This is a genomic window from Streptomyces sp. NPDC059718 (assembly GCF_042733315.1).
In the GTDB taxonomy this organism is placed as follows: Bacteria; Actinomycetota; Actinomycetes; order Streptomycetales; family Streptomycetaceae; genus Actinacidiphila.
Genome location: NZ_JBHWGA010000002.1, coordinates 119,599 through 230,524, shown reverse-complemented (window position 1 = coordinate 230,524; position 110,926 = coordinate 119,599). Strand labels below are relative to the sequence as shown.

The window sequence follows — 110,926 nt, the reverse complement described above, 5'->3', positions numbered from 1 at the left end:
CTCCCCCGGGCACAACCCGGGGGGGGTTGGAAACCAATACGGATCAATCGGCGGCTCACGCCTAAGCCACCTAAAACGTACGGGCCCGCGGACATCACGTCCGCGGCCCCTTCCGTTTGTGCCCCCCGCTCGTGCGGGCGGCTCCTGCGCGTCAGCCCAGCTCCGCCGGAGGCGTCCGCTTCGCGTCCACCTTCTGGGTACGGACGAGTTCGGCCCACACGATGTAGCGGTCGCGCGAGGTGTAGACCGGGGTGCAGGTGGTGAGCGTGAGGTAGCGGCCGGCCTTCTTCTTGCCGCTCTCCTTCGGGATCTGGTCGATGACCTCGACGTTGTACTTCGAGGTCTCGGGGAGCACCTTGTAGACCTTGTAGACGTACCAGGTGTCGCGGTTCTCGAAGACGACCGGGTCGCCGTTCTTGATCTTGTCGATGTTGTGGAACTTCGCGCCGTGGCCGTCGCGGTGCGCGGCGAGCGTGAAGTTGCCCTGCTTGTCCCCGGGCATGGCGGACTCGACGGGCTCGGTGTAGTAGCCGGCGACACCCTCGTTGAGCACCTTCGTGGAGGTGCCCTTCTTCACCAGGACCTCGTAGTTCCTGCCCATGGCGGGGACGTGGAGGAAGCCGATGCCGCCCTTGGTGTCGAGCTTGCCCGGGGCGCTGTCTGCCCACTGGCGCCTTATGGCATCGCCCTCGTGCTTGGCGGCACGGTCGGCGAGGACGTTGGTCCACCAAAGGGAGTAGACGACGAAGAGCCCGAGGATCACGCCCGCGGTGATGAGGAGTTCACCGATCAGGCTGACGGTGGCGGCGAACCACGAGAGCCGGTGCCGGGCGGGCACGGCTTCCCGGGCGCGGTCGTGCTGGGTGGTCGTCACCACTTGCCCCGATCTTTGTGCGTCCGTACCTGGCTCAGCCGACCAAGGCGGGCGGCTTGCCCTTGCTGCGCGGCCATTCCTCGACCATCTTGCCCCAGACGATCAACCGGAACTTGCTGGTGAACTCCGGTGTGCACGTGGTCAGTGTGATGTAGCGGCCGGGCCTGGTGAAGCCGGATCCGTCGGGGACCGGCTTGATCACCGAGATGTTGGAGGGCGGGGTCGAGGGCAGCGTGCTCGTGATCTCGTACGTGTAGTACGTGCTCTCCGTCTCGACCACGACCTTGTCCCCCGCCACCAGTTTGTTGACGTAGCGGAACGGTTCGCCATGGCTGTTGCGGTGAGCGGCGAGGGCGAAGTTGCCCTGCTTGTCCCAGGGCATGGCCGTCTCCAGCTCGCCCGAGTAGTGGCCGATCATGCCCTTGTCGAGCACCTTGTGCTTGTCGACGCCCTCGGCGATGGGTGCCTTCACGTCCAGCTTCGGGATGTACATGATCGCGAAGCCCTGCCCGGGCGAGAAGGCGCCGGGGTCGCGGGCCGGGTCCTTCTCGCCTTGCCACTGCTTCTGCAGGTTGTTGGCGGCGCCGCCGGCCTGCTGGTGGGCGAGGACGTTGGTCCACCACAACTGGTAGGTCACGAAGAGCAGCATCAGCACGCCCAGGGTGATGAACACCTCGCCGGCCACCCGGCTGGCGATCACCGCGGGGCTCTCCTTGGCCGCGCGCGCGGCCCGTCGGGCCTCCATGCGGGACCTGGGTGCGGCCGGCGTCGACGCCATGGGGGCCGTGACGGCCCCTGTGGCGGCCTGGGAAGCCTCGGGGGCACCGGAACGCCTCCTTCCCCTGCCGCCGCGCCGTGCGGCCTCCTGGGCCGCTTTCCGGCGGGCCGCACGTCCACCGCCCTCGGGCGCCGGGACGACGGGGGGCGGCTGCGGGGTCTCCTCCCGGTCCTGCTCCGGCTCGCGCTCGCGCTCCGGCTCTGACCCGGTCACCACGGGCATCGCCATGGTGTCGCCGGGCGCGCCCGCGACCCGGCGGCGCGCGGCGGCGCGCTCCTCGTCGGTGAGGGGACGCCGGACGGCCCTGAACCCCTCGGCGTACGGCTGCTCGGCCGGCCCTCCGTGCCGGGGGCGCGGCTCGGGCGGCTCCTCGGGGCCCGGCGCGGACGACGGCCGGGACGGCCACGGGTCGGCCGGCTGCGGCTCGTAGGCGGGCCTCGTGGACCCGTAGTACCCCTGCTCCTGCCCTTGCCCCTGCCCCCGTTCGTACACCTGCTGGCCCGGCACCGCGGCCAGGGGAGTGACCGGCTGCGCGGGCGCGGGCGGCGTCGTGGGGGGCGGCGTAGGTGGCGCCGCGGCGGGCTCCGCGCCGGAGTCCGCGCCGGAGTCCGTGCCGGAGTCCGTGCCGGACTCCTGGGCGGGCCGGGCCGCGCGGCGCCCGGTGCTGGGCAGCGGGTCGTTGAGCGGGTCGGCCAACTGCTCCACCACGGCGGCGAATTCGGCGGTGTCACCGAAGTGCCGATGCGCGGTCACGCAGTCACGCCCTGGTTCCGACCACAGGCGCGAGGCCCGCGGAACGCTCGACGGCGCCCTTGTCGCCGCATTCCACCAGCCAGTTGGCGAGCATCCGGTGCCCCCATTCGGTGAGCACCGACTCGGGATGGAACTGGACGCCCTCCACCCGGGCGCTGCGGTGCCGCAGTCCCATGATGATGCCGTTCTCCGTCCAGGAGGTGATCTCCAACTCCTCCGGCACCGTGTCCCGTTCGACCGCCAGCGAGTGGTAGCGGGTCGCGGTGAACGGCGTCGGCAGCCCCGCGAAGACCCCGCGGCCCTCGTGGGTCACCAGGGAGGTCTTGCCGTGCAGCAGCTCCGGCGCCCGGTCCACCACACCGCCGTACGCCACCGCCATGGACTGCAGTCCGAGGCAGACCCCGAAGACCGGGACGTCGGTGGCGGCGCAGTGGCGCACCATGTCGACGCAGACGCCGGCCTCCTCGGGGGTGCCGGGCCCGGGGGAGAGCAGGACGCCGTCGAAGCCGTCCTGGGCGTGGGCGAGCTCCACCTGGTCGTTGCGGAGCACTTCGCACTCGGCGCCCAATTGGTACAGGTACTGGACCAGGTTGAAGACGAAGCTGTCGTAGTTGTCGACGACGAGGATGCGCGCGCTCATCGGACGGCTGCCATCCCCTCGTCGACGGTCACGTCCCCGAACGGCAGCAGCGGCTCCGCCCACGGGAAGACGTACTGGAAGAGCACGTAGACGGCGACGAGGACCAGCACCAGAGAGATGAGTGCCTTCAGCCACACGTTGCCCGGCAGATGCCGCCAGATCCAGCCGTACATGCGCCGCCTTCCTGCCCTCCGTGCCCGTGCCTCGCCCAAGATTAGCCCGACAAACCCTCCGGCATACCGTCCTCCACAGGGCGTGTGGATTCCAGGTGCCCCCAGGTGATGAGCCGGTGGCTGTGGCCCCACTCGGGATCGCACGTGGTCAGGGTCAGATAGCGGCCGGGAACGGTGTACCCGGACTTCACCGGGACGGGATCGATCACAGCGACGTCGGTGGGGACGGTGCGGTAGGGTGCGCGGTCGATCTCGTAGGTGTACCAGGTGCGCCCGTCGGTCAGGACGACCTCGTCGCCCTCGCGCAGCCTGGGGAAGTCCTTGAACGGGTCGCCGTAGGTGCGGCGGTGGCCGGCGACGGCGAAGTTGCCCACGGCGCCGAGCCGGGCGGTGTTCGCGTAGTGGCCGAGGCCCTTCTTCAGGGTGCCGGTGCCCGTCCCCTCCAGCACGGGCTTGTGCCAGGAACGGCCCAGCCGCGGGACGTACATCACCGCGAAGGCCGTGCCGTCCCGGTAGGGCGCCGCGGCCGGCCCCGACGGGGAAGGGGACGCCGAGGGGGTGGCACCGCCCGCGCCTTCGGGTGACGGATCGGCCGCGGCGACGGGCCCGGTCGCCCAGCGGTCCTGCAGCCGGTCGATCTCCCCGTCCATCGCGCGGTCCGCCCGTACACCGGTCCAGAACAGCACGTAGCAGACGAAGAGCACGATCAGCGCGCCCACGGTGATGCACAATTCGCTCAGCGTCCGCACCACCAGGCGCATGCTCACCCCACAGGCTTGGCGTACTGCAGGTCCACTGTGCCGGAGTAGCCGGGAAGAGTCACCCGTCGTTCGTCCTCGACCTTCCAGCCGAGCCCGTAGGCCTGGACGTACTGCAGGTAGTTCTGGATCGCGGGGCTGGCGTCGAGCGCCTTGTGCAGCTTCTCCTGGTCGCCGACGGCCGTGATGGTGTACGGCGGGGAGTAGACGCGGCCCTGCAGGATGAGCGTGTTGCCGACGCAGCGCACCGCGCTGGTGGAGATCAGCCGCTGGTCCATCACCTTGATGCCGGAGGCGCCGCCCGCCCACAGGGCGTTGACCACGGCCTGCAGGTCCTGCTGGTGGATGACGAGGTCGTTCGGCTGCGGATTCGGCACGCCCGGGACGAGCGCCGTCGCGTCCGGCGGCGCGTCGTTCAGGGTGACCGAGACGGCGGGACCGGTGAGCTTGAGGGTGCCGGCCTCGGCGCCGAGCCGCGCCAGCTCCTTGCGGGTGGCGTCGCTGACGCCGCTGTCGGTGTGGGCGAGTCCGTCGACGTCCTCGCGCACCCCGGCGAGCTCGTTCTCCAGCTGCTCGTTCTGCCGGCTCTTCTCCTGGACACGGTCCGACAGGCGCAGCAGCGGGTCGTCGGTGCGGATGTCCAGGCCCTTGGCGGTGTCGAAACTCATCCAGAACAGCAGACCGGCCATCGCGAAGACCCCGGCGCTGAGTACGCGAAGCACCACAGACCGGGCGGATCGGGGGCCCGGGGAGGCGTCCACCGGATTGCTCACCGTAGCCTTATCTCCTTCCAACCCGCGGAAGCACTACGCTAACGGACGCCCGGAGGCGTGGGCCCCCCTGCCGTCGGGCCGCTCATACAAGACGTCACACGCGCGGTTACGCAGCGCATCGACAGGAGAGTCCCTCGTGCCGAAGTCACGGATCCGCAAGAAGGCCGACTTCACTCCGCCCCCGGAGAAGACCACCCCCATAAAGCTGAAGTCCGGCCGCGGCTGGGTGGCTCCGCTCATGCTGGCACTGTTCCTCGTCGGCCTGGCCTGGATCGTGGTCTTCTACGTGACGCAGGGCAGCTTCCCGATCGAGCAGCTGGGCAACTGGAACATCGCCGTCGGCTTCGGCTTCATCGCGGGCGGGTTCGTCGTGTCCACGCAGTGGAAGTAGCAGATCGCACAGTTATCCACAGGCGTCATCCACAGTGTTGAAAAGGTCGCATGATCTGTGGATAACCGTCAGCCGGTTGACACCGGTGTGACCGGTGGTCCGTTGTACGGACCACCGGTCTTTCGTTGATCTTGCAGGTCAGACACGGTGTGTAGGGGCACGCGCACGGCTTGCCCACAGGATGCACAGGAGGCCTCCGCCTCTCTGTGGATAACGTCTGATCAACGGTGCGCGTTACGGCCTAGCCGGAGATATTCGCGACCCCGGCCCACACCGTGACCGCCACGGCGAGCAGCATCGCCACGCACGTCCCCCACTGGACCAGCGCCCGGCGCGAACGCGGCGCGTACGCCATCGCGACGGCGATGATCGCCCCGGTGACGAGACCGCCGATGTGCGCCTCCCAGCTGATGCCCCCCCAGGTGAAGGTGAACAGCAGGTTCAGCCCGAGCAGGATCAGGACGGGCCGCATGTCCATCCGCAGCCGCTTCACGAAGACGGCCGTGGCGCCGAAGAGCCCGTAGATCGCGCCCGAGGCACCCAAGGTCAGGGTCTCCGGGGCCAGCAGCACCACCAGCGCGCTGCCCCCCAGTCCCGCGACCAGGTAGAGCGCGGTGTAGCGGGCCCGGCCGAGCAGCGTCTCCAGCGGGCCGCCGATCCACCACAGCGAGAGCATGTTGAAGGCGATGTGCGCGACCTCCTGGTGGAGGAACATCGAGCTCACCAGCCGGTACCACTCGCCGGGTCCGCCCGCCACGCCGCACACCGCGGTGCCGGGGGCGTAGCACGGGACGAAGAGCCCCAGCTCGGTGACGAACTGCTTGCCCTCGACCCTGGCGAGCAGGAAGACCAGCAGGTTCAGCCCGATCAGGATCTTGGTGACCAGCCGGGGGTCCCCGGCGACCGAACCGCCCGCCACCGTACGGGGTTCGGCGGCCTGGGCCGCACGACGGCCCTCCCGCACGCACTCCGGGCAGTGGAAGCCCACGGACGCGTTGATCATGCACTCCGGACAGATCGGCCGCTCGCAGCGGGAGCAGCGGATGCCGGTCTCCCGGTCCGGGTGCCGGTAGCAGCGGACGGCCTGGTCGGTCATGTGTCAGCCCTTCGCAGCGGAATCGCCCCGCCCGTCATACGCACGGGCGGGGCGTTCGGGTTCCCGGGACCCTAGCGACGCTCGATCACGACGCTCTGGATCACCACGTCCTCCAGCGGACGCTCGGTGCGCGGGTTGGTGGGGGCGGTCGCGATGGAGTCCACGACCTTCTGGCTGGCGGGGTCGGTGACCTCGCCGAAGATGGTGTGCTTGCGGGTGAGCCACGCCGTCGGGGAGACCGTGATGAAGAACTGCGAGCCGTTGGTGCCCGGGCCGGCGTTCGCCATGGCCAGGAGGTAGGGCTTGGTGAAACCGAGGTCCGGGTGGAACTCGTCGGGGAACTGGTAGCCGGGGCCGCCGGTGCCGTTGCCCAGCGGGTCGCCGCCCTGGATCATGAAGCCGGAGATGACCCGGTGGAAGACCGTGCCGTCGTAGAGGTGCTCGTGGGAGGTCCGGCCGGTGTGCGGGTCCGTCCACTCACGGGTCCCCTCCGCGAGCTCCACGAAGTTCTTGACCGTCTTCGGCGCGTGGTTCGGCAGCAGCCGGACGGTGATGTCCCCGTGGTTGGTCTTCAGGGTGGCGTAGAGCTGCTCGGCCACGATCTTGCCTTCCATAGTCCTCACTGACAGGGGCAAATCCTCGCACGCCACGCCTTCCCGCACGCAACTGTCGCGCCGCAGGTCATCCGGTGGCATCGTCGGTGACGGCTCCCCTTGACCCGGATGCCCGTACGCACATGCCGTACCCCGCGGCGGCGGGCATGATTTCAAACCGGGTGGAAAGGCGAAAACCGAACGCCACCGAGGAGGAGGTTCTCGTGACCCGCATCGACAGCGTGCGCGACGCAGCCGAGAGGACGAGGGTCAGCGTGCGGCACGCCGCGGACGTGGTGGCGCCGTACGCCGACACAGCGAAGCTCAACGCCGCGCACTACACGGACGAGGCCAGGCTCTACCTGGCACCGCGGGTGTCGGCGGCCGGGCGGCAGGCCCGCGCGGCGGCCCGGACGCAGTACGACGCGCACCTGGCGGCGCGTCTCGACCAGGCCCTGGCGGCGGTGCCGCCGGGCGTCCAGCAGAAGGTGGGGACCGCCGCCCGGCGCACCCGTGACACCGCCCGTCTGGCGGCGGAGTTCACAGCGCCGCGGATGGGCCAGGCGGTGACCACCGTGCGCAGCGTCGCGGCTCCGGCCGCGGAGGAGGCGGCCGCCCGCAGCGCCGCCGCGGTCGCCGTGCTGCGCAGCCACGTCACAGCGGACGACATCCGCAAGCTGGAGCGCCGCCGCGAGCGCCGCGCCCGCAACGGGCGGTTCGCCAAGGGCCTGCTGCTGGCGGGCCTCGTCGCCGGGGCCGGCTTCGCGGCGTGGAAGTGGTGGAGCAAGCAGACCAACCCCGACTGGCTGGTGGAGCCCGCGCCCGCCACCGAGGTCGCCGACCGCGCCTCCCTCAACGGCGGCGTCGAGGCCGACGCCTCGTTCGGCAAGGTCGACGGCTCCCCGGTGGACGCACTCGACCCGGAGGTACAGGCCAAGCAGGCGGAGTCGGACGCCGACGACCGCCGCGACCGCGGGGACACCCACCCGTGACGTGACGGCCCGGACACCGGCGGCGGTGTGTGACACGACCGGCAGGAGGGCGGCGGACCCGTGACGGGTCCGCCGCCCTCCTGCCGTACGCACCCGTCACCGTCCGGACGGCGCGGGCAGCGGCAGGACCTCCTCCTCGGCCTCCGGGTCGGCGATCTCCGCGGGCACCCCGCGCAGGGCGTACAGCGCCACGACGGCGCCGACGGCGAGCAGCGCCGCCCCCACCACGGTGGTGACCTGGACGCTGTGGCAGAAGGCGTCCTTCGCGGCCGCCAGCAGCGCGGCCCCGTCCGCCCCCGGCACCCGGGCGGCGGCCTCGGCGGCCCCGCCCACCGACTCGCGGGCGGCGTCCGCGGCGCCTGTGGGCAGTCCCGCGGGCAGGGCGAGCGCGTCACGGTAGACCGCGCCGAGCAGCGAGCCGAGGACCGCGATGCCCAGCGAACCGCCCATCTCCATGGCGGTCTCCGAGACGGCGGCGGCCGCACCCGTCCGCTCCTTGGGGGCACTCGCGAGGATCGTGTCGTTGGTGACCGAGACGATCAGGATGATGCCCGCGCCGTTGGCGACCAGCGGCGCCAGCAGCTGCCAGTACGGCGTCCCGGGCGTGGAGAGCCGGCCGAGCACCGCGGTGCTCGCGGCCAGCAGCACCAGGCCGAGGGCCACCACCCGTGCCCGGCCCAGCCGCGGGATCAGCGCGGTGGCCAGCGGCGCGGCGAAGGCCGCGGCCAGCGGGCCGGGGAGCAGCGCCAGCCCCGCGGTGAAGGGCGACCAGCCGCGGACGACCTGGAAGTACAGGGAGAAGGCGAGCGACAGCGTGGACGAGGCGAAGATCATGACCAGGTTGGCGCCGACGGCGCCGCTGAAGGCGGGGTTGCGGAACAGCCGCAGGTCGATCAGGGGCTCCTCGACCCGCACCTGGCGGCGGGCGAACAGCACCAGGGCCGCCGTCCCGATCGCCGCGGCGATCCACACCGGCGCATGGTCCGCGCCGTCCCGGAAGCCCTCCTTGACGGCGTAGATGGCGCCCAGGACACCGACGACCGACAGCGGCACGCCGATCCAGTCCAGCCGTCCCGGCCGCGGGTTGCGGGACTCCGGCAGCACCAGGGCGCCGGCCACGAGGACGACCGCCATGAGCGGGACGTTGATCAGGAAGACCGAGCCCCACCAGAAGTGGTCCAGCAGCAGGCCACCGACCACGGGTCCGAGCGCGAAGCTCGCGGCGGCGATGCCGCTGCTGATCCCGATCGCCGTGGTGCGCTCCTTGGGGTCGGTGAAGGCGTGGCGTACGACGGAGAGCGTCGAGGGCACCATCGCCGCCCCGGCGACGCCGAGCAGCGCGCGGCCGGCGATCAGCGCCCCGGGGTCCGGTGCGTAGGCGGTGAGCAGCGAGGCCACGCCGAAGGCGGCGGCGCCCAGCAGCATCATCCGCTTGCGGCCGAGCCGGTCGCCGAGGTTGCCCATGACGACCAGCAGGCCGCCCATGGCGAAGCCGTAGACGTCGGAGATCCACAGGATCTCGGTGCCGGACGGACCCATGTCCTTCAGCAGCGACGGGATGGCGTAGTTGAGCACGCTGTTGTCGATGCCGAGGAGCATGGCGGCCAGGCAGCAGACGGCGAGTGCGGCCCAGCGATGGCGGGCGGGGGCCGCGGGCGTCACGGCCGCGGCGTCGTGTGTGCGTGCGGGATTCGTCATGACCGACACGGTGCGCGCGGCCGCTGACCGGCCGCGCACCGCGCGCTGACCGGCGGCTGCCCGGGCCCGGTCAGCGCGCGGTCAGCCCGGTCAGTGCCCGCAGCGCCCGGTCGGCGGGGAGTCCCGCACCGCGCGCGTACGCCTCGTGGTGGGCCGGGTCGCCGAGGGCGGCCCGTGCGGCGCCCTCGGTGCGGGCGGCGTCGGGACCGGCCGGCACCTCGGTGCCGCGCAGCGCACTGCCCACGCCCAGCAGTTCCGCGGCCCGTGCGGGGTCGCCCTCTGCGAGCGCGAGGCCGGCGAAGGCATCGGCGAGGTTCGCCGCCAGCGGCAGGTCGCGGGCCCCGTGCTCCACGCCCGCGGCCTCGCGGAAGTGCCCGCGGGCGCGGGCGGTGTGACCCTCCTCCTGGGCGATCCTGCCGAGGGCGATGTGCGCCTCGGCACGGGCGCTCTCGCCGGTGTACCAGCCGTCCAGGGACTCGGACAGGGCCAGCCCCGACAGCCGCCGCGCCTCGGTGAGGTCGCCGGTCAGCCGGGCGCACTCGCCGAGGCCCAGGTGGGCCCCGGCGAACATCTCCCGGGCGCCGCAGCCGCGGGCGAGCTCCAGCCCGCGCGTGAAGTCGGCCCGGGCCTGCTCGTACCGTCCCGCCCGCAGGCCGCACCTGCCGCGTTCGCCGAGCAGTTCGGCGACGCTCTCGGTGGCGCCCAGCTCGGCGGCGTGGCCGAGGGCCTCGTCGATCAGCGCCACGGCCCGCGCCACGTCACCGCGGGCGCCGGACAGCCAGGCCAGCTGCGTGAGGGCCATGGTGGCCCCCCAGCGGTCGCCCAGGGCGCGGAACCCGGCGAGGGCCCGGTCGAACTCCGTCTCGGCCGCGGCGATGTCACCGCCGACCATCCACGCGTGGAACCCCGAGCCGACGTGGACCAGGGCCCGCTGCCAGGGCTCGACGAGGCTCGCCGCGCCGTCCGCGTACCGGGCGTACGTCTCGTCGTCCGGCACTCCGGCGAAGGGCGCCCAGAGCAGGTTGAGCACGGGATAGCGGCGGGCCATGCCGCCGAGCCCGGCGACGACGTCCGTGGCGGCCGCCAGGTGGACGGCGAGTTCGGCCTGGTCCGCGGTGACGGAGGCGGCGGTGATCACGCACAGCGCGTACTCCTCCGCCAGCCCCGGCGGCGCGCAGGGCCCGGTCACCGCCAGCAACTCACGGGCGGGCCGGGCGCCCTCGTAGCGCATGCCGCGCAACATCCAGTACGTGCACAGGGCGGCGAGCAACCGCAGCGCCACGGCGGTGTCGCCCGCGGCCACCGAACCGCGCAGCGCGGCGTGCAGGTTGTCGTGGTCGGCGGCGAGCCGGCGCAGCCACTCCAGTTGCTCGGCCCGGCGCAGCCGAGGGTCGGCGGTCAGCGCCAGGTCGAGGAAGTACGCGGCGTGCGCCCCGCGCAGCGCCTCCGACTCGCCCGCCTCGGCGAGACGTTCGGCGGCGTACGCCCTGATGGTCTGGAGCAGCCGGTAGCGCACACCCCCTTCGTGGCCGTTCGGACGGTCCACCACCACCAGCGACTTGTCGGCGAGGGAGGCGAGCAGGTCGAGCACGTCCTCGGCGTCGATGGCGTCATCGTCCGCCGGGCCGGCCGCGGGCCCCGCGCAGATCGCCTCGGCCGCCGGGAGGGTCCAGCCCCCGGCGAAGACGGAGGCGCGGCGCAGCACGGTGCGCTCGTCCTCGGGCAGCAGCTCCCAGCTCCAGTCCACGACCCCGCGCAGGGTCCGCTGACGGGGCTGGGCGGTGCGGCTGCCCCGGGAGAGCAACCGGAAGCGGTCGCCGGGCCCGGCGAGCACGTCACCGAGCCGGTCGGCGACGTCGGTGGCGGACAACGACCGCAGCCGGGCGGCGGCCAGCTCGATGGCGAGCGGGACGCCGTCCAGTGCCCGGCAGATCCGGGCGGCGGCCTCGGCATCGGGCAGCCTGCCGGACGGACTCACGGCGGCGGCCCGCTCGAGGAGCAACCGGACGGCGGGGGAGCCGAGCACGTCCTCCTCGGGCGCGCCGGGGGCCGGCAGGGGCAGCGGTTCGAGCGGGCAGAGCGTCTCGCCGTTGACGCCGAGCGCCTCCCGGGTGGTCGCCAGGACCCGCACCCGCGGGCAGGTGGTCAGCAGCTCCGCGGTGATGCGGGCGACGTCGGCGATCAGGTGCTCGCAGTTGTCCAGCACGAGGAGCACCTCCCGGTCGGTCAGCGCGGCCGTGAGGCGGGCGAGCGGTGAGCCCTCCGGACCCGCGGCCTCACGTCCGGCGGCCCCGGGGAGCAGACCCGCCTCCCGCAGGCCCAGGGCCCCCGCGATCGCCTGCGGGACCTCGGAGCCGTGGGTCAGCCCGGAGAGGTCCACGAAGCAGACCTCCCCCGCGTGCCGCCCGGCCGCCTCCACCGCGGTACGGGTCTTGCCCGCACCGCCCGGGCCGATCAGGGTGACCAGCCGGGCGTCACCGAGCCGCGCCCCGATCCGTGCCAACTCCTGCTCACGCCCGATGAAGCTGGTCAGCTGGGCGGGCAGCCCGTGCCGGAGGAGCGGCGCGGACGGACTCCCGGCGGACGATGTTTCACGTGAAACACCCGAAGACCGGGCATCCAGCACGCCTCCGGTGCCCCCGGCGACCGCGGCCGGCCCGGTACGGGCGGGCACCGGCTCGCCGCGCAGCACCGCCAGATGCGCCTCCACCAGTTCCGGGCCCGGGTCAGCGCCGAGGGACTCGGCGAGTTCACTCCGTGCGTCCTCATACACCCGCAGTGCCTCGGACTGGCGGCCGCAGCTGTACAGCGCCCGCATCAACTGGGCGCGCAGCCGTTCCCGCAGCGGGTACTGGGTGACCAGCTCCTGCAGTTCGGCGACGAGTTCCTGATGGTGCCGCGCGTCCAGCGCCAGCTCGGCCGCGATGCGGTCCTCCACCGCCGAGATCCGCAGTTCGTCCAGCCGCGCCACCTGCGCCCGCGCGAAGGGCGCGTCGCCCACGTCCGCCAGGGCCGAGCCCCGCCACAGGTCCAGCGCACCGCGCAGCAGGCCTGCGGCCCGCCCGGGCTCACCCGCGGCCAGCGCCTCCCGCCCCTCGGCCGCGAGCCGCTCGAAGCGGTGCACGTCCACCTCGTCACGGGCGACCACCAGCCGGTAGCCGCCCGGATGGCGCTCGATGGGCACGGCGACGGCCGCGCGCAGCCGCGAGACCTGGGACTGCAGCGCGTTGCCGACCCCGGCCGGCGGCTCGTCCCCGTACAGCCCGTCGATCAGCCGCTCGGTGCTGACGATCCGGCCCGCCTCCAGCAGCAGCATCGCCAGCAGCGCCCGCCGGCCCGGGCCTCCGACGGCGGCGGTGCCCCCGTCGTCCCGCAGCGCTCTCGTCTCCCCCAGAATGCCGAACCGCACGCCGCCGATTCTGCCGCACGGGCCCGCGGCCGGCACCAGGCCCCGGGAACACGACAGGCCGGGACCTCCATGAGGTTCCCGGCCCGGTCGGACGGTGTGGAGCCTAGGGGAGTCGAACCCCTGACATCCGCCATGCAAAGACGGCGCTCTACCAACTGAGCTAAGGCCCCGTGCCGCAGACCAGCGTACCGGCTGCGGAGAGGATCACCGACCGAGTATCGGGGGTCCGTAGGATGACGGGCAAGTTCGCGGCCGCAAAGGTCCCCCGTCAGGAGCCCGCAATGGACACCTCGCAGCCGGACGCCACCACCCGCGTCCAGGACATGCAGCGCACCTGGTACGGCGAGCCGCTCGGCGTGCTGTTCCGCCGCCTCATGGAGACCCTGGGGCTGAACCAGGCGCGGCTGGCGGGGGTGCTGGGGCTGTCGGCGCCGATGCTCTCCCAGTTGATGAGCGGGCAGCGCGCGAAGATCGGCAACCCCGCGGTCGTACAGCGGCTCCAGGCGCTGCAGGAACTCGCCGCGGAGGTGTCCGGCGGAACGGTGACCGCAGCGGACTCGGTACCGCGGATGGAGGAGATCCGCGGTTCCGAGGGCTCGCCCCTGCTCGGCACCACCCAGAGCGCGACCGGAGCGCCGCTGCCGCCCGCACGCAGGGTCGTCCACGAGATCCGCTCGCTGCTGCACGAGGTGGCCTCGCCCGCCGAGATCTCCGAGGCGGCCGATTCCCTCGCCCACCGCCACCCCCAACTGGCAGAGTTCCTCCGGGTGTACGGTGCCGGGCCGTCCGACGCGGCGGTCCGGGACTACGAGGCGCGGAAGCAGGGGGCAGACGCACGCCATGGGTGAGGTCTTCGCGGGCCGGTACGAACTGGTCGATCCGGTCGGGCGCGGCGGGGTGGGCGCCGTGTGGCGCGCCTGGGACCGGCGGCGCGGACGCTACGTGGCGGCCAAGGTGCTGCTGCAGAGCGACGCCCACGCCCTGCTGCGCTTCGTACGGGAGCAGGCGCTGCGCATCGACCACCCGCACGTCCTGGCCCCCACGAGCTGGGCGGCCGACGACGACAAGGTGCTGTTCACCATGGACCTGGTGCGCGGCGGCTCGCTGTCGCACCTGATCGGCGACTACGGCCCGCTGCCGGCGCGCTATGTCGGCGGCCTGCTCGACCAGTTGCTGTCCGGCCTGACGGCCGTGCACGCCGAGGGCGTGGTGCACCGGGACATCAAGCCCGCGAACCTCCTGATGGAGGCGACCGGCACCGGGCGCCCGCACCTGCGGCTTTCGGACTTCGGCATCGCCATGCGCAAGGGGGAGCCCCGGCTCACCGCGGCCAACTACGTCGTGGGCACCCCTGGTTACTTCGCCCCGGAACAGCTGCTCGGCGCCGAGCCCGACTTCCCCGCCGACCTGTACGCGACCGGGCTGGTCGCGCTCTACCTGCTCGGCGGCAGCAAGCCCGACGCGGAGGCGATCGTCACCCAGTACGCCCACGGCATGCCCCGGGCCCCGAAGGGCGTCCCCGGCCCCCTGTGGGAGGTGATCGGCACCCTGCTGCAGCCGGACCCGGAGGCCCGCTTCCGCACCGCCGCGGGCGCCCGCAAGGCCCTGGCGGCGGCGGTGGAGCTGCTGCCGGACCCTGAGCCGGACGAGGAGGCCGTCGAGGTCTTCGACCAGATCGGGCCGCTGCCCGCCGGCTTCTCCCCCGACGGACCGGTGGACCCGGCGCCGTCCGTGGAGGAGACCGGGAGCTTCCGCCTGCCGCCGCCCGCACCCGCCCCACGGCCGGCCGCGACGGCACCGACGCCGCCCACACCGCCGACGCAGGGGCCGGTCACCCCGGCGCCCACGCGTCCGTACACGGCCACCGTGGCGGGTGCCGGTGCCCCGGTGGCCGCCCCCGTCGCTCCGCCGCCGCCCCCGCTGATCGCACCGGCCGTGCCGGCCGCCCGGGCCGGCGCACCGTCGCCGATGCGCCGGCCCGGCCCTCCCGCCAAGGTCGTCGTGCCGATGCTGCTCGTCGCGGCCCTCTGCCTCGCCTTCGGCTTCTGGGCCCTGTCAGCGTCCTCCTGAGACCGCGGCCGGCGCGCGCCGCGCAGCCACCGTCCAGACCGCGAGCGACAGCAGCAGCACGGTGCCGGCGCCCAGGCCCGCGAAGCCGAGGGCGCGCAGCAGCGGGTTCCCGGAGCCGGGTTCCCCGGGGAGGCCCAGGTCCTCGCCGGGGTCACCGTCGTACGACGGCCCCGCCTGCGCGGCGCCCTCGACGTTGATCCGCAGCGTGACCGGGACGGCGCCGTCGACGAAGCCCGCGACCTCCGGGTGCACGGACACCGCCAGGTAGTAGGAGCCGTCGAAGCGGGCCGCAGACACGGCGTTACCGCTCTCGTAGCGGTTGGCGTAGGCGACCTTCCCGGTCGTGGCGGTGACGGAGGTCTGCTCGCCCGAGTAGGAGGCCGTGTCGCCGCCGATGAAGGCCCAGCGCGGGTTGTAGACCTCCACGCGCACACCGGAGCCGCTGTAGCCGCCCGGCTTCGTCACGCCCGCGTTGGCGAAGTCCGCCGCGGCCCAGGCCTGTTGTCCCCAGCCGACCGGCACCCGGTAGAAGCGCGTCTGCCCGGGCAGCACCTCGTCCTTCCAGACCCCGGTGCCCAGCGCCCCGGCATGGGCGAAGTCCGCGCCGCCGGTGGCCCCGCGGGCGGTGCCGCTCGCGGGCACCGGCGTCTGCGTGCCCGGGCTGAGGGCGGGGCCGGGCGTGGCGCCGCCGGTGAGCCCCGGCTCGTGGGTGAACCGGATCTGCAGCGGCCAGGGCGCGGCGTCCGAGGTGCCCTGCGAGGTGCGGGTCACCTCCAGGACGTACGCGTGCGCCTCCTGGCACGGCCCGTCCTTGCCGATGGTCCGCTTGACCCAGGTGCCGATGGGCCGTGCCGCCCCGTCGGCGGAGAACGTCCGGCGGTCGCTGTCGCAGCGGGTGCCGTCGGTGCTCGTCAGCGTCAGTTCGATGCCGTCCCCGTACGCCACCTCGGAGCCCGGGCGGGGCAGCGCGAAGACCGCGAGGTAGGCCGAGCGCACCGCGTCCAGGTCGAGGGCGTAGTTCTTGCCGCCCTCGTCCGCCGTCAGGCTGTCCCGGTACAGGACCCCGGGCTTGAGCTGCGGGGCGTCCGCGGTGCTCGCCCGGCCCCGCACCTCCTCGCCCTGCGGCTGCCAGGAGGGGACGGCCGGGTCGGCGTACGCCGCTCCCGCCGGTCCCGCCAGCAGCGCGAACGCCGCCGCCACCGATGTGAGCGCCCTGCGGATCATGCGCCGTCCCTCCGCCTGCGGCCCAGCAGGGCCACCGTCCCGACCCCGGCGAGCGCCACCGCGCCGCCCGCGGCCGCCGCCACCGCGTCGCCCGCCGTCATGAAGCCTCCGCCGTCCGCGGGGGCTGCGGCCGCCGTGGTGTCCACGGCCGCCGCCCGTTCCCCGCCGTCCCGGCCGGCGGCCGAACCGCCGCCCCGCGCGGGCGCGTCGTACTCCGGTCCGGCCAGTTGCGTCCCGGTCACGTCCACGCGCAGGACGACCCCCACCGCCGCGTTCCGCGCCAGCCCCGCCGCGCCCGGCCCGAGCGAGACCGCGACGTAGTGCTCGCCCGCCGTGCGGGCGCCCCGGGCGCCGCCACTGACCACCCAGCGGTTGGTCCAGGTCACGGGTACCGTGCCGAGCCCCACGGACAGCGGGCGCCCGTAGTAGCCGCGGCGTTGCGAGGCCCCGGAGGCATCGCCCAGCGGCTGCCGTCCCGGCCCGTACGCGGCCGTCGCCACGAAGGACGAGGCCGTGGAACCACCCTCCAGGAGCGGTTCGTTGGCGAAGTCGGCGGTGTACGTCAGTCGCTGTCCCCAGCCGACCCGCACCTTGTAGAACCGCGTCTGACCGGGCAGCAGCGTGTCCCGCCAGATGCCCCTGCCGACCCCGCGCGCGTCGTTGAACCCCGTGCCGCCCTCGACGTCCCGCGGTGCGCCCGTCAGAGCCGCCGGAGGATCCCCGTAGCGGGTCGCGGCCGGTGCCGGGGTGGCGCCCGCCGGGAACGGCCGCTCGGAGCCGTACCGCAGTTCCAGGGGCCAGCGGGCGCGGTCGGAGCCGGCGGCGCTGGTGCGGTGCACGGAGAGCACGTAGCGCCCCGCCCTGTCGCAGGCGCCGTCCCGGTCGTCGCCGGGGATCCGGCTGACGGCGCCGCCGATCACCATCGCGCCCTCGTCCTGCCCGAAGTGCGCGGTGTCCGAGCCGCAGGTGAGGGGGTACCTGCCGGTGCCCGCCAGCCGCAGCTCGACGCCGTCCCCGTACGCGGCCCTCACCCCCGGCCGCGGCACCGCGGTCACCGCGAGGTCCGCCGTGGAGGCCGCGTCCAGCGTCATCGCGTACCAGCGGGTCTCGCCGGGCCCGATGTCGTCGACGTACTGGCCGGGGGACAGCCCGGGCGCACCGGTGGCGCTCGTCCCCCCGTCCACCCGCCGGCCCTGGAGGCGGTACGCGTCCGCGCTCAGCCGGGAGGCCCGCGTCAGCTGCCGTACGAGCGAGGCGGCGTCGGGAGCGTCCCAGTAGCTGCCGTGACCCGCCTCGGCGATGCACTCCAGCTGCTCGCGGGCACCGCCGCGCACCTGGAAGCCGATGGTGTCGATCCGCAGGTCCAGGTCCACGCCCTGCCCGGCCAGCCGTGCCGCCACCTCGCAGGGCTCGGGTGCCCCGCAGGTGTCCTCGCCGTCGGAGACCAGCACGATCGTGCGCCGCCCGTCCTCGGGCAGGTCGGCGGCCGCCTTCTCGAGCGACAGCCCGATGGGGGTGTCCCCCTGGGGCCGCACCCCGGCCACGGCCTGCTTCAGGGCGTCCCGGTCCAGCGGCCGCACGGGCTCCAGCAGACGGGTGTCGTCGCAGCCGTGCTCCTTGCCCGCGCCGTAGACCCGCAGTCCCGTCGGGTAGCCGTCCGGCAGCGCGTCCACGACGGCGCCGACGGCCTTCCTGGCCGCCGTCATGCGGGCGCCCGCCATGGAGCCGGAGGAGTCCAGCACCATGACCAGCCCGTCGCCGTCGTCCGCGGTCCGGGCCTGGGCCTGGGCCGCCCCGGCCGGGCCCAGCAGGGCGCCCAGCGCCAGCAGCCCGCACGCGGCCGCCCGCAGCGGCCCCACGGGCCCGCGCGGCAGCGCCTTCCCTCGTCGCATGTGCTGTTCCCCCTCGCACATCGTCGGCCTCAGCGAAGCTATTGATTTGCGACAGCAAATACAAGCGGATCACGTCACGGTCGGGCAACAACGGCCGGGCGACCACGGGCGGACATGACGAGGCCCCGACCACATCGTGGTCGGGGCCTCGGGAATCCTTCGTCCGGGCTGTGCCGTCTCAGACGCTCGCGCCGGAACCCGCCGGAACGGAGTCCGTGGCCTCCGTCCACAGGTCCTGCTCGGCGCGGTCCGCCTGGATCTGGCGGTACACGAGGAGACCGCCGATGGCGGCCAGTGCGACCAGGAGAAACTTCTTCACCGCGCGACCTCGTCCTTCTTGCGTTGGGGGTCTTCCGACGGGCCCGACTATACACACCGGTCGATATCGAACGGTGACCTGCCACCGGAACCAACTCCGCGGACGCGGACAAGGAAACGGCCCGTACGGATGATCCGTACGGGCCGTCCACGCGGTGGGGCTAACAGGACTTGAACCTGTGGCCTCTTCCTTATCAGGGAAGCGCTCTAACCGTCTGAGCTATAGCCCCGCGCTGCGTTGAAAGATTAGCGCACCCGGGGCCGTGGCCCAAAATCGGTTACTCGTCCTCCGCCAGCGTCAGCTCGATTCCGCCCACCATGCCGGCCGACATGTTGTAGATGAAGGCGCCGAGCGTCGCCAGCGCCGTGGCCAGCACGACGTCGATGACCGCGATGACCGCCGTGAAGGTCAGCACGCGCGACAGCGACAGGAACGACACCAGGTCGAACCCGCCGTCCGAGCCGGACGACGTGGCCTCGCTGAGCGTGCCGCCGACCGTGGTGAAGACGCCGATGGCGTCCATCACCATCCACAGCACCGCGACCGCGATGACCGTGCAGATGCCCAGCGCGATGGAGAGCAGGAAGCTGACCTTCATCACCGACCACGGGTCGGCCTTCGCCACCCGCAGCCGCGCCTTGCGCGTGCGCGGGACGGTACGGGCCGCCGGACGCGGCTGGCGGACGCCCGCGGTCGCGGGGGGCCCGGCCGGGGGCGCGTACGCCTGGGGCGGCTGGTGCGGGTCCTGGGTCAGCTGCGGCGCCTGCTGCGGCTGCTCGGCGACCGGGCCACCGGGCCCACCGCCGTAGGTCTGCTGGTGCACAGCGTGCTGGTGCTGCGCTGGACGGGTGTCGGTCACGGTGATTCCCCCCTGGTGCGGGCCGTTGTCCGTACGTGGGCCAGGGGCACCGCCGATCGCGTCCGGAACGGCAGCCGGCATCGGCTGCCCTCCGTCCGCGCCCGTCCCACCCGCGGCGCCCTCGGCTCCACTCACGGCTTCTTACTCCTCCGACTCGGCGGCCACGGGCTGCTCGCCCTCGGCCTCTTCGGCGGCGACGACCTCTTCGGCCTCCGCCCCCGCCTCGGCATTGCGGGCGACGCCCACGACTGCATCCTTTTTACCGAGGTTGATCAGTTGGACGCCCATGGTGTCACGCCCGGTTTCCCTGATCTCGTTGACACGGGTGCGGATCACACCGCCGCCGAGGGTGATGGCGAGGATCTCGTCGGTCTCCTCCACCACCAGCGCCCCGACCAGGGAACCCCGGTCCTCGACGATCTTGGCCGCCTTGATGCCGAGTCCGCCGCGCCCCTGGACCCGGTACTCGTCCACACTGGTGCGCTTGGCGTACCCGCCATCGGTGGCGGTGAAGACGAACGTACCCGGTCGCACGACATTCATCGAGAGCAGTTCGTCCCCTTCGCGGAAGCTCATGCCCTTCACGCCCGAGGTCGCACGGCCCATCGGCCGCAGCGACTCGTCCGTCGCGGTGAACCGGATGGACTGCGCCTTGCGGCTGACCAGCAGCAGGTCATCGGCCGGGCCGACCAGCTCGGCGCCGATCAGCAGGTCCTCGCTGCCGTCCTCGGTCTCCCGCAGGTTGATCGCAATGACACCGCCCGAGCGGGGGGAGTCGTAGTCCTTCAGCGATGTCTTCTTCACCAGGCCCGACCGGGTGGCGAGCACCAGGTAGGGCGCCGCGTTGTAGTCGCGGATGGCCAGCACCTGGGCGATCTGCTCGTCCGGCTGGAAGGCCAGCAGGTTCGCCACGTGCTGCCCGCGGGCGTCGCGGCCGGCGTCCGGCAGCTCGTACGCCTTGGCGCGGTAGACCCGGCCCTTGTTGGTGAAGAACAGCAGCCAGTGGTGCGTGGTGGTGACGAAGAAGTGGTCGACGATGTCGTCTTCCCGCAGCTTCGTGCCGCGCACGCCCTTGCCGCCGCGCTTCTGCGAGCGGTAGTCGTCCGTCTTGGTGCGCTTGACGTAGCCGCCACGGGTGATCGTGACGACGATGTCCTCCTCGGCGATCAGGTCCTCGATGGACATGTCACCGTCGAAGGGCACCAGGGCCGAGCGCCGGTCGTCGCCGAACTTCTCGACGATCGCCGTCAGCTCCGTGCTGATGATGCCGCGCTGCAGCTCGGGCGAGGCCAGGATGCGGTTGTACTCGTTGATCTTCGTCTGGAGCTCGTCGTGCTCCTGGACGATCTTCTGCCGCTCCAGGGCCGCCAGGCGGCGCAGCTGCATCTCCAGGATCGCGTTGGCCTGGATCTCGTCGATCTCCAGCAGGCCCATCAGGCCTTCACGCGCCACGTCCACGGTCGCGCTGCGCCGGATCAGGGCGATGACCTCGTCGATCGCGTCCAGGGCCTTCAGCAGACCGCGCAGGATGTGGGCGCGCTCCTCGGCCTTGCGCAGCCGGAACCGCGTCCGGCGGACGATGACCTCGATCTGGTGGGTCACCCACTGCTTGATGAACTGGTCCAGCGAGAGCGTGCGCGGCACGCCGTCCACCAGCGCCAGCATGTTGGCGCCGAAGTTCGTCTGCAGGTCGGTGTGCTTGTACAGGTTGTTCAGCACGACCTTGGCGACGGCGTCGCGCTTGAGCACGATCACCAGGCGCTGTCCGGTGCGCGAGGAGGTCTCGTCGCGCACGTCGGCGATGCCGCCGACCCGGCCGTCCTTCACCAGGTCGGCGATCTTCTGCGCCAGGTTGTCCGGGTTGACCTGGTACGGCAGCTCGGTGACGACCAGGCACTGCCGGCCCTGGATCTCCTCGACCTCGACGACCGCGCGCATCGTGATGGAGCCGCGGCCGGTGCGGTACGCCTCCTCGATGCCCTTGCGGCCCACCACCAGGGCGCCGGTCGGGAAGTCGGGGCCCTTGATGCGCTCGATGAGGGCTTCGAGCAGCTCCTCGTTGGACGCCTCCGGGTTGGCCAGGTACCACTGGGCGCCCTCGGCGACCTCGCGCAGGTTGTGCGGCGGGATGTTGGTCGCCATGCCGACCGCGATGCCGGCGGAGCCGTTGATCAGCAGGTTGGGGAAGCGCGACGGCAGGACCGTCGGCTCCTGGTTGCGGCCGTCGTAGTTGTCCTGGAAGTCGACGGTGTCCTCGTCGATGTCCCGGACCATCTCCATGGACAGCGGCGCCATCTTGCACTCGGTGTACCGCATGGCGGCGGCCGGGTCGTTGCCCGGGGAACCGAAGTTGCCGTTGCTGTCGACCAGCGGCATGCGCATCGACCACGGCTGGGCCAGGCGCACCAGCGCGTCGTAGATCGAGGAGTCGCCGTGCGGGTGGTAGGTACCCATGACGTCACCGACGACACGGGCGCACTTGTAGAAGCCGCGCTCCGGGCGGTAGCCGCCGTCGTACATCGCGTACAGCACGCGGCGGTGGACGGGCTTGAGACCGTCCCGGACGTCGGGCAGCGCGCGGGACACGATGACGGACATCGCGTAGTCGAGGTAACTGCGCTGCATCTCCGTCTCGAGGCCCACGGCCTCGATCCGCGTCGTGGTGTCCGCCTCGGCGGCGCCCGCGGCGTCCTGCGGACTGCCGGGCGTGACAGGGGTGTTCTCGTCGGCCATTGCTGGTCAAAGTCCTTTCGGGCGGCGGCTGATGGGGGCCGACTCAGATGTCGAGGAAGCGGACATCCTTGGCGTTGCGCTGGATGAAGGAACGCCGGGCCTCGACGTCCTCGCCCATCAGCACCGAGAACAGGTCGTCGGCGAGGGCCGCGTCGTCCAGGGTGACCTGGCCGAGCACGCGGTGGTCGACGTCCATCGTGGTGACCCGCAGTTCCTCGGCGTTCATCTCGCCGAGGCCCTTGAAGCGCTGGATCGAGTCCTCGCGCACACGCTTGCCGTTCTGCCGGCCCAGCTCGATCAGGGCGTCGCGCTCGGAGTCGGAGTACGCGTACTCGAAGTCGTCCCGACCCCACTTGATCTTGTAGAGCGGGGGACGGGAGAGGTACACGTGGCCCGCCTCGACCAACGGCCGCATGAAGCGGAAGAGGAAGGTCAGCAGCAGGGTGTTGATGTGCTGGCCGTCCACGTCGGCGTCCGCCATCAGGATGATCTTGTGATAGCGCAGCTTCGAGATGTCGAAGTCCTCGTGCACACCGGTGCCGAAGGCCGAGATCAGCGCCTGGATCTCGGTGTTCTGCAGGATCTTGTCGATCCGCGCCTTCTCCACGTTCAGGATCTTGCCGCGGATCGGGAGGATCGCCTGGTACTGCGGGTTGCGGCCGGACTTTGCCGAGCCGCCGGCGGAGTCACCCTCGACGATGAAGATCTCGCACTTGGCGGGGTCGTTGGACTGGCAGTCGCTCAGCTTGCCCGGCAGCGACGCCGTCTCCAGCAGGCCCTTGCGGCGCGTCAGGTCGCGCGCCTTGCGGGCCGCCACCCGGGCGGTGGCCGCCTGGATGGACTTGCGGATGATGTCCGAGGCCTCGTTGGGGTTGCGGTCCAGCCAGTCCGTCAGGTGTTCGTGCACGACCTTCTGGACGAAGGTCTTCGCCTCGGTGTTGCCGAGCTTCGTCTTCGTCTGGCCCTCGAACTGCGGCTCGCCCAGCTTGACCGAGATGATCGCGGTCAGACCCTCGCGGATGTCCTCACCGGTGAGGTTGTCGTCCTTCTCGCGGAGCAGCTTCTTCTCGCGCGCGTACTTGTTGACCAGCGTGGTCAGCGCGGCGCGGAAGCCCTCCTCGTGGGTGCCGCCCTCATGGGTGTGGATGGTGTTGGCGAAGCTGTAGACACCCTCGCTGTACTGGGTGTTCCACTGCATCGCGACCTCGACGGAGAGCATCCGCTCCTTGTCCTCCGCGTCGATGTCGATCACCGACGGGTGGACCGGCTCGCCCTTGCGCGAGTTCAGGTACTTCACGAAGTCGACGATGCCGCCCTCGTAGTGGTACGCGACCGAGCGCGGCTGGCCCTCGTTCTCCACGTCCGCGTGCTCGGGACGCTCGTCGGTCAGCGAGATGGTCAGGCCCTTGTTGAGGAAGGCCATCTCCTGGAAGCGCCGCGACAGCGTCTCGAAGGAGTACTCGGTGGTCTCGAAGATGTCACCGTCGGCCCAGAAGGTCACGGTGGTGCCGGTCTCCGCGACCGGCTCGTTCTTCTGCAGCGGGGCGGTGGGCACACCGAGCTTGTAGTCCTGGGTCCAGCGGAAGCCCTCACGCTTGACCTCGACCGCGACCTTGTTCGACAGCGCGTTCACGACCGAGACGCCGACGCCGTGCAGACCGCCGGAGACGGCGTAGCCGCCGCCGCCGAACTTGCCGCCCGCGTGCAGCACCGTGAGCACGACCTCGACGGCGGGCTTTCCCTCGGACGGGACGATGTCCACCGGGATGCCGCGGCCGTTGTCGACCACGCGCACGCCGCCGTCGGGGAGGATCGTGACGTTGATGGTGTCCGCGTGACCGGCCAGTGCCTCGTCGACGGAGTTGTCGACGACCTCGTACACCAGGTGGTGCAGGCCGCGCTCGCCCGTCGAGCCGATGTACATGCCCGGGCGCTTGCGAACCGCGTCCAGGCCCTCAAGGACGGTGATCGCGCTGGCGTCGTACGCCCCGCCGGTGGCGGGCGCGGCGGAGCCGTCAGCTGCGGACGTATTGATCTCGTTGGGGTTGCCGGAATCGGCCACGAAGCGCCCTTTCTGGCACAGCATGAGCGGGGTCCCGCGGCGCGGAACCGGCTGCATCACTCGACATCGTTCGACTGGTCCCGCTGGGGTCCCCCGGTGCCGGAGGCCAGGGGCGGGCGGTACTGCTACCAGTCTACCGGTAGCGCCGACATAGATGGGGCTTTGGCGGTACCTGAGTTCCCGTGTACCCGACGGAAGTACCTCCAGCCGACTCCCCACACGCGGACCGGGTCCCAAAACGGCTCACGCGGGCGCACAGGGCTTCGACCCGATTACGCACAGCAGGTTCCCGGCCTATCCGTACGTATCGCCCGGCCCACGGCTCCCGGGGGCACGCAGACGCCCGTACGAACGCACCGGTCCTCCCGGCCCGAGGACCTTGATCAACTTCACGGTGCCGTGCCCGAGATCGGCGTTCAGCCTGGCCACGAGCGTCGGGGCGAGCAGCCGCAGCTGGGTCGCCCAGGCCGTGGAGTCGCACTGCACCGTGAGGACCCGGTCCTCCTCGTCGTACCGCTGCGGCTGGCAGTGCAGGGCCACGTCGTCGCCCACCAGCTCCGGCCAGCGGCCCATCACGCCGCCCACCGCCGCGGGGGCCTCCCAGCCGCGCTCGGTGATCAGCCGGCTGATCGCGGCGCCCAGGGGCAGCGGGTCCCGCCCGTCCGCCCGCGCACCGCTGCGCAAGCCCCCGCGCCGGGCCTGCTTCTTCTGCTGGGCGGCCGCGCCCCTCGCGCGGGCCTGCTCCTTGGCGGCGCGCAGCGCGACCCTGGCCAGGTCGACGCCGGACACCGGCTTGTCCTGGGCGCCCGTCTCCTGCGCCGGCTGCTGCTGATCCGTCATGCCCGCTCCACGCCGCCGTCCTCCACCGCGTACCGGGCGCCGACCAGCACGTCCGGTACGTCGTCGTCCACCGCCGCCGTCACCAGCACCTGCTCACCGGGGGCCACCAGCTCGGCCAGCCGGGTGCGGCGCCGGGCGTCGAGCTCGGCGAAGACGTCGTCGAGCACCAGCACCGGTTCGCCACCGTCGGCGCGCAGCAGGTCGTACGAGGCCAGGCGCAGCGCCAGCGCGTACGACCAGGACTCGCCGTGGCTCGCGTACCCCTTGGCGGGGAGCTGTCCCAGCTTGAGGGAGAGGTCGTCCCGGTGCGGGCCGACCAGGGTCACCCCGCGCTCGATCTCCTGCTTGCGGGCCTCGCCCAGGGCCTCCAGCAGCAGTCCGTACAGCTGCTCGCGGCCCGACGCCCCGGCGATCCGTTCGCCGATCGAACTGCGGTACTCCAGGACGACGGGACCACCGCCCGGTGCCAGCTGCTCGTACGCCTTGTCCGCCAGCGGCTGCAGGGCCTGGGTGAGGTCCAGACGCTGGGCCAGCAGCTCGGCGCCGGCCCTGGCCAGGTGCTGGTCCCAGATGTCGAGCGTGGACAGGTCGGCCCCGCGGCCGCCGTGGCGGCGGGCCATGGCGGCCGACTTCAGCAGGGTGTTGCGCTGCTTCAGGACCCGCTCGTAGTCGCTGCGGACGCCCGCCAGCCGGGGCGCCCGAGCGGTGAGCAGCTCGTCGAGGAAGCGCCGGCGCTCCCCGGGGTCGCCCTTGACCAGGGCCAGGTCCTCGGGGGCGAAGAGCACCGTCCTGACTATCCCCAGCAGGTCGCGCGGGCGGACCTGGGAGGAGCGGTTGAGCCGGGCCCGGTTGGAGCGGCCCGGATTGATCTCCAGCTCGATCAGCTGTTGCCGCTCGCCCTGCACCACGGACGCCCGCACGATCGCCCGGTCCGCGCCCATCCGCACCAGCGGGGCGTCGCTCGCGACCCGGTGGCTGCCGAAGGTCGCCAGGTAACCGACCGCCTCTACCAGATTGGTCTTGCCCTGGCCGTTGGGGCCGACGAAGGCGGTGACGCCCGGGTCGAGCGGGACCTCGACCCGGGCGTAGGAGCGGAAGTCGGCGAGCGACAGATGCGCGACGTGCATGGCTGCGCGCCGCCTCCTTCCCGTGGGTGTGACTAGTGCTTCTCGACGGCGTGGCCGCCGAACTGGTTCCGGAGCGCGGCGATCATCTTCATCTGCGGGGAGTCGTCCTGGCGGGACGCGAATCGCGCGAAGAGCGACGCGGTGATCGCGGGCAGCGGCACGGCGTTGTCGATGGCCGCCTCGACGGTCCAGCGGCCCTCGCCGGAGTCCTCCGCGTACCCCTTGAGCTTGTCGAGGTGCTCGTCCTCGTCGAGGGCGTTGACGGCCAGGTCCAGCAGCCAGGAGCGGATGACGGTGCCCTCCTGCCAGGAGCGGAACACCTCGCGCACATCGGTGACCGAGTGGACCTTCTCCAGCAGCTCCCAGCCCTCGGCGTAGGCCTGCATCATGGCGTACTCGATGCCGTTGTGGACCATCTTGGCGAAGTGGCCGGCGCCGACCTTGCCCGCGTGGACGGAACCGAAGTTCCCCACCGGCTTGAGGGCGTTGAAGACCGGCTGCACCCTTTCGACGTGCTCGGGCTCGCCGCCGTACATCAGCGCGTAGCCGTTCTCCAGGCCCCAGACGCCGCCGGAGACACCGCAGTCGACGAAGCCGATGCCCTTGGCGGCCAGCTCCTCGGCGTGCTTCTCGTCGTCCGTCCAACGGGAGTTGCCCCCGTCGACGACCACGTCACCGGGGGAGAGCAGCTCACCGAGCTCGTCGATCGTCGCCTGGGTCGCGGCGCCGGCCGGCACCATCACCCACACCACCCGCGGGGCCGCGAGCTTGTCCACAAGTTCCTGCAGGCTGTGGACATCGGCGAGATCCGGGTTGCGGTCGTACCCGACGACAGTGTGACCGGCCTGGCGGATGCGCGTGCGCATGTTCCCGCCCATCTTGCCGAGACCGATGAGACCGAGCTCCATCGTTGATCCTTCGTTCGAAGCCTGCCTGACCTACGTCGAGCCTACGTCGGTACCTGCAGGGCGACGCGACCGGACAGGCCTCGCGTCAGCCGGACAGCCGGACCGGCATGATCAGGTACTTGTACGCGTCGTCGGCCTCGGCGTCGACCGCCGGACGGCCGCTGAGCAGCGCGGGCTTGGTCGACGTGGTGAACGACAACTGCGCCACCGGCGAATCGATCGCGCTCAGGCCGTCCAGCAGGAAGGTCGGGTTGAAGGCGATCGAGATGTCGTCGCCCTCCAGCTTGGCGTCCACACGCTCCACAGCCTGTGCGTCGTCGCTGGAACCGGCCTCCAGGGTCAGCACGCCCTGCTCGAAGCTCAGCCGGACCGGCGTGTTGCGCTCGGCCACCAGGGCAACGCGCTTGACGGCCTCGACGAACGGAGCGGTCTCGATCACCGCGACGGAGTTGAACTCGGTCGGGAAGAGCGTCCGGTACTTCGGCAGGTCGCCCTCGAGCAGGCGGGTGGTGGTGCGGCGGCCCGCGCCCTCGAAGCCGATCAGGCCCTCGCCCGCGCCGGAGCCGGCCAGGGCGATGGCGACCGAGTCGCCGTTGGTGAGGGACTTGGCGGTGTCCAGCAGCGTCTTGGCGGGCACCAGGGCGACCGCGGAGATGTCCGGGGTCTCCGGCTTCCACAGGAACTCGCGGACCGCGAAGCGGTAGCGGTCGGTGGCGGCCAGGGTGACCGTGTCGCCCTCGATCTCGATCCGCACACCGGTGAGCACCGGCAGGGTGTCGTCGCGGCCGGCGGCGATCGCGACCTGGGCGGCGGCAGCGGCGAAGACCTCGCCGGGGACGGTGCCGGAGGCGATCGGCATCGCGGGCAGCGCCGGGTACTCGTCCACAGGCAGGGTGTGGAGTGTGAATCGCGAGCTGCCGCAGACGACGCTCACGCGCACGCCGTCGGTGGCGATCTCCACAGGCCTGTTGGGGAGCGCCCGCGAGATGTCGGCGAGCAGCCGGCCGGAGACCAGGACGGTGCCGTCCTCCTCGACGTCCGCCTCCACGGAGACGCGGGCCGAGACCTCGTAGTCGAAGCCGGACAGGCTCAGCTGGCCTTCCTCGGCCTTCAGCAGCAGGCCGGCCAGGACCGGCACCGGGGGACGGGCCGGGAGACTGCGGGCCGCCCAGGCCACTGCCTCCGCGAGTACATCGCGCTCCACCCGGATCTTCACCGGAACCGCCTCCTGCTGTTGCTGGCTGTCTGTGGCCGACTGTCTCTTGGCCCTGCTGGCCCTCTTGCCGGAGAACAGTCTGACAGCCGCCACGGACATGCGGTGCGGGTTGCGGTCAAGCCGGAGGGCGGGGAGGCGGACGGCCCGCGGCTCGGTTGTGCACAGGCCCCACTTCGAAGCAGATTCCCCGGTAACTATCCCTGGTCGTAGTAATAGGGGGTGTGGATACCGTGGATAAGTGGTCCCGGTGCAGGTCAGGCCCTGTTTTTTATCCACCGCGCCTGTGGGTGGAGCCCGTGGACAACCCAGCCGATCTGTGGACGCCCGGAAGTTGTGCACACGCGATTCACAGGGACGCTCCGGTTCTCCCCAGCGCTGTCCCCAGGAATACCCAGGTTCTCCCCAGCCCAACCCACCACGTCGGTGTGATGCGGTTCACTCCGATCGGTGAGCGGGTGTGTTCCGTTGCCGAACAGTGGACAGGACTGTGGAGAAGTGGTCCCTGACTGGGGACAACGTGCCCCTGCCTGTGGGCGGCCGGTGGACAACCGGGAGGGCGGCCTTGTGGGCGGCCGGAGCGTCCACAGTCTGTGGATCAGGGTTGCCCACAAATCCACACGGCCTCCAGCAGCCCGAATGAGTATCCCGCGGTCGTGCCTGTGGACACGTTCGGGACAACCCGGGCATCCCCAGGCTGTGGACGGGGGAAAACCGCCCCCGCCTGTGGAGAGACGTTCCTGTCCCCAAGACGCGGCCGGCGCAATCGAACAACGAAAAGCGCCCCGGGAGTTGGCCCGGGGCGCTGTGGAGGTCTCGGCGGACGCCGAGGGCGCTGCGCTCAGCTCTTGATGCGGTTGGTGAGCTCGGTGACCTGGTTGTAGATCGACCGCCGCTCGGCCATCAGGGAGCGGATCTTGCGGTCCGCGTGCATGACGGTCGTGTGGTCGCGGCCGCCGAACAGGGCGCCGATCTTGGGCAGCGACAGGTCCGTGAGCTCACGGCACAGGTACATGGCGATCTGCCGGGCCGTGACGAGCACCCGGCTGCGGGAGGAGCCCGAGAGGTCCTCCACGTCCAGACCGAAGTACGAGGCCGTCTCCGCCATGATCGCCTGCCCGCTGATCTCGGGGACGGAGTCCTCCCCGCCCGGGATCAGGTCCTTCAGCACGATCTCGGTGAGCTGCAGGTCCACCGGCTGCCGGTTGAGGCTGGCGAAGGCCGTCACGCGGATCAGCGCGCCCTCCAGCTCGCGGATGTTCCGCGAGATCCGGGAGGCGATGAACTCCAGCACCTCCGGCGGGGCGTTGAGCTGCTCCTGCACGGCCTTCTTGCGGAGGATCGCGATCCGGGTCTCCAGCTCGGGCGGCTGGACGTCGGTGATCAGGCCCCACTCGAAGCGGTTGCGCAGCCGGTCCTCCAGAGTCACCAACTGCTTGGGCGGCCGGTCCGAGGAGAGCACGATCTGCTTGTTGGCGTTGTGCAGGGTGTTGAAGGTGTGGAAGAACTCCTCCTGCGTCGACTCCTTGCTCGCCAGGAACTGGATGTCGTCGACGAGCAGGATGTCCATGTCGCGGTAGCGCTTGCGGAACGCGTCCGCCTTGCCGTCGCGGATGGAGTTGATGAACTCGTTGGTGAACTCCTCGGAGCTCACGTAGCGCACCCGCGTCCCCGGGTAGAGGCTGCGGGCGTAGTGCCCGATCGCGTGCAGCAGGTGCGTCTTGCCGAGGCCGGACTCCCCGTAGATGAACAGCGGGTTGTACGCCTTGGCCGGTGCCTCCGCGACGGCGACCGCCGCGGCGTGCGCGAAGCGGTTGGAGGCGCCGATGACGAAGGTGTCGAAGAGGTACTTGGGGTTCAGCCGCGCCGTGGGCTCGGCCGGGCCCACGGAACCACCCGAACCGCTCGCCCCGCCCCCGGGGGAACCGGCACCACCGCCGCCACCGGTGCGCGGCGTCGGCATGGTGGGCATGGTCGGCCTCTGCGGCGGCACCGGCTCCGGACGCCCCTGAGGCTGGTGGGGCGGGGGGATCTCGTAGCGGGAGGCGGGCGGCCGGTACGGCTCGCGCTCCTGGTAGTCGCCGAAGTGCTGTTGCTGCCAGCGGTCCTCGGGCTCGTGGGGCGGCCAGCCGCCGGCACCGCCGGTGGGCCCGACCGCGTGGTCGGGGTAGGCCGGGCGCATCCGCGGGACCTCGCCGTAGCCGTGCGGCTGCTCGCCGTACCGGGCGGGCTCCGCGCCGTACACGGGGGGCTGCGGCTGGGCCTGGGACTGCGGCTCGGGGGCGACCGGGGCCGGCGGCGCGGGCGCCGCCTCCGGCTCGCCGCCCGAGGCCACGGCGATGGCGATGCCCACGGGGTGCCCGAACTCACGGCTGAGGACATCGGTGATCAGCGGGAGGAGCCGTCCCTCCAGCACGCTCTTGGCGAACTCGTTGGGGGCGGACAGCACCGCCGTGCCCGCGACGAGCGCCAGCGGCTGCGTCCGCTGCAGCCACTCCGCGTCCTTAGGCTTGAGGTCGTCGCTTTCGGCGAGCAGTTTCTGCAGGACCCTGGGCCACACTGAGGCAAGATCGGCAGTTACGTCAGCCACAGTGCACGCTCTCTCGTCGGTCGCTGGTTGGTGCCGATGGGTCCCACGAAGGTGTGGTTCTTGGGACGGACGGGAATGTTTCGGGGTTCGGCCACGGTAGTCAGCGCGGGCTACCTGGTTCAAGTCGTTGTCCACAGGGTGTGCAAAACCACGTCCGGATGGCGGTGCACCACGGCCAGCGCCCCGGCGGGTTTGACCTGATGCCGCGGCCCCGCGTACCGTAACCAGGTCGAGTTGTCGATGGCTGCTGCCGCCTGCCTACCGATGGGCGAGGATCACCTAGGTGATCGTCAAGCGGTGCACACCTGAATGTTCCGCGAGCTTCTCGTGGGCGCACGGTGACAGCCAGGCGACGCCCCGCCAACACCCGATTCATCCTGGAGCCCCCGAGTGAGCAAGCGCACCTTCCAGCCGAACAACCGTCGTCGCGCCAAGACCCACGGCTTCCGGCTGCGTATGCGTACGCGTGCCGGCCGCGCCATCCTCGCGACCCGCCGCAGCAAGGGCCGCGCCCGTCTGTCCGCCTGATCGCACCGAAGCGCGAGGTGTGAGTCGTGCTGCCCACCGGTAATCGGCTGAGGCGGCGCCAGGACTTCGCGACGGCGGTACGTCGAGGACGCCGGGCCGGACGGCCGCTCCTGGTCGTCCACCTGCGCACCGACAGTGACACAAGGGACCCGCACGCGGCGGGGGGGAGTGCCTCCCCGGCGCGTGCGGGTTTCGTCGTGAGCAAGGCCGTCGGTGACGCCGTGACCCGGAACCTGGTCAAGCGTCGGCTTCGTCACCTCGTCCGCGAACGTCTGTCCGTGCTGCCCCCCGGTAGCCTGGTAGTCGTACGAGCGCTGCCCGGTGCGGGTGACGCAGACCATTCACAGCTGGCCCGAGACCTGGATGCCGCCCTCGGGAGGCTCCTGGGGGTGGCGCTATGAAGTACCCGTTGCTGGCCTTGATCAAGATTTACCAGTGGACCATCAGCCCGTTGCTCGGTCCGGTCTGCAAGTACTACCCCTCGTGCTCTCACTACGGGTATACGGCGATCGATCGGCACGGCGCGATCAAGGGCACTGCCTTGACCGCGTGGCGGATCCTGCGTTGCAACCCGTGGTCGCTCGGCGGTGTGGACCATGTCCCCCCGCGCAAGCGACCGCCGTGGCACGCTCGCCTGCGCGAAGCCCTCCGGGGTGACGCAGCAGGCGGGTCCGTTACTCCCGAGCCCGTCGAGACGCCTCATGCCCAAGGAGCCTGACCGTGGGGATCTTGAACCCCCTCTACGATGCCGTTTCGTGGATCATTGTCCAGTTCCACTCGCTGTACAGCCTTGTCTTTGACAAGGACGGCGGCCTGGCCTGGGGCCTGTCGATCGTCTCTCTGGTGGTCCTGATCCGGATCTGCCTGATCCCGCTCTTCGTGAAGCAGATCAAGTCGACCCGGAACATGCAGGCGCTCCAGCCCAAGATGAAGGCGATCCAGGAGCGCTACAAGAACGACAAGCAGCGTCAGTCCGAAGAGATGATGAAGCTGTACAAGGAGACGGGCACCAACCCGCTCTCCTCGTGCCTTCCGATCCTGGCGCAGTCCCCCTTCTTCTTCTCGCTGTACCACGTGCTGAGCTACATCGCGCAGGGCAAGCAGGTCGGCGTGATGAGCCAGGACCTGGTCAACAGCGCCCAGAAGGCGCACATCTTCGGCGCCCCGCTCGCCGCGAAGTTCACCGACAGCGCTGACAAGCTCGCCTCGCTGGGCGCCTCGGTCACCGACGTCCGCGTGGTCACCGTCATCATGATCATCCTGATGTCGGCCTCGCAGTTCTACACGCAGCGCCAGCTGATGACGAAGAACGTCGACATGACGGTGAAGACGCCGTTCATGCAGCAGCAGAAGATGCTGATGTACGTCTTCCCGATCATGTTCGCCGTCTTCGGCATCAACTTCCCCGTCGGTGTCCTCATCTACTGGCTGACCACCAACGTGTGGACCATGGGGCAGCAGATGTTCGTCATCCGCCGGAACCCGACCCCCGGCAGCCTCGCCTTCCAGCAGCGCCAGGAGCGCCTGAAGGCCAAGGGCAAGCTGAAGGACGAGCCCGCCGCCGACAAGGAGCTGCAGGACGCGGCGCCGGTGAAGCGCAGCCAGCCCAAGCGCCAGACCAAGTCCCAGCGCCAGACGGGCGGTCCCGCGCAGCCGGGTGCTGCTGCCGGCGGCACCAAGCCGAAGCCCAAGCCGGGCGGCGGAGCGACCGCGGGCACCAAGCCCAAGCCGAGCAGCGGCGCGGACAAGCCGAACCTGTCGAAGAAGAAGTAGTAGAGGAGTCCTGCCGTGACGGACGGCAACACCACCGACGCGCTCACCCGCCTCGAGCAGGAGGGCGAGATCGCGGCCGACTACCTCGAGGGGCTGCTGGACATCGCCGACCTCGACGGTGACATCGACATGGACGTCGAAGGGGACCGCGCCTCGGTCTCCATCGTCGGCGACCCGTCGAGCCGTGAACTCAACAAGCTCGTCGGCCGGGAGGGCGAGGTGCTGGAGGCGCTCCAGGAGCTGACCCGACTCGCGGTCCACCGGGAGACCGGCGACCGCAGCCGGCTGATGCTGGACATCGCCGGCTTCCGGGCGCAGAAGCGGGCCGAGCTGACCGAGCTGGGCGAGAAGGCGGCCGAGGAGGTCAAGGGCTCCGGCCAGCCGGTCAAGCTGAAGCCGATGACGCCCTTCGAGCGCAAGGTCGTGCACGACGCCGTGGCCGCCGCGGGGCTGCGCAGCGAGTCCGAGGGCGAGGAGCCCGAGCGCCGGGTGGTCGTCCTTCCGGCCTCCTGACCTCCCCCGGTCTCAGCGGTACTCACTCGGCCCCGTCTGTTCGCAGGCGGGGCCGAATCTTGTCAGCCTGGAGAAGGCCCGTAACAACGGAAGGACGGTTCTCGTGACGGAGGCAGCGGCGGAGCTCCCCCCGGCGCCGGAGGCGGCACGTGAGGTGTTCGGGGAGCGCTTCGCGGACGCGGTGCGGTACGCCGAACTGCTGGCCGACGCGGGCGTGCGTCGCGGGCTGATCGGTCCGCGGGAGGTGCCCCGGCTGTGGGAACGCCATCTGCTGAACTGCGCGGTGCTCGCCGAGGTGATCCCCCAGGGCGTCTCGGTGTGCGACGTGGGCTCGGGGGCGGGGCTGCCGGGCATCCCGCTGGCACTGACCCGGCCGGACCTCAGCATCACCCTGCTGGAGCCGCTGCTGCGCAGGACCACCTTCCTCGAGGAGGCCGTGCGGCTGCTGGGGCTGTCCAACGTCGTGGTGGTGCGTGGCCGGGCCGAGGAGATGGTGGGCAAGGTGCCGCCGGTGGACGTGGTGACCGCGCGCGCCGTGGCCCCCCTGGACCGGCTCGCCGGCTGGGGACTTCCCCTGCTCCGTCCGCACGGGGAGATGACCGTCCTCAAGGGCGACACGGCCGAGGAGGAGCTGAAGGCGGCGCGTGCCGCGCTGAGCCGTCTCGGTGCGGTGGAGACCTCCGTGGTCCAGGTCGGCGAGGGGATCGTGGATCCGCTGTCGACCGTGGTGCGGGTGCTCGCGGGGGAGAGCCCCGGTGGTGTCCGTGCGGCGACCCGGAGGGCCAAGGCGGCCCGGGAGAGCCGTCGGCGCCAACGCTGATCGCGGCTGGGGTCGTGTGCTCCATACAAACGGCCATACGTACACAATCCGGAGTGTCGTGTAGGAAACGGTCGCCGCGCTGCGCATCGTGTTTCACGTGAAACGGCGCTCTCTGCTTCCAGGAATCCTCGGCCGCGCCCGTGCCGCGGCCGAATCGCTCTCTCATCGGGCCGTCGAGATGACCCATTCAGCGACCCAACCGGTGGATTCATCCACAGGAGAACGGCCCTCACTGGTTCGTGACCCCGAAAGCATGGCAGGCTCTGTTCATTGCGAGCTTGTAGTCGAGGAGAGTGAATCCTTGCGGTCCGACGCCAACATCGCGGGACCGATGGCCGATCCGGTCCCCGGTCCCCGCACCGAGTCGTTCGGGGATGATGTTTCACGTGAAACACCGCCCCCGATGGACGACACCCCCATCGGCCGTGCAGCCCAACTGGCCGTGGAGGCGCTGGGGCGGGCCGGTGAAGGACTCCCCCGGCCACCCCAGACCCGAGTGGTCGTGGTCGCCAACCAGAAGGGCGGGGTCGGCAAGACCACCACCACGGTCAACATGGCCGCCTCCCTGGCCCTGCACGGGGCCCGGGTGCTGGTCGTCGACCTCGACCCCCAGGGCAACGCATCCACCGCCCTCGGGATCGACCACCACTCCGAAGTCCCCTCCATCTACGACGTCCTGGTCGAGAGCAAGCCACTCTCCGACGTCGTTCAGCCGGTGCCGGACGTGGAGGGCCTGTTCTGTGCCCCCGCCACCATCGACCTGGCCGGTGCCGAGATCGAGCTGGTCTCGCTGGTGGCCCGGGAGAGCCGGCTGCAGCGGGCCATCGAGTCCTACGAGCAGCCGCTGGACTACATCCTCATCGACTGCCCGCCCTCGCTCGGTCTGCTGACCGTCAACGCCATGGTGGCCGGCGCCGAGGTCCTCATCCCCATCCAGTGCGAGTACTACGCCCTGGAAGGACTGGGCCAGCTGCTCCGCAACGTGGAACTGGTGCGGGGCCACCTCAACCCGAAGCTCCACGTCTCCACCATTTTGTTGACCATGTACGACGGCCGGACCCGGCTCGCGTCGCAGGTCGCCGAAGAAGTGCGCACCCACTTCGGCAAGGAGGTGCTGAGCACGAGCATCCCGCGCTCGGTCCGCATCTCGGAGGCCCCCAGCTACGGCCAGACGGTGCTGACCTACGATCCGGGTTCGAGCGGAGCGCTGTCGTACCTGGAGGCGGCACGCGAGATGGCCCTGCGCGGGCTGGGACGCACCTCAGAAGTCAATGAGCAGAACACCTCGGAGGGGATCCAGTGAGTGAGCGACGCAGAGGACTCGGCCGTGGTCTGGGCGCGCTGATTCCCGCCGCACCGAACGGTGTGGACGCGGCGGCCGCGACCGCGGTGGCGACGGCGGCGAACGCCGCCCCGGTCCTGGCGCCGGAACGAGGGGTCGCCGTCGCCAAGGTGGCGGCCCTGGTGGAACAGCAGGGTCGGGAGGGCACCGCTGCGATCCCGGTTTCACGTGAAACCTCTGAAGCCATCGCGGCCCAGGAGCCGCCGATGGTGGCAGGGGCGTACTTCGCCGAGCTGCCGCTGGACGCGATCATCCCCAACCCGCGTCAGCCGCGTGAGGTCTTCGACGAGGACGCGCTGGCCGAGCTGGTCACCTCCATCAAGGAGGTCGGCCTCCTGCAGCCGGTCGTCGTCCGTCAGGTCGGACCGGAGCGCTACGAGCTCATCATGGGTGAGCGCCGCTGGCGGGCCAGCCGTGAGGCGGGCCTGGAGGCCATCCCGGCGATCGTGCGGGCCACCGAGGACGAGAAGCTCCTCCTGGACGCGCTGCTGGAGAACCTGCACCGTGCCCAGCTGAACCCGCTGGAGGAGGCGGCCGCCTACGACCAGCTCCTCAAGGACTTCGCCTGCACGCACGAGCAGCTCGCCGACCGCATCGGCCGCTCCCGTTCCCAGGTATCCAACACCCTGCGTCTGCTGAAGCTCTCCGCGCCCGTACAGCGCCGTGTGGCGGCCGGTGTGCTCTCCGCCGGGCACGCACGGTCCCTGCTCGCCCTGGAGGACGTGGAGGACCAGGACCGGCTCGCCAGCCGGATCGTGGCCGAGGGGCTCTCGGTGCGCGCGGTCGAGGAGATCGTGCATGTGATGAACTCCGAGTCCCAGCCGACGAGGAAGGCCCCGTCCCCCCGGGCGGGCAAGCGGATGTCCCCCGCGCTGACCGATCTGGCGCTGCGGCTCTCGGACCGCTTCGAGACCCGGGTGAAGGTGGACTTGGGGCAGAAGCGCGGGAAGATCGTCGTGGAGTTCGCCTCGATAGAGGACCTGGAGCGCATCCTCGGCTCGATGGCCCCGGGTGAGGGCGAGGTCCTCGAGCGGTCGCTCACCGAGGAGACCGACGAGGAGGAGTGATCCCCTCCCCGTCATGTGATGGGCCGCAACTTCTGGGCGGGTCGCATCCCGAGAGGGATGTGACCCGCTTTTTGCTGGGCCGTTCGCGTTGCTCCGGTGTCGGACTTGTCGGCTCGCGGATACGATGCCTACGGGATGGAGCACTACCTCCGAGGAGGGGCTCATGCGATCGGTGCGGCACGTCGGAGTGGAGCACGATTGGCAGAAGGCCGCCCTCCTCGCAGCGGGGCTTGGGCTGGGCGCCGTGGGTGGCTTCGTCGGCAGTTGGGTCCACGACAGAAACGAGGGTCAGACCTCATGGGGCGTCGGCTCGTTCCGCTCACGCTGGACAACCTCCCGGATCTCCCCAACCGCTGCCGCGCGTGCGTCTTCTGGGAACTCGATCCGGTAAGCGGTGAGGCCGCCGTCCAAGCCGGCAAGCCCGAGCTGGAGAAGGAAGCCTGGATCTCCGCGGTCCTCCTGGAGTGGGGTTCCTGCGGCCGTGTCGTCTACGTGGACGAGGTGCCGGCCGGCTTCGTGCTCTACGCCCCGCCGGCCTACGTGCCGCGCTCGACGGCCTTCCCCACGAGTCCCGTCTCCCCCGACGCGGTCCAGTTGATGACCGCGCGCATCCTCCCGGGCTTCCAGGGACAGGGACTGGGCCGGGTCCTGGTGCAGTCCGTGGCCAAGGACCTGGTGCGGCGGGGCTTCCGGGCGATCGAGGCCTTCGGTGACGCGCGCTGGGAGGAACCCGCGTGCGTGCTCCCTGCCGAGCACCTGCTGGCGGTCGGCTTCAAGACGGTGCGGCCGCACCCGCGGTTCCCCCGGCTGAGGCTGGAACTGCGGACGACGATCTCCTGGAAGGAGGACGTCGAGATGGCGATCGACCGGCTGCTCGGCGCCGTGCAGAAGGAACCGGCGCTGCGGCCCCTGTGACGGACGAAGGGCCCGCCCCTCACGGGGGCGGGCCCTTTCGTGTCCGTCTGCGGTGCTCAGCCGATGAAGTCGGACAGGTCGCGCTCGATGGCGGCCTTCGGCTTGGCGCCGACGATGGTCTTCACGACCTCACCGCCCTTGTAGACGTTGAGGGTCGGGATCGACATGACGCCGTACTTGGCGGCGGTGACCGGGTTCTCGTCGATGTTCAGCTTGACGATGGTGATCTGGTCGCCGTGCTCCGCGGCGATCGCCTCCAGGGAGGGGGCGATCTGGCGGCACGGACCGCACCACTCGGCCCAGAAGTCGACGAGCACGGGCTTGTCGCTGGACAGGACCTCCTCGTCGAAGGTCGCATCGGTCACGGTCTTGGTGTTGCCGGCCACGGCTGTCTCCTCGGTGTGTAGGACGGGTACTTGCTTGTGCGGTGCGGTCAGACGACCGCGGCGGCGGTCTGCTCGGGCTCGCGGGTGTGCTCGCTGCCCGCGTCGCTCAGAGCGGCGAGGTAGCGCTCGGCGTCCAGGGCGGCGGAGCAACCGGTGCCCGCGGCGGTGATCGCCTGGCGGTAGGTGTGGTCCACGACGTCGCCGGCGGCGAAGACACCGGGGATCTTCGTACGGGTGCTGGGGGACTCGACCTTGAGGTAGCCCTCCTCGTCCAGGTCGAGGATGCCCTTGAACAGCTCGGTCCGCGGGTCGTGGCCGATCGCGATGAAGAGTCCGGTGACCGGCAGCTCGGAGGTCTCGCCGGACTTGGTGTTCCGCAGGACCAGGCCGGAGAGCTTGCCGTCGCCGTTGATCTCGGCGACCTCGTTGTCCCAGACGAACGAGATCTTCGGGTCGGCGAAGGCACGCTCCTGCATGGCCTTGGAGGCGCGCAGGGTGTCCCGGCGGTGGACGACCTTCACGCTCTTGGCGAAGCGCGAGAGGAAGGTCGCCTCCTCCAGGGCGGTGTCGCCACCGCCGATGACGGCGATCTCGTGGTCCTTGAAGAAGAAGCCGTCACAGGTGGCGCACCACGAGACGCCGCGACCGGAGAGCTGGTCCTCGTTGGGCAGGCCCAGCTTGCGGTGCTGGGAACCGGTGGCGACGATGACGGCCTTCGCCCGGTGGACGGTGCCCGCGGAGTCGGTGACGGTCTTGATGTCGCCCTCGAGGTCGACCTCGACGATGTCGTCCGGGATCAGCTCGGCACCGAACCGCTCGGCCTGGGCCCGCATGTTCTCCATGAGGTCGGGGCCCATGATGCCGTCGCGGAAGCCGGGGAAGTTCTCCACATCGGTCGTGGTCATCAGAGCACCGCCGGCCGTGACCGCCCCTTCGAAGACCAGGGGCTTGAGGGAGGCGCGGGCGGTGTAGAGCGCGGCTGTGTATCCCGCCGGACCGGAACCGATGATGATCACGTTTCGGACGTCGCTCACGGGTGCTTCCTCGTCTCTGCTGTGCCGACTCGCCGGGTGCCTCGGCGACGGGACCATTGTCATCCCGCCTAACGGATCCTACGGTCCGGGCATTCCCATCGGCGCGGCGCTAGCGAGGGTATGTCTCCTCACGCAGGAGGGTGCCCGTGACGGGGGGCTTCGCGGTGGCGCACGAGGCGTCCACGACGTAGGCGTCGACCAGCGCCGGGTCACCCTCGTGCGGCATCACGACCAGGTAGGAGTCCATGCCCTCGTACCGGCCTCGCTGGAAGGCGATCGGGGCCTCCCGGCGGTCGACGGCTCCCAGGACGCAGGACGGCGCGGCGCTGTCCATGCCGACCATGGGGGACTGCCCCTCGGGCTTGCTCTCCGGGTCCTTGCCCGTGCGGTCTGTCAGCAGATCGTGTACCTGCACGCCGAGCATGTCGGCGTCAGCCTTGGTGCCCGCATCGGAGGCCGACGACGACTGGCTGTCGGAGCCTCCCCCGGCGTTCCAGTTGGACTGGGCGAGGACGGTCCCGAGACCGAGCACGGCGGCCACGGAAGCGGTGATGAGGATCCCCTTCCCCCAGCGCCGACGGGACCGGGTGCCCGGGCGGCCGGGCCCGCTGGGACCGGCGCCGTGGCCGGAGGGCCTTCCGTCGGCCGGGGTCGATGTTTCACGTGAAACACGCGGCGGCTCCGTGGTCTCTGTTTCACGTGAAACATCGGCACCGCTCGCGGCGAGCAGCGCCTCGGCGGCGAGCGCGGCGTCGATCCGGCCCGCGATGTCGGCCGGCATCCGCGGCGGGCCGGGGAGGGTGCCCAGCAGCCCGCGGATCTCGTCCAGCGAGGCGCGGACGTCGGCGCAGAGCGCACAGCCATCGATGTGCCCGCGGACGTCGGCCGAGCGCTCGGGCGGGAGGATGCCCTCGGTGAGCGCGGAGATCTCGGCGACCTCGGGGTGCTCGTCCGTACCCGTGGTCGACGTCATGGGTGTCCACCTCCGCCCTTCGTGAAGCCGTGGCCCGGCCGGGCCTCCGTCTCTGGGACGGATGCGTTCTCCGTCCGGTTCCTTCCCCCTGGGTGATCGCCGCTACTCCCCGACGCCTCCCGTAGATGGGAGAGGAGCGGCAGCAGTCGTGCCCTGCCGCGGGCGCATCTGCTCTTGACCGTCCCCGTCGGCACGTCCAGGACGGCGGCGGCCTCGGCCACGGGGTAGCCCTGCATGTCGACCAGGACCAGGGCGGCCCGCTGCTCCACGGGGAGCGTCCCGAGCGCCCGCAGCAGTTCCCGGTGGAGCTCGCCCCGCTCGGCGGGGGCCGCGGCGGACTCATGGGGTTCGAGCAGTTCCTCGAACTGCTTCTCGTCCGTGACCGGAGCGGTGCGGCGTGAGGCGGCCTTGCGTGCCCGGTCCAGGCACGCGTTCACGGTGATGCGGTGCAGCCAGGTCGTGACGGCCGACTGCCCGCGGAAGGTGTGGGCGGAGCGGAAGGCCGAGACGAGCGCGTCCTGCACGGCGTCCGCGGCTTCCTCGCGGTCCCCCAGGGTCCGCAGGGCCACCGCCCACAGCCGGTCGCGGTGCCGGCGGACGAGTTCCCCGAAGGCGTTCGGGTCCCCCGCGACATGACGGGCGAGGAGGTCGCTGTCGCTGACCTCCCCGCCCGTTCCTTGCGTGCCCACCGTCCCCCTCCCCGCGGGGCTACTGCCCCTCGAACCTCACATTGGTGATGGCCTGCTTGTAGCCGGCGCCCGAAAAGCCGTCGGCCTGTGAATAGGGAAGCGCGGTCAGCCAGACGACGACATAGCGCGCCTCCGCGGGTGCCTTCAGGGAGAGCGTCGCCGCCTTGCCCTGGGTCGTGACGGTGGCGAGCTTCTTCAGCTGGTTCGGCTTGGCCGTGGTGTCCAGCGAGTCGGCCGCGTAGAGAGTGACCGTCGTGTGGTCGCCACCGTAGTAGAGGTCTATCGAAGCCTGCCCGAGTTTCTTCGTCGCTCCCAGGTCGTAGGCGATGCCCACGCCCTTCTTGACGGAGGGGGCGAATTCGGGGCCGTCGCTGAAGCTGTTCGTGCGCCAGTACGTGGACGTCTTGCTGTCGTACGTGGCCCTGACGTCGTTGGGGTGCTGGGCTCCCCCGTACGGCGCGTACTCGGCCGCTCCCTGGATCGACAGCGGCTTCAGGTTGACGTGGCTCGTCTCGTTGTCGGTGCCGCCGTCGCCACCCGTGTTGTGGGAGGTGGAGGTCCCTCCGGACTTCGCCTGGTTCTCGCGGTCCATCAGCGTCTCCGCGAGCTGCCAGCTGCCGAGGCCGAGGGCGACGATGAGGAGGGCCGAGACGGACCATTTGAGGGCCTTGCCGGTGCGGCCGGGCAGGGCCGGGGGCGGCGTGGCGGGGAGGGCCGTCGTGACGCCGGGGGACGCGGGGCCCGCGCCGGTCTGGCGGTAGGAGCCCTGCTGGTAGGTGGTGCGCGAGTAGGGCGCCATCGCCGGCTCGGGCGGCCGGATCTTGGGGATCGTGGTGACGGCCTTGGCCAGCTCCTCGGGGGTGCTGCAGGGCTCCGGCTCACGGGAGGCCGTCGCCCCGTCGTTGACCAGGGCACGCATGGCCAGCTCCGACAGCCCGCGGTGGACCCCGGCCCGTACCTGGTCGGGCGCGACCAGGCCGACGTCCTTGGGGAGGCCGGTGAGCCCGTGGTCGTCCTCCGGGTACGGCCAGCGCTGGGTGAGCGAGGCGTACAGGAGGGCTCCGATGGCTTCGGTGTCCTCCCGCTGCGGGCGCTCGGAGGAGATCCCTCGCAACGCGGCGGCGACGGCCAGACCGCGGATGCGGTACTGGCCGGAATCGGTGCGCAGCACGGCGTCGGGGCCGAGCCGCAGATGGGCCAGGCCCTCACGGTGGGCGGCCGCCATGGCCTGGGAGATCTGGCTGACCATCTGGTAGGCCTCGTGCGGCTCCAGCGGGTCGGCGGTGATCAGGGTGGTCAGTTCGCGCGCGTCCGGGAGCCACTCGTGGATGACGTAGACGAGGTCGTCCTCCTCGACCGCGTCGAGGACCTGGACGAAACGGGGGTCGCCGAGCAGGGCGGCGGAGCGGGCCGCAGCCAGCACCGAACGGGCCCGGCCGTGGTCGGCGGGCAGGGTGTGGATGCCCACGGCGCGGCGCAGCTTCTCGTCGACGGCCCGCCAGCTGCTGAAGCCGTCGGCACGGGTGAGGCACTCTTCCAGGCGGTAGCGCTTGGCGAGCTTGTGGCCGCTGTGGAGCTCCGGCGGCTCGGACTTGGTCGGTGCTGTCTCCTCGGGGATGGTCTGCTCTGGCGCGTCCTGCTCTTCGCTCCGGTCCGTCGCCTCGTCGGCCGTGGCCCCGTCCGTGTGAGCGGCGAGCTGTTCTTCGCCGCCCTCGTTGGCCACTCCGACGGCAGCCGTGCTCCGTTCCGCCACCGTCGTTCCTGCCTCCCCATCCGTTGCAAGATCTGACAACACAGCCGAGGACAATTGTGCCAACAGTCCACCGCTATGCACGACACACGACGGCCCACGAAGGTTGCGCGGTGGGCGCCGTCAGCGGCCCAGCCGGCCCCTGACCATGCCGACCATGGCCGTCAGTTCCTCGACGCGCATGCGCTTGGCGGCGATGAAGAAGATCCCGCCCAGCACAAGGGCGCCGAGCACCAGCGACAGCAACGATGCGGCAGCGCCGTGACCCAGCGATTGCGAGACACCGTAGACGACGGCGCCGGCGCCCGCAGCGGCGGGGATGCACGCTCCGAAGAGCCTGGCGTACGTGCGGACCACGCGCTTGCCGTCGATGTCGCCGCCGAGGCGCCTGCGCAGCCGCTTGACCGCCACTCCGACCCCGATCGTGTAGGCGAGGCCGTATCCGGCCGCCATGCCGACCACGGCCCAGCGGGCGGGGAGCACGAAGTAGCAGACGGCGGCCGCGACGGCGTTGCAGGCGGCGACGATGACCGTGTTGTAGAAGGGGGTGCGGGTGTCCTCGTACGCGTAGAAGCCGCGCAGGACGATGTACTGCACCGAGAACGGGATCAGCCCGAGGCCGAAGGCCATCAGGATGTAGCCGATGTTCAGGGCGCCCTCTCCGGAGCTGCTGTAGAGCAGGGTGGCCATGGGGAGGCCGAGGGCGAGGAAGGCGAACGCGGCGGGCACGACGGCCACACCCGAGGTCCGCAGGCCGTAGGAGAGGTCGTCGCGGACGGCGGCGGCGTCGCCGTCGGCCGCGGCGCGCGAGATCCGCGGCAGCACGGCGGTCATCACGGAGACGGTGATGATGGCCTGCGGCATCTGCCACAGCAGCAGCGCGTAGTTGAAGCCGGTGATGCCGGCACCCTCGTGGCCCGTCTTCTCGGCCGCCGCGCCCGCCGCCGTGGCGAACTGGGTCAGGACGATCATGCCGACCTGGTTGGCGAGGACGAAGAAGAAGGTCCACTTGGCCAGCTTCGCCGCGTGGCCGAGGCCGTGGCCGCGCCAGTCGAAGCGCGGCCGGATCCGGAAGCCGGCGTCGCGCAGGTAGGGGAGCATCGCCAGCGCCTGCACCGCCAGGCCCAGCAGGGTGCCCAGGCCGAGCAGCCGGACCCCGTCGGGGGTGATGGTCCCGGAGGAGACGCGCGTGTCGGTGAAGGAGCCGAAGGCCCAGATGAAGGCGCCGAAGGTGGCGATGATGACGACGTTGTTGAGGACCGGGGTCCACATCATCGCGCCGAAGCGGCCGCGGGCGTTGAGGATCTGCCCGAGCACGACGTGCACCCCCATGAAGAACATGGTGGGGATGCAGTAGCGGGCGAAGGTGACCGCGACCTCGAACCTGACCGGGTCGGAGGCGATGTCGTGGGACATCGCCTGGATGAAGACCGGTGCGGCGATCACGCAGACGGCGGTGACGGCCGCCAGGCCGACGACGACCAGGGTGAGCAGGCGGTTGGCGTACGCCTCTCCGCCGTCGTCGTCGTTCTTCATGGCCCGTACGAGCTGCGGGATGAAGACCGCGTTGAGGGCGCCGCCGCCGACCAGGATGTAGATCATCGTGGGCAGGGTGTTGGCGACCTGGTAGCCGTCGTTCAGCGTGCCGACGCCGATCGCGGCGGCCATGACCAGGGTGCGGAGGAATCCGGTGACCCGGGAGACGAGGGTGCCGGCGGCCATGAGCGCGCTGGACTTGAGGATGCTGCCGGCCCGTCCGCCGGACTTCCCGGCCACGGGCTCCGCCGCGGGCTCGGGCTCCGCCGGGGCCGTCTGCACCGGCTCGTCGCGGAAGAGGTGGGCGTACTCGTCCGGCCGGGCGGGCCTCCCGTCCTCGTCCGGGGCGTGGGAGACCAGCTCGTCGACGCCGACGTACCGGGTGTTGGCGTCGTCGGCGTAGGGCATGCGGTACGGCTCCTGGTGCGCGTACGGCGGCCCGTAGGCATGGGGCTGGGCCGGCGGATGCGCCGTTCGGTCGTACAGCGCCTCGCCCACCGGGTCCTGCGCGGTCGGATCCTGCCGCTGGTACGGGTCGCGGGCGTAGGTGTCCTGCAGGTACGGGTCGGGCGCGGCAGGGTGCTGCCCGGGCTGCTCGGGGAACCGCTCCCCGGCTTCCCGTTCGCGCTCACCGTCGTACGGTGCGTTCATCTCTGCCCCACCTCATCGGCCATGGCTCGCTGGCTATCGGTCCACCTTCTCACCCGTCCCGGACGGGTCCGTACTTTCCGGCGAGGTGTCCGGCGCCAGGTCACCCGGCTGCTCGTCCTCGACGCCGTCCCGGTCACCCATGGTGCCCTCTGCGGCGTCGTCCTCGTCCTCGCCCGTGTTCCCGTCCCCGGACGGGTCCGAGTCGTCCCGGGACGGATCCGTGTCGTCGTCCTCGCCCCCGGCGGCCGCGCGGCGCTTGCGCTGGTGGTACATCCGGACGCCCGCCAGCACGAGCAGCAGGAGCCCGGCGGCGATCACCAGCATGACGGTGGATGTGATCGAGGTGACATCCACCTGGAACGTGATGGGGTAGCCGAACCTCGCGCCGTCCGCCGTGTAGAGCTGGGCGGTGACCGTGTTCAGTCCGTTGCGGGCGGCGGTGCCCTCGAACTTCAGGGAGCGGGTGTGGCCGCCCTCCACGGTCACGGGCTGCGCGTCGCCCGGGTCGAGGCTGTTGCCCTGGCTGGACGTGAGGCGCAGCTCCAGGCCCTGCACGGTCTGGCCGAGCTCGTTCTTCACGGTCACCGGGATGGTGCCGCTGCGGCCCGACAGCGTGAGCGTCCCGGTCTTGGGGAGCAGGTAGACCAGGCTCATCAGGTCGGACAGGTAGTCGAAGATGGCCGTGCGGTAGGCGGCCGACCTCCAGGAGGAGCCGCGCCACTCGGTGGACATCGAGCGCATCAGGGCGTTGCCGAAGGGGGTCCGCACCCGGTCGGGCTTGCTCAGGAGGGCCATGAAGTCGTCGAGCTCGCCCTGGGTCGCCTGGATCTGGCGGAAGGCCGCGGTGCTCAGCTCCTTCTTGCGCAGGCGCTTGGGGTAGGACCCGGTACCGGGCACCGTGCGGTTGGCCTTGGGGTCGGGGGTGGCCTTCGCCGCCGCGGAGAAGTCGATGGTCTCGGCCCAGCCGCCGGCGGCGACCTCCGTGATGGCCTTGGCCATGGCCTGCGCCTGTGAGGCCTTGGCCATGCGCTGCGGGGCGACGACGACGCTGCGCTGCCGGTCGGGTGCCTGCATCGTGATCATGAGCGTCTGGGCCAGGTACTTCTGCACCGCGAGGGTCGAGGTCCCGGCCGACGTCATGTCGCCCTGGAAGGCCTTGGAGAGCCCGGAATCGGCGACCACCGCCGTGGTGCCCCCGCCGATGGGCCGCGCCGAGGTGGGGGTGTACCTGAGGCCGCCGGGCTCGCCGAGGCTGTCGCTGCGGGCGATCACCTTGTCGGCGCCGGCCGAGGTGGCCACGTCGACGATGGAGGGGTCGACGGCGCCCTCCACGGGCCAGGAGACGTCCGTGTCGGGGGTGACCACGCCGCCCAGGACGGTCTCGACCGTCGTGGTCGCGAGCTCCGTGGCGCTCTTGAGGTGGTTCAGGGTGCCCGGGACGCTCTTGCCGTGGTGCGCGATCGAGGCGAGGTCGGGGTCGGCGAAGGGCAGGGCGACGACCTCGTCCCCGGCGACGGCCTCCTTGAGGCTGTTCAGCCAGCGCTTCGCGTCGTCGGTGCCGGTGCCGGACGTGGTGTGGTCGAGATCACCACCGGGCCCCGCGACCTGGTACCGGCGCGTCATCGCGTCGACCGTGGCGAGCAGGTCCGGGTCGATGACCCACGTGACGGGGAGGTCCCGGCCGAGCGCCACCATCTGCTGCAGACGGCCGCCGGGCGCCAGGTCCCCGGCGAGGTCGTCGTTGAGGAAGATCGGGCTCTGCTGGTCGTCGCTCTCGCTGCGCACGGCGAGGTGCGGGCGGTCGATCAGCGGCCACAGGAAGGCGTAGCGGGTCGGCTTGGCGTCCCCGTCCGGGTACCAGGGGAGGAAGGTCCGCTCGATCCCCAGGTACTCGTCGTAGCCGCGGTCCCTGGTCTGCCCGGTCAGGGAGACCCCGAGCTGGTAGACGCCGTCCCGGCCCAGGTCCAGGTCCTTGACCGGGACCTCCAGGGTGAAGCTGCGGCTGATGCCGGCCGGCAGGTCGTCGACGGGCACGGTGTGCCCGGGGATCTCCTCGCCGTCGGCCGGGGTGTGGGGCGCGCTGGTGGAGGTGCCGCTGATGGCGCTGCGGCTGCCCAGCGGGCCCTGAGGGGCGATCTCCACGCCCACGTGGGCACCGCTGACGGTGTGCTTGCTCTTGTTCGTGACGGTGCCGGTCACCGTGAGGGTGTCGCCCTTGGCGGGCACGGTGGGGGACAGTGAGTTCACCGACACGTCCACGGCCCGGCCGTCGGAGGTCTCCGCGTACGCCGCGGGGGCCGTACGGGCCTGGACCAGGCCGGCGAACAGGGTGGCGCCCACGAGCAGTGCCGTGGCCCGGCGCAGCCTCGAACGGGCCGGAGTGCCTCCGGGGTGCTGTGCCGCCTCGCCCACGCGCTGGCCGTCCCTCGTCGTCATCGGATGTGCGTCCTGGAATGGTAACGATGCTCGATGACCCAAAGTGCTGTGAGTGGGCCACAAGATCGATACAGTCCGGGGGCACGGAGGCGTCGGCAAGATCGCGGATGCCGGTAAACCGGTCCGCCGCGGGGCGCATGGCCACGTACCCTTTTCTGTTGTGCCGAATGCCAACAACGCCCCCCAGACCCTGAAGACCGCGCCCGTGATCGCGCCGGTGGCCGAAGAGCTCGGCCGTCGCTTCAAGGACGCCGGATTCCGGCTTGCCCTCGTCGGCGGCTCGGTCCGCGACACCCTGCTCGGCAGGCTCGGCAACGACCTCGACTTCACGACCGACGCCCGGCCCGACCAGGTACTGAAGATCATCCGTGGGTGGGCGGAGGCCGTCTGGGAGGTGGGCATCGCCTTCGGCACGGTCGGATGTCGCAAGTACGGCTACCAGATCGAGGTGACCACGTACCGCTCCGAGGCCTACGACCGCACCTCGCGCAAGCCGGAGGTCTCCTACGGGGAGACCATCGAGGAGGACCTGGTCCGCCGGGACTTCACCGTCAACGCGATGGCGGTCTCCCTGCCGGAGACGGAGTTCGTCGACCCGTACGGCGGGCTCGGTGACCTCGCCCAGCGCGTGCTGCGCACTCCCGGCACCCCGGAGGAGTCCTTCTCCGACGATCCGCTGCGGATGATGCGCGCGGCGCGCTTCGCCGCCCAGTTGGACTTCGAGGTGGCTCCCGAGGTCGTGACGGCCATGACGGAGATGGCCGACCGCATCGAGATCGTCTCGGCCGAGCGGATCCGGGACGAGCTCAACAAGCTGGTCGTCTCCGACCACCCCCGCAAGGGCCTGCAGCTGCTGGTGGAGACCGGCCTGGCCGCACGGGTCCTCCCGGAGCTGCCGGCGCTGCGCCTGGAGCGTGACGAGCACCACCGTCACAAGGACGTCTACGAGCACACGCTGACCGTCCTGGACCAGGCGATGGCACTGGAGACGGAGGGGCCGGACCTCGTGCTGCGCCTCGCTGCGCTGCTGCACGACATCGGCAAGCCGCGGACCCGGCGCTTCGAGCCCGACGGGCGGGTCTCCTTCCACCACCACGAGGTGGTCGGCGCCAAGATGACCAAGGGACGGCTGACCAAGCTCAAGTACCCGAACGACACCATCAAGGACGTCGCCCGGCTGGTCGAGCTGCACCTGCGCTTCCACGGCTACGGGACCGGGGAATGGACCGACTCCGCCGTCCGGCGCTACGTCCGGGACGCCGGACCGCTGCTCGACCGGCTGCACAAGCTGACCCGCTCCGACTGCACGACCCGCAACAAGCGTAAGGCGGGGGCCCTGTCGCGCACCTACGACGGCCTCGAGGAGCGCATCGCGCAGCTGAAGGACCAGGAGGAGCTGGACGCGATCCGGCCGGACCTGGACGGCAACCGGATCATGGAGGTCCTGGGCATCCCCCCGGGCCCCCAGGTCGGCAAGGCGTACAACCACCTGCTGGAGCTGCGCCTGGAGAACGGCCCGCTGGGCGAGGAGGCCGCTGTGGCCGCACTGAAGGAGTGGTGGGCCGCGGAGGGCTGAGCGTCACCCCGTCCGGGCCTCGGACGCACCGAGGGGGTCGTGTTTCACGTGAAACACGACCCCCTCGGCCTTAACGGCCGTCCCATCACTTGCTGATGGTCTGCAGGCAGAGCACCACGTTGTTGAAGTCGGTCCCGGACTGGGTGTAGTAGACGTCCGACTCGGTGACGGACTCACACTGCTTCTGGTCGGTCGAGTCGTCGAACTTCTTGACGATCTTGAACTGCGCATCCCCGGAGGAACAGTCGACGTCCACCAGGTCCGGGCTCTTCTCGGTGCCCTTGTTGTGGAGGCAGCTGCCGACCTTCGACGTCTCGGCGTCGGTCTGGTCGAACTGGGAGAAGGCGAACCGCACGCCGATGATGACCACGATGGTGACGATCACACCGATGATGCGCTTGCCGATGTTCCTGCCGCGCCGCGGCGGGGCGGCAGGTGCCGGGAAGGCGCCGGGCTGACCCTGCGGGGGCGGGAAGCCGCCGGGCTGGCCCTGAGGCGGCGGGAAGGCGCCGGGCTGGCCTTGCGGGGCCGGAATGTTGGTGTTGTCGGACGGCGGAGTCGCCATGGTCGTTCCCCTCCCTGGGATGAACCTGTCAGTTCCTGTGAACGCGCGAACGCTACTGGAGGGCTCGGACAGCCCATCCGCCGGGGCGTGTGTTTCACGTGAAACGGGCGGACGCGGGGTGATCTTCGTGTTTCACGTGAAACGACGCGGAGTCCTGGCGGTGCCGACCGCCACTGCCGCGTAGACCACGGAGAGCCCGAGAAGGAGCCCCACGGAACGGCCGTCCGGCGGGAGGACCAGCGCGCAGATGACTGCGGCGCCGACGAAGGCGACGTTGAACAGCACGTCGTAGATCGAGAAGATGCGCCCCCGGTAGGCGTCGTCGATCGAGGACTGGACCACCGTGTCGGTGGCGATCTTCGCCCCCTGGGTGGCCAGCCCGAGCACGAAGGCCGCCGCCAGTACCGGCGCCGGCTCGAAGGGGAGGCCCAGTGCGGGGAGCAGGACGGCGGCCGAACCCGCGCAGACGGTGATCCATCCGAAGGTGCCGAAGCGGCCCGTGGCCCAGGGGGTGAGCACGGCCGCCGCGAAGAAGCCCGCACCCGAGACGGCGACCGCCAGCCCGAGCAGCGCCAGTCCGTCCGCCGTTCCACGGCCGGTCCCGTCGGATCCCGCCCAGGCGTAGCGGCAGAGCATCAGCACCGTCACCGTGAGCCCGCCGTAGCAGAAGCGCATCGCCGTCATCGCGGCCAGGGCGCGTGCGGCGCGCGGCCGCCGGCGCAGATGCCCCAAGCCGTGCACCAGGCCGCGGAAGGTGCTGAGCAGCGCCTCGCCCACCCGCGGCTGGATACGGGACGGGTCCGGCCCCAGCAGGTCCCGCCCCAGGGTGAGTGCGGCGAGCCCGGCACAGAGGTAGAGGACAGCGCCCAGCACCACGACCAGGACGTCGGAGCGGGTGCCCTCGGCCATCACCAGGTGCACCAGGAAGGCCGCTCCCCCGCCGGCGGTGGCCGCGAGCGTGCCGGCGGTCGGGGACAGCGCGTTCGCCATGACCAGGCGCTCCCCGTCGACGACCCGGGGCAGGGCGGCCGACAGGCCCGCGAGCACGAAGCGGTTGATGCCGGTGACCGAGAGGGCGGACAGGTAGAAGAGCCAGTCCGGGACGCGCAGCAGCATCAGCACGGCGGTGCCGATGGAGAGCGCCGCCCGCAGCAGGTTGCAGTAGAGGAGGACCTGCCGGCGCCGCCAGCGGTCCAGCAGGACGCCCGTGAACGGCCCCAGGAGCGAGTACGGCAGCAGCAGGACCGCCATCGCGGAGGCGATCGCGGCCGGCGAGGTCTGCTTCTCGGGGGAGAAGACCACGTAGGCCGCCAGCGCCACCTGGAAGACCCCGTCGGAGAGCTGGGACAGCAGCCGCACCGTCAGCAGCCGGCGGAAGTCCCGGAAGCGCAGCAGCACACGGAGATCACGGACAACGGGCATGCGCACAGCCTCACATGACGCACAGGCCCCCGGGTGCCATACCCGGGGGCCTGTGCGGTCGCGTCGTACGACGAGTGGTGACGGGGGTTAAGCCGCTGTTCAGCGCTCGACCTCGCCGCGGATGAACTTCTCCACGTTCTCGCGGGCCTCGTCGTCGAAGTACTGCACCGGCGGGGACTTCATGAAGTAGGAGGACGCCGAGAGGATCGGGCCGCCGATGCCGCGGTCCTTGGCGATCTTCGCCGCGCGCAGCGCGTCGATGATGACACCCGCGGAGTTCGGGGAGTCCCAGACCTCGAGCTTGTACTCCAGGTTCAGCGGCACGTCGCCGAAGGCACGGCCCTCGAGACGGACGTACGCCCACTTGCGGTCGTCCAGCCAGGCCACGTAGTCCGAGGGGCCGATGTGGACGTTCTTCTCACCCAGGTCGCGGTCGGGGATCTGGGAGGTGACGGCCTGCGTCTTGGAGATCTTCTTGGACTCCAGGCGCTCGCGCTCGAGCATGTTCTTGAAGTCCATGTTGCCGCCGACGTTCAGCTGCATGGTGCGCTCGACGATGACACCGCGGTCCTCGAAGAGCTTGGTCAGCACGCGGTGCGTGATGGTGGCGCCGACCTGCGACTTGATGTCGTCACCGACGATCGGCACACCGGCCTCGGTGAACTTGTCGGCCCACTCCTTGGTGCCGGCGATGAAGACCGGGAGGGCGTTGACGAAGGCGACCTTGGCGTCGATGGCGCACTGCGCGTAGAACTTCGCCGCGTCCTCGGAACCCACGGGCAGGTAGCAGACGAGCACGTCGACCTGGCGGTCCTTGAGGATCTGGACGACGTCCACCGGCTCCTCGGCGGACTCCTCGATGGTCTCGCGGTAGTACTTGCCGAGACCGTCCAGGGTGTGGCCGCGCTGGACGGTCAGGCCCTTCTGCGGCACGTCGCAGATCTTGATGGTGTTGTTCTCGCTGGCACCGATGGCGTCCGCGAGGTCGAGGCCGACCTTCTTCGCGTCCACGTCGAAGGCCGCCACGAACTCGACGTCACGCACGTGGTAGTCGCCGAACTGCACGTGCATGAGGCCGGGCACGCGGGTGCCCGGGTCGGCGTCCTTGTAGTACTCGACACCCTGCACCAGCGAAGCGGCGCAGTTGCCCACGCCAACGATGGCTACGCGAACCGAACCCATTCCGGTTGCTCCCTGTGTAATCGTCACGCGGGTCCCCGGCGCGTGCCGGGTCCGCCGTTTTCCTGTTGGTTGTCCTGCTCGGCATCGGCGGACGGAGCGGCCGGGGGCTGCTTGTCACGCCCCGCCCGCTCGGTCTCGATCAGCTCGTTCAGCCAGCGGACCTCTCGCTCCACCGACTCCATGCCGTGCCGCTGCAGCTCGAGCGTGTAGTCGTCGAGCCGCTCACGGGTACGCGCGAGGGACGCGCGCATCTTCTCCAGGCGCTCCTCGAGGCGGCTGCGCCGCCCCTCGAGGACACGCATCCGTACGTCCCTGGACGTCTGGCCGAAGAAGGCGAAACGAGCCGCGAAGTGCTCGTCCTCCCACGCGTCAGGCCCGGAGTGGGCGAGGAGCTCCTCGAAGTGCTCCTTGCCGGCCGCCGTCAACCGGTACACGATCTTGGCCCGTCGGCCGGCCAGCGGCGCGGCGAGCGGATCGGGGTCAGGGCCGGTCTCCTCGACCAGATAGCCCTGGGTGACCAGTGTCTTGAGGCAGGGGTAGAGGCTGCCGTAGCTGAACGCGCGGAACACACCGAGCGAGGTGTTGAGCCGCTTGCGCAGCTCGTAACCGTGCATCGGGGATTCGCGCAGCAGGCCCAGGACGGCGAACTCGAGGATGCCGGAGCGTTTGCTCATGTCCTCGTTTCCCTCCCGTCCGTGCCGTCGTCGCCTCTTATCTCGCCGTGATGTATCGACTCGATACATCGAGACGATAGAACGAGTTCTCCGGTACGGCAAGGCGGCTCACGGTGACCGGCGTCACATCACGAAATCCGTCCACCGTCAACCGCCCGGAATGTGATGAACATCTGGCTAGAACCTCTTTTGACCGTGCGTACTCTGTTCGCCATGCAGAGCACCGGGAACCGTGTGACGCCAGTGAGCGTCCTTGTCCCTGGTGCAGTGCGGTCATCGCACGCCGGGGGGACCGGAAATCAACTGCCGCTTTCAGGCGATTCCGCCTGTCCTAGGAGTAGCTGTTCATGAGCGAGCACCGTCGCAAGCCGCCGCAGTCGCCCGGCGACGGCCGGGCCGCCGCCCGGCGCGGCGCGCAGCAGCCGCCCCCGCCGCCAGGCGGCCGGCGGGCCGCTGGGCCGCCCACGCCGCAGCCGTACGGCACGCACGGAACCGGTTCGGGGCAGGGCCACGGCCCGCGCCAGGGCACGGGACAACCCCCCCGTCAGGGCGCGGGTACGGGCGCGGGGGGCCGCGCGGGTACGGGGGGCCGGTCCCGCGGGGCCGAGCCGCCGTACCAGGGGCGGGCAGCCGCGCGCCGTGCCGCCCAGGCCACGCAGAAGGGCGGCCGCCGCCGTGGCGCCACGGACGCGCAGGGCGGCCGTGGCGGGGGCCAGCCCCCGAAGAAGCGCATCATCGATTACCCCCGTTGGGGGAAGGACGGATGGCGCCGCTGGATGCCGTCCTGGAAGCTCGCCTCCGGGCTGTGCCTGTTCTTCTTCGGCAGCCTGGTCGCGGTCGCGGGCGTCGGCTACGCGATGGTGGGCATCCCCAACGAGAACGACGCCGCCAAGTCGCAGAACAACGTCTTCTACTGGGCCGACGGCAGCCGCATGGTGGCGACCGGCACGGGTGCCAACCGGCAGAACGTGACGCTCTCCGACATCCCCAAGGCCATGCAGAACGCGGTGATCTCCGCGGAGAACAAGAGCTTCTACGAAGACTCGGGCGTGGACCCCATGGGCGTCGGCCGGGCCCTGTTCAACATGGCGAAGGGCGGTGACGCGCAGGGCGGTTCGACGATCACCCAGCAGTACGTCAAGAACACCTACCTGAGCCAGGACCAGACGGTCAGCCGCAAGTTCAAGGAGCTCTTCATCTCCATAAAGGTGGGGACGAAGCTCGAGAAGCCCGACATCCTGCAGGGCTACCTGAACACCTCGTACTACGGGCGGAGCGCCTACGGCATCCAGGCGGCCGCGCAGACCTACTACGGCCGTGACGCCGACAAGCTCACCCCGAGCCAGTGCGCCTTCCTCGCCGCGCTGCTCAAGGGCCCGACGTACTACGACCCGGCCGGTGCCGCGAACATCGACAGCACCGCTACGGCGAAAGCGAACCGGGCCCGCTCCGAGGACCGCTGGAAGTGGATCCTCGGCGAGATGTACAAGGACGGCAAGCTCAACAAGGACGAGTACACCGAGGCCGTCAGCAAGTACCCGATGCCGCAGGGCCTCAAGGCGACCGCCGGCATGAGCGGTCAGATCAGCTACCTGGTCGACACCGCCAAGAGCTACGTGCTGAGTCACTCGGACATCAGCCAGAGCCAGCTGGACAAGGGCGGTTACGAGATCCACACGACCTTCGACAAGAAGAAGGTCGAGTCGCTCAAGAAGGCCGTCGACAAGGTCCGCACGGACAACATCAACCCGAAGAAGCGCGACGCCGACAAGTACGTCCAGTTCGGCGCGGCGTCCGTGGTTCCGGGTGACGGCAAGATCGTCGCCATCTACGGCGGCGAGGGCTACGAGCACGGCCAGTTCAACAACAACGCCAACACCACGGGTGTCCCCGTCGGCTCCACCTGGAAGCCGTTCGTCCTGGCCGCGGCGATGCAGTACGGCACCAACCAGACCGACGGCGTCGGGCTGTCGCCGCAGAGCAAGTACAACGGCAACGACCTGCTCAAGATCAAGGACCATGAAGGCAACTGGGTCCTGAAGAAGGACGGCAGCGTCTTCAAGCAGAAGAACGAGAGCGGGTACCCCTGGGGCTACATCTCGCTGCGCAAGGCGATGGAGCAGTCCATCAACACCCCCTTCGTGCAGCTCGGCGAGGACGTCGGACTGCCCAAGGTGGCCGAGATGGCGAAGAACGCGGGCGTGCTGGATTCGAGCTTCGAGTCCCTGAACGCCTCGTTCTCGATCGGTACGTCCAAGCCGTCCGCCATCCGCATGGCCGACGCCTACGCGACGTTCGCCTCGTCGGGCACGCAGGCCGAGCCCTACTCCGTCACCAAGGTGGTCGCGGACGGCAAGGACGTGCCGGGCTTCGGCAAGCCGAAGATCAAGCGGGACGCGATCGACAGCAACGTCGCCGACAACGTCACCGACGTGCTGCAGAACGTGGTCAAGAACGGCACCGGTCAGAAGGCCCTGGCGGTCGGCCGCACGGTGGCGGGCAAGACGGGCACCACGGACAGCGAGAAGGGAACCAGGTCCGCCTGGTTCGTCGGGTACACCAAGCAGCTGTCGACCTCGGTGGTCCTGTTCCGCGAGAACCCCAAGAAGCCCGGTCTGATCGGCATGGCGGGCACCGCGGGGAAGGACTCCGCGCACGGTGGTGAGATGCCGGCGGAGGTCTGGGCGAGGTACATGACCGAGGCGCTCAAGGGGAAGGACGACAGCGGCTTCCCGGACCCCGGGAAGATCGGCGAGGTCAAGGACCAGGTCGGCGCCCCGTCGCCGAGCCCCTCGGTCTCGGCCAGCCCGACCGAGTCGGCGACCATGAACCCGACCCCGACCATCTCGCAGCCGCCGACCACGCCGACCCCGACCGACTCCGGGAACTGCAAGCCCTGGGAGTGGGGTTGCCAGGACGGCGGCGGTGGCAACAACGGTGGAGCCACCGACGGCGGCACGGGCGGGACACCGTCGTCGACCCCGTCGTCCAGTACCACGGGCAAGGGCAACGGAGGCAACGGCAACGGCGGACTCATCGCAGGGCCGGGCGGTTGATCGCCCCGCGTTGAGTGGAGCAGTGATCCGCGGCCGCGGAGGGCAGCACGCCCTCCGCGGCCGCGGGCGTTCCCGCCGGGTGGAGGGCCGCATGGGGATCCGACGCTCCGCACGTGGCGATGTAGGGCAGGATGTGGCCCATGACGATCGTGCGCGAAGACCCCCACCACGAGGCCTCGGAGGCCGAGGCGGTCGTGCCCCCGACCCGCGAGGACCCGGTCGCCGTGGCCGGGAGCGAGGTCATCGGCGGCCCGCTCGGCCGCTTCGCTGCCGTGGGGCGGCGGGGCTGGTGGAACCCCCTGCGCGTGGTCGTGCTGGTCGCCATCGGGATGTTCGCGCTGGGCATGGTGCAGAAGGTGCCGTGCTACGACAGCGGCTGGTTCTACGGGGCGAACGCCCAGTACAGCCACGCCTGCTACTCCGACATCCCGCACCTTTACTACGGCCGGGGCTTCGCCGACGACCTCGTCCCGTACTTCGACCGCATCCCGGACACGGTCTCCGGCGGCATGGGTTACCTGGAGTACCCGGTCCTGACGGGGCTGTTCATGGAGGTCGCCTCCTGGCTCACCCCGCACGGCGGCACGATCCAGCACCGGGAGCAGATCTACTGGCTGGTCAACGCCGGGATGCTGCTGGTCTGCACCGCCGTCATCGCGGTCTGCGTCGCCCGGACCAACCGGCGCCGCCCGTGGGACGCGCTGCTGGTCGCGCTGGCGCCCGCGTTCGCGCTGACCGCGACCATCAACTGGGACCTCTTCGCGGTCGCCCTCGCGGCGGCCGGGATGATGCTGTGGTCGCGCAACCGGCCGCTGGCCGCGGGCATCCTGATCGGGCTGGCGACGGCCGCCAAGCTCTACCCGGTGCTGCTGCTGGGGCCGTTGTTCCTGCTGTGCCTGCGGGCCGGGAAGCTGAAGGCCTGGGGCGCGGCGGTGGGCGGTGCCGCGGTGGCCTGGCTCGTGGTGAACCTTCCCGTGATGCTGCTCGCCCGGGACGGCTGGGCGAAGTTCTACACCTTCAGCCAGGAGCGGGGCGTCGACTACGGCTCGGTCTGGCTGATCATCTCCCAGCAGACCGGCAAGTCCATCGACGGGGCGAACTCCTACGCCATCGCGCTCATGCTGCTGTTCTGCGCCGGCATGGCGGGGCTGACCCTCTACGCCCCGCGGCGCCCGCGCTTCGCGCAGCTGGCCTTCCTCGTCGTGGCCGCCTTCATCCTGACCAACAAGGTCTACTCGCCGCAGTACGTGCTGTGGCTGGTGCCCCTCGCGGCGCTCGCCCGGCCGCGCTGGCGGGACTTCCTGATCTGGCAGGCGGCCGAGGTCATGTACTTCCTCGGGATCTGGTCGTACCTGGCGTACACGACGGGCGGCAACAGCAAGGGCCTGCCCCAGGACGGCTACCACCTGGCCATCGCGGCGCACCTGATCGGGACGCTGTACCTGTGCGTGGTCGTCGTCCGCGACATCGTCTTCCCCGAGCGCGACGCGGTCCGCCAGGACGGCTCGGACGACCCCTCGGGGGGCGTGCTGGACGGGGCGGAGGACGCGTTCGTGCTGGGGCGGTCCTCGCACCAGCCGCGGCACGCGGCGCCGCTGCAGGGCGGGCCCGAGGACGGTCAGGGTTACGGCGAGGCGCTCCCGGTGCAGTGGGGCGTGGACCCGGCGCCGCCGGCCCCGCCCCACTGAGCGGAGGGGACGTCCGGGGGGCTCAGCGGTCGACGACGCGGTCGAACGTGGTCGTCGTGTGCCGCAGGTGCGCCACCAGCTCGTCCCCGACCGCCGGGGGCGCCACGTCGCCCGGCAGGAAGAGGATCGACACCTGCATGTGCGGGGGCTCGGCGAACCAGCGCTGCTTGCCGGCCCACACGAAGGGCGACAGGTTGCGGTTGATGGTGGCCAGACCGGCCCTCGCGACGCCCTTGGCGCGCGGCATGACGCCGTGCATGGCCTTGGGCGCCTCCAGGCCCACCCCGTGCGACGTACCGCCCGCCACGACGACCAGGTGGCCGTCCTCGGAGGCCTTGTTCTGGCGGTAGCCGAAGCGCTCGCCCTTGGCGATGCGCGTGACGTCCAGGACGGCGCCCCGGTACTCGGTGGCCTCGTGGTCGCCGAGCCACAGCCGGGTGCCGATCCGGGCGCGGAAGCGGGTCTGCGGGAACTGGTTGCGCAGCTGGGTCAGCTCGCCGGCCTTCAGGTGGCTGACGAACATGGTGTGCAGCGGCAGCCGGGCCGCGCGCAGCCGCTCCATCCAGCGGAAGACCTCCTCCACCGCGTCGGAGCCGTCGGTGCGGTCCAGCGGCAGGTGGATGGCGAAGCCCTCCAGGCGGACGTCGTCTATGGCCGAGTGCAGCTTGACCAGGTCGTCCTCGCTGACGCCGTGGCGCCTCATGCTGCTCATGACCTCGATGACCACCCGGGCGCCGACCAGGCCGCGCACGCCCTCCACGGAGGACACGGAGCGGATGGCGCGGTCCGGCAGCGGCACCGGCTCCTCGCCCAGCCGGTACGGGGTCAGCACCAGCAGGTCGCCGCCGAACCAGTCCTTGATCCGGGCGGCCTCGTACGTCGTGCCCACGGCGAGGACGTCCGAGCCGAGCCGGATCGCCTCCTCGGCCAGGCGCTCGTGGCCGAAGCCGTACCCGTTGCCCTTGCAGACGGGGACCAGCCCGGGGAACTGCTCCGCCACGGACTGCTGGTGCGCACGCCAGCGCGCGGTGTCGACGTACAGGGTGAGCGCCATGGCCGGAACGAGGACCTTTCTGCGGTGTCTGCGGTCGGTCGGGCAGGTGGGTCAGCGGCGGGACATGTAGATGTCGAGCGCCTTGTGCAGCAGCTTGTTGAGCGGGAAGTCCCACTCGCCCAGGTATTCGGCAGCCTGCCCGCCGGTGCCCACCTTGAACTGGATGAGACCGAAGAGGTGGTCGCTCTCGTCGAGCGAGTCGCTGATGCCGCGCAGGTCGTACACGCTCGCGCCGAGCGCGTAGGCGTCCCGCAGCATCCGCCACTGCATGGCGTTGCTCGGCCGGACCTCGCGCTTGTGGTTGGCCGAGGCCCCGTACGAGTACCAGACGTGCCGGCCGACGACGAGCATCGTCGCGGCGGCGACCGCCTCGCCCTCGTGCTGGGCGAAGTACAGCCGCATGCGGTTGGGGTCCTCGGAGTTGAGGACCTGCCACATGCGCTGGAAGTAGGACAGGGGCCGCGGGCGGAAGTGGTCGCGCTCGGCGGTGACCTCGTACAGCTGCTGCCACACGGGGAGGTCGTCGTAGCTGCCCTGGACGACCTCGACGCCGGCCTTCTCGGCCTTCTTGATGTTGCGCCGCCACAGCTGGTTGAAGCCCTTCTGGACGTCGTCCAGGCTGCGGTTCTCCAGCGGGACCTGGAAGACGTAGCGGGGCTGCACGTCGCCGAAGCCGGCGCCGCCGTCCTCGCCCTGCTGCCAGCCCATGCGACGCAGCCGGTCGGCCACCTCGAAGGCGCGGGGCTCGATGAAGGTGGCCTCGACGTCGCGCAGGCGCTTGACGTCCGGGTCGGCGATGCCGGACTTGATGGCGGCCGCGTCCCAGCGGCGGATGACGACCGGCGGGCCCATCTTCACGGAGAACGCGCCCTGCTGCTTCAGGTGCGCCAGCATCGGGCGCAGCCACTCCTCCAGGTTGGGCGCGTACCAGTTGATCACCGGGCCCTCGGGGAGGTAGGCGAGGTAGCGCTTCACCTTGGGCAGCTGCCGGTAGAGCACCAGGCCGGCGCCGACCAGCTCACCGGTCTTGTCGTCGAACCAGCCGAGGTTCTCCGAGCGCCACTCCGTCTTGACGTCCGCCCAGGCGGGAACCTGGCAGTGGCTTGCCGAGGGCAGGCTCTGGATGTACGCCAGGTGCTGTTCCCGACTGATGGTCCTCAGGGTCAAGCTCATGCGGGGCGCTCCCCATCGCTGCGGCTACGGCATTGCTGACTGCACTACTGCGCCGAAGCCTACTGCGAACGGCGAACGCCCCCACGAGGGCTGTGGACAACTCGGTCCGCGGCTTCGCCCGGCGGGGGCCGGGAAACGGAGGGCCAGGACTGGGCTAGGACACCACCCCGCCGAAGAGGCCGCCGTGGGCCATGCCGATGTAGAAGCCGACCGCGGCCAGCCCCATGCCGATGATGAAGAAGAAGCGCTCGGCCGTGGTGGCGGAGCGGTACTGCCCGACGGCGCCCACGAGGATGCCGACCAGGCCGGCCCAGGAGCTGAGCAGGTGCAGCCCGCTCCAGAACGCCGCGATGGAGGAGATCAGGCCGAGCACGACGGTCGCGACGGCCAGGGTGTTCTCCACCGGGTGGGGTCGGCCGTCCGAGTTGAGGGTGCTGAGGATCCGCTGGTAGAGACGGCTGCCGGTGGTGGGTCGCACTGCCTGTGCCATGGGGCACCTCCGTGATGGAGAGGTGGCGCATCGTAGCGCCGGACACACCCGATGTGTACAGATTGCGGGCTTCCGGGGCCGGATTTCAACCGGAAGCCACGAGGCGGGTAGTGTGTACCGTCTGCACCGGTGTCTGTGCAGGTCCACACGACGGGTTCCGAAAGGCCTTCGGGGAGCGATCCCCGGAACGCCGCGGGCGTTGTCGGTGGGCCGCGATACCGTTGCGACGCGATGCAAACCCTCCTGCCACGGAAACGCCGTGGCCGCTGAGTCCAAAGGAGGTGGGTTCCACATGCGTCACTACGAGGTGATGGTCATCCTCGACCCCGATCTCGAGGAGCGTGCTGTCTCCCCGCTGATCGAGAACTTCCTCGGCGTCGTCCGCAATGGCGGCGGCAAGGTCGAGAAGGTCGACACCTGGGGCCGTCGTCGTCTTTCGTACGAGATCAAGAAGAAGCCCGAGGGCATCTACTCGGTCATCGACCTCAACGCCACTCCTGAGGTCGTCAAGGAGCTCGACCGTCAGATGAACCTGAACGAGTCGGTCCTCCGGACCAAGGTCCTCCGTCCCGAGACCCACTGAGCCTGACGGCTCAGGCAGTCGGGAAACCGAGAAGCCAAGCAAAGCCGAGAGGTCACTCACCATGGCAGGCGAGACCGTCATCACGGTCGTCGGCAATCTCGTCGACGACCCCGAGCTGCGCTTCACCCCGTCCGGTGCGGCGGTCGCGAAGTTCCGTGTCGCGTCCACTCCCCGCACCTTCGACCGGCAGACCAACGAGTGGAAGGACGGCGAGAGCCTCTTCCTCACGTGCTCGGTCTGGCGGCAGGCGGCGGAGAACGTGGCCGAGTCGCTCCAGAAGGGCATGCGCGTCATCGTGCAGGGCCGTCTGAAGCAGCGCTCGTACGACGACCGCGAGGGCGTCAAGCGGACGGTCTACGAGCTGGACGTCGACGAGGTCGGCGCCAGCCTGCGCAGCGCGACCGCCAAGATCACCCGGGCCAGCGGCGGCGGCGGTGCCTCCCGCGGCGGCCAGGGCGGTTACGGCGGCGGTGGCGGCCAAGGCGGCCAGGGCGGCGGCTGGGGCGGTGGCCCCGGTGGCGGCCAGGGCGGTGCGCCCGACGCCGACCCGTGGGCGACCGGCGCTCCGGCCGGTGGCGGCCAGGGCGGCGGTGGCGGCGGCTGGGGCGGTGGCTCCGGCGGCGGCGGCGGTTTCTCGGACGAGCCGCCCTTCTAAGGGCGGCGGCGTACCAAACTTCTTGATCACACTGGAGAGAGACAATGGCGAAGCCGCCTGCTCGCAAGCCTAAGAAGAAGGTTTGCGTGTTCTGCAAGGACAAGATCACCTACGTCGACTACAAGGACACGAACCTGCTGCGGAAGTTCATCTCCGACCGCGGCAAGATCCGTGCCCGCCGGGTCACCGGCAACTGCACCCAGCACCAGCGCGACGTCGCCACGGCCGTGAAGAACAGCCGTGAGATGGCGCTGCTGCCCTACACCTCGACCGCTCGCTAAGGAAGGGTGACCGAGCAATGGCGAAGATCATCCTCACCAACGAGGTCAGTGGCCTCGGTGCCGCCGGCGATGTCGTCGAGGTCAAGAGCGGCTACGCCCGCAACTACCTGATCCCGCGCGGCTTCGCGATCGCGTGGACCAAGGGTGGCGAGAAGGACGTCGAGCAGATCCGCCGCGCGCGCCGGATCCGTGAGATCGCGACCGTCGAGCAGGCCAACTCCTTCAAGGCGCAGCTCGAGGGCGTCAAGGTCAAGCTGTCGACCCGCGCGGGCGACGCCGGCCGGCTGTTCGGTTCGGTGACCCCGGCCGACATCGCCGCCGCCGTCAAGGCCGCGGGCGGTCCGGACGTGGACAAGCGCCGGATCGAGATCGGTTCCCCGATCAAGACGCTGGGCTCGCACAAGGTGTCGGTGCGTCTGCACCCCGAGGTCGAGGCCGCTCTCGACGTCGAGGTCGTCGCTTCCTGACACTCGCGCACCGCGTGAACGCCGGGCCCGGAACCGCGAGGTTCCGGGCCCGGCGTCGTTCCACGTGCGGGAGGCGTGCGGAAGGCGCACGGGAGGGCCCGCGGGTCAGGCGCGTACGGCGCCGGTGACGGCCCACTTCCCCGAGCGGGCGCGCCAGTGCAGGCCGGCCAGGCGGGTGAGCATCATCAGCCCCATCGCCCACCACAGGGCGGTGAGTCCCCCGCCCAGGGCCGGTACGGCCAGCGCCACGGGGGCGAAGACGGCGAGGGTGACGACCGTCGACCAGGCCAGGTAGGTGCCGTCGCCGGCGCCGATGAGGATCCCGTCCAGCACGAAGACCACGCCGCAGACAGGCTGGGAGAGCGCCGCCACCAGCAGGACGGTCGTCAACTGGGAGCGCACGGCCGGGTCCGGGGTGAACAGCGGGGCGATCAGCGGCCTGGAGACGGCCAGGAGCAGGCCGATCACCACGCCGGAGGCGATGCCCCACTGCACCATGCGGCGGCACGCGGCCCGGGCCCCGGCCACGTCGTCGGCGCCGAGGTAGCGGCCGATGATGGCCTGACCCGCGATGGCGATGGAGTCCAGGGCGAAGGCCGCCAGCGACCAGAGGGCGATGGTGATCTGGTGGGCGGCGACGGAGGCGTCCCCGAGCCGGGCCGCGACCACGGTGGCGAGCAGCAGGACGGCCCGCAGGCTCAGCGTGCGGATCAGCAGGGGCGTCCCGGCCTGGGCGCAGGCGCGGATGCCGGCGAGGTCGGGCCGGAGCGAGGCGCCGTGTCGGCGGGCGCCGCGGACCACGACGACGAGGTAGACGGCCGCCATCGCGTTCTGGGCGATGACGGTGCCCCAGGCGGAGCCGGCGATGCCGAGGCCGGCGCCGTACACCAGCACCAGGTTGAGCACGGCGTTCACGGCGAAGCCGCCGACGGCGACGTAGAGCGGGGTACGGGTGTCCTGCAGTCCGCGCAGCACACCGGTGGCCGCGAGGACGACGAGCATCGCGGGGATGCCGAGGGCGCTGATCCGCAGGTAGGTGACGGCGTACGGCGCCGCGGTGCCCGAGGCGCCGAACAGGTCGGCGAGGGCGGGCGCCGCGGGGACGGCGACGGCGACCGCGGCGGCGCTGATGAGGAGGGCGAGCCAGATGCCGTCCATGCCCTGGCGGATCGCCGCGGGCAGGTCGCCCGCGCCGACCCGGCGGGCGACGGCGGCGGTGGTGGCGTAGGCGAGGAAGACGAAGACGCCGACGAGGGTGGTCAGCAGGGCGCCCGCGACACCGAGCCCGGCGAGCTGCGAGGTGCCGAGGTGGCCCACGATCGCGCTGTCGGCCATGAGGAAGAGTGGTTCGGCGACCAGCGCGCCGAAGGCGGGCAGCGCTAGGCCCATGATCTCGCGGTCGTGGCGGCGTACGGCCTGCTGGGGGGAGTGTTCGGCGACCTGGGGCACCCGGCCAGGGTAATCATCCACATGTAAGGGATGCAAGGTAATTCTGCCTCTTACTTCCGGCTGCGCAGGGTGATCTCCTCCGTGCCGTTTGTCGTGATCTTGGGCCGAGCGGGCAAGTTTTTCTTGTCCACAGCGGGTGGATGAAGAAAGCGCAGGTCAACCGCGTGATCATTGGGTGATTGTGTGCTTGTCCACCGCGCTGTCCCCCGCCCTGTACACAGCTGGAGCGGGCTTCTCCACAGGTAGGGGCGGTTCTTCAACAGGTCATCCCCAGCCCCTGTGGATAACCGTCTTGGCTGTGGGCCCCGCGGACCCCTACCGTGGGGCGTCGCCCGACGTGCCACAGGTGTGTCCGGGCGGCTGATTGTCAGAGCCGTGGCGTAGGAAATGGAACACGACGCAGCGGTCCGCGCCGGACGGGAGGAGGTGGCAGGGGGGTGAGCCAGCCCGAACCCGCGGACGACCACTGGGGGAGCGAGCCGCCGTTCCCGCCGGACGGTCCCGGCGACCGCCTGCCCGTCTCCCGCTTCCGCCGGAGGGACGAGCGGGACCGCGACGACGACCGCGGAGCGGCCGGCTTCGAACGCGTACCCCCGCAGGACCTGGACGCCGAGATGTCGGTGCTCGGCGGCATGCTGCTGTCCAAGGACGCCATCGCCGACGTCGTCGAGGTGCTCAAGGGCGCCGACTTCTACCGGCCCGCCCACGAGACCATCTACGCCGCGATCCTCGACCTCTACGCCCGCGGTGAGCCCGCCGACCCCATCACCGTCGCCGCCGAGCTGACCAAGCGCGGTGAGCTGGTGCGCGTGGGCGGGGCCCCCTACCTGCACAGCCTCGTCAACGCGGTGCCCACCGCCGCCAACGCCGAGTACTACGCGGAGATCGTGCACGAGCGCGCGGTCCTGCGCCGGCTCGTCGAGGCGGGCACGCGCATCACGCAGATGGGGTACGCCGCCGACGGCGACGTCGACGAGATCGTCAACTCCGCGCAGGCCGAGATCTACGCCGTCACCGAGCAGCGCACCAGCGAGGACTACCTCCCGCTCTCCGAGATCATGGAGGGCGCCCTCGACGAGATCGAGGCCATCGGCTCGCGCAGCGGCCAGATGTCCGGGGTGCCCACCGGCTTCGCCGACCTGGACTCCCTCACCAACGGCCTGCACCCGGGCCAGATGATCGTCATCGCCGCCCGTCCCGCGATGGGCAAGTCCACGCTCGCGCTGGACTTCGCCCGTGCCTGCTCGGTCACCAACGGCATGCCCAGCGTCTTCTTCTCCCTCGAAATGGGCCGCAACGAGATCGCGATGCGCCTGCTGTCCGCCGAGGCCCGGGTCGCCCTGCACCACATGCGCTCCGGCAACATGACCGACGACGACTGGACGCGACTGGCCCGCCGCATGCCCGACGTCTCCGCGGCGCCCCTCTACATCGACGACTCGCCGAACCTGTCGATGATGGAGATCCGGGCCAAGTGCCGCCGGCTCAAGCAGCGCAACGACCTCCGCCTGGTCGTCATCGACTACCTCCAGCTGATGCAGGCGGGCGGTTCGCGCCGGCCCGAGAGCCGTCAGCAGGAGGTCTCCGACATGTCCCGTAACCTCAAGCTCCTGGCGAAGGAGCTCGAGGTGCCGGTCATCGCGCTCTCCCAGCTGAACCGTGGCCCCGAACAGCGCACGGACAAGAAGCCCATGGTCAGCGACCTGCGTGAATCGGGCTCCATCGAGCAGGACGCGGACATGGTGATCCTGCTGCACCGCGAGGACGCCTACGAGAAGGAGTCCCCGCGCGCGGGCGAGGCCGACCTGATCGTCGCCAAGCACCGCAACGGCCCCACGGCCACCATCACCGTGGCCTTCCAGGGCCACTACTCGCGCTTCGTGGACATGGCCCAGACCTGAGCCGCCCGGGGCGGGGATCCGCCGTGCGACCTCCGCGCGGCCGGACGGCGGCTCAGCCCAGGGCCACCATCAGCGGTGCGTGGCGGCGGTGTTCGTCGCCGGGCAGGTCACGGTCACCGAGCACCATCAGGGTGTTGGGGAAGACGGGGGCCACGCCGTGCTCCGCGGCCCAGCCGTCCAGACCGCCCTGGGTGCCGGTGCGCAGGTCGAGGCGGACGGGTGTGCCCGCGTCGCTGGTGACCGCGGTGATCAGTCGCTTCGCCCCGGCCGTGCTCCCGGCGACGACGGGGCCCACGACCAGGGTGTCCGCGTTGAGCCAGGCCGAGGCGTAACCGGTCAGGACACCGTCCTCCTCGGCGACCAGGAGGAGTTCGGCGAACCGCGGCAGGTCGCGCAGAAGGGGGGAGCGGTCCGCGCCGAACACCTCGGCGTCGAGGGCGAGCAGGGCCGGCAGATCGGCTTCGGTGAAGGGCCGCGGTTGGGCGGCGCCGGGACGGTCGGGGGCGGGCGCGGGCGGGGCGAAGCGGCCGCGGTGCGTGACGACGGTGCCGACCGCCCGGAAGCCGAGCTTCTCGTAGAGGGGGCGGCCGCGGTCGGTGGCGTGCAGGGTGACGGTGTCGTCGCCCGCCTCGGCCAGGACGTGGGTCATGATGCGCCGCCCGAGGCCCTGCCCCTCGTACCGGGCCGCGACCAGGACCATGCTGACCGCCGCCAGGCCGCCCGCGTAGCGCGTCAGGACGGTGGTGGCGGCCAGGCCGTCGCCGTCGGGGGCGTCGATGCCGTAACCGGCGCCGTGGGTGAGCAGGAAGCGCCACTTGTGCTCCTCGGCGCCCCAGTCGCGGCTGACGGCCAGCGCGCTGCAGGCGGGGAGGTCGGCGGGGGTGAGGCGGCGCACGGGGGCCGTGGGGGATGTCATGCGGGCAGCGTGCCGTGGCGGCGGCGGGCGGCACCCATAGTTTTCCCCTATGGCCATCGGCCGGAGCCTGGCTATCCTCCGGGAGTGACGCTGACCTTGCCCGGCCTGCGGGCGTTCGTGGCGGTGGCGCGTACGGGCTCGTTCTCGGCGGCCGCGCGGCAGCTCGACGTACGGCAGCCCACGGTGAGCGAGTCGGTGCGCCGGCTGGAGGCAGCCGCGGGGCGGCCGTTGCTGGTGCGGAACCGCGAACGGGCCGAACTGACCGACCTGGGACGGCGGATCCTGGCCCACGCGGTGGCGGCGGTCGACGCCGCGGACGAACTCGAGGGGCTGCTGGACGGGTCGTCCCGGCCGTTCACCGTGGGCTTCCTGGGGGAGGCGGCGGCCGGCCGCACCCGGGAGCTGCTGGACCTGGTCCAGGCCCGCGCCCCGGACGACGTGCGGCTGCGGCGCTACGACTTCGACGACCCTTCCTGCGGGCTGCTGGACGGGCACTCCGACCTGGCCATCGTGTGGCCCCCGTTGGACGCCCCGGGACTGGGGATGGTGACCGTCTCCAGCGACCGGCGCTGCGTGGCGCTGCCCGCGACGGACCCGCTGGCCCGCAGGACCGAGGTCGCGCCCGATGAACTGGGCGGCAGGACCTGGGTGGTGCCGCGGACCGGGGACGCGGCCTACGCCGGCTTCCGCCATCCCTCGGCCGTGGGCGTCGCCCACGTGGCCGGGACCGTGCCTTCGGGGTCGCTGGAGGAGACGCTCGAACTCGTGGCGGCGGGGCGGGGTTGCGCACTGGCGAGCACGGCGACCGACGAGCACTACGCGCGGTCGAACGTGGTGATCGTGCCGCTGGCCGGGGACGTGCGCTGCACGGTCGCGCTGGCCTGGCGGGCGGCGGACCGCAGGCCCGCGGTCCGCGGGGCGGCGGAGGACGCCGCCCGGCTGTTCGGAGGGACGCCGCCGGGGACCGGCCGGGCGGCGGGTGACGAGGGAGGGACCGCGTGGGACGGCTGCACATCTTCGACATGGACGGGACGCTGATGCACGGCTCCTCGGCGAGCATGGAACTCGCCCGGGAGCTGGGGCTGGTGGCGGAGTTCCGCGAGCTGGAGCACGCGCTCGGACGGGGTCTGCTGGATCCGCCGGGCTACGCGGAGCGGGCGTACGAGCTGTGGCGGGCGCTCACCCCGGCGCAGGTGGCGGCGGCGTTCGAGGGCGCCCCGTGGCTGGCCGGGATACGGGAGGTGTGGGCGGACATCGCTGCCCGCGGGGAGCACTGCGCGGTGGTGTCGCTCTCCCCGGACTTCTTCGTGCGCCGGCTGTTGGAGTGGGGGGCGCACGCGGTGCGGGCGTCGGTCTTCCCGGAGGTCCCGTTCGGCCCGGCGGCGGGGCTGGACGTGGCGGGGATCCTGGTGCCGGAGACGAAGGTGACGGCGGCGGACGAGCTGTGCGCCCGGTACGGGGTCAGCCGCGCTGAGTGCGTGGCGTACGGGGACTCGCTGTCGGACACGGCGCTCTTCGCGGCGGTGCCGGTGTCGGTAGCGGTCAACGGGGACCACCACGTGAGCGGGTTGGCCCGCCATGCGTACACCGGGCGTGATTTGCGTGAAGCGTACGCGCTGGTCGTGGGCTGAATACGTGACGGTGGAACTGTGGTGATCGTCACGGGAATTGAGTGACGGTTGTGAAAGCAGTGACTCGGGGTAGGGTCGTCAGGGTTCCGCGGCAGCGGGGCTTCACATTCGGCTGAGCTTAACGGGATCGGCAACCGCGTTTCCCGTACTTCCGGCTATTTGTCCGGACGGCGTGAAGTCCTGGCAGGCTTTCCGCGCAGGATGTGTGGCCGATGTACGGACACCGACCGGGAGAAGCTCGAGGCGAAGCTGACCATGGACGCTCTGACCACGAACGCGGCCGAACCGGGAAAGGGAGCCGGGGCTGGGTCCTCCGGATGGTTCACGCCGCACACACCCCCTGACGGGCCGAGACCCCACCACGAGGGCGGGGGCGGCGAGCCGAGCCGCCCGGTACGGCCCATAAGGCCGGTGGGCACGGGAGCCGGGCGGAACACCGACCCCGGCCCGGCGCTGCCGCGGCCCGGCCCCCCGCAGGACGCGCCGGGGCCGCGGCACCACCCGGAGCCGCCGGACCGGCAGCCCCCGCCCCGGGCGGAGGCCCGGCCGCGGTCGCGGCAGCCGAGCGCGGACGCACTGCTCATCCGGCGGACGATGGAGGAGGTCGCGCCCGTAGCCGACAAGACGACGTCGTATTTCTATGCACTTTTGTTCATACGGCATCCGGAGTTGCGCGAACTCTTTCCGGCCGCGATGGACGCACAGCGCGACCGATTGTTGAAAGCGCTCCTCACCGCCGCGGAGCACATAGACGACCCCGAGATACTCACCGAATACCTGTCCCACCTGGGCCGCGGCCACCGGAAATACGGCACCCGGCCCGAGCACTATCCGGCCGTGGGGGAATGCCTGATCGGGGCGCTGACCCGGTACGCCTCGGCGGTCTGGAACGACGAGGTCGAGGCGGCCTGGGTGCGCGCCTACACGGCGATCTCGCAAATCATGATCGACGCGGCGGCGGCCGACGAGAGGCACGCGCCGCCCTGGTGGCAGGCGGAGATCGTCAGCCACGAACCGCGCACCTCCGACATCGCGGTGCTCAGCGTCCGCCCCGACCAGCCCTACCCCTTCCTCGCGGGCCAGTACACGACGCTGGAGACGCCCTGGTGGCCGCGGGTCTGGCGGCACTACTCCTTCGCCAGCGCCCCCCGCCCGGACGGCCTGCTGGTCTTCCACGTGAAGGCCGTGCCGGCCGGCTGGGTCAGCGGGGTGCTGGTGCATCGCGCGCGGCCCGGCGACGTGCTGCGACTCGGTCCTCCGGGCGGCTCCATGGTCGTGGACCACAGCACCGACAACGGACTGCTCTGCCTGGGCGGCGGCACCGGCATCGCCCCCATCAAGGCCCTGGTCGAGGACGTCGCCGAGCACGGCCGCCGTCGTGCCATGGACGTCTTCTACGGCGCCCGCAGCGACCACGACCTGTACGACCTGGACACCTTGGTGGGGCTCGCCCGGCGCCACCCCTGGCTCTCGGTGCGCCCCGTGGTCTCCCACGGCCGCGGCGAAGTGGGGCTGCACGGCCCGCTCCCCGAGATCGTGCGGCAGTACGGCCCCTGGCCCGAGTACGACGCGTACCTCAGCGGGCCGCCCGGGATGATCCGCAGCGGCGTCGACACCCTCGTGCGCAGCGGCATGCCCTCCCAGCGCATCCGGCACGACCTGATCGAGGAACTGGTCGCGGCCGGCGACTGAATCCGCTCCGCCCACGCCCCCCTGGGCCCCCACCACCCCCCCCCACAAGGAGAAACGTTGCCGCAGGAACGTCCCGGAAGCGCGGGAGAGCACCGTGTCCAGGAGGAGATGGGCACGGCCGACCGCGCGGACCGCTTCTACACCGAACAGGTGCTGGACCACCTCAACCCGCTGATGCGGGAGTTCACCGAGCGGCAGGAGATGTTCTTCCTGTCCACGGCGGACGCCCGGGGGGAGTGCGACAGCACCTTCAGGGCCGGCCCGCCCGGCTTCCTGACCGTCCTGGACGAGCGGACCCTGGTCTACCCCGAGTACCGGGGGAACGGCGTGATGGCCTCGCTGGGCAACATGCGCGAGAACCCGCACGTGGGCATCCTGATGCTCGACTTCACCCGGGACCGGATCGGACTGCACGTCAACGGCCGCGCGCGGGCGGTCCCGGACGGCGCGATGCGTGCCCTGCACCCCTCGCTCCCGGTGGACGCGGTGCCCGGCCGCAGGCCTCAGTTGTGGGTACGGGTGAGCGTCGTGGAGGCGTACGTCCACTGCTCGAAGCACATCCCGCGGATGGCGAAGGTGCCCCTGCAGGGCGGCCGGGCCTGGGGCACCGACGACGTGCGGCGCAAGGGCGGCGACCACTTCCGGGCGGCCGCCGACGCCGCGCACTCCCGCACCGCGCGGCCCGGCGGCGCGGGCCCGGGCTGGTTCGGCGTCTGAGGCCGCCCCGGGGCCGGCCGGGTCGGCCCGGGGTCAGCCGAGGTCGGCCCGGGGTCAGCCGAGGTCCGCCGAGAGCAGTCCCAGCACCCCTTCGATGTTGCCGTCCAGGTAGTGCCGCAGGGTCAGCGGAACGATCTCCACGGAGGCGAGCCCGACCCGGCTGAAGGGCACGCGGACCACGTCGTACGTCCCCGAGGGCTCGTCCACCTCGGGGCCGTGCCGCCGCGAGGGGTCCATGGAGGCCAGCCGGCACACGAAGAAGTGCTGCACCTTCACGCCGTGCGAGCCGTCCTCGCCGATGTGCTCGACGGTGTCGACGAAGGCCGGGACGACATCGGTGACCTTGGCGCCGAGCTCCTCGTCCAGCTCTCTGTGGAGCGCCTCGACGATGGTGGCGTCCTCGACCTCGACCCCGCCGCCGGGGGTGATCCAGTACGGGTGGAGCCCGGGCTTGGTGCGCTTGATGAGCACGAGGGAGTCGCCGTCGAGCAGGATGGCACGGGCGGTGCGCTTGACCACCGGCCGGGTGGCCGGGGCGGTCGGTGCACCGGGTGTGGCAGGTGCTTCGATGTCCGGGGGCATGCCTGAGATCTGCCGCGGCGCGGGAGGCGGCAAACGCCTCCGGGACGGCGAATCGGAACGCCGCGTTCTCGCGGAGGTCACCCGCCGTACGCCGGGCGCGCGGTCACCAGGCCGCGGAGGAGCGCATCAGCTGCTCGTGCACCCGCGCGATGTGCGGCAGCGCGAGCGTCCCGGCGCGCACCGAGACGAAGTACGTGCGCAGGGGTGGCACCGGCGGCTCCAGGAGCGCCTTGGCGGCGCCCGCCGTGATGGCCTCGCAGCACAGGTAGCGCGGCAGGACGGCCATGCCGACCCCGGCGACCACGCACTCCAGGACCGCCCTCAGGTCGGGCACGACCACGGCGGGGACGATGGCGGGGGTGGTGTCGAAGACCGCGGACCAGTAGTGGTCGATCAACGGCATGCCCTCGTCGTAGGAGATCACGGGGATCGCGTCGAGGACCTGTGCCCCGTGGGTGCGCACCGCGAGCGGGCCGCCGATCCGCTCCTGCCAGACGGGGGCGGCCACGAGTATCTGCTCCTCGTCCCACAGGGCGCTGGCGGTCAGCAGCCGGTCGCGCGGCCGGAGGGTGCCGATGGACAGGTCGTGGTGGCCCGCGGCGAGACCGGCCAGGGCCTCGTCCTCGCCGGCCAGCGCGATCCGCAGCTGCAGGCCCTCGGCGACCAGCGGGGCGAGGGCGGGAAGGGCGCGCAGGGAGGTGAAGGTGGGCGGCCCGGCGAGGTGCAGGGTGCGGTTGCCCGACTCCTCGTCGAGGTCCGCCTGGGTTATCTCCAGGAGGGCGTCGAGGTGCGGGGCCACCCGGTGGGCCAGGTCGTCCCCGACGGGGGTCGGGGCGACGCCGCGCGGCAGGCGCAGGAACAGGGGGCGGCCCACCTGCCGCTCCAGGCTGCGGATCTGGCTGGTGACGGCGGGCTGCGACAGTCCCAGCAGCTGGGCGGCCCTGGTGAAGGAGCCGGCCCGGTGCACGGTGACGAACGTGCGCAGCAGAGCCAGATCCATGGAACCGCTCCCTCCCAGCCACCGGTACGACCCCAACATATAAATATATCGATAGGTCTGTATCGCAACTGTGATTGGACACTGACGCAGAGTCAACTAGCCTTGTTCGAGCGGATCTCCGCGCGTAAAGCCAGGGTGGTCCGAGCCACGAGGGGGGAGGCTCGGGCCACCCATTCTGCGTAGGGCCCACTACGTAGATATATCTGTTCGAGATGAACGGACGGGGTCAGCGCGCGGCGGCGTCCAGGGCCTGCGTCACGTCCCTCAGGATGTCGGCCGCGTCCTCCACCCCGACCGAGAAGCGGACGAAGCCCTCGGGGACCGCGTCGCCGCCCCAGCGTGCCCTGCGTTCCGCGGTGCTGGTCACGCTTCCGAAGCTGGTGGCCTCGGTCGTCAGCAGCAGTTCGGACAGGAAGCGCTCGGCGTGCTCCTTGTCGGGCAGCGTGAAGGACACGACGCTGCCGAACCGGGTCATCTGCGCGGTCGCGACGGCGTGCGCCGGGTCGTCCACCAGACCCGGGTGACGGACGTCGGTCACCTCGGGGCGCCGGCGCAGCGCGGCGGCGAGCTCCAGGGCGTTGGCGGCCTGCTTGTCCACCCGCAGCGCGAGCGTGGACAGCGAACGGTGGGCCAGCCAGGCCTCCATGGGACCGGGGATCGCGCCGACGGTCTTGCGCCACATCCGCACCCCGGCGGCGAGTTCGGGCCGACGGGTGGTCACGTAGCCCAGCAGCAGGTCGCCGTGGCCGGACAGCGCCTTGGTGCCGCTCGCCACCGAGAAGTCCGCGCCCAGGTCCAGCGGACGCTGGCCGAGCGGGGTCGCGAGGGTGTTGTCGACCGCCACGAGCGCGCCCGCGGCGTGCGCGGCGTCGGCCAGCCGGCGGATGTCGCACACGTCCAGGCCGGGGTTGGACGGCGTCTCGATCCACAGCAGCCGGGCGCCCTCCAGCACCTTCAGCTGGGCGTCGCCCGCGGTGGGCGCCAGGCGCACCGAGACCCCGTAGTCCTCCAGGCGGCCCTGGAGGGTGCGGGTCGCCTGGTAGCAGTCGGAGGGCAGCACCACGGTGTCGCCGGAACGCACCTGCGAGAACAGCACGGAGGAGATGGCGCCCATGCCCGAGGAGAAGGCCAGCGTCTGCGCGGGGACGTCCGGGGACTCCAGGGCGGAGATCGCCTCCTCCAGCCGGGTCCAGGTGGGGTTCTCGTCACGGCCGTAGGTGTACGGGCCGGTGACGTCGCCCGGCAGGTGGAAGTGCGCGGCGAACACCGGGCCGGGCAGCGCCGGCTCGTGCGGCCGGGCCGGCGGGCGGCCCGCGTGCACACTGCGGGTGCTGTCCCCGGGTCTGCTCTCGTACTCCGTCATCGCCCTCTCCTCGCTCTCCCCGTCTTCGCGAACGTACAGGCGGAAGATACCGGTGTACGGGCCAACGAACACGGCCGTCCGCTAGGCGGACGCGAGGGCCTCACGGGCGGCCCGGCCCGCGGCGGCCCCGTAGCCCGCCCCGAACAGGACGGCGTGCACCAGCAGGGGGTGCAATTGGTGCAGCGGCACCCGTTCCCGGCGGCCGGGCAGCGGCCGGACCTCCTCGTACGCGGCGAGCACCCGCTCCAGGTGCGGGCAGCCGAACAGCTCCAGCATCGCCAGGTCGGCCTCGGGATGCCCGCCCTGCGCCGCCGGGTCGACGACGCGGGCGCGGCCGTCGGCGGCGTACAGGACGTTGCCGGACCACAGGTCGCCGTGGATCACCGCGGGCGGCTGCGGGGGGCCGCCGATCCGCGGCAGCGCCTCGCAGACCCGCTCGACCGCGCGGACGTCGGCCGGGACGAGGGCCCCGTCGTCGGCGGCCTGCCGCAGGAAGGGCAGCAGCCGCCGGCCGGCGTGGAAGGAGGGCCAGTCCCCGCAGGAGCCGGACGCCTGCCCGGAGCCGGGCGACGGCAGGGGGAGCGAACCGATGTAGGCGGGGTGCGCGGTCCCGTACCCCGGGGCGGGGACCCGGTGGAGGGCGGCGAGTTCACGGCCCAGGCGCTCGGCGGCGGCCGGGGTGGCCGGTCCGGGCTCGACCCACTCCAGGACGAGCGTGCGGTCGTCGGCGGCGAGCACCTCCGGTACGGCGACCGTGCCCGTCCCGCCCAGCAGCCGCAGGCCCGCGGCCTCGGCGGCGAAGAAGCCCGGCGGCGCGTCCGCGAGGGTCTTGGCGAAGACCGTGCCGCCCGAGCGGCGCCGCAGCCGTACCGCCCGGCAGATGGAGCCGCCGCCCACCGTGCCGAGCTCGGTCACCGGCTCGCCCAGCAGGGCGGCGACCCGGTCCGCGAGTCCGGCAGGGCGGGTCACGGCGTGGGCGCGGGCTCGCCGAGGGCGTCGCGTACGGCCTCCAGCAGGCCGTCGGCGGCGGCCTCGCACATCCCCAGGCACTCCTCGAAGCCGCCGATGTCCCCGTAGTAGGGGTCGGGCACGTCCAGGCCGCGGCCGTCCGCACCGGCGTCCGCACCGGGGTCGTAGGAGCGCAGCAGCCGTACCTTGGCGGCGTCCTCCGCGGTCGGCGCCAGCCGGCGCAGGTCCCGCAGGTGGCCGGAGTCGAGGGCGATCACCAGGTCGAGCCCGGCGAACCACTCGGGCTGGAACTGGCGCGCGATGTGCTCGTGCCCGTACCCGGCCGCGCGGAGCACGGCCACGGTGCGGTGGTCGGCGCCGTCGCCCTCGTGCCAGGAGCCGGTTCCCGCGCTGTCCGCGACGACCAGGGCGCCGAGTCCGGCCTCCTCGACACGGGCGCGGAAGACGGACTCGGCCATCGGCGAACGGCAGATGTTGCCGGTGCACACGAAGCACACCCGCAGCGGGGTGCGAGAGGACGGAGCGCTCATGGGCTCCATGATGCAGCCCCGGGGGTCAGTCCTCGTCCGGCAGGACCATGTTCAGGGCCCAGGAGACGATGCTGATGATCAGGCCGCCGAGGAACGCCGCCCAGAAGCCCTCGACGTGGAAGTCCAGGTCGAGCTTGCCGGAGATCCAGGAGGTGAGCAGCAGCATCAGGGCGTTGACGATCAGCGTGAACAACCCGAGGGTGAGCACGAGCAGGGGCAGTGAGAGCAGTTTCACCAGCGGCTTCACCAGCCAGTTGACCACGCCGAAGACCAGGGCGACGAGGATGAGGGTGAGGGCCTTGTGCGCGGTGTCGTCACCGGTGAGCGTGATGTTGCCCACGAGCCAGATGGCCACCAGCAGGGCCCCGGCGTTCGCGAGCGTCTTGACGACGAAGTTCATCATGGCTGAGATCGTCGCAGAAGTGATCCCACAGGCACAGGGGCGAGAGGGAGCGGGTAAGTGAAGGTGTTCCGGCTGGACGACCTGGAGGCCGAGCGGGCCGCCAACGAGGGCGCGTACCTCGGCTTCCTGCGCGAGCGGAACATGTCCGCCGGGCTGTACGCCCTGCGGGCCGGGGAGCTCGACCCGCAGAAACCGCACGCGCAGGACGAGATCTACCTGGTCGTGAGCGGCCGGGCGCTGATCACCGTGGGGGAGGAGACGACGCACGTCGCGCGCGGCAGCGTGGTCTACGTCCCGGCCGGGACGCCGCACCGCTTCCACCACGTCACCGAGGACCTGAACGTCATGGTCGTCTTCTCGCCCCCCGAGGCGTGAGGGCCTTCGCCCCCGGGTTCCCGTAGGGGGAGGGTCAGGGACGGATGGGGACCGCGAGGCCTCCGCAGGGGGCCGTCGCGGCCCTAGCCTGGGGAGCGGAAGGACGACAAGGAGGAGGAAACGGTGAAGCTCTTCGAGGGCCTGCCCTGGTGGGTCAAGTGGGTCGCGGTGCCCGTGATCGCGATCGTGGTCTTCGGCGGCATGATCGCCAGCGCGATCGGGTTCCTGTTCTGGCTGCTGTTCAAGGTGCTGGTCTTCGTGGCACTGGTCGGCGGCCTGGTGTACGTGGTCAAGAAGTTCACCTCGTCCTCGTCCGACTCCCGCGACAAGTGGTGACCCCCGTGGGGCCCGGTCACCGGGCCCCACGGGAGGTGCGCCGCTCAGTCCTGGAGCCGCACGCGCTCCGGGCTCCGCGGCGCCGCACCGTTCGGTGAGGCGTCGCCGCCGGCGCCGGTCGCGCCGTTCATCTGGGCGAGCAGCTGACGGGCCAGGCCCAGGCCCGTACCACCCATGGTCAGCGCCTTGGCGAACATCTCCGACATCCCGTCGGCGCCGTTCAGCAGCACCATGTGGTCCACGTTGCCGAAGGCCTCGGCGCCCGCCCGGACGATCTCCGGCCAGTTCTCGGCCAGCTGCTGGGCGACGACCGCCTCCTGGTTCTCCGCCAGGGCCGCGGCCCGCGCCTTGATCGACTCGGCCTCGGCCAGGCCCTTGGCCTTCGCCGCCTCGGCCTCCGCCAGACCCCGCGCCTGCGTCGCGGCGGCCTCGGCCTCACCTGTGGCCCGGGTGGCGGCTGCGGTCGCCTCACCGCCGATCCTGGTCTGCTCCGCCTGCGCCGCCGCGGCCGTCTTGACGCGGTTCGCCTCGGCGATGGCGGCCAGTTCCGTCTCGCGGGCCTTCGCCTCGGCCGCCGAGATGCGCGCGTCGCGCTCGGCCTCCGCCAGCGTCCGCTTCTCGTACGCGGAGGCGTCCGCCGGCTTGCGGACGTCCGCCTGCAGCTGCTGCTCGCGCCGCTGCGCCTCCAGTTCGGCGACCCGGGTCTCCTGGACGACGACCTCCTGCCGGGCCGCCGCCTCCGCGAGCGGGCCCGCCTGCCGGGAGGACGCGGTGGCCTTGTCCCGCTCGGCCATGTAACCGGCCTGCAGGATCTGGCTGTCCCGGGTCGCCTCCGCCATGCGGGCCGCGGCCTGCTGCTCGGCCTCGGTGGCCAGCCGGTCCGCCTCCGCCTGCGCGATGCGCGCGTCACGCTGCACGGCCGCGGCGTGCGGAGCGGCCAGGTTGTTGATGTAACCGGTCGGGTCGACGATCTCGTGGATCTGCAGCGAGTCGATGATCAGACCGAGCTTCTCCATCTCCGAGCCCGAGGCGGCCCGGGTCTCGGCGGTGAGCCGCTCGCGGTCCCGGATCATCTGCTCCACCGTCAGCCCGCCCACGATGGAGCGCAGATGACCGGCGAAGACGTTGTGCACCCGCTCGGGCATGAACTTCTGCTGGTCCAGGAACCGTCGTGCCGCGTTGGCGATGGAGACCATGTCGTCGCCGACCTTGAAGATGACCACGCCGTGCACCTTCAGCGGGATGCCCTGCTGGGTGACGCAGTCCACGTTCAGCTCGGCCTCGTTGAGGTCGAGCGAGAGCCTGCGCACCGCCTGCACGCCGGGCAGGACCAAGGTCCCCCGCCCCGTGACGATGCGGAATCCCATGCCCTCCCCCACACCGTCCGTACGGTGCTTGGAACCCGAGATGACCAGTGCCTCGTTGGGCTCGGCGACCCGCCACATGAGCCGGAACAGGCCGATCAGGATGATGACCGCGACGAGCGCCCCGCCCGCCGCAACGCCGATCAGCATCGGCATACGCCCCCTTACGAATGGCCCCGATCGGGGCCGCGTACGGGAGTGTGCGCCTGTGGGTGACGGTCCGGTAGGTCCTGGCGGATCCTTGTCGCTTTCTTGACGTGGAGCGGAGCGCTCCGCTCAGCCGTACGCGGGCGCCACGTACACGGTGCGCGGCGGCAGGTGCTCCACCACCACCACGACCGTGCCCTTCTCGATGCGCTCCCCGGCGGTCGCCGGGTACGCCAGGAACGCCTCCGCACCGCCCCGCACGTGCACGATCACCTCGCCGACCAGCCCCGGCCCGACCGTCCCGGTCACCCGGCCCTGCAGTCCGACCACGTCCCCCGCCCCTCCCCGCTCACTTGGCGCGGCGCCGGTGCCCGCGACCGGTGCCCGTGGGAACAGTGTCGCCGCTGCCCCGGTCCGCCGACACCACCAGTGCGGCCAGTGCCGTCGTCAACGGCACCGCCACCACCAGGCCGATGCTGCCCACCAGGGTGCGCACGATCTCCTCGGCGACCAGTTCGCTGCCCGCCACCGCCAGCACCCCGCGCTCCGCGATGGAGAAGAGCAGCAGCAGCGGCAGCGCCGCACCCGCGTACGCCAGCACCAGGGTGTTGACGACCGAGGCGATGTGGTCGCGGCCGATGCGCATCGCCGCCGAGTACAACTGCCGCGGGCCGGCCGACGGGTTCGCCTCCCGCAGTTCCCACACGGCCGAGGTCTGGGTGACCGTCACGTCGTCCAGGACGCCCAGCGAACCGATGATGATGCCGGCCAGCAGCAGACCGCGGATCTCGATGTCCGGGTAGAGGGAGTGGATCAGCCCGGTCTCGTCCGAGGTGTTGCCGCTGAGCAGCGCCCAGTCGATGAAGACCGAGCCCAGGACACCGATCAGCAGCAGCGAGCACAAGGTGCCCAGGACCGCCACCGAGGTGCGGGCGCTCAGGCCGTGGCACATGTAGAGCGCGATCAGCATGATGGCGCTGCCGCCGACCACCGCCACCAGGAGCGGATTGCTGCCGTGCAGGATCGCCGGGAGGATGAACAGCGTCAGCACGGCGAAGCTGATGACCAGTGCGGCCAGCGCCAGGATCCCGCGCAGCCGCCCGACCACGACCACCACCGCGGCGAAGATCCCGGCCAGCAGCCACAGGGGGAACGCCCGGTCGAGGTCGGTCACCGAGTACTGCAGTTCGCGCGGCGCCTGGGGCGCGTACGCCAGCAGCACCTTCTGGTCCTTCGTGTAGTGCCGGGTCTGGGTCGGCTGCACGATCTCGGTGAAGGTGCGGCCCGCGTCCTTGCCCGAGGTGACCTCGATGGTCGCGCGCTGGCAGACCGCCGGACCGGACGGCGCCGCCGACGGCCCGGGGGAGGGAGCGGCGCCGGCGCCCGGTTCGGCGTTGACCTCCGAGCACTTGACGTCCTCGACCTTCACCACCCGTCCGGACTGCGTCTGCTGGTCGAAGCCGACGCCGGTGCGGTCGTGCTCCGGCACACCGCCCGGCCACAGCACCACCAGGCCGGCCACGACGGCCGCGACGAAGGGGACGAGGACTGCGGCGATGACCTTGCGCAGGTGCCGGGAGACCGGCGGCACCGGGCCGTGACCGTGTCCGTGACCATGGCCGTGCGCGTGCGGGTGAGTGGAGTCCACCACCCGATCATCGCAACACCCCCTGGTGTGCGTCAGCGAGGACCCGCTAGCGTTGAGGCACCTTTGCAAACGCGGGAGCTCGGAGCACCGGGCTGAGAGGGCGCTGACCGGCCGAGGGGCCACCAGCTGCGCCGACCGCTGAACCTGTTACCGGGTAATGCCGGCGTAGGGAGTGGGTCTCATGACCATGCAGGATGCACGCGCGCGCGAAATCGGCTGGCACAAGGGGTACGTGACCGGGTCCCGCCCGGACATCGCGGTCCCCGTCCGCCGGGTGCACCTGACCACCGGCCGGGACGTGACGCTGTACGACACCTCCGGCCCGTACACCGACCCGAACGTCACCACCGACGTCCGCCGCGGCCTCCCGCCGCTGCGGGAGAACTGGATCGTCGCCCGCGGCGACACCGAGGAGTACCCCGGCCGCCCCGTCCGCCCCGAGGACGACGGCGTCAAGCACACCTCACCGCGCGGCGGTCTGCGCAACCTGGACGCCGTCTTCCCCGGCCGCCCGCGCCTCCCCCGGCGCGGCCGGCCGGGGCAGCCGGTGACCCAGCTGGCGTACGCGCGGCGGGGCGAGTTGACCCCGGAGATGGAGTACGTCGCGCTCCGCGAGGGCGTCTCCCCCGAGGTCGTCCGCGAGGAGATCGCGGCGGGACGCGCCGTCCTGCCCGCGAACGTCAACCACCCGGAGATCGAGCCGATGGTCATCGGCAAGCGGTTCCTGGTGAAGGTCAACGCCAACATCGGCAACTCGGCCGTCACCTCCTCCATCGAGGAGGAGGTGGACAAGATGACCTGGGCCACCCGCTGGGGCGCCGACACGGTCATGGACCTCTCCACCGGCCGCAACATCCACACCACACGCGAGTGGGTGCTGCGCAACTCCCCCGTCCCCATCGGCACCGTCCCCCTCTACCAGGCCCTGGAGAAGGTCGACGGCAAGGCCGAGGAACTGACCTGGGAGATCTACAAGGACACCGTCATCGAGCAGGCCGAGCAGGGCGTCGACTACATGACCGTCCACGCCGGCGTGCTGCTGCGGTACGTCCCGCTGACCGCGCGCCGCAAGACGGGCATCGTCTCCCGCGGCGGGTCGATCATGGCGGCCTGGTGCCTGGCGCACCACCAGGAGAGCTTCCTCTACGAGAACTTCGAGGAGCTCTGCGAGATCCTCGCCGCCTACGACGTCACCTACTCCCTGGGCGACGGCCTGCGTCCCGGCTCCATCGCGGACGCCAACGACGAGGCCCAGTTCGCGGAGCTGCGCACGCTCGGCGAACTCAACACCGTCGCCAAGCGGCACGGCGTGCAGACGATGATCGAGGGGCCGGGGCACGTCCCCATGCACAAGATCAAGGAGAACATCGACCTCCAGCAGGAGATCTGCGAGGAGGCGCCGTTCTACACCCTCGGCCCGCTCACCACCGACATCGCGCCCGCCTACGACCACATCACCTCCGGCATCGGCGCCGCGATGATCGCCTGGTGGGGCACGGCGATGCTCTGCTACGTCACTCCCAAGGAGCACCTGGGCCTGCCCGACCGCGACGACGTCAAGACCGGCGTCATCACCTACAAGATCGCCGCCCACGCCGCCGACCTCGCCAAGGGCCACCCCGGCGCACAGGAGTGGGACGACGCCCTGTCCGACGCCCGTTTCGAGTTCCGCTGGGAGGACCAGTTCAACCTGGCCCTCGACCCGGACACGGCGCGGGCCTTCCACGACGAGACGCTGCCTGCGGAGCCGGCCAAGACCGCGCACTTCTGCTCCATGTGCGGGCCGAAGTTCTGCTCCATGCGGATCTCCCAGGACATCCGCCGCCAACACGGCGGCACGCCCGAGGAGATCGAGGCCGGCATGGCGGAGAAGTCCCGCGAGTTCGCCGCCTCCGGCAACCGCGTCTACCTGCCGATCGCCGACTGACCCGGCTGACCCGGCTGACCCGGCTGATCCGGCCCCTGCCGGGGCGACCCGTGACGCCCCGTGGCGCGCGGGCCCGCCCCGGCGTGGCAGGGTCCGTCCCGTCAGTCCGGGGTGTGGTCCGGGCCGCCGAAGTCGGGGCTGGAGAAGTCGGGGCTGGTGAAGTCCGGGCTGGTGAAGCGGTCCCCGGGTTCGGGGGACGACTCGGGGCCGGGGCTGGTGAAGTCGGGGCGGGAGTAGCCGAGGCGCGGCATCCGGGAGGTGCCGCCGCCGGGGCTCGCGGTGGGGGCGGTCGGGGCGGCTCCGGCGGCCTTGGTGAGGGCCTCGTCGAGGAACGGCTGCAGCCCCCGCTCCACCAGGGCCCGGCGCCAAAGCTCGCGGGCGAGCGCCACGTCCCGTGACGCGTCGTCGGGAGGGTCGTGGAGGGCGGTCGAGCCGTTGCGCAGCGCGGTGAGCAGCAGTCCGACCATGCCGATGACGATGCCGCAGGCGGCGACGGCCGCGAAGAGCCAGCCGGCCTGCCGCAGTGGCTGGGCGATCGCCGGTTCGGGGTGCCCGAAGCGCAGGGCGTACCCGAGCACGAGGAAGATGACGGCGGCCGTGCCCGCCAGGATCGGCGTGAGCACGGCGACGACGGCGAACAGCCCGGCCCCCGAGCCGTCGGCGGCGACCGGGGCCGCCGCGGCCGCGTAGCCGAGGCCCGGCACGGCCGCGGTGCGTGCCTCGCGGCGTTGCTCCGCGAAGGCCTCGCGGACCTTGACGAACTGCTCGTACTCGGGCGCGGCGCAGGCGGAGATGGGCTCGGCCGCGTTGAGCGCCATGGTGCGCAACTGCTCGGCGTTGAGGCGGTTCCGCGTGTCGGCGAGGGCGGCCCGCGTCCCCTCCGAGTGCAGAGCCGTGTCGAGGGCGCGCTCGAACTCCGGGCGGTCCTCGGTCAGCAGGTGTGGAGCGCTGTTCATGTGCATCCCCCGATGCTCCGTCTCCGGTGCCGCCCGGAGTTCACGAAGGACTGAGGTCCGGTCCGGCTGGGCGGAAGCGGAGGAGAAGCTGCCTACGGATATCCCGATGGTAGAGCGCGGAGGTGACGCGGTGACAGAGTGTTTCCGGAAAATGGGGGTTTCGGGGACTACAACGGCAGCTGTGCGACCAGGAGTTTGCCGTCCATGGTCACTCCGCCGTCCATGGCCACCGCCAGGTCGTCCGCGTACACGTGCGGTCCCTCGATGACGGCGGACCGGTCCGGCTGTTCGGCGCCGAGCTCCCCGCCGGGTTCGCCGAGCAGGTACGGGATGGGGCTGTGGCCGTGCACGACGCGGTGGCCGCCGTAGGTGTCGAGCAGTTCGCGGGCGGCCTCCGGCCCCGACTCGCCGCGGAAGGCGAAGCGCCGGGTGAACTTGCGGAACAGTTCCCAGCACTCGTCGGCGTCGCCGCGCTGCAGGATGCCGGTGACGGCGTCGTTCATCGCGTCGATGGTGCCGCCGTACTCCAGGTACGCGGTGGTGTCGGAGTGCAGCAGCAGGTGGCCGTCGGTGAGGGCGGCCGCGTCGAGCCGGGACATCCAGGCGACGTGGTGGTCCTGCAGCCGCTCCATGTCGGTGGTCTGGCCGCCGTTGAGGCGCCAGGCGGCGAGGAAGGAGGCGGTGCCGGCGGCGGAGTTCACCGGGGTGTCGCCGAAGCGGTGGGCGCCGAGCAGCAGCAGTTCGTGGTTGCCCATGAGGGCCCTGGTGTAGCCGCCGGCGGCGGCGGCCTCCGCGGACAGCTGCATGACGAGCTCGATCACGCCGATGCCGTCGGGGCCGCGGTCGGTGAAGTCGCCGAGGAACCACAGGCGGGCGTTGCCGGCCGCCCAGTGGCCCTCGGAGTCGATCAGCCCGGTCGCGTACAGGGCCTCGTGCAGCCGGTCCAGGTAGCCGTGGACGTCGCCGACGACGTAGAGCGGGCCCAGCGCCTGGGGGTCGGTCGCGGTGACCACCGGGAGGTCGTGCTGCGTGGGTGTGTACTCCGGCGGCATCATCCGCTCGTCGATCATGGTCGGTTCGTGTCCGGCCGGGTAGCCGGGTGGGGCCCCGACGGCATCGGCGGGGTGCGCCGACGGCGTCATGGGCGCACCGTGCGCCACCGCCTCCGCGGGGTCCTGAGACCAGCCGTACGAGGTACCGGGCATGGGTCCCTGACCTGCCCCCTGAGTCATCGACCCCTCCACCGTCGCGCCACCATCCGCCCATCATAGGAATGACGATGTCGTGGCGTGACACACCTGCTGATAGCGATTTCATCCGGTGCGGACAAATCCGCACGGGGCGGACCGTTCCCGCCCCGGAGGCACCGGTTCCTATTCCCCCGCGGGCCCGCGGGGCGGGCTGACGGTGGTGCGCGGCGAGCGCCGCTGGGAGGAGGTGCGGACGATCAGGTCGGTCGGCATGACCTGCTGCACCGGGCGGCCCGCGTCCACCCCTTCGATGGCGTCGATGAGCAACTGGACGACCGCGGTGCCGATCCGGCCCGGTTTGAGGGAGAGCGTGGTGATCGGGGGCTCGGTCGTCGCGTAGACCATGCTCTCGCTGCAGCAGACGAGCAGGAGGTCGTCGGGCACGCGCAGCCCGTAGCGGCGGGCGGCGGCGAGCAGGTCGGTGCCGTTGGGGTCGAAGAGGCCGTAGACCGCGTCGGGGCGGTCGGGCCGCGCGAGCAGGCGGTCGGCAGCGACGGCCCCGGCGCACGGGTCGTGGGCGGGGTAGGCCTCGACGACGGGTTCCTGGCCGATCCGCTCGCACCAGTTGAGGTAGGCGGTGGTGGACAGGCGGGTGTAGGTGTCGGTGCTGGTGCCGGTGAGCAGGCCGATCCTGCGGGCCCCGGCCTCGGCGAGGTGCTCCAGGATGCCGAGCACGGCGGCCTCGTGGTCGTTGTCGACCCAGGCCTGTACGGGCAGGCTGCCGGCCGGACGGCCGTCGCTGACCACGGGGATGCCCTGCCGCACCAGCTCGGTGACCATCGGGTCGTGGTCGGAGGGGTCGATCACCACCGTGCCGTCCAGCGCGACGTTGCTCCACACGTCGTGCCGCGAGGAGGCGGGCAGGATGACCAGGGCGTAGCCGCGGGCGAGCGCGGCGGAGGTGGCGGCCCGGGCCATCTCGGCGAAGTAGGCGAACTCCGTGAAGGTGAAGGGTTCTTCGCCGTACGTCGTCACGGTCAGGCCGATCAGCCCCGACCTCCCGGTGCGCAGCGTGCGGGCGGCGGCGGAGGGGCGGTACCCCAGCCGGTCGGCGACCTCACGGACGTGACGGCGGGTGGCGTCGGGCAGTCGGCCCTTGCCGTTGAGCGCGTCGGAGACAGTGGTGATCGAGACGCCGGCCGCGGCGGCCACGTCCCTGATGCCGGCCCGCTCCAGCCGGCGTCCGACGGGCCGGCTCGCCTGGTGGTTCCCTGCTGCTGTCATGGCGTGGTGATAGTAGGGGTCGGGTGGTCCTTTCGCGGGGTGCCGGAGAAGGCGTTGACAGATACGTTTCCCCGCACACGCTGCCGGGCGTGGCCGGGAAAGCGCAGGTGGCGGCGGGTGGCTACCGCGGGTTACGGGTCCGTCACGGGGCCCTGCCCGCCCCGTCCCCCGCGGTGTGCACGTCCATCAACTCACCCCTTCGAGGGATGCGCGCCACCGCGCGCGCCACCGGCGCGCAGTGCGTCGCACCGCCTGCTGCGTCCGTCGCGAGCCCCTGCCGCGCGCCCGTGGGCCGCAGGGCCTCCCCCGGCCGGGCGGCCGCTCGTATGGTGTGGGGCATGAGCCCCAAACTGCGCCGCGAACTGGACGGCATCCCCACGTACAAGCCGGGCAGACCCCCGGCCGTGGAAGAGGGAGTGACCGCTTACAAGCTGTCCTCCAACGAGAACCCCTACGCGCCGCTGCCCGGTGTCCTGGAGGCGGCCACCGCCGCCGCGGAGAACTTCAACCGCTACCCGGACATGGCGTGCACGGTCCTCCACGGCGAGCTGGCGCACCGCTTCGGCGTGCCGGTGGAGCACATCGCCACCGGCACCGGCTCGGTCGGGGTCGCGCAGCAGCTGCTGCAGTCGACCGCCGGACCGGGTGACGAGGTCATCTACGCCTGGCGGTCCTTCGAGGCCTATCCGATCATCACGCAGATCAGCGGAGCGGCCTCGGTGCCGGTGCCGCTGGACGCGGACGAGACCCACGACCTGGACGCGATGGCCGGGGCGATCACCGACCGGACGCGGCTGGTCTTCGTCTGCAACCCCAACAACCCCACCGGCACGGTGGTCCGCCGGGCCGCGCTGGAGCGCTTCCTGGACCGCGTCCCCTCTGACGTGCTGGTCGTGCTGGACGAGGCGTACAAGGAGTTCATCCGCGATCCCGAGGTCCCGGACGGCGTCGAGGTCTACCGCGACCGTCCCAACGTGGCGGTGCTGCGCACCTTCTCCAAGGCGTACGGGCTCGCCGGGCTGCGCGTGGGGTTCGCGATCGCGCACGAGCCGGTCGCGGCGGCGCTGCGCAAGACGGCCGTCCCCTTCGGGGTGAGCCAGCTCGCCCAGGACGCGGCGGTGGCCTCGCTGCGCGCGGAGGCGGCGCTGCTGGAGCGGGTCGACGCGCTGGTGACCGAGCGGGCCCGGGTGTTCGACGGGCTGACGGCGCAGGGCTGGACGGTGCCCGAGACCCACGCCAACTTCGTGTGGCTGCGGCTGGGGGAGCGCACGGGCGACTTCGCCGCGGCCTGTGAGCGCGCCGGCGTCACCGTCCGTCCGTTCGCGGGGGAGGGCGTGCGGATCACGGTCGGCGAGGACGCCGCCAACGACGTCCTGCTCCGTACGGCCGAGGCCTTCCGCAAGGAGCTGTAGCCGCCCCCGCGTGGCGTCCCGGGTTCCGCGGGGCGTCGTGGTTCGGCCCTTTTCGCCCCCTCCCACCCCCCGGTGTGAGGGGGCGAAAACGTGTGCGGCATACTGAGCTTGTGAATGCGTTCACTTTCACAAGCTCGGCAAGATAGGAGGCGTGGCGTGGACCTGGCACTGGACTCCGTGGCCGTCGCGCGATGGCAATTCGGCATCACGACCGTCTACCACTACCTCTTCGTCCCCCTCACGATCTCCCTCGCCGCGCTGACCGCGGGCCTCCAGACGGCCTGGGTGCGCACGGGCAAGGAGAAGTACCTCCGGGCGACCAAGTTCTGGGGCAAGCTCTTCCTGATCAACATCGCCATGGGCGTGGCCACCGGCCTGGTCCAGGAGTTCCAGTTCGGCATGAACTGGTCGGACTACTCGCGCTTCGTCGGCGACGTGTTCGGCGCCCCGCTCGCCTTCGAGTCGCTCATCGCGTTCTTCTTCGAGTCCACCTTCATCGGCCTGTGGATCTTCGGCTGGGACAAGCTCCCGCAGAAGATCCACCTGGCCTGCATCTGGCTGGTCTCGCTGGGCACGATCGCGTCCGCGTACTTCATCCTCGCCGCCAACTCCTGGATGCAGCATCCGGTCGGCTACCGCTACAACAAGGTCACCGGCCGCGCCGAGCTGACGGACTTCTGGGCCGTGCTCACCCAGAACACCACCCTCGTCGTGGTCTTCCACACACTGACCGCGGCCTTCCTGACCGGCGCCGCCTTCATGATCGGCATCTCGGCCTACCACCTGGCCCGCCGCAGGCACGTCGCGGTCATGAGGACCTCGCTGCGCCTCGCCCTGGTCACCGCCGTCGTCGCCGGCCTGCTCACCGCGATCAGCGGCGACCGGCTGGGCAAGGTCATGTACGAGCAGCAGCCCATGAAGATGGCCGCCGCCGAGGCCCTGTGGGACGGCGAGTCCCCGGCCCCGTTCTCGATCTTCGCGTACGGCGACGTCGAGAAGGGCCACAACACCGTGGCCGTCGAGGTCCCCGGCCTGCTGTCCTTCCTCGCCCACGACGACTTCAGCTCCTACGTCCCCGGCATCAACGACGTCAACAAGGCCGAGCAGGAGAAGTACGGCCCCGGCGACTACCGGCCCAACGTCCCGGTCGCCTACTGGGGCTTCCGCTGGATGATCGGCTTCGGCATGACCTCCTTCGCGGTCGGCCTGGCGGGACTCTGGCTCACCCGCCGCAGGTTCTGGCTCGCCGAGGACCGGCGCACCGCCGACGACGAGCCACCGCACCTGATGCTCACCAGGAACACCGCCCTGTCCCCGGCCCTGTCCCGCTGGTACTGGCGGATCGGGCTGCTCACCATGGGCTTCCCGCTGATCGCCAACTCCTGGGGCTGGATCTTCACCGAGAACGGCCGCCAGCCGTGGGTCGTGTACGGGCTGCTGCGCACCGAGGACGCGGTCTCCCCCGGCGTCTCCACCGCCGAGATGCTGACCTCGCTGATCGTCCTCACCGCGCTCTACGCCGTCCTCGCCGTCGTCGAGGTCAAGCTCCTGGTCAAGTACGCCAAGGCCGGGCCGCCCGAGCTCACCGAGGCCGACCTCAATCCCCCCACGAAGATCGGCGGCGACGCCGACCGCCCGATGGCCTTCTCGTACTAGGGAGAGACGGCATGCACCTCCACGACGTCTGGTTCGTCATCATCGCGGTCCTGTGGACCGGCTACTTCTTCCTCGAGGGCTTCGACTTCGGCATCGGCGTCCTCACCCGGTTGCTCGCCCGCGACCGCCCCGAACGGCGGGTGCTGATCAACACCATCGGCCCGGTCTGGGACGGCAACGAGGTCTGGCTGATCACCGCCGGCGGCGCCACCTTCGCCGCCTTCCCCGAGTGGTACGCCACCCTCTTCTCGGGCTTCTACCTGCCGCTGCTGGTGATCCTGCTCTGCCTGATCGTCCGGGTCGTGGCCTTCGAGTACCGCGCCAAGCGCAGCACCGAGCGCTGGCAGACCGGCTGGGAACAGGCCATCTTCTGGACCTCCCTGCTCCCCGCCTTCCTGTGGGGCGTGGCGTTCGCCAACATCGTGCACGGGGTGGACATCGACGCCTCTGGCGAGTACACCGGCGGGGTCCTGGACCTGCTCGGCCCCCACGCCCTGCTCGGCGGACTCGTCACGCTCAGCCTCTTCACCTTCCACGGCGCGGTCTTCGCGGCGCTGAAGACCCTCGGTGACATCCGCGACCGCGCCCGCCGCTTCGCCACAAGGGCCGGAGCGGTCACCGCCGTGCTCGCGGTCGCCTTCCTGGCCTGGACGCAGGGCAGCGGCGGGAACGCGGCGAGCCTGGCGGCCGCGGCCGTCGCCGTGCTCGCGCTGCTCGCCGCGTTGGGCGCCAACCTGAGGGGCCGCGAGGGCTGGGCGTTCACCTTCTCCGGGGTCACCGTCACCGCCGTGGTGGCGATGTTCTTCCTGGTGCTCTTCCCGGACGTCATGCCCTCCACGCTGGACCCGGCGTGGAGCCTGACGGTGGAGAACGCCTCCTCGACCCCGTACACGCTGAAGATCATGACCTGGTGCGCCGCGATCGCGGCCCCGCTGGTCGTGCTCTACCAGGCCTGGACGTACTGGGTGTTCCGCAGGCGGATCGGCACCCAGCACATCGCCGAAGCGCACTGAGGAGCTGTTTCACGTGAAACCCGTCGACCCCCGGCTCCTGAGGTACGCCCGCGCGACCCGTGTGTTCCTCGCCGTCTCCGTCCTGCTCGGTCTCGCCGGTGCGGGCCTGGTCATCGCGCAGGCGATGCTCCTCGCGGAGATCGTCGTCGGGGGTTTCCAGGACGGTCTCGACGCCGGAGCGCTGCGCACCCCCCTGCTGCTGCTCGCCGGCGTCGCGGCCGGCCGGGCCGCCGTCTCCTGGCTCACCGAGCTGTGCGCCCACCGGGCCTCCGCCGCGGTCAAGTCCCGGCTGCGCACACGGCTGCTGGACCACGTCACCGCACTGGGCCCGGCGGGGCTCACCGAGCGCCGGACCGGTGAGCTCACCACGCTCGCCACCCGGGGCATCGACGCCCTCGACGGCTACTTCGCCCGCTACCTGCCCCAACTGGGCCTGGCGGTCGTGGTGCCCGCCGCCGTCCTCGCCCGCATCGTCACCGAGGACTGGGTCTCGGCGCTCACCATCGCCCTGACCCTCCCCCTCATCCCGGTCTTCATGGTCCTCATCGGCTGGGCCACCCAGGCCCGCATGGACCGTCAGTGGCAGCTGCTCGCCCGGTTGTCCGGCCACTTCCTCGACGTCGTCGCGGGCCTGCCCACCCTCAAGGTCTTCGGCCGGGCCAAGGCCCAGGCCGAGTCCATCCGGGCCATCACCGCCGACCACCGGCGCGCCACGATGCGGACGCTGCGCATCACCTTCCTCTCCTCCTTCGCCCTGGAGCTGCTCTCCACCATCTCCGTCGCCCTGGTCGCCGTCGGTGTCGGCATGCGGTTGGTCCACGGTGAACTCGACCTCTACACCGGGCTGGTCATCCTCGTCCTGGCGCCGGAGGCGTACCTGCCGCTGCGCCAGGTGGGAGCCCACTACCACGCGGCCGCCGAGGGGCTCTCCGCCGCCGACGAGGTCTTCGCCGTGCTGGAGACCGCGCCGCCCCGGCGCGGCACGGCCCCGGCCCCCGACCTGCGGACCGCGGTCGTCGAACTGGACGGGGTCGCCGTGCGGGGCCGCCTCGGCGCCGTCTCCCTGCGGGTCTCCCCCGGCGAGACGATCGCCCTCACCGGCCCCAGCGGGATCGGCAAGAGCACCCTGCTCTCCGTGCTGCTCGGCTTCACCGAGCCGACCTCGGGACGGGTCCTGGCCGGCGGCACCGACCTCGCCGCCCACGACCCGGCCGGCTGGCACCGGCAGATCGCCTGGGTCCCCCAGCGGCCGTACCTCTTCGCCGGGACCGTCGCCGACAACGTACGGCTGGCCCGCCCGGACGCGAGCCCGGCCGGGGTCCGCGCCGCGCTCCGGGACGCCGGCGCCCCGGACCTCGACCCCGCGACGGCCGTCGGGGAGGGCGGCGCCGGGCTCTCCGCCGGACAGCGGCAACGCGTCGCCCTGGCCCGGGCGTTCCTCGCCGACCGGCCGCTGCTGCTGCTCGACGAACCCACGGCGGCGCTGGACGGGGAGACCGAGGCGGCCGTGGTCGACGCCGTACGGCGGCTAGCGGCCGGCCGTACGGTGCTGCTCGTGGTCCACCGCCCGGCGCTGCTGGCCGTGGCGGACCGCATCGTGCGGCTCGACGGGCGCCCGGAGCGTGCCGTGCCGTCCACGGCGGCGCACCCCGCCGGGGCCGAACGGCAGGCCGCGGCCACGGCGAACACCCCCGAACCCCTCGGCGCGGCCCTCGCCGCCACCCCGCCCGCGCCCTCCGCGGCCTCCAGGAATTCCGCGCCGCTGACCCGGGTACGCCGGGTCACGTCGCCGCTGCGGCCGCGGTTCGCCCTCGCTTTGCTGCTCGGCGCCCTCGCGCTGCTGAGCGCCGTCGGCCTGATGGCGACCTCGGCGTGGCTGATATCCCGGGCCTCCCAGCAGCCGCCGGTCCTCTACCTGATGGTCGCGGTCACCGCGACCCGGGCCTTCGGCATCGGCCGGGCGGTGTTCCGCTACGCCGAGCGCCTGGTCTCGCACGACGCCGTCTTCCGCGCCCTGGCCGACCTCAGGGTCACCGTGTACCGCCGGCTGGAGCGGCTCGCGCCCGCCGCGCTGCGGGACACCCGGCGGGGCGACCTGCTCTCCCGCCTCGTCGCGGACGTGGACGGCCTGCAGGACTACTTCCTGCGCTGGCTGCTCCCCGCGGGCGCCGCCGTGCTCACCGACACCGCGGCGGCCGCGTTCACGGCGTGGCTGCTGCCCGGTGCCGGAGCGGCCCTGGCGGTGGGACTGCTCACCGCCGGCGTGGCCGTGCCGGCCCTCTCCGCGGCGCTGGCCCGGCGCGCCGAACGCGCCCTCGCCCCCGCCCGCGGCGAACTCGCGGCCCAGGTCGTCGAGGTGCTCACCGGCACCGCCGAACTGACCGTCGCCGGGGCACTGCCCGGGCGCCGCGCCAAGGCGGCCGGGCAGGACCGCGTGCTCACCCGGATCGCGGCGCGTTCCGCGGCCGGTGCGGCGCTCGGGGCCGGGCTCGGCGCCCTGGTCAGCGGACTCACCGTCACGCTCTGCGCCTGGGCGGGCGTGCGGGCGGTGGCGGCCGGCGGACTGTCCGGGGTCGCGCTGGCGGTCGTCGTGCTCACCCCGCTCGCGGCCTTCGAGGCGGTGGCGGCCATGCCGCTGGCGGCGCAGTACCGGCAGCGCAGCCGGCAGGCGGCGCAGCGCGTGTACGACGTGCTCGACACCCCCGATCCCGTACGGGAGCCGGAACGCCCCGCCCCCGTGCCCGCCGGGCCGCACCCCCTGGTGCTGCGCGGTCTCACCGCCCGCCACCCGGGGCAGCCCCGGCCCGCGCTGGACGGCGTCGGCCTCGAACTGACGCCCGGTCGCCGGATCGCGGTCGTCGGCCCCTCCGGCTCGGGCAAGACGACCCTCGCCCACGTGCTGCTGCGCTTCCTGGACGTCGAGGCGGGCACCTACACCCTCGCGGGCACCGACGCCACGGCCCTCGACGGCGACGCCGTGCGCCGCATGGTCGGCCTGTGCGCCCAGGACGCGCACGCCTTCGACAGCACGGTCCGGGAGAACCTGCGCCTGGCCCGCCCCGGTGCGGACGACGCGGAGCTGCGCGGCGCGCTCGCCGCGGCCCGGCTCGACCTGGACCTCGACCTCCCGGTCGGTGAGCACGGCACCCGCCTGTCCGGCGGCCAGCGCCAGCGGCTGGCGCTGGCCCGGGCGCTGCTCGCCAACTTCCCCGTCCTGGTGCTCGACGAGCCCGCCGAACACCTCGACCTGGCCACCGCCGACGCCCTGACCGCCGATCTGCTGGCCGCGACCACGGGCCGCACGACCGTGCTGATCACCCACCGCCTCACCGGTCTGGAGGAGGTCGACGAGATCCTCGTCCTCGACCGCGGCCGGGTCGTCCAGCGCGGTACGCACCAGGAGCTGGCCGTCGCCGACGGCCCGTTCCGCCGGGGCCTGGACCGCGAGCGCGCGGCCGACGCACCGGGCGCGCCGGAGCCTGAGTCGATCACGGCGTAGGACGCGGCACCGTCCTAGGCTCGCCGTATGGCAGAACCACTGGCCAAGCTGCTGGACGCCGTCGGCTCGGTCACGACCGCGCTGCTGGCGGACGAACAACCGGGCGAGAACGCGCTCGACGTCGTCGCCGAGCAGGCCCGCGCGCTCGTGGCGGCCGATGCGGGCCTGGTTCTGCTGCCGACGGTCGAGGGCGGTCTGGAGGTGGTCGCGGTCTCGGCCCAGCAGCCCGCGGGCCTGGTCGGCACGGTGCTCGAGGCGGACAGCCCGCCCGTGGCGCCGCTGATGGCGGGCGAGCCGGTGTTCGTGGAGGACGCCGCGACCGACGACCGGATGACCATGGCGATCGCCCCGCGCTTCGGGGCCTGCATGATCCTGCCGCTGCAGAGCAGCGGCCATGTGATGGGCGCGCTCGCGCTGCCGAGGTCCCACGGCGTGCCGGGCTTCACCGAGGACGAGCGCTTTGTGGCCACCCAGTTCGCGGCGCAGGCGGCGCTGGCCCTGCTGCTCGCGGGCGCCCAGCGCGACCGCAACCGGCTGGCCGTCTACGAGGAGCGCGACCGGATCGCCCGCGACCTGCACGACCTGGTCATCCAGCGGCTCTTCGCGACGGGCCTGATGCTGCAGGGAGCCCGGCGCAAGGCGCTGCCGCCCGACGCGGAGGAGGGCATCGCGCACGCGGTCGAGGAACTGGACGCCACCATCCAGGAGGTGCGGACGGCGATCTTCGCGCTGCAGCAGGAGCCGGGCGACGACGCACCGGCGGGACTGCGCGCCCAGGTGCTGCGGGAGACCGGCTCCGCCGCGCGGGGCCTGGGCTTCCCGCCCTCCGTCCGCTTCGTCGGGCCCGTCGACCACCGGGTCGGCGCGCTCAGCGCCCGCAACCTCGTGGCGGCGCTGCGCGAGGCGCTGTCCAACGTCCAGCGGCACGCGGGCGCCACCTGGGTCGAGGTGGTGCTCGACGCCACCGCCGTCCTCGCCGACGGCCGCGAGGGGGTGCGGCTCATCGTCTCCGACGACGGCGTCGGCATCCCGGAGACCGGGCGGCGCAGCGGGCTGCGCAACCTCGCCCGCCGCGCGGAGTCGCTGGGCGGCGAGTCGATCTTCGGGCCGGGGCCGGACGGCAAGGGCACCACGCTCGCCTGGGAGGCGCCCCTCTGAGGCCGGACGAGGTCAGCGGTCGGCGAGGATCCGCTCGATGACCAGGGCGACGCCGTCCTCCTCGTTCGCCACGGTGCGGTGCGTCGTGGCGGCCAGCACCTCGGGGTGGGCGTTGGCGACGGCGTACGAGGTGCCCGCCCACGACAGCATGGCGAGGTCGTTGGGCATGTCCCCGAAGGCCACGACCTCCTCGGCGGAGATGCCGAGATCCGCGCAGCAGCGTGCGAGCGTCGTCGCCTTGCTGACCCCCGCACCGCTGATCTCCAGCAGCGCCGACGCGCTGGACCGGGTGATCTCGGCGTGCTCCCCGGCCACCGCGCGCGCGGTGCGCAGGAAGACGTCCGGGTCGATGGACGGGTGCTTGGCCAGCAGCTTCAGCACGGGCTGGCTCTGCCGCCCGCCGTCGAGCAGCTCCTCCACCGGGGCGACGACCGCGTCGGGCGCGGGGGCGTACGGCGGGTACTCCGGCTCGTACGCGAAGCCGCCGGTCAGCTCGACGGCGAAGGTCGTGCCGGGGACGGCGGTGCGCAGGGACGCGATGACCGCGAGCGCGTCCCGCGGGTCGAGGGGGTAGGCCGCCAGCAGCCGCTTGTCGCGGTGCAGGTCGTAGACGGCGGCGCCGTTGGCGCAGATCGCCATGCCGTGGCCGGCGGTGTGCGCGGCTACGACGTCCATCCACCGCGCGGGCCGGCCGGTGACGAAGAAGACCTCGATGCCCGCGGCCTCCGCGTCCGCCAGGGCGGCGATCGTCCGGGCCGAAACGGTCTTGTCGTCGCGCAGGAGCGTGCCGTCCAGGTCGGTGGCGATCAGCCGCGGCGCGGGGGCCGCGAGGGTGGCGTCCGGGGTCCTGGGATGCTGGGTGGCTGAGGTCACCGACCCATGGTCCCCCATGCGGTTGCATATGACAGCAGGCGGGCGCTGAGTGCGATCACCGCCACACTCTCCGTCGCCGTTGTCAGTGCCGGGTGCCACCATCTCGCCATGGCCCTTGTGCGTTGTGAAGAGCAGCCCGACCGGGAACCGGTGCTCCTGGCCGAGGCTTTGCCGACCGTCGTGGACGGCATCCGCCTGGCCGCGCGCACCGCGATACCCGTCGCCGATCCGGCGGCCGGCACCGCCACGACCTGCGGCCGGTGCGCCTGCGCCGCGTACCGCCACCGCACCGCCGGCGGCCACTGGATCCTGGTCGAGCCCGGCGAGTGGCCGCCGGCCACCGTCCCGGCCGGTCGCCGCTGGCGCGTCGCGGGCGACGGCACGGCGGTCAACCTGCGCGCCGCCGACCCCTCCGACACCTGCCGGATCAGTCATTTCGACGTCTGTCCCGCGGGTCCGCCGCCCACGGCGTCACCCGTGCTGCTCGGCCAGTGGCGGCGCAACGCCCGCCGCCGGCTCAACTGAGCTGGGCCGGCGCCTCGGTCGCGATGCGCTCGAAGACCTTCTCGTCCGCCGCGTAGACGGAGTCCGGCACCGGCCAGTGGAGCACGATCTCGGTGATGCCGACCTCCGCGTAGCGGCCGGCGAAGTCGACGAAGGCGTCGAGCGACTCCAGCGGGCGCTCGGCCGTCGACCCGGTCAGCAGGATGCGGTCGAGCTCGCCCGGATCCCGCTCGATCTCGGCGCAGGCGATCTCCAGCAGGTCGTACTGGTGCGAGACGACCTCGGGGCACTTGTCCACCGGCACCTCCGCCGGGCCCTTCGGGTCGCCGTAGGTCACCCAGGCCTGGCCGTAGCGCGCCGCCAGCCGCAGCCCGCGCGGGCCCGTCGCGGCCACCGCGAAGGGCACCCGCGGCCGCTGCACGCAGCCGGGGATGTTCCGCACCTCGTCCGCCGAGTAGAACTCGCCCTCGTGACTCACCACCGGCTCCGTCAGCAGCCGGTCCAGTACGGTGACGAACTCGCCGAAGCGGTCGGCCCGTTCCCGCGGCGTCCACGGCACCTGCCCCAGCGCGGTCGCGTCGTAGCCCACCCCGCCGGCGCCGATGCCGAGCGTCAGCCGCCCGTCGCTCACGTCGTCGAGGGAGATCAACTCCTTGGCGAGCGTCACCGGGTGCCGGAAGTTCGGCGAGGTCACGAGCGTGCCCAGCCGGATCCGCTCCGTCGCCGCGGCCGCCGCCGTCAGCGTCGGCACCGCCCCGAACCACGGGCCGTCCCGGAAGCTCCGCCACGACAGGTGGTCGTAGGTGTAGGCGGCGTGGAAGCCGAGTTCCTCGGCCCGACGCCAGACCTTCCGGCCCTCGTTCCAGCGGTGGATCGGCAGGATCACAGTGCTCAGGCGCATGTCCTCCACCCTACGGGCCCTGGCGCCGCCCGGCCCGGAGCGGTGGGACGATCGGGGCTCCGGCCGCCGTCCGGTGGAAATCGCCCGGCAACCGGGCCCCGCGGCCCCCGCCTGCGCACCCTGTGGACGGGGCGGCGCGCGCCACGCGCAACAGGACGCCGCCCTACCCCCGGACGTCAGGACCCGCAACTCGGGGTCCACTGTGCGGGAAGGTCCTCGCCGGAGCGGCCGGCCGGGGCACGGCTGGGCCACCCGGGTGGTGTTGATCGGAATATCGGCACCCTCGGGGTGCGGCACCGAGGATTTCGTGCTCACTTCCGCATCATCGGATTAGTCGCTCCCGACTCGCCGAAGGAAGTGAGAGGTCATGGCTGTCAACACCCATGTCAGGACGTTCTGGGACGTCTTCGTGACGCTCCTGCTCAAGATGGTCGCGTACTTCGGGTTCGCCGTCCCGGCGTCGCGTAGCACGGCTCCTGCCGCGCCGCGACCCGAGACCGTCCCAGGGACCCGGTTCCTGCCGACCGCCGAGGCGGTCCGCCACTGGGCACCGGCGCCGCGTACGGAGCCGGCACCACAACCAGTGGCTGTGGGCGCTGCCGCGTCCGGTCCAGGGCCGCGCGTCGAACCGGGCGGACGCACACCGGACGTCCCGTCGTGCCGCACGTCGTACCGCAGCGAACCCGTCGTGCCCGAGCCGTCCGTCCCCTTCGTCCCGGCGCCCTGCCTCACCACCGCGGCCGACGCGCACTCCTTGCCGCCGACGATGAAGCAGCGCATCCGGGCCGAGGCCCACGGCGCCTCGCCCGTGGCCCGCGTGCGCACCCGCCCGATCGGCGACGCCGGCCTCGACCCCGCACTGACCGACGCGACCGCGGCCCCGGCCCGTACCCCCCGCCGCCGCGAGTGGGCGCTCTGCGCATGACCGCCGCGGACGCGCGTGACCAGCCGGTACGGCGTGCCGCACGGCTCCCGTTGACGTCACGTCAGGCCGTCCCGACCCTGGAGGACCGCGTCGAGCGGACCGCCCGAGGGCAAGCGCACCAGCACCACCACGGCGCCGGACACGGCGCCCGCTCCAGCGGAACCGTCCGGACCCCCCGGACGACGGGCGCACACACGGGCCCGGGCCGGAGCACGGCAGTGAGCACCACGCCGAGCACCACGAGCACCACCCCCAGCACCACCCCGAGCAGGACCACGAGCACGATGACGAGGACGCCGATGCCGGAGACGACCCGCACCCCCGGGGCTGTGACGGTCACCGCCGGCTCGACCCGGCCCCTCACGCGGCGGGACACCCCGGTCCGCGACGGAGCCACGGACCGTCCGGTCGCCGACTCGCCCGCGCACGACGGCGGCCCGTACCGCCGCATCCGCGCGTACGGCGGGGCAGGCGCATACCGCCCACGCACGCACCGCCCACGCACCCCCACGCACCGCACACCCACGCACCGCACACCCACGCACCCCTCGCGCGAGCGCGACCCGCGCACGCCCGCGCGCCCGCACACCACGACCCGACGCAGCGCCACGCGGCACCACCGCGGGGTCCGGCCCGTCGAGGGCGACCGGTGGAGCCGACCGTGCTCCCGGACGACGCCCCGCCACGGCTGAACCGCGCGACCCGCAGGAGGAACCCCGGCAAGACGGACGCACCGCACCGCCTCCCCTACGGGGGAGTCAACCCCAAGGACTACGCACAACCGCCCCCCAGAGTGACGACGGGGTGTGGCCCGCGCCACTAGGTTCGTGGCGTGACTGTGATCGCTACCGAAAGCCTGACGAAGCGGTACCCGAGGGTGACCGCTCTGGACCGGCTCACCGTCGACATCGCACCCGGCGTGACCGGGTTGGTCGGTGCCAACGGAGCCGGCAAGTCGACCCTGATCAAGATCCTCCTGGGGTTGGCGCCGGCCACGGAAGGCCGGGCCGCCGTCCTGGGCATGGATGTGGCGACAGAGGGCGCGGCGATCCGCGCCCATGTGGGCTACATGCCGGAGCACGACTGCCTGCCCCCGGACGTGTCGGCGACGGAGTTCGTCGTCCACATGGCCCGTATCTCGGGGCTGCCGCCGGCCGCCGCGCGTGAGCGCACCGCGGACACGCTCCGCCACGTCGGCCTGTACGAGGAGCGGTACCGCCCCATGGGCGGGTACTCCACGGGCATGAAGCAGCGGGTGAAGCTGGCCCAGGCGCTGGTCCACGACCCCCGGCTGGTGCTGCTCGACGAGCCGACGAACGGGCTGGACCCCGTCGGCCGCGACGACATGCTCGAACTGATCCGGCGCGTCCACACCGAGTTCGGCATCTCCGTGCTGGTCACCTCCCACCTGCTCGGTGAACTGGAGCGCACCAGCGACCACATCGTCGTCATCGACGGCGGCTCCCTGCTGCGCTCCTCCTCGACCAGCGACTTCACCCAGGCGACCGCCTCGCTCACCGTCGAGGTCACCGAGCACGAGGACGAACTGGTGGCGAAGCTGACCGCCGCCGGGCTCAACGCGCACGCGGACGGCCGGCTGGTCATGGTCGACATCGACGGGGACGAGACGTACGACGCGGTCCGCGACGCGGTCGCCGAGCTCGGCACGGGCCTGGTGCGCATGGAGCAGCACCGGCACCGCATCGCCGAGATCTTCCGGGGAGGGGACGAGCATGACGCAGCTTGAGGGCAGGACGCCCGCCGCCGACGTCATCCACGACATCGGTTACCGGCACTACGACGGCCCGCGCCTGGGGCGCGGCTACGCGCGCACGTCGCTGTACGTCCAGAGCCTGCGCAGCGCGTACGGGCTCGGCCGCTCGGCGAAGTCCAAGGTGCTGCCGATGATTCTGCTGGCCGTGATGTGCGTTCCGGCCGGGATCATGGTCGCGGTGGCGATCGGCACGAAGGCGACCAAACTGCCGATCGAGTACACCCAGTACGCGATCATCATGCAGGCGGTCATCGGCCTCTACCTGGCGGCGCAGGCTCCGCAGGCCGTCTCGCTGGACCTGCGGTTCAAGACGACCCCGCTGTACTTCTCGCGTCCGATCGAGGCGGTCGACTACGTCGCGTCGAAGTTCGCCGCGCTGACCACGGCGCTGTTCATCCTCACCGCGACGCCGCTGCTGATCATGTACATCGGGGCGCTGCTGGCCAAGTTCGACGTGAGCGACCAGAGCGCGGGCTTCGCCAAGGCGATGCTCGCCGCCTTGCTGCTGTCGCTGCTGTTCGCGGGCATCGGCCTGGTCATCGCGGCGCTGACGCCGCGCCGGGGCTTCGGCGTCGCCGCGGTCATCGCGGTGTTCACGCTCTCGTACGGCGCGGTGACCAGCGTCCAGGGCGTCGCCTCGATCAACGGCAACGCCGACGTGATCGGCTGGCTCGGCCTGTTCTCGCCGATCACGCTGATCGACGGCGCGCAGACCTGGTGGCTGGGGGCGACCTCCAGTTTCCCCGAGGGCGCGGGCCCGAAGGACGCGGTCGTCGGCACGGTCTACCTCCTCGTCCTCCTCGCCGTGATCGCCGGCTCCTTCGGCCTGCTGATGCGCCGCTACCGAAAGGCCGTACTGTCGTGACCACCCTGTCCATCGACCACGTGTCCCGCTGGTTCGGCAACGTCGTCGCCGTCAACGACGTGACGATGACGATCGGCCCCGGCGTCACCGGGCTGCTCGGCCCCAACGGCGCGGGCAAGTCCACTCTGATCAACATGATGGGCGGCTTCCTGGCCCCCTCCGCCGGCACCGTCACCCTCGACGGCGCCACGGTCTGGCGCAACGAGCAGGTGTACCGGCACATCGGCATCGTCCCCGAACGGGAGGCGATGTACGACTTCCTGACGGCCCGGGAGTTCGTGGTCGCCAACGCCGAACTGCACGGGCTGGCGGACCCGGGGGCGGCGGCGCAGCGCGCCCTGGCCACGGTCGAGATGGAGTTCGCCCAGGACCGGCCGGTCTCCACGTACAGCAAGGGCATGCGGCAGCGCGCCAAGATGGCCTCCGCGCTCGTGCACGACCCGTCGGTGCTGCTGCTGGACGAGCCCTTCAACGGCATGGACCCCCGGCAGCGGCTGCACCTGATGGACCTGCTGCGGCGGATGGGCGCCGAGGGCCGCACGGTGCTGTTCTCCTCGCACATCCTGGAGGAGGTCGAGCAGCTGGCGAGCCACATCGAGGTGGTCGTCGCCGGCCGGCACGCCGCCTCGGGCGACTTCCGCAAGATCCGCCGGCTCATGACGGACCGGCCGCACCGTTACCTGGTGCGCTCCAGCGACGACCGGGCGCTCGCCGCCGCGCTGATCGCGGACGGGTCCACGGCCGCCATCGAGCTGGACTGGAAGGAGCGGGCGCTGCGCATCCAGGCGATCGACTTCGCCGGCTTCACCGAGCTGCTGCCGCGCGTCGCGCGGGAGCGGGGCATCCGGCTCTACACGGTCTCGCCGTCCGACGAGTCCCTGGAGAGCGTCTTCTCCTACCTGGTCACGGCGTAGGCACACGGCTGTAAGGAGCTCCGATGTTCAATCCCACCGTGGCCAGGCTGACCTACCGGGGGCTGCTGGGCCGCCGCCGGGCCCTGGTCCTGTTCGCCCTGCCCGCGCTGCTGATCCTTATCTCCGTGGCGGTGCGGGCGCTGGTCGGCGCCGACGACTCCATCGCGAGTTCGGTGCTGGGCGGTTTCGCGCTGGCGACGATGGTGCCGCTGGTCGGCGTGATCGCCGGCACCGGCGCCATCGGGCCGGAGATCGACGACGGCTCGATCATCTACCTGCTGGCCAAGCCGGTACGGCGGCCGACGATCATCGTCACCAAGCTGCTGGTCGCCATCGCGGTGTCGGTGGTCTTCTCGGCGGTGCCGACGCTGATCGCCGGATTCATCCTCAACGGCAACAGCCAGGGCATCGCGGTCGCGTTCACCGCCGCGGCGGCGGTCGCCTCCGTCACCTACGCGGCGATCTTCCTGCTGCTGGGCGTGGTGACCCGGCAGGCGGTGGTCTTCGGCCTGGTCTACGCGCTGATCTGGGAGTCGCTGATCGGCAGCCTGGTGCCGGGCGCGCGCACGCTGAGCGTGCAGCAGTGGGCCCTGGCGCTAGCCCAGAAGATCGCCGGCGAGGGCACGGTGACCTCCGACGTGGGGCTGCCGCTCGCGGTGGTGCTGCTGGTCGGCGTCACCCTCGCCGCGACGGCCTTCGCGGGGCAGCGGATGCGGTCGCTGACGCTGGCCGGCGAGGAGTGATCGTTCCGGCCTAGGCCCCGTCCCACCGTAAGCCGCCCGGGTGGTCTTCTTCCGCCCGGGCGGCCCTGCTCCCCCGACGTCCGTACATCGGATTGTCAGATGTGCGGCGTGACGTCCGAGACTCCGCTGCTCTTCGCCGTGGGTGTGTTCCTGGCCGCCCTCGGCCTGCTCATCGCGCTGTTCAGCCCGGAGCTGGCCCGCCACGTCGACGCGCTCGCCGGGCGTGCCACCGCCGGGCTCCGCCGCCGGTGGTCCCGTGCCCCGGACCGCCGGCGCTTCGTCCTCATCCCCCGGAAGTGGGCTGGATCACAGGACTCCTTGAGAATTCAAGGGAATGCCGCTACCGTGAAGGAGGTTGAATCGTAAACCAACGCGTCCCCAAGGAGTTCATCATGGGCCTGTTCAATCGCAAGAGCGATGCCACCGAGACCGCTGCCGTCACCACCGCGCCGTCCGCCGACCTGGCGCACCTGACCGGCGAGTACACGATCGACCCGACCCACAGCGAGGTCGGCTTCGCCGTGCGCCACGCGATGGTCACCACCGTGCGCGGCCAGTTCGCGGAGTACGAGGGCAAGCTGCAGCTGGACGGCGGCAAGCCGGCCAACTCCTCCGCCGAGGTCACCATCAAGGTCGTCAGCATCGACACCAACCAGGCCCAGCGCGACGAGCACCTGCGCACCGGCGACTTCTTCGACGCCGCCACCTACCCGGAGATCAGCTTCCGCAGCAGCTCCGCCGAGCAGGTCGACGACGAGACCTACCGCATGCACGGTGACCTCACGATCAAGGACACCACCAAGCCGGTCTCCATCGACTTCACCTACAACGGCTCCGCCACCGACCCCTACGGCAACCTCCGTGTCGGTTTCGAGGGCTCGACGACCGTCAACCGCGGCGACTGGGGCCTCACCTACAACGCGGCCCTCGAGGGCGGCGGCGTTCTGATCAGCGACAAGGTCAAGCTGACCTTCGACATCTCCGCGATCAAGGCGGCCTGAACCCGCTGAAGCAGCCGTCCCCCTGCCGCACGATGGAGGGGATGGCAACGGACGAGACGGCCGGCACCGCCGGCACCGGGCGCCGCCGCACCGCACCGAGCGGCGCGGCGGCCCGGGTCGTCGTCCCCGAGGTGCGGACCTGGGTGCGCTCCGCCCCCGGGACGCACATCTGGCTGCTGGCCCTCGCCGTGACCAGCGGCATCATGGCGGCCGCCCCGCCGGACCTGAGGTCCTTCCTGCTGCACCACAACAGCACCAACCTGGCGGAGCTCGGCTCCCAGCCGGTGCGGGCGCTGGTCGGCAGCGCGCTGTGGACCGAGTCCCCGGCGGCCTTCGGGCTGTACGCGCTCTGCTTCGAGGCCGTCCACGCCCCCGCCGAGCGCTGGCTGGGCACCCGGCGCTGGCTCGGCGTCGTGGCCCTGGCCCACGTCGGGGCGAGCGTCCTCAGCCAGCAGGCCGTGCTGCTCGGCATCCACGCGGACCGGCTGCCGGCCTCGCTCGCCCACACCGTCGACATCGGCGTCAGCTACGGGCTGGCCGGGGCCATCGGTGTGCTCACCCACCGCGTACGACCGCCCTGGCGGCTGCCCTACCTGCTCGCCGCCGCGGGCTTCTTCGCGTACCCCCTGGTCGCACCGGGGCGCACCTACACCGACCTCGGGCACGTCATCGCCCTGCTGATCGGCCTCGCGTGCCGCGGGCTCACGCCCCGGGGAAGAGCCGCTCCAGGACCAGGGCGATCCCGTCCTCGCCGTTGGAGGCCGTGACCTCGTCGGCGGCCGCCTTCAGCAGCGGGTGGGCGTTGCCCATCGCGACGCCGTGGGCCGCCCACTGGAACATCGGCAGGTCGTTGGGCATGTCGCCGAAGGCGATGGTCTCGGCGGCCGTCACGCCCAGCCGGCGGGCGGCCAGCGACAGCCCCCGGGCCTTGGACAGCCCCAGAGGCAACAGCTCCACGATGCCCGTACCGGACATCACGGCGCTGACCAGGCCGCCGGCTGCCGTGGTCGCCGCGTGTGCGAGCTCGTCGTCGCCCAGTCGCGGATGCTGGACGTAGAGCTTGCTGACGGGCGACGTCCACAGCCCCTCCACGTCGTCCACCTCGCCGCCCACCGGCAGCTCGGAGTCGAACAGCCGGTAGCCGGGGCCGAGCACGATGTCGCCGTCGATGCCGTCGAGCGCCGCCGCCACGGCCAGCGGGCCGGTCTCCGCCTCGATCTTGGCCAGCGCCGTCCGGGCGGTCTGCCGGTCCAGCGTGACCGAGGTCAGCAGCCGCCGCTCGCCCGCGTGGTAGACCTGCGCGCCCTGCATGCAGACGGCCAGGCCCTCGTAGCCCAGGTCCTCCAGGACGTGCACCGTACGGGCCACCGGGCGGCCGGTGACGACGATGTGATCGGCACCCGCCGCGGTGGCCGCGGCGAGCGCCTTGCGGGAACGTTCGGAGACGGTGTGGTCGGGGCCGAGCAGCGTGCCGTCGAGATCCGTCGCGACCAGACGGTAGGGGAGCGGGGAGGTCACTTGGCTACCGGCTCCAGCACCTCACGGCCGCCCAGGTACGGGCGCAGCACCTCGGGGACGCGGACCGAGCCGTCGGCCTGCTGGTGGTTCTCGAGGATGGCGACGATGGTGCGCGGGATGGCGCACAGGGTGCCGTTGAGCGTGGCCAGCGGGCGGGTGCCGTTCTCGTCCCGCAGCCGCACGGAGAGCCGGCGGGCCTGGAACTCGGTGGTGTTCGAGGTCGAGGTCAGCTCGCGGTACTTGCCCTGGGTGGGGATCCACGCCTCGCAGTCGAACTTGCGCGCCGCCGAGGAGCCCAGGTCCCCCGAGGCCAGCTCGATCACCCGGAAGGGCAGCTCGAGCGAGGTCAGCCACTGCTTCTCCCACTCCAGCAGCCGGGCGTGCTCGGCCTCGGCGTCCTCGGGGCGGGTGAAGACGAACATCTCCACCTTGTCGAACTGGTGGACGCGGATGATGCCGCGGGTGTCCTTGCCGTACGAGCCCGCCTCGCGCCGGTAGCAGGGCGAGAAGCCCGCGTAGCGCAGCGGCAGCTTCGACGCCTCGATGATCTCGTCCATGTGGTACGCGGCGAGCGGGACCTCGGAGGTGCCGACCAGGTACAGGCCGTCCTTCTCCAGGTAGTACACGTCGTCCTCGACCTGGCCGAGGTAGCCGGTGCCGGCCATGGCCTCCGGCTTGACCAGCGTCGGGGTCAGCATCGGGACGAAGCCGGCCGCGGTGGCCTGCGCGATGGCAGCGTTGACCAGGGCCAGCTCCAGCAGGGCGCCGGGGCCGGTCAGGTAGTAGAAGCGCGAGCCGGAGACCTTGGCGCCGCGGTCGACGTCGATGGCGCCGAGCAGCTCGCCGAGGTCGATGTGGTCCTTGGGCTCGAAGCCCTCGGCCGCGAAGTCGCGCGGGCTGCCGATGACCTCCTTGACGACGAAGTCCTCCTCGCCGCCGACGGGGGCGTCCGGGTGGACGATGTTGCCGAGCTGCAGCAGCAGGCGGTGCGCCTCCTCGGCGGCCTCGTGCTGCTCGGCGTCGGCGGTCTTCACGGCGGCCTTGAGGTGCTCGGCCCGCTTCAGCAGCTCGGCCCGCTCCTCGCCCTGGGCCTTGCCGACCAGCTTGCCCAGCGACTTCTGCTCCGAGCGCAGCTCGTCGAAGCGGGTACTGGACGACCTGCGCCGCTCGTCTGCGGAGAGCAGGGCGTCGACGAGCGCGACGTCCTCTCCACGGGCGCGCTGGGAGGCGCGCACACGGTCGGGGTCCTCACGAAGCAGGCGAAGGTCAATCACGGGAACAGGCTACCGGTGCGCCGGGTGCCGACGCGACAAGTTAAGTGCTTTATGGGGCGTTATGTCCGCTTCGAAAAGAGGGTGCGGGAAATGCCGTACGGCCGATAATGGCGGGTCGGTTACCGTCAACCGAATTCTTCGCGTCCCTCCGGGGAGGGCATGTGGCCTGTGGACAAAGGCAGTTGGGGCAGGTCCGGAGTGGAGAGTTATCCACAGGGGGAGGGGTGTCCCCCTCACTTGTCCACAGCGGGTGTGGATGGGCTGTGGAAGATGGACTTGATCATTCCGCGAGGTGGGTGCGGGGGCATGGATTCCCGGTCCAAACCCTCCTAACACTCACTTTCGAGTGAGAACTCTTCCCTCTATCGAGTTGTTCGAAGGTATTGGGATGACGAATGATGACCTGGGGGTCTGTGGGATCAGTTGGCGTGAGTGTGCCGATTTGTCGATCTGGCGGTTCCTTGGGCGACTTGTTCTGTCGACTTATCCCCAGCCCGCGGCACGGGCCTGTGGATAACGCGGTGGACAACCGAAGGGGCCACCGGTTGTTCACCGAAGGCCCCCGGGAAGCGGTGCGCGAGCCCCTCAGACCCGCCCGTCCAGGGCGCGCCCCAGCCAGTCCGCCGCGGCCGTGAACTCCTCGTCCGTGGTCCCCTTGCGCTGCTGCGGCGGCACCTCGTCCGCGCGCGGGTACGAGCCGAGGAAACGCACCTGCGGACAGATCCGCTTCAGGCCCATCAGCGCCTCGCCGACCCGGCGCTCGGTGATGTGCCCCTCGCAGTCCACCGAGAAGCAGTACCGGCCGATCCCCTCGCCGGTCGGCCGCGACTCGATGCGGATCAGGTTCACCCCGCGCACCGCGTACTCCTGCAGCAGCTCCAGCAGCGCGCCGGGGTGGTCGTCGCCCAGCCAGAACACCGCCGAGGTCTTGTCGGCGCCGGTCGGCGCGACCGGCCGGGCCGGACGGCCGACCAGCACGAAACGGGTCTCGGCGTTCTCCGCGTCGTGGATCTGCGTGGCCAGCGGCTCCAGCCCGTACGTCGGCGCCGCGAACTCGCCCGCGAACGCCGCGTCGTACCGGCCCTCCGCCACCAGCCGGGCGCCGTCCGCGTTCGACGCCGCCGACTCCCACGCGGCGTCCGGCAGGTGCGCCGTCAGCCACTTGCGGACCTGCACCTGCGCCGCCGGGTGACCGGTGACCGTCTTGACGTCCCCGAGCCCCGTACCCGGGCGCACCAGCAGCGCGAACGCGATGCTCAGCAGCACCTCGCGGTAGATCATCAGCGGTGTGCCCGCCGCCAGTTCGTCCAGGGTCGCGGTGATGCCGCCCTCCATCGAGTTCTCGATGGGCACCAGGGCTGCCGCGGCCTCCCCGCTGCGCACCGCGTCGAGCGCGGCCTGCACCGAGACCATCGGGACCAGCTCGCGTGTGGCGGCCTCCGGAAGCGTCCGGAGCGCGGCCTCGGTGAAGGTGCCCTCAGGGCCGAGATAGGTGTAACGGCTCGCCGGCGACATGTCTGTCAGCCTAGGCCCTGCCGCCGAAGTCCCGCCTGTCCCGCCTGTCCCGCCTCAGGACTCCAGCAGCCGCTGGCCGACGTACTCGCCCGGTGCCGCGCCGCCCGGGACCGCGAAGAGCCCGCTGGCCTCGTGCCGCAGGAAGCGTGACAGGCCGTCGCCCCGGTCGAGCTTGCGCTGCACCGGCACGAACCCCTTGAGCGGGTCGGCCTGCCAGGCCACGAAGAGCAGCCCGGCGTCCGGTGCGCCGTCGTCACGGTAGCCGTCGTGGTACGAGTACCCGCGCCGCAGCATCGCCGCGCCGCCGTTGGAGGCCGGGGCGGCGACGCGGACGTGCGCGTCGGCGGCGATCGCGAAGGTACGGCCGTCCGGCCCGACCTTGTCGAGGTCGGGTCTGCTCGCCTCGGTGCCGCCGGACAGCGGGGCGCCGTCGGCCTTGCGCCGCCCGATCACCTTCTCCTGGCGCTCGGGGGGGAGGTTGTCCCAGGTGTCCAGCAGCATGCGGATGCGCCGGACGACCGCGTAGGAGCCGCCCGCCATCCACTGCGGGGAGCCGGAGGCGGGGACGAAGACGCGGGCGTCGAAGTCGGGGTCGGAGGGCCTAGGGTTGTTGGAGCCGTCGACCTGGCCCATCAGGTTGCGGGCGGTGCGCGGCTCGGCGGTCGTGCCCGGGGTGCGGTTGAAGCCGTTCATCTGCCAGCGCAGCGTCGCCGTGCCCGCTGCCTCCTTCTGCAGCACGCGCAGGGCGTGGAAGGCGACCAGGGCGTCGTCGGAGCCGATCTGGATCCACAGGTCGCCGTCGCTGCGCCCGCGGTCGAGCGCGTCCGAGGCGAAGTCCGGCAGCGGGGCGAGCTCCTGCGGCATCCGCCCCGTCAGCTGCGTCCGGGCGAAGAAACCGCGGCCGAAGCCGAAGGTGACGGTGAGCGAGGACGGCCCGGCGTCCAGGGCGATCTGGTTGTCGCCCGACGGGGCCCGGCCCTCCGTCATCGCCTCGGCCGCCGTCGACCAGCGGCGCAGCAGCGCCGCGGCTCCCTTGCGCCCGGCGCCCGCGGCCAGGTCGAAGGCGACCAGGTGGCCGCGGGCCTGCAGCGGGGTGGTGATGCCGGCCTGGTGGGCGCCGTGGAAGGGGAAGGCCGTGGCGCCGACGGAGGTCAGCGCGGTGGCCTCGTCCCGCGTCGCGTGCGCGGTGACGGCGCCCGAGGTGCCGCCCACGAGCAGCCCCGCGGCGCCCGCCGCTCCGGCAGTGCCGAGCAGACGGCGCCGTGAGAGGTCCTGAGGGCGGTCGTTCATGAGCCGATCTTCACCACCTTCGTGCGGGTGACCTGGTCGATGTCCGAGGTCCGTACGGTCACGGCGACCGTCCACTCCCCGGGGACCGGGATCTGGACGTTCTCGGCACTCCAGTGACCGGTGTCGATCTTCCCCAGGGTCACCGGGATGGGGCCGATCTTCTTGGACTTCAGGGTGAAGGAGACCTGCACCTCGGGGACGTCGAAGGCCCGTCCGTCGGGGGAGGTGACCAGGAGGTGGAGCTCGTTCTCGGCGACGCCGCCCGGGTCCAGGGTCACCTCCGCCTCGCCCTTGCCGTTCGTGCCGCCCGTGTCGAACGGGATCCTCACGTCCAGCGGCTCGGGCACCTCGGACACCGGCGCGGAGGCCTGCTGCTGCGCGGCGCCCTCCTCAGCGGCCCTGCCCGGCTGGGTGCCGGTCAGCAGCGTCGTGACGGCCAGCACCACGACCGCGACGGCCACCTCCGCCAGCACCGACTTGCGCAGGCCCGTGCGCTCGGTGTCGGCGTCGCGGTCCTTGCGGGCCCGCTCCTTGGCCAGCGCCGCCTCCTGGCGGGCCAGCTGTTCGGCGCGCTCGGACGCACCCCCGCCCCCGCCACCGCCGCCGGCGCCCTTCCGTCCCGCGGCGACCGGCTGGGCGACGGCGGTCTTGCCGCGGACGGCCGTGTCGCCGAGCCGCGCGGTCCAGCGGCGGGACAGCCAGGCCAGCTCCACCAGGAGGATGACCAGGCCGATCTTGACCAGCAGCAGCTGGCCGTAGCCGGTGGACACCAGCGCGTCCCAGGAGCCGAGCTGGCGCCAGGACTGGTAGACGCCGGTGACGACCAGGGTCACCACCGCCCCGAAGGCGATCTTCGAGAATCGCTGCACCACGGCCCGTTCCACGCGCTGCCCGCCCCACAGCGCGACCAGCAGCGCGGTGAGACCGCCGAGCCAGACGGCCATGGCCAGCAGGTGCACGATGTCGACGGGCATCGCCACCGAGGCCTGGATGCCGACCGAGGCGTGCTCGGCCATGGCCCACGTCGCGGCCAGGCCGACCGACACGACCGTGCCGCCGATGGCCAGGCCCCAGGCGAGGTCCTGGCGTTCGACCGGGTCCTCCCGCTTGGCCCAGCTGCCGAAGAGCACGGCGATGAACACCGCGCCCGCGGCGAGCAGCAGCAGCCGGGACACCAGCGCCGCGCCGGGCCGGGTGTCCAGGACGTCCCGTACGCCGCCGAGGTCGAAGGCGTCGCCCAGCCCGCCCCCGTTGGCGTAGGGGGCGCGCAGCATCAGCAGCAGTATCGTCGCGGCGACCATCGCGGCCCAGCCGGCGGCCACCAGCCGCCGCATCGACCGCGTCCGCGCGCCGTCCGGCCAGCACACGCCGATGAAGAACGCGGCGCCGACCAGCAGTGCGAAGCCGAGGTAGGCGGCGTAGCGGGCGATGTCGTACAGGGTGCCGACGGCGCCCCCGCCCACCTCCTGGTCGGGCAGCTGGACGGAGGTCTTGGAGGGCGCGCCGATGGAGAAGGTGAAGGCGCCCGCGACCGGGTGGCTGTCGGCCGAGACGACCTTCCACGCGACGGTGTACGTGCCGTCGCCGAGCCCCGGGCGCAGGGCGACGGCCGCGGTCGTGCTCCCCCTGCCGCCGTCGTTCGCGTCGCCGGTCTCGGCGCGCCTGCCGTCCGGGCCGAGGACCCGGATGGAGTCCCTCGACAGCAGCACACCCTCGGAGAAGGACAGCCGCACCTGCGCCGGCGCGGTCTTGACGACCGAACCCTGGGCCGGGTCGGAACCGACCAGCGCGGCGTGCGCGGACGCCGGCGCCGCGGTGCCGAGCAGCAGGCCGAGCACGGCGAGCGGTACGGCCAGCAGCCGCAGCGCGGACTTCGTCATCACCCTCATGGCGCTCTCCTCAGTCCCCCGGGTGGTAGCCCGCGGGCTTGACCGGGACCCGTACGTCGATGCTGTCGGCGTCGTCGAAGTGCAGCCGCAGCGAGACCTGCTCGCCGGCCGCGGGCTTGTGCTCGAGGTCCGTCAGCATCAGGTGGTTGCCGCCGAGCACGAGCGTGAGCCGCCCGCCCGCCGGGACCGTGAAGGAGGTCACCCGGCGCATCCGGTTGTCCTCGGTGCTGTGCAGGGTGATGTCCCCGGACAGGTCGCTGGTGACGGAGGTCAGCCGGGCGTCCCGGTCGCCGGTGTTGCTGACGGTGAAGTAGCCGGCCGCCATGTCCGCCAGCGCGGGCTGCGGGATGTAGGCGCCGCTCACCGTCAGTTCGGGACCGTCCGGTGACCCGGAGCAGGCCGTGACGCCGAGCAGCACCAGGGCCGCCGCCACCGGGATCCGCCGCAGGGAACGGGTCGGGGTCACGGCGTCCGCCCCGCGATGATCTTCGGCAGGTCGGCGGCGAACTCCTCGGACGTCGTGCCCGACATGTACAGCGCGTGCGCCTTGTCGTCCTTCGGCGAGTACGCGACGACCTGGGCGCCGTGCGTCACGGTGATGCTGCCGTCCTTCTCCTTCACCGGCTTCTCCACGTCCACGCCGAGCGAGCGCGCGCCCGCCTGGATCGTGGCGAAGTCACCGGTGAGGCCGACGAAGGACTTGTCCTGCGCGCCCAGCCACTCGCCGAGCCGCTGCGGGGTGTCGCGTTCGGGGTCGGTGGTCACGAAGACCACGAGGAGTTCGTCCTGCTCGGCCGCGGGCAGCTTCGACTTGGCGATGGCGATGTCGCTCATCGTCGTCGGGCAGACGTCCGGGCAGTGGGTGTAGCCGAAGAAGAGCAGGGTCGGCCGGCCCTTGGTCCGCTCGACGAAGTCGTACGTCGTGCCGTGCGTGTCCGTGAGGATCATGTCCGGCTTCTCGAACGGCGTGTCCAGGACGGTCGCGGCCTTCGGTGTCCCCTCGACGGAGACGACCGGCCCGGCGCCGGAGGTGTCCGCCCCGCCGTCCGGGCCGCCGCAGGCGGCGAGGGTCAGGGCGAGTGCGGCGACGGCGGCGGCCGAGGCTGCCGCCCTGAGGGTGGTACGCATCAGGGGTTCCCCAGGAATTCGTTGCGGCGCCGGGGCGGCCGCGGTGCGTGCGCGGCGGCCGCCCCGGCGATGGTGCGTCAGGCGGACGGGGTGCCCGTGCCGCGACGGCGGCCGGCCAGCACGCCGAAGGCGACGCCGAGCACGCCCACGACGATGCCGACGATGCCCAGCACCCGGGCCGTGGTGTCACTGGCGTCGGCGGAGGCGGCCTTCTCGGTGGCGCCGTCGCCGGACGCCGAGACGGCCTCGGCCTTGGCGTCGTCCTTCTTGTCGTCCGAGGTGGCGGCGTCGTGGCCGTGGCCGTCGTCCGCGGCGTCGGCCAGGGTCAGCACGGGCGCCGGGTGCTCGGGCTCCTCCTGGCCCTTCTGCTGCTCCTCGATCCAGCGCACGACCTCCTTGTTGTCGTACGTCTGGAGCGCCTTGAAGACCAGCTGGTCGGTGTCCTCGGGCAGCGGGCCCAGGGAGACGGGGAACTGCTGGAACTCGCCGGGCTTGATCTTCCCGCCGCTCCAGGTGATCTTCGTGACGGCCTCGGTGAGGTCGCCGTGCCCGGTCTTCAGCGGGGTCTTGAGCTTGGTCTTGGTGATCTGCACCGTCCAGCCGGGCACCGGCTGGGTGGAGACGGAGGCGATCGGGTGGTCGCTCGGCAG

At 71.7% G+C, this 110,926-nt stretch carries 100 protein-coding genes, 2 tRNA genes and 2 pseudogenes (1 of these 104 cut by a window edge); 42 read left to right on the top strand and 62 right to left on the bottom strand.

Translation table 11 applies throughout. From position 1 onward, the window contains the following. Positions 1 to 151: 151 nt before the first annotated feature. The 6 genes from ACFV3E_RS03550 to ACFV3E_RS03525 all read right to left on the bottom strand — a co-directional run bounded on the left by ACFV3E_RS03550 (position 152) and on the right by ACFV3E_RS03525 (position 4,749). Positions 152 to 838 (bottom strand): class E sortase, encoded by a 687-nt coding sequence (locus ACFV3E_RS03550; protein WP_500372698.1) that lies wholly within the window; start codon positions 836 to 838, stop codon positions 152 to 154. A 70-nt stretch (positions 839 to 908) separates the two neighbouring features. Next, positions 909 to 2,405 (bottom strand): class E sortase, encoded by a 1,497-nt coding sequence (locus ACFV3E_RS03545; RefSeq protein WP_500533145.1) that lies wholly within the window; start codon positions 2,403 to 2,405, stop codon positions 909 to 911. A 4-nt stretch (positions 2,406 to 2,409) separates the two neighbouring features. After that, a complete protein-coding gene (locus ACFV3E_RS03540) occupies positions 2,410 to 3,045 on the bottom strand; it encodes an aminodeoxychorismate/anthranilate synthase component II (protein ID WP_354792929.1) in 636 nt (211 codons plus the stop codon). After that, positions 3,042 to 3,218: a hypothetical protein gene (locus ACFV3E_RS03535; protein WP_500533144.1), complete on the bottom strand. Its 177-nt coding sequence runs from the start codon at positions 3,216 to 3,218 to the stop codon at positions 3,042 to 3,044. Before ACFV3E_RS03535 ends, ACFV3E_RS03540 begins: the two co-directional genes overlap by 4 nt. Positions 3,219 to 3,259: 41 nt before the next feature. After that, positions 3,260 to 3,979: a class E sortase gene (locus tag ACFV3E_RS03530; protein ID WP_500533390.1), complete on the bottom strand. Its 720-nt coding sequence runs from the start codon at positions 3,977 to 3,979 to the stop codon at positions 3,260 to 3,262. A gap of 2 nt (positions 3,980 to 3,981) precedes the next feature. Beyond that, entirely contained in the window at positions 3,982 to 4,749 is a 768-nt protein-coding gene (locus tag ACFV3E_RS03525) for a DUF881 domain-containing protein (protein WP_500367999.1), read from the bottom strand. Between the two features lie 136 nt (positions 4,750 to 4,885). Here ACFV3E_RS03525 and crgA point away from each other — a divergent pair, with 136 nt between their 5' ends. Next, a complete protein-coding gene (gene crgA / locus ACFV3E_RS03520; protein WP_089229113.1) occupies positions 4,886 to 5,140 on the top strand; it encodes a cell division protein CrgA in 255 nt (84 codons plus the stop codon). A 241-nt stretch (positions 5,141 to 5,381) separates the two neighbouring features. Here the strand turns inward: crgA and ACFV3E_RS03515 are convergent, their stop codons facing one another. Then, positions 5,382 to 6,236, bottom strand: coding sequence for a rhomboid family intramembrane serine protease (locus tag ACFV3E_RS03515; protein ID WP_500533143.1), 855 nt, complete (start codon positions 6,234 to 6,236; stop codon positions 5,382 to 5,384). Between the two features lie 71 nt (positions 6,237 to 6,307). After that, positions 6,308 to 6,835, bottom strand: coding sequence for a peptidylprolyl isomerase (locus tag ACFV3E_RS03510; protein WP_500533389.1), 528 nt, complete (start codon positions 6,833 to 6,835; stop codon positions 6,308 to 6,310). A gap of 218 nt (positions 6,836 to 7,053) precedes the next feature. Here ACFV3E_RS03510 and ACFV3E_RS03505 point away from each other — a divergent pair, with 218 nt between their 5' ends. Continuing rightward, on the top strand, positions 7,054 to 7,821 hold the full coding sequence (locus tag ACFV3E_RS03505; protein WP_500533142.1) for a DUF5324 family protein: 768 nt from the start codon (positions 7,054 to 7,056) through the stop codon (positions 7,819 to 7,821). A gap of 96 nt (positions 7,822 to 7,917) precedes the next feature. Here the strand turns inward: ACFV3E_RS03505 and ACFV3E_RS03500 are convergent, their stop codons facing one another. The 3 genes from ACFV3E_RS03500 to ACFV3E_RS03490 form a co-directional block, all read right to left on the bottom strand. After that, complete coding sequence (locus ACFV3E_RS03500) at positions 7,918 to 9,519, bottom strand: MFS transporter (RefSeq protein ID WP_500533141.1); 1,602 nt, start codon at positions 9,517 to 9,519, stop codon at positions 7,918 to 7,920. Between the two features lie 70 nt (positions 9,520 to 9,589). Next, positions 9,590 to 12,928, bottom strand: coding sequence for an AfsR/SARP family transcriptional regulator (locus ACFV3E_RS03495; protein WP_500533140.1), 3,339 nt, complete (start codon positions 12,926 to 12,928; stop codon positions 9,590 to 9,592). A gap of 97 nt (positions 12,929 to 13,025) precedes the next feature. Then, a tRNA-Ala gene (locus tag ACFV3E_RS03490) sits at positions 13,026 to 13,098 on the bottom strand. A 111-nt stretch (positions 13,099 to 13,209) separates the two neighbouring features. On the opposite strand from ACFV3E_RS03490, the gene ACFV3E_RS03485 reads away from it, so the two are divergent. Then, positions 13,210 to 13,776, top strand: coding sequence for a helix-turn-helix domain-containing protein (locus ACFV3E_RS03485; RefSeq protein WP_500533139.1), 567 nt, complete (start codon positions 13,210 to 13,212; stop codon positions 13,774 to 13,776). Then, on the top strand, positions 13,769 to 14,998 hold the full coding sequence (locus ACFV3E_RS03480) for a serine/threonine-protein kinase (protein ID WP_500533138.1): 1,230 nt from the start codon (positions 13,769 to 13,771) through the stop codon (positions 14,996 to 14,998). The genes ACFV3E_RS03485 and ACFV3E_RS03480 overlap by 8 nt, the downstream gene beginning before the upstream one ends. On the opposite strand, the gene ACFV3E_RS03475 is transcribed toward ACFV3E_RS03480, so the two are convergent. The 12 genes and pseudogenes from ACFV3E_RS03475 to dnaA form a co-directional block, all read right to left on the bottom strand. Beyond that, complete coding sequence (locus ACFV3E_RS03475) at positions 14,984 to 16,222, bottom strand: hypothetical protein (RefSeq protein WP_500533137.1); 1,239 nt, start codon at positions 16,220 to 16,222, stop codon at positions 14,984 to 14,986. The genes ACFV3E_RS03480 and ACFV3E_RS03475 overlap by 15 nt on opposite strands. Continuing rightward, on the bottom strand, positions 16,219 to 18,114 hold the full coding sequence (locus ACFV3E_RS03470; RefSeq protein ID WP_500533136.1) for a VWA domain-containing protein: 1,896 nt from the start codon (positions 18,112 to 18,114) through the stop codon (positions 16,219 to 16,221). Before ACFV3E_RS03470 ends, ACFV3E_RS03475 begins: the two co-directional genes overlap by 4 nt. A 178-nt stretch (positions 18,115 to 18,292) precedes the next feature. After that, positions 18,293 to 18,433 carry a DLW-39 family protein gene (locus tag ACFV3E_RS03465; RefSeq protein WP_018559211.1) on the bottom strand — a complete coding sequence of 47 codons (141 nt, stop codon included), beginning with the start codon at positions 18,431 to 18,433 and terminating at the stop codon, positions 18,293 to 18,295. Positions 18,434 to 18,588: 155 nt separating this feature from the next. Beyond that, a tRNA-Ile gene (locus ACFV3E_RS03460) sits at positions 18,589 to 18,662 on the bottom strand. A gap of 48 nt (positions 18,663 to 18,710) precedes the next feature. Beyond that, on the bottom strand, positions 18,711 to 19,427 hold the full coding sequence (locus tag ACFV3E_RS03455; RefSeq protein WP_500533135.1) for a DUF3566 domain-containing protein: 717 nt from the start codon (positions 19,425 to 19,427) through the stop codon (positions 18,711 to 18,713). A 6-nt stretch (positions 19,428 to 19,433) separates the two neighbouring features. Beyond that, on the bottom strand, positions 19,434 to 22,025 hold the full coding sequence (gyrA, locus tag ACFV3E_RS03450; RefSeq protein WP_500533134.1) for a DNA gyrase subunit A: 2,592 nt from the start codon (positions 22,023 to 22,025) through the stop codon (positions 19,434 to 19,436). A gap of 43 nt (positions 22,026 to 22,068) precedes the next feature. After that, positions 22,069 to 24,111, bottom strand: coding sequence for a DNA topoisomerase (ATP-hydrolyzing) subunit B (gene gyrB / locus ACFV3E_RS03445; RefSeq protein WP_499512884.1), 2,043 nt, complete (start codon positions 24,109 to 24,111; stop codon positions 22,069 to 22,071). 270 nt (positions 24,112 to 24,381) lie between these two features. After that, on the bottom strand, positions 24,382 to 24,927 hold the full coding sequence (locus ACFV3E_RS03440) for a DciA family protein (RefSeq protein ID WP_500533133.1): 546 nt from the start codon (positions 24,925 to 24,927) through the stop codon (positions 24,382 to 24,384). Continuing rightward, positions 24,924 to 26,054, bottom strand: a complete 1,131-nt coding sequence (gene recF / locus ACFV3E_RS03435) for a DNA replication/repair protein RecF (RefSeq protein ID WP_499512885.1) — start codon at positions 26,052 to 26,054, stop codon at positions 24,924 to 24,926. The genes ACFV3E_RS03440 and recF overlap by 4 nt, the downstream gene beginning before the upstream one ends. Before the next feature lie 32 nt (positions 26,055 to 26,086). Further along, positions 26,087 to 26,968, bottom strand: a pseudogene (gnd, locus tag ACFV3E_RS03430) (phosphogluconate dehydrogenase (NAD(+)-dependent, decarboxylating)); the annotation flags it as partial. A 79-nt stretch (positions 26,969 to 27,047) separates the two neighbouring features. Further along, positions 27,048 to 28,178, bottom strand: coding sequence for a DNA polymerase III subunit beta (gene dnaN / locus ACFV3E_RS03425; RefSeq protein ID WP_500533132.1), 1,131 nt, complete (start codon positions 28,176 to 28,178; stop codon positions 27,048 to 27,050). An 838-nt stretch (positions 28,179 to 29,016) separates the two neighbouring features. Then, the gene (dnaA, locus tag ACFV3E_RS03420) at positions 29,017 to 30,765 is read right to left on the bottom strand and encodes a chromosomal replication initiator protein DnaA (RefSeq protein WP_500533131.1); all 1,749 of its coding nucleotides are present in this window, start codon (positions 30,763 to 30,765) and stop codon (positions 29,017 to 29,019) included. 390 nt (positions 30,766 to 31,155) lie between these two features. Here dnaA and rpmH point away from each other — a divergent pair, with 390 nt between their 5' ends. From rpmH to ACFV3E_RS03375, 9 genes are all read left to right on the top strand, one after another. Beyond that, complete coding sequence (gene rpmH / locus ACFV3E_RS03415; protein WP_003975051.1) at positions 31,156 to 31,293, top strand: 50S ribosomal protein L34; 138 nt, start codon at positions 31,156 to 31,158, stop codon at positions 31,291 to 31,293. Between the two features lie 26 nt (positions 31,294 to 31,319). After that, positions 31,320 to 31,694 carry a ribonuclease P protein component gene (gene rnpA, locus ACFV3E_RS03410; protein ID WP_500332036.1) on the top strand — a complete coding sequence of 125 codons (375 nt, stop codon included), beginning with the start codon at positions 31,320 to 31,322 and terminating at the stop codon, positions 31,692 to 31,694. Further along, on the top strand, positions 31,691 to 32,011 hold the full coding sequence (gene yidD, locus ACFV3E_RS03405; RefSeq protein WP_500533130.1) for a membrane protein insertion efficiency factor YidD: 321 nt from the start codon (positions 31,691 to 31,693) through the stop codon (positions 32,009 to 32,011). Before rnpA ends, yidD begins: the two co-directional genes overlap by 4 nt. A gap of 2 nt (positions 32,012 to 32,013) precedes the next feature. After that, the gene (gene yidC / locus ACFV3E_RS03400) at positions 32,014 to 33,066 is read left to right on the top strand and encodes a membrane protein insertase YidC (protein WP_500533129.1); all 1,053 of its coding nucleotides are present in this window, start codon (positions 32,014 to 32,016) and stop codon (positions 33,064 to 33,066) included. Between the two features lie 15 nt (positions 33,067 to 33,081). Next, on the top strand, positions 33,082 to 33,579 hold the full coding sequence (locus ACFV3E_RS03395) for a Jag family protein (protein ID WP_500533128.1): 498 nt from the start codon (positions 33,082 to 33,084) through the stop codon (positions 33,577 to 33,579). A gap of 103 nt (positions 33,580 to 33,682) precedes the next feature. Beyond that, positions 33,683 to 34,399: a 16S rRNA (guanine(527)-N(7))-methyltransferase RsmG gene (rsmG, locus tag ACFV3E_RS03390; RefSeq protein WP_499512891.1), complete on the top strand. Its 717-nt coding sequence runs from the start codon at positions 33,683 to 33,685 to the stop codon at positions 34,397 to 34,399. 253 nt (positions 34,400 to 34,652) lie between these two features. Then, the gene (locus tag ACFV3E_RS03385) at positions 34,653 to 35,702 is read left to right on the top strand and encodes a ParA family protein (RefSeq protein ID WP_500533127.1); all 1,050 of its coding nucleotides are present in this window, start codon (positions 34,653 to 34,655) and stop codon (positions 35,700 to 35,702) included. Further along, a complete protein-coding gene (locus ACFV3E_RS03380; protein WP_500533126.1) occupies positions 35,699 to 36,808 on the top strand; it encodes a ParB/RepB/Spo0J family partition protein in 1,110 nt (369 codons plus the stop codon). Before ACFV3E_RS03385 ends, ACFV3E_RS03380 begins: the two co-directional genes overlap by 4 nt. Positions 36,809 to 37,105: 297 nt before the next feature. Then, positions 37,106 to 37,723 (top strand): GNAT family N-acetyltransferase, encoded by a 618-nt coding sequence (locus ACFV3E_RS03375; protein WP_499512894.1) that lies wholly within the window; start codon positions 37,106 to 37,108, stop codon positions 37,721 to 37,723. A 56-nt stretch (positions 37,724 to 37,779) separates the two neighbouring features. Here ACFV3E_RS03375 and trxA read toward each other — a convergent pair whose 3' ends face one another. From trxA to ACFV3E_RS03340, 7 genes are all read right to left on the bottom strand, one after another. Beyond that, positions 37,780 to 38,109 carry a thioredoxin gene (gene trxA, locus ACFV3E_RS03370; protein ID WP_431958961.1) on the bottom strand — a complete coding sequence of 110 codons (330 nt, stop codon included), beginning with the start codon at positions 38,107 to 38,109 and terminating at the stop codon, positions 37,780 to 37,782. A 47-nt stretch (positions 38,110 to 38,156) separates the two neighbouring features. Further along, positions 38,157 to 39,143 carry a thioredoxin-disulfide reductase gene (gene trxB, locus ACFV3E_RS03365; RefSeq protein WP_500533125.1) on the bottom strand — a complete coding sequence of 329 codons (987 nt, stop codon included), beginning with the start codon at positions 39,141 to 39,143 and terminating at the stop codon, positions 38,157 to 38,159. A 109-nt stretch (positions 39,144 to 39,252) separates the two neighbouring features. Beyond that, on the bottom strand, positions 39,253 to 40,116 hold the full coding sequence (locus ACFV3E_RS03360; protein ID WP_500533124.1) for an RsmA family anti-sigma factor: 864 nt from the start codon (positions 40,114 to 40,116) through the stop codon (positions 39,253 to 39,255). Then, on the bottom strand, positions 40,113 to 40,805 hold the full coding sequence (sigM, locus tag ACFV3E_RS03355) for an RNA polymerase sigma factor SigM (RefSeq protein ID WP_500333377.1): 693 nt from the start codon (positions 40,803 to 40,805) through the stop codon (positions 40,113 to 40,115). Before sigM ends, ACFV3E_RS03360 begins: the two co-directional genes overlap by 4 nt. 19 nt (positions 40,806 to 40,824) lie before the next feature. Beyond that, positions 40,825 to 42,558, bottom strand: a complete 1,734-nt coding sequence (locus tag ACFV3E_RS03350; RefSeq protein WP_500533123.1) for a protein kinase family protein — start codon at positions 42,556 to 42,558, stop codon at positions 40,825 to 40,827. Positions 42,559 to 42,678: 120 nt separating this feature from the next. Further along, positions 42,679 to 44,742 (bottom strand): murein biosynthesis integral membrane protein MurJ, encoded by a 2,064-nt coding sequence (murJ, locus tag ACFV3E_RS03345; protein ID WP_500533122.1) that lies wholly within the window; start codon positions 44,740 to 44,742, stop codon positions 42,679 to 42,681. Positions 44,743 to 44,775: 33 nt separating this feature from the next. Continuing rightward, positions 44,776 to 47,178, bottom strand: coding sequence for a DUF6049 family protein (locus ACFV3E_RS03340; RefSeq protein WP_500533121.1), 2,403 nt, complete (start codon positions 47,176 to 47,178; stop codon positions 44,776 to 44,778). A 160-nt stretch (positions 47,179 to 47,338) separates the two neighbouring features. On the opposite strand from ACFV3E_RS03340, the gene ACFV3E_RS03335 reads away from it, so the two are divergent. After that, positions 47,339 to 48,754 carry a CCA tRNA nucleotidyltransferase gene (locus ACFV3E_RS03335; RefSeq protein ID WP_500533120.1) on the top strand — a complete coding sequence of 472 codons (1,416 nt, stop codon included), beginning with the start codon at positions 47,339 to 47,341 and terminating at the stop codon, positions 48,752 to 48,754. 85 nt (positions 48,755 to 48,839) lie between these two features. Here the strand turns inward: ACFV3E_RS03335 and ACFV3E_RS03330 are convergent, their stop codons facing one another. The 4 genes from ACFV3E_RS03330 to ACFV3E_RS03315 form a co-directional block, all read right to left on the bottom strand. Then, on the bottom strand, positions 48,840 to 49,319 hold the full coding sequence (locus tag ACFV3E_RS03330) for an LppU/SCO3897 family protein (RefSeq protein WP_500533119.1): 480 nt from the start codon (positions 49,317 to 49,319) through the stop codon (positions 48,840 to 48,842). Positions 49,320 to 49,451: 132 nt separating this feature from the next. Next, positions 49,452 to 50,741 carry an MFS transporter gene (locus ACFV3E_RS03325; protein ID WP_500533118.1) on the bottom strand — a complete coding sequence of 430 codons (1,290 nt, stop codon included), beginning with the start codon at positions 50,739 to 50,741 and terminating at the stop codon, positions 49,452 to 49,454. A 99-nt stretch (positions 50,742 to 50,840) separates the two neighbouring features. Continuing rightward, positions 50,841 to 51,923 carry an inositol-3-phosphate synthase gene (locus ACFV3E_RS03320; RefSeq protein ID WP_499512904.1) on the bottom strand — a complete coding sequence of 361 codons (1,083 nt, stop codon included), beginning with the start codon at positions 51,921 to 51,923 and terminating at the stop codon, positions 50,841 to 50,843. 23 nt (positions 51,924 to 51,946) lie between these two features. Next, entirely contained in the window at positions 51,947 to 52,597 is a 651-nt protein-coding gene (locus tag ACFV3E_RS03315; RefSeq protein WP_500359241.1) for a PadR family transcriptional regulator, read from the bottom strand. Between the two features lie 347 nt (positions 52,598 to 52,944). On the opposite strand from ACFV3E_RS03315, the gene ACFV3E_RS03310 reads away from it, so the two are divergent. Together ACFV3E_RS03310 and ACFV3E_RS03305 are read left to right on the top strand one after the other, a co-directional pair. Next, a complete protein-coding gene (locus ACFV3E_RS03310) occupies positions 52,945 to 55,653 on the top strand; it encodes a transglycosylase domain-containing protein (RefSeq protein WP_500533117.1) in 2,709 nt (902 codons plus the stop codon). A gap of 140 nt (positions 55,654 to 55,793) precedes the next feature. Next, a complete protein-coding gene (locus ACFV3E_RS03305) occupies positions 55,794 to 57,341 on the top strand; it encodes a glycosyltransferase family 87 protein (RefSeq protein ID WP_500533116.1) in 1,548 nt (515 codons plus the stop codon). A gap of 22 nt (positions 57,342 to 57,363) precedes the next feature. Here the strand turns inward: ACFV3E_RS03305 and ACFV3E_RS03300 are convergent, their stop codons facing one another. The 3 genes from ACFV3E_RS03300 to ACFV3E_RS03290 form a co-directional block, all read right to left on the bottom strand. Continuing rightward, entirely contained in the window at positions 57,364 to 58,395 is a 1,032-nt protein-coding gene (locus ACFV3E_RS03300; protein WP_499512908.1) for an alanine racemase, read from the bottom strand. A gap of 51 nt (positions 58,396 to 58,446) precedes the next feature. Further along, entirely contained in the window at positions 58,447 to 59,568 is a 1,122-nt protein-coding gene (locus ACFV3E_RS03295) for a lipid II:glycine glycyltransferase FemX (protein WP_500330923.1), read from the bottom strand. A gap of 154 nt (positions 59,569 to 59,722) precedes the next feature. Further along, positions 59,723 to 60,058: a hypothetical protein gene (locus tag ACFV3E_RS03290; RefSeq protein ID WP_499512910.1), complete on the bottom strand. Its 336-nt coding sequence runs from the start codon at positions 60,056 to 60,058 to the stop codon at positions 59,723 to 59,725. A 292-nt stretch (positions 60,059 to 60,350) separates the two neighbouring features. Here ACFV3E_RS03290 and rpsF point away from each other — a divergent pair, with 292 nt between their 5' ends. The 4 genes from rpsF (at position 60,351) to rplI (ending at position 62,044) form a co-directional block, all read left to right on the top strand. After that, positions 60,351 to 60,641, top strand: a complete 291-nt coding sequence (rpsF, locus tag ACFV3E_RS03285; protein ID WP_361791024.1) for a 30S ribosomal protein S6 — start codon at positions 60,351 to 60,353, stop codon at positions 60,639 to 60,641. Positions 60,642 to 60,702: 61 nt separating this feature from the next. Then, positions 60,703 to 61,296, top strand: coding sequence for a single-stranded DNA-binding protein (locus tag ACFV3E_RS03280; protein ID WP_500533115.1), 594 nt, complete (start codon positions 60,703 to 60,705; stop codon positions 61,294 to 61,296). Positions 61,297 to 61,340: 44 nt separating this feature from the next. Continuing rightward, positions 61,341 to 61,577, top strand: a complete 237-nt coding sequence (rpsR, locus tag ACFV3E_RS03275) for a 30S ribosomal protein S18 (RefSeq protein WP_026250812.1) — start codon at positions 61,341 to 61,343, stop codon at positions 61,575 to 61,577. Positions 61,578 to 61,594: 17 nt separating this feature from the next. After that, a complete protein-coding gene (gene rplI / locus ACFV3E_RS03270; RefSeq protein ID WP_089225418.1) occupies positions 61,595 to 62,044 on the top strand; it encodes a 50S ribosomal protein L9 in 450 nt (149 codons plus the stop codon). 105 nt (positions 62,045 to 62,149) lie between these two features. Here rplI and ACFV3E_RS03265 read toward each other — a convergent pair whose 3' ends face one another. Further along, entirely contained in the window at positions 62,150 to 63,433 is a 1,284-nt protein-coding gene (locus tag ACFV3E_RS03265) for an MATE family efflux transporter (RefSeq protein WP_500533388.1), read from the bottom strand. A gap of 497 nt (positions 63,434 to 63,930) precedes the next feature. Here ACFV3E_RS03265 and dnaB point away from each other — a divergent pair, with 497 nt between their 5' ends. Beyond that, a complete protein-coding gene (gene dnaB / locus ACFV3E_RS03260; RefSeq protein ID WP_500533114.1) occupies positions 63,931 to 65,394 on the top strand; it encodes a replicative DNA helicase in 1,464 nt (487 codons plus the stop codon). Between the two features lie 52 nt (positions 65,395 to 65,446). On the opposite strand, the gene ACFV3E_RS03255 is transcribed toward dnaB, so the two are convergent. Then, a complete protein-coding gene (locus ACFV3E_RS03255) occupies positions 65,447 to 66,310 on the bottom strand; it encodes a GNAT family N-acetyltransferase (protein ID WP_500533113.1) in 864 nt (287 codons plus the stop codon). Between the two features lie 84 nt (positions 66,311 to 66,394). Here ACFV3E_RS03255 and ACFV3E_RS03250 point away from each other — a divergent pair, with 84 nt between their 5' ends. The 4 genes from ACFV3E_RS03250 (at position 66,395) to ACFV3E_RS03235 (ending at position 70,350) form a co-directional block, all read left to right on the top strand. After that, a complete protein-coding gene (locus ACFV3E_RS03250; RefSeq protein WP_500533112.1) occupies positions 66,395 to 67,348 on the top strand; it encodes a LysR family transcriptional regulator in 954 nt (317 codons plus the stop codon). Then, entirely contained in the window at positions 67,309 to 67,941 is a 633-nt protein-coding gene (locus ACFV3E_RS03245) for an HAD family hydrolase (protein ID WP_500533111.1), read from the top strand. The genes ACFV3E_RS03250 and ACFV3E_RS03245 overlap by 40 nt, the downstream gene beginning before the upstream one ends. A gap of 255 nt (positions 67,942 to 68,196) precedes the next feature. Next, positions 68,197 to 69,633: a globin domain-containing protein gene (locus ACFV3E_RS03240; protein WP_500533110.1), complete on the top strand. Its 1,437-nt coding sequence runs from the start codon at positions 68,197 to 68,199 to the stop codon at positions 69,631 to 69,633. A 57-nt stretch (positions 69,634 to 69,690) separates the two neighbouring features. Next, the gene (locus ACFV3E_RS03235) at positions 69,691 to 70,350 is read left to right on the top strand and encodes a pyridoxamine 5'-phosphate oxidase family protein (RefSeq protein ID WP_500367941.1); all 660 of its coding nucleotides are present in this window, start codon (positions 69,691 to 69,693) and stop codon (positions 70,348 to 70,350) included. Positions 70,351 to 70,404: 54 nt separating this feature from the next. Here the strand turns inward: ACFV3E_RS03235 and ACFV3E_RS03230 are convergent, their stop codons facing one another. From ACFV3E_RS03230 to ACFV3E_RS03205, 6 genes are all read right to left on the bottom strand, one after another. Continuing rightward, complete coding sequence (locus tag ACFV3E_RS03230) at positions 70,405 to 70,932, bottom strand: NUDIX domain-containing protein (protein WP_500533109.1); 528 nt, start codon at positions 70,930 to 70,932, stop codon at positions 70,405 to 70,407. A gap of 103 nt (positions 70,933 to 71,035) precedes the next feature. After that, positions 71,036 to 71,932 carry a LysR family transcriptional regulator gene (locus ACFV3E_RS03225; RefSeq protein WP_500533108.1) on the bottom strand — a complete coding sequence of 299 codons (897 nt, stop codon included), beginning with the start codon at positions 71,930 to 71,932 and terminating at the stop codon, positions 71,036 to 71,038. 226 nt (positions 71,933 to 72,158) lie between these two features. Further along, positions 72,159 to 73,295 (bottom strand): cystathionine gamma-lyase, encoded by a 1,137-nt coding sequence (locus ACFV3E_RS03220; protein ID WP_500367937.1) that lies wholly within the window; start codon positions 73,293 to 73,295, stop codon positions 72,159 to 72,161. Between the two features lie 81 nt (positions 73,296 to 73,376). Then, entirely contained in the window at positions 73,377 to 74,264 is an 888-nt protein-coding gene (locus ACFV3E_RS03215) for a fructosamine kinase family protein (RefSeq protein ID WP_500533107.1), read from the bottom strand. Beyond that, positions 74,261 to 74,794, bottom strand: a complete 534-nt coding sequence (locus ACFV3E_RS03210) for a low molecular weight protein-tyrosine-phosphatase (protein ID WP_500367933.1) — start codon at positions 74,792 to 74,794, stop codon at positions 74,261 to 74,263. The genes ACFV3E_RS03215 and ACFV3E_RS03210 overlap by 4 nt, the downstream gene beginning before the upstream one ends. 25 nt (positions 74,795 to 74,819) lie before the next feature. Then, positions 74,820 to 75,197 (bottom strand): phage holin family protein, encoded by a 378-nt coding sequence (locus tag ACFV3E_RS03205; protein WP_499512924.1) that lies wholly within the window; start codon positions 75,195 to 75,197, stop codon positions 74,820 to 74,822. A gap of 57 nt (positions 75,198 to 75,254) precedes the next feature. Between ACFV3E_RS03205 and ACFV3E_RS03200 the strand changes: the two genes are divergently transcribed. Further along, positions 75,255 to 75,572 carry a cupin domain-containing protein gene (locus ACFV3E_RS03200; protein WP_499512925.1) on the top strand — a complete coding sequence of 106 codons (318 nt, stop codon included), beginning with the start codon at positions 75,255 to 75,257 and terminating at the stop codon, positions 75,570 to 75,572. Between the two features lie 123 nt (positions 75,573 to 75,695). Then, complete coding sequence (locus ACFV3E_RS03195) at positions 75,696 to 75,908, top strand: DUF5326 family protein (protein WP_018558186.1); 213 nt, start codon at positions 75,696 to 75,698, stop codon at positions 75,906 to 75,908. A gap of 44 nt (positions 75,909 to 75,952) precedes the next feature. Here the strand turns inward: ACFV3E_RS03195 and ACFV3E_RS03190 are convergent, their stop codons facing one another. The 3 genes from ACFV3E_RS03190 to ACFV3E_RS03180 form a co-directional block, all read right to left on the bottom strand. Further along, the gene (locus ACFV3E_RS03190) at positions 75,953 to 77,428 is read right to left on the bottom strand and encodes a flotillin family protein (protein WP_500533106.1); all 1,476 of its coding nucleotides are present in this window, start codon (positions 77,426 to 77,428) and stop codon (positions 75,953 to 75,955) included. A 120-nt stretch (positions 77,429 to 77,548) separates the two neighbouring features. After that, positions 77,549 to 77,749 carry an NfeD C-terminal domain-containing protein gene (locus ACFV3E_RS03185; protein ID WP_018558188.1) on the bottom strand — a complete coding sequence of 67 codons (201 nt, stop codon included), beginning with the start codon at positions 77,747 to 77,749 and terminating at the stop codon, positions 77,549 to 77,551. 19 nt (positions 77,750 to 77,768) lie between these two features. Next, the gene (locus tag ACFV3E_RS03180; RefSeq protein WP_500367929.1) at positions 77,769 to 79,067 is read right to left on the bottom strand and encodes a YibE/F family protein; all 1,299 of its coding nucleotides are present in this window, start codon (positions 79,065 to 79,067) and stop codon (positions 77,769 to 77,771) included. 181 nt (positions 79,068 to 79,248) lie between these two features. Between ACFV3E_RS03180 and thiC the strand changes: the two genes are divergently transcribed. Then, positions 79,249 to 80,994, top strand: a complete 1,746-nt coding sequence (gene thiC / locus ACFV3E_RS03175; RefSeq protein WP_500533105.1) for a phosphomethylpyrimidine synthase ThiC — start codon at positions 79,249 to 79,251, stop codon at positions 80,992 to 80,994. A gap of 101 nt (positions 80,995 to 81,095) precedes the next feature. Here thiC and ACFV3E_RS03170 read toward each other — a convergent pair whose 3' ends face one another. The 3 genes from ACFV3E_RS03170 to ACFV3E_RS03160 form a co-directional block, all read right to left on the bottom strand. Further along, positions 81,096 to 81,956, bottom strand: a complete 861-nt coding sequence (locus ACFV3E_RS03170; RefSeq protein ID WP_500533104.1) for a hypothetical protein — start codon at positions 81,954 to 81,956, stop codon at positions 81,096 to 81,098. A 161-nt stretch (positions 81,957 to 82,117) separates the two neighbouring features. Continuing rightward, positions 82,118 to 83,155 carry a metallophosphoesterase gene (locus ACFV3E_RS03165; RefSeq protein WP_500533103.1) on the bottom strand — a complete coding sequence of 346 codons (1,038 nt, stop codon included), beginning with the start codon at positions 83,153 to 83,155 and terminating at the stop codon, positions 82,118 to 82,120. Between the two features lie 168 nt (positions 83,156 to 83,323). Further along, positions 83,324 to 84,424 carry a LacI family DNA-binding transcriptional regulator gene (locus ACFV3E_RS03160; protein WP_500367921.1) on the bottom strand — a complete coding sequence of 367 codons (1,101 nt, stop codon included), beginning with the start codon at positions 84,422 to 84,424 and terminating at the stop codon, positions 83,324 to 83,326. Positions 84,425 to 84,762: 338 nt separating this feature from the next. Here ACFV3E_RS03160 and hisC point away from each other — a divergent pair, with 338 nt between their 5' ends. From hisC to ACFV3E_RS03135, 5 genes and pseudogenes are all read left to right on the top strand, one after another. Then, the gene (gene hisC, locus ACFV3E_RS03155) at positions 84,763 to 85,836 is read left to right on the top strand and encodes a histidinol-phosphate transaminase (RefSeq protein WP_500533102.1); all 1,074 of its coding nucleotides are present in this window, start codon (positions 84,763 to 84,765) and stop codon (positions 85,834 to 85,836) included. A 156-nt stretch (positions 85,837 to 85,992) separates the two neighbouring features. Then, positions 85,993 to 87,492, top strand: coding sequence for a cytochrome ubiquinol oxidase subunit I (locus ACFV3E_RS03150; RefSeq protein WP_500533101.1), 1,500 nt, complete (start codon positions 85,993 to 85,995; stop codon positions 87,490 to 87,492). An 11-nt stretch (positions 87,493 to 87,503) separates the two neighbouring features. Then, entirely contained in the window at positions 87,504 to 88,505 is a 1,002-nt protein-coding gene (gene cydB, locus ACFV3E_RS03145; RefSeq protein ID WP_500533100.1) for a cytochrome d ubiquinol oxidase subunit II, read from the top strand. Between the two features lie 13 nt (positions 88,506 to 88,518). Then, positions 88,519 to 92,004: a thiol reductant ABC exporter subunit CydD gene (gene cydD / locus ACFV3E_RS03140; protein WP_500533099.1), complete on the top strand. Its 3,486-nt coding sequence runs from the start codon at positions 88,519 to 88,521 to the stop codon at positions 92,002 to 92,004. Between the two features lie 51 nt (positions 92,005 to 92,055). Then, positions 92,056 to 93,162: pseudogene (locus tag ACFV3E_RS03135) on the top strand (GAF domain-containing sensor histidine kinase); the annotation flags it as partial. Positions 93,163 to 93,174: 12 nt separating this feature from the next. Here ACFV3E_RS03135 and ACFV3E_RS03130 read toward each other — a convergent pair. Continuing rightward, on the bottom strand, positions 93,175 to 94,035 hold the full coding sequence (locus ACFV3E_RS03130) for an HAD family hydrolase (RefSeq protein WP_500533098.1): 861 nt from the start codon (positions 94,033 to 94,035) through the stop codon (positions 93,175 to 93,177). A gap of 108 nt (positions 94,036 to 94,143) precedes the next feature. Here ACFV3E_RS03130 and ACFV3E_RS03125 point away from each other — a divergent pair, with 108 nt between their 5' ends. Further along, positions 94,144 to 94,560, top strand: coding sequence for a DUF6083 domain-containing protein (locus tag ACFV3E_RS03125; protein ID WP_499512938.1), 417 nt, complete (start codon positions 94,144 to 94,146; stop codon positions 94,558 to 94,560). Here the strand turns inward: ACFV3E_RS03125 and ACFV3E_RS03120 are convergent. Continuing rightward, positions 94,553 to 95,440 carry an LLM class flavin-dependent oxidoreductase gene (locus tag ACFV3E_RS03120; protein ID WP_500533097.1) on the bottom strand — a complete coding sequence of 296 codons (888 nt, stop codon included), beginning with the start codon at positions 95,438 to 95,440 and terminating at the stop codon, positions 94,553 to 94,555. The two genes, ACFV3E_RS03125 and ACFV3E_RS03120, sit on opposite strands and share 8 nt — an antisense overlap. A gap of 367 nt (positions 95,441 to 95,807) precedes the next feature. On the opposite strand from ACFV3E_RS03120, the gene ACFV3E_RS03115 reads away from it, so the two are divergent. Next, positions 95,808 to 96,365: a DUF6344 domain-containing protein gene (locus ACFV3E_RS03115; protein ID WP_500533096.1), complete on the top strand. Its 558-nt coding sequence runs from the start codon at positions 95,808 to 95,810 to the stop codon at positions 96,363 to 96,365. Between the two features lie 61 nt (positions 96,366 to 96,426). Here ACFV3E_RS03115 and ACFV3E_RS03110 read toward each other — a convergent pair whose 3' ends face one another. Then, the gene (locus tag ACFV3E_RS03110) at positions 96,427 to 96,705 is read right to left on the bottom strand and encodes a hypothetical protein (RefSeq protein ID WP_500533095.1); all 279 of its coding nucleotides are present in this window, start codon (positions 96,703 to 96,705) and stop codon (positions 96,427 to 96,429) included. Between the two features lie 492 nt (positions 96,706 to 97,197). Between ACFV3E_RS03110 and ACFV3E_RS03105 the strand changes: the two genes are divergently transcribed. The 7 genes from ACFV3E_RS03105 to ACFV3E_RS03075 all read left to right on the top strand — a co-directional run bounded on the left by ACFV3E_RS03105 (position 97,198) and on the right by ACFV3E_RS03075 (position 102,429). Then, positions 97,198 to 98,112, top strand: coding sequence for an ABC transporter ATP-binding protein (locus tag ACFV3E_RS03105; RefSeq protein WP_500330975.1), 915 nt, complete (start codon positions 97,198 to 97,200; stop codon positions 98,110 to 98,112). Beyond that, a complete protein-coding gene (locus ACFV3E_RS03100; protein ID WP_499512943.1) occupies positions 98,099 to 99,004 on the top strand; it encodes an ABC transporter permease in 906 nt (301 codons plus the stop codon). The genes ACFV3E_RS03105 and ACFV3E_RS03100 overlap by 14 nt, the downstream gene beginning before the upstream one ends. Further along, positions 99,001 to 99,918, top strand: a complete 918-nt coding sequence (locus ACFV3E_RS03095) for an ABC transporter ATP-binding protein (RefSeq protein WP_431958914.1) — start codon at positions 99,001 to 99,003, stop codon at positions 99,916 to 99,918. Before ACFV3E_RS03100 ends, ACFV3E_RS03095 begins: the two co-directional genes overlap by 4 nt. Positions 99,919 to 99,941: 23 nt before the next feature. Then, the gene (locus tag ACFV3E_RS03090) at positions 99,942 to 100,661 is read left to right on the top strand and encodes an ABC transporter permease (RefSeq protein ID WP_499512945.1); all 720 of its coding nucleotides are present in this window, start codon (positions 99,942 to 99,944) and stop codon (positions 100,659 to 100,661) included. A gap of 108 nt (positions 100,662 to 100,769) precedes the next feature. Continuing rightward, positions 100,770 to 101,027 (top strand): hypothetical protein, encoded by a 258-nt coding sequence (locus ACFV3E_RS03085; protein WP_500533094.1) that lies wholly within the window; start codon positions 100,770 to 100,772, stop codon positions 101,025 to 101,027. A 26-nt stretch (positions 101,028 to 101,053) separates the two neighbouring features. Further along, the gene (locus tag ACFV3E_RS03080; protein WP_500367898.1) at positions 101,054 to 101,662 is read left to right on the top strand and encodes a YceI family protein; all 609 of its coding nucleotides are present in this window, start codon (positions 101,054 to 101,056) and stop codon (positions 101,660 to 101,662) included. Between the two features lie 41 nt (positions 101,663 to 101,703). After that, positions 101,704 to 102,429, top strand: coding sequence for a rhomboid-like protein (locus ACFV3E_RS03075; RefSeq protein WP_500533093.1), 726 nt, complete (start codon positions 101,704 to 101,706; stop codon positions 102,427 to 102,429). Here ACFV3E_RS03075 and ACFV3E_RS03070 read toward each other — a convergent pair. From ACFV3E_RS03070 to ACFV3E_RS03035, 8 genes are all read right to left on the bottom strand, one after another. Then, positions 102,365 to 103,180, bottom strand: coding sequence for an HAD family hydrolase (locus ACFV3E_RS03070; protein WP_500533092.1), 816 nt, complete (start codon positions 103,178 to 103,180; stop codon positions 102,365 to 102,367). The two genes, ACFV3E_RS03075 and ACFV3E_RS03070, sit on opposite strands and share 65 nt — an antisense overlap. Beyond that, positions 103,177 to 104,454, bottom strand: coding sequence for a serine--tRNA ligase (serS, locus tag ACFV3E_RS03065; protein ID WP_500533091.1), 1,278 nt, complete (start codon positions 104,452 to 104,454; stop codon positions 103,177 to 103,179). Before serS ends, ACFV3E_RS03070 begins: the two co-directional genes overlap by 4 nt. 585 nt (positions 104,455 to 105,039) lie before the next feature. Next, a complete protein-coding gene (pheA, locus tag ACFV3E_RS03060; RefSeq protein WP_500533090.1) occupies positions 105,040 to 105,969 on the bottom strand; it encodes a prephenate dehydratase in 930 nt (309 codons plus the stop codon). Positions 105,970 to 106,023: 54 nt separating this feature from the next. After that, a complete protein-coding gene (efeB, locus tag ACFV3E_RS03055) occupies positions 106,024 to 107,259 on the bottom strand; it encodes an iron uptake transporter deferrochelatase/peroxidase subunit (RefSeq protein ID WP_500533089.1) in 1,236 nt (411 codons plus the stop codon). Further along, on the bottom strand, positions 107,256 to 109,148 hold the full coding sequence (locus ACFV3E_RS03050) for a copper resistance CopC/CopD family protein (RefSeq protein ID WP_500533088.1): 1,893 nt from the start codon (positions 109,146 to 109,148) through the stop codon (positions 107,256 to 107,258). The genes efeB and ACFV3E_RS03050 overlap by 4 nt, the downstream gene beginning before the upstream one ends. Positions 109,149 to 109,158: 10 nt before the next feature. After that, positions 109,159 to 109,614 (bottom strand): copper chaperone PCu(A)C, encoded by a 456-nt coding sequence (locus ACFV3E_RS03045; protein ID WP_500533087.1) that lies wholly within the window; start codon positions 109,612 to 109,614, stop codon positions 109,159 to 109,161. Next, the gene (locus tag ACFV3E_RS03040; RefSeq protein ID WP_500533086.1) at positions 109,611 to 110,276 is read right to left on the bottom strand and encodes an SCO family protein; all 666 of its coding nucleotides are present in this window, start codon (positions 110,274 to 110,276) and stop codon (positions 109,611 to 109,613) included. Before ACFV3E_RS03040 ends, ACFV3E_RS03045 begins: the two co-directional genes overlap by 4 nt. Positions 110,277 to 110,353: 77 nt before the next feature. After that, a protein-coding gene (locus ACFV3E_RS03035) for a YcnI family copper-binding membrane protein (protein ID WP_500533085.1) crosses the window boundary here: on the bottom strand, positions 110,354 to 110,926 show its 3' portion. 192 nt of this gene lie beyond the right edge of the window; only the last 573 of its 765 coding nucleotides appear in the window; the start codon falls outside the window, past its right edge — the gene reads right to left on this strand; its stop codon occupies positions 110,354 to 110,356.

Bases quoted from the DNA above. Each gene is read 5' to 3' on its own strand.
- ACFV3E_RS03540 (WP_354792929.1), bottom strand. From the start codon at position 3,045: ATGAGCGCGCGCATCCTCGTCGTCGACAACTACGACAGCTTCGTCTTC.
- ACFV3E_RS03315 (WP_500359241.1), bottom strand. From the start codon at position 52,597: ATGAGCAAACGCTCCGGCATCCTCGAGTTCGCCGTCCTGGGCCTGCTG.
- gyrA (WP_500533134.1), bottom strand. From the start codon at position 22,025: ATGGCCGACGAGAACACCCCTGTCACGCCCGGCAGTCCGCAGGACGCC.
- rplI (WP_089225418.1), top strand. From the start codon at position 61,595: ATGGCGAAGATCATCCTCACCAACGAGGTCAGTGGCCTCGGTGCCGCC.
- ACFV3E_RS03290 (WP_499512910.1), bottom strand. From the start codon at position 60,058: ATGGCACAGGCAGTGCGACCCACCACCGGCAGCCGTCTCTACCAGCGG.
- ACFV3E_RS03515 (WP_500533143.1), bottom strand. From the start codon at position 6,236: ATGACCGACCAGGCCGTCCGCTGCTACCGGCACCCGGACCGGGAGACC.
- ACFV3E_RS03080 (WP_500367898.1), top strand. From the start codon at position 101,054: ATGGGCCTGTTCAATCGCAAGAGCGATGCCACCGAGACCGCTGCCGTC.
- ACFV3E_RS03535 (WP_500533144.1), bottom strand. From the start codon at position 3,218: ATGTACGGCTGGATCTGGCGGCATCTGCCGGGCAACGTGTGGCTGAAG.
- ACFV3E_RS03330 (WP_500533119.1), bottom strand. From the start codon at position 49,319: ATGGCGACTCCGCCGTCCGACAACACCAACATTCCGGCCCCGCAAGGC.
- ACFV3E_RS03120 (WP_500533097.1), bottom strand. From the start codon at position 95,440: ATGCGCCTGAGCACTGTGATCCTGCCGATCCACCGCTGGAACGAGGGC.
- ACFV3E_RS03220 (WP_500367937.1), bottom strand. From the start codon at position 73,295: ATGACGGAGTACGAGAGCAGACCCGGGGACAGCACCCGCAGTGTGCAC.
- ACFV3E_RS03295 (WP_500330923.1), bottom strand. From the start codon at position 59,568: ATGAGCTTGACCCTGAGGACCATCAGTCGGGAACAGCACCTGGCGTAC.
- ACFV3E_RS03530 (WP_500533390.1), bottom strand. From the start codon at position 3,979: ATGCGCCTGGTGGTGCGGACGCTGAGCGAATTGTGCATCACCGTGGGC.
- ACFV3E_RS03230 (WP_500533109.1), bottom strand. From the start codon at position 70,932: ATGCCCCCGGACATCGAAGCACCTGCCACACCCGGTGCACCGACCGCC.
- ACFV3E_RS03310 (WP_500533117.1), top strand. From the start codon at position 52,945: ATGAGCGAGCACCGTCGCAAGCCGCCGCAGTCGCCCGGCGACGGCCGG.
- yidD (WP_500533130.1), top strand. From the start codon at position 31,691: ATGAAGTACCCGTTGCTGGCCTTGATCAAGATTTACCAGTGGACCATC.
- ACFV3E_RS03205 (WP_499512924.1), bottom strand. From the start codon at position 75,197: ATGATGAACTTCGTCGTCAAGACGCTCGCGAACGCCGGGGCCCTGCTG.
- ACFV3E_RS03090 (WP_499512945.1), top strand. From the start codon at position 99,942: ATGTTCAATCCCACCGTGGCCAGGCTGACCTACCGGGGGCTGCTGGGC.
- ACFV3E_RS03475 (WP_500533137.1), bottom strand. From the start codon at position 16,222: ATGATCCGCAGGGCGCTCACATCGGTGGCGGCGGCGTTCGCGCTGCTG.
- efeB (WP_500533089.1), bottom strand. From the start codon at position 107,259: ATGAACGACCGCCCTCAGGACCTCTCACGGCGCCGTCTGCTCGGCACT.
- ACFV3E_RS03040 (WP_500533086.1), bottom strand. From the start codon at position 110,276: ATGCGTACCACCCTCAGGGCGGCAGCCTCGGCCGCCGCCGTCGCCGCA.
- ACFV3E_RS03190 (WP_500533106.1), bottom strand. From the start codon at position 77,428: ATGCCGATGCTGATCGGCGTTGCGGCGGGCGGGGCGCTCGTCGCGGTC.
- ACFV3E_RS03170 (WP_500533104.1), bottom strand. From the start codon at position 81,956: ATGCACATGAACAGCGCTCCACACCTGCTGACCGAGGACCGCCCGGAG.
- ACFV3E_RS03280 (WP_500533115.1), top strand. From the start codon at position 60,703: ATGGCAGGCGAGACCGTCATCACGGTCGTCGGCAATCTCGTCGACGAC.
- gyrB (WP_499512884.1), bottom strand. From the start codon at position 24,111: ATGCTGTGCCAGAAAGGGCGCTTCGTGGCCGATTCCGGCAACCCCAAC.
- ACFV3E_RS03340 (WP_500533121.1), bottom strand. From the start codon at position 47,178: ATGACGACGAGGGACGGCCAGCGCGTGGGCGAGGCGGCACAGCACCCC.
- ACFV3E_RS03075 (WP_500533093.1), top strand. From the start codon at position 101,704: ATGGCAACGGACGAGACGGCCGGCACCGCCGGCACCGGGCGCCGCCGC.
- recF (WP_499512885.1), bottom strand. From the start codon at position 26,054: ATGCACGTCGCGCATCTGTCGCTCGCCGACTTCCGCTCCTACGCCCGG.
- ACFV3E_RS03470 (WP_500533136.1), bottom strand. From the start codon at position 18,114: ATGCGACGAGGGAAGGCGCTGCCGCGCGGGCCCGTGGGGCCGCTGCGG.
- ACFV3E_RS03125 (WP_499512938.1), top strand. From the start codon at position 94,144: ATGGCCCTTGTGCGTTGTGAAGAGCAGCCCGACCGGGAACCGGTGCTC.
- rpsR (WP_026250812.1), top strand. From the start codon at position 61,341: ATGGCGAAGCCGCCTGCTCGCAAGCCTAAGAAGAAGGTTTGCGTGTTC.
- ACFV3E_RS03300 (WP_499512908.1), bottom strand. From the start codon at position 58,395: ATGGCGCTCACCCTGTACGTCGACACCGCGCGCTGGCGTGCGCACCAG.
- ACFV3E_RS03210 (WP_500367933.1), bottom strand. From the start codon at position 74,794: ATGAGCGCTCCGTCCTCTCGCACCCCGCTGCGGGTGTGCTTCGTGTGC.
- ACFV3E_RS03305 (WP_500533116.1), top strand. From the start codon at position 55,794: ATGACGATCGTGCGCGAAGACCCCCACCACGAGGCCTCGGAGGCCGAG.
- ACFV3E_RS03325 (WP_500533118.1), bottom strand. From the start codon at position 50,741: ATGCCCGTTGTCCGTGATCTCCGTGTGCTGCTGCGCTTCCGGGACTTC.
- ACFV3E_RS03240 (WP_500533110.1), top strand. From the start codon at position 68,197: ATGGACGCTCTGACCACGAACGCGGCCGAACCGGGAAAGGGAGCCGGG.
- pheA (WP_500533090.1), bottom strand. From the start codon at position 105,969: ATGTCGCCGGCGAGCCGTTACACCTATCTCGGCCCTGAGGGCACCTTC.
- ACFV3E_RS03225 (WP_500533108.1), bottom strand. From the start codon at position 71,932: ATGGATCTGGCTCTGCTGCGCACGTTCGTCACCGTGCACCGGGCCGGC.
- ACFV3E_RS03115 (WP_500533096.1), top strand. From the start codon at position 95,808: ATGGCTGTCAACACCCATGTCAGGACGTTCTGGGACGTCTTCGTGACG.
- thiC (WP_500533105.1), top strand. From the start codon at position 79,249: ATGACCATGCAGGATGCACGCGCGCGCGAAATCGGCTGGCACAAGGGG.
- ACFV3E_RS03360 (WP_500533124.1), bottom strand. From the start codon at position 40,116: ATGACGTCGACCACGGGTACGGACGAGCACCCCGAGGTCGCCGAGATC.
- cydB (WP_500533100.1), top strand. From the start codon at position 87,504: ATGCACCTCCACGACGTCTGGTTCGTCATCATCGCGGTCCTGTGGACC.
- rpsF (WP_361791024.1), top strand. From the start codon at position 60,351: ATGCGTCACTACGAGGTGATGGTCATCCTCGACCCCGATCTCGAGGAG.
- ACFV3E_RS03480 (WP_500533138.1), top strand. From the start codon at position 13,769: ATGGGTGAGGTCTTCGCGGGCCGGTACGAACTGGTCGATCCGGTCGGG.
- ACFV3E_RS03440 (WP_500533133.1), bottom strand. From the start codon at position 24,927: ATGACGGATCAGCAGCAGCCGGCGCAGGAGACGGGCGCCCAGGACAAG.
- ACFV3E_RS03050 (WP_500533088.1), bottom strand. From the start codon at position 109,148: ATGAGGGTGATGACGAAGTCCGCGCTGCGGCTGCTGGCCGTACCGCTC.
- ACFV3E_RS03375 (WP_499512894.1), top strand. From the start codon at position 37,106: ATGGGGCGTCGGCTCGTTCCGCTCACGCTGGACAACCTCCCGGATCTC.
- ACFV3E_RS03100 (WP_499512943.1), top strand. From the start codon at position 98,099: ATGACGCAGCTTGAGGGCAGGACGCCCGCCGCCGACGTCATCCACGAC.
- ACFV3E_RS03485 (WP_500533139.1), top strand. From the start codon at position 13,210: ATGGACACCTCGCAGCCGGACGCCACCACCCGCGTCCAGGACATGCAG.
- hisC (WP_500533102.1), top strand. From the start codon at position 84,763: ATGAGCCCCAAACTGCGCCGCGAACTGGACGGCATCCCCACGTACAAG.
- ACFV3E_RS03160 (WP_500367921.1), bottom strand. From the start codon at position 84,424: ATGACAGCAGCAGGGAACCACCAGGCGAGCCGGCCCGTCGGACGCCGG.
- ACFV3E_RS03500 (WP_500533141.1), bottom strand. From the start codon at position 9,519: ATGACGAATCCCGCACGCACACACGACGCCGCGGCCGTGACGCCCGCG.
- ACFV3E_RS03320 (WP_499512904.1), bottom strand. From the start codon at position 51,923: ATGGGTTCGGTTCGCGTAGCCATCGTTGGCGTGGGCAACTGCGCCGCT.
- ACFV3E_RS03265 (WP_500533388.1), bottom strand. From the start codon at position 63,433: ATGGGCCTAGCGCTGCCCGCCTTCGGCGCGCTGGTCGCCGAACCACTC.
- ACFV3E_RS03255 (WP_500533113.1), bottom strand. From the start codon at position 66,310: ATGACATCCCCCACGGCCCCCGTGCGCCGCCTCACCCCCGCCGACCTC.
- ACFV3E_RS03165 (WP_500533103.1), bottom strand. From the start codon at position 83,155: ATGCCCGGTACCTCGTACGGCTGGTCTCAGGACCCCGCGGAGGCGGTG.
- ACFV3E_RS03385 (WP_500533127.1), top strand. From the start codon at position 34,653: ATGGCAGGCTCTGTTCATTGCGAGCTTGTAGTCGAGGAGAGTGAATCC.
- murJ (WP_500533122.1), bottom strand. From the start codon at position 44,742: ATGAACGCACCGTACGACGGTGAGCGCGAACGGGAAGCCGGGGAGCGG.